The organism is Pedobacter psychrodurus (assembly GCF_032678585.1).
Taxonomy (GTDB): Bacteria; Bacteroidota; Bacteroidia; order Sphingobacteriales; family Sphingobacteriaceae; genus Pedobacter; species Pedobacter psychrodurus_A.
Map to the genome: position 1 here is coordinate 1 of NZ_JAVTSN010000009.1, position 115,343 is coordinate 115,343.

At 38.5% G+C, this 115,343-nt stretch carries 74 protein-coding genes and 2 tRNA genes (1 of these 76 running past the window's edge); 55 read left to right on the forward strand and 21 right to left on the reverse strand.

Going from position 1 to position 115,343, the window contains the following annotated elements:
• Positions 1-274 precede the first annotated feature (274 nt).
• Positions 275-1,186: a hypothetical protein gene (locus tag R2S57_RS07815; protein WP_316844486.1), complete on the forward strand. Its 912-nt coding sequence runs from the start codon at positions 275-277 to the stop codon at positions 1,184-1,186.
• 89 nt (positions 1,187-1,275) lie between these two features.
• A complete protein-coding gene (locus R2S57_RS07820) occupies positions 1,276-1,623 on the forward strand; it encodes a luciferase family protein (protein ID WP_316844487.1) in 348 nt (115 codons plus the stop codon).
• 138 nt (positions 1,624-1,761) lie between these two features.
• Here the strand turns inward: R2S57_RS07820 and R2S57_RS07825 are convergent, their stop codons facing one another.
• From R2S57_RS07825 to R2S57_RS07860, 8 genes are all read right to left on the reverse strand, one after another.
• Complete coding sequence (locus R2S57_RS07825) at positions 1,762-3,402, reverse strand: TldD/PmbA family protein (protein ID WP_316844488.1); 1,641 nt, start codon at positions 3,400-3,402, stop codon at positions 1,762-1,764.
• 467 nt (positions 3,403-3,869) lie between these two features.
• Entirely contained in the window at positions 3,870-5,186 is a 1,317-nt protein-coding gene (locus R2S57_RS07830) for a TldD/PmbA family protein (RefSeq protein WP_316844489.1), read from the reverse strand.
• Between the two features lie 2 nt (positions 5,187-5,188).
• A complete protein-coding gene (locus R2S57_RS07835) occupies positions 5,189-6,823 on the reverse strand; it encodes a TldD/PmbA family protein (protein WP_316844490.1) in 1,635 nt (544 codons plus the stop codon).
• Positions 6,824-7,350: 527 nt separating this feature from the next.
• The gene (locus R2S57_RS07840) at positions 7,351-9,135 is read right to left on the reverse strand and encodes a hypothetical protein (protein ID WP_316844491.1); all 1,785 of its coding nucleotides are present in this window, start codon (positions 9,133-9,135) and stop codon (positions 7,351-7,353) included.
• Positions 9,136-9,137: 2 nt separating this feature from the next.
• Positions 9,138-11,270 (reverse strand): DUF4175 family protein, encoded by a 2,133-nt coding sequence (locus tag R2S57_RS07845; RefSeq protein ID WP_316844492.1) that lies wholly within the window; start codon positions 11,268-11,270, stop codon positions 9,138-9,140.
• Positions 11,257-12,627: a BatA domain-containing protein gene (locus R2S57_RS07850; protein ID WP_316844493.1), complete on the reverse strand. Its 1,371-nt coding sequence runs from the start codon at positions 12,625-12,627 to the stop codon at positions 11,257-11,259. The genes R2S57_RS07845 and R2S57_RS07850 overlap by 14 nt, the downstream gene beginning before the upstream one ends.
• A gap of 3 nt (positions 12,628-12,630) precedes the next feature.
• Entirely contained in the window at positions 12,631-13,518 is an 888-nt protein-coding gene (locus R2S57_RS07855; RefSeq protein ID WP_316844494.1) for a DUF58 domain-containing protein, read from the reverse strand.
• Positions 13,518-14,564: a MoxR family ATPase gene (locus R2S57_RS07860; protein WP_316844495.1), complete on the reverse strand. Its 1,047-nt coding sequence runs from the start codon at positions 14,562-14,564 to the stop codon at positions 13,518-13,520. Before R2S57_RS07860 ends, R2S57_RS07855 begins: the two co-directional genes overlap by 1 nt.
• A 101-nt stretch (positions 14,565-14,665) precedes the next feature.
• On the opposite strand from R2S57_RS07860, the gene R2S57_RS07865 reads away from it, so the two are divergent.
• Positions 14,666-15,295 (forward strand): DUF4159 domain-containing protein, encoded by a 630-nt coding sequence (locus tag R2S57_RS07865; RefSeq protein WP_316844496.1) that lies wholly within the window; start codon positions 14,666-14,668, stop codon positions 15,293-15,295.
• 760 nt (positions 15,296-16,055) lie between these two features.
• Here the strand turns inward: R2S57_RS07865 and R2S57_RS07870 are convergent.
• Positions 16,056-16,523, reverse strand: coding sequence for an Lrp/AsnC family transcriptional regulator (locus R2S57_RS07870; RefSeq protein ID WP_316844497.1), 468 nt, complete (start codon positions 16,521-16,523; stop codon positions 16,056-16,058).
• 322 nt (positions 16,524-16,845) lie between these two features.
• On the opposite strand from R2S57_RS07870, the gene serC reads away from it, so the two are divergent.
• From serC to R2S57_RS07885, 3 genes are all read left to right on the forward strand, one after another.
• Entirely contained in the window at positions 16,846-17,943 is a 1,098-nt protein-coding gene (gene serC, locus R2S57_RS07875; RefSeq protein WP_316844498.1) for a 3-phosphoserine/phosphohydroxythreonine transaminase, read from the forward strand.
• Between the two features lie 11 nt (positions 17,944-17,954).
• Positions 17,955-19,076, forward strand: a complete 1,122-nt coding sequence (locus tag R2S57_RS07880) for a DUF1015 family protein (RefSeq protein ID WP_316844499.1) — start codon at positions 17,955-17,957, stop codon at positions 19,074-19,076.
• 222 nt (positions 19,077-19,298) lie between these two features.
• Positions 19,299-20,090, forward strand: coding sequence for a DUF4350 domain-containing protein (locus R2S57_RS07885; protein ID WP_316844500.1), 792 nt, complete (start codon positions 19,299-19,301; stop codon positions 20,088-20,090).
• Between the two features lie 13 nt (positions 20,091-20,103).
• On the opposite strand, the gene R2S57_RS07890 is transcribed toward R2S57_RS07885, so the two are convergent.
• Positions 20,104-20,664, reverse strand: a complete 561-nt coding sequence (locus R2S57_RS07890) for a DUF1543 domain-containing protein (RefSeq protein WP_316844501.1) — start codon at positions 20,662-20,664, stop codon at positions 20,104-20,106.
• A 462-nt stretch (positions 20,665-21,126) separates the two neighbouring features.
• Here R2S57_RS07890 and R2S57_RS07895 point away from each other — a divergent pair, with 462 nt between their 5' ends.
• The 17 genes from R2S57_RS07895 to R2S57_RS07975 all read left to right on the forward strand — a co-directional run bounded on the left by R2S57_RS07895 (position 21,127) and on the right by R2S57_RS07975 (position 49,990).
• Positions 21,127-22,833, forward strand: coding sequence for an FAD/NAD(P)-binding protein (locus R2S57_RS07895; RefSeq protein WP_316844502.1), 1,707 nt, complete (start codon positions 21,127-21,129; stop codon positions 22,831-22,833).
• A 770-nt stretch (positions 22,834-23,603) separates the two neighbouring features.
• Positions 23,604-26,597 (forward strand): SusC/RagA family TonB-linked outer membrane protein, encoded by a 2,994-nt coding sequence (locus R2S57_RS07900; protein WP_316844503.1) that lies wholly within the window; start codon positions 23,604-23,606, stop codon positions 26,595-26,597.
• Positions 26,598-26,615: 18 nt separating this feature from the next.
• Positions 26,616-28,214: a RagB/SusD family nutrient uptake outer membrane protein gene (locus R2S57_RS07905; protein ID WP_316844504.1), complete on the forward strand. Its 1,599-nt coding sequence runs from the start codon at positions 26,616-26,618 to the stop codon at positions 28,212-28,214.
• A gap of 20 nt (positions 28,215-28,234) precedes the next feature.
• Positions 28,235-28,903, forward strand: coding sequence for a hypothetical protein (locus tag R2S57_RS07910; RefSeq protein WP_316844505.1), 669 nt, complete (start codon positions 28,235-28,237; stop codon positions 28,901-28,903).
• Between the two features lie 10 nt (positions 28,904-28,913).
• Complete coding sequence (locus R2S57_RS07915) at positions 28,914-29,954, forward strand: DUF5007 domain-containing protein (RefSeq protein WP_316844506.1); 1,041 nt, start codon at positions 28,914-28,916, stop codon at positions 29,952-29,954.
• A 35-nt stretch (positions 29,955-29,989) separates the two neighbouring features.
• Entirely contained in the window at positions 29,990-33,163 is a 3,174-nt protein-coding gene (locus R2S57_RS07920; protein WP_316844507.1) for a SusC/RagA family TonB-linked outer membrane protein, read from the forward strand.
• Positions 33,164-33,175: 12 nt separating this feature from the next.
• On the forward strand, positions 33,176-34,744 hold the full coding sequence (locus R2S57_RS07925; RefSeq protein ID WP_316844508.1) for a RagB/SusD family nutrient uptake outer membrane protein: 1,569 nt from the start codon (positions 33,176-33,178) through the stop codon (positions 34,742-34,744).
• A gap of 11 nt (positions 34,745-34,755) precedes the next feature.
• The gene (locus R2S57_RS07930) at positions 34,756-35,496 is read left to right on the forward strand and encodes a hypothetical protein (protein WP_316844509.1); all 741 of its coding nucleotides are present in this window, start codon (positions 34,756-34,758) and stop codon (positions 35,494-35,496) included.
• Positions 35,497-35,527: 31 nt separating this feature from the next.
• Positions 35,528-37,201: a DUF5008 domain-containing protein gene (locus R2S57_RS07935; RefSeq protein WP_316844510.1), complete on the forward strand. Its 1,674-nt coding sequence runs from the start codon at positions 35,528-35,530 to the stop codon at positions 37,199-37,201.
• A 26-nt stretch (positions 37,202-37,227) separates the two neighbouring features.
• Positions 37,228-38,970: a LamG-like jellyroll fold domain-containing protein gene (locus tag R2S57_RS07940; protein WP_316844511.1), complete on the forward strand. Its 1,743-nt coding sequence runs from the start codon at positions 37,228-37,230 to the stop codon at positions 38,968-38,970.
• A gap of 17 nt (positions 38,971-38,987) precedes the next feature.
• Positions 38,988-40,937 carry a M60 family metallopeptidase gene (locus tag R2S57_RS07945; RefSeq protein WP_316844512.1) on the forward strand — a complete coding sequence of 650 codons (1,950 nt, stop codon included), beginning with the start codon at positions 38,988-38,990 and terminating at the stop codon, positions 40,935-40,937.
• 17 nt (positions 40,938-40,954) lie between these two features.
• Positions 40,955-42,631: a LamG-like jellyroll fold domain-containing protein gene (locus tag R2S57_RS07950; protein ID WP_316844513.1), complete on the forward strand. Its 1,677-nt coding sequence runs from the start codon at positions 40,955-40,957 to the stop codon at positions 42,629-42,631.
• 290 nt (positions 42,632-42,921) lie between these two features.
• Positions 42,922-46,086 carry a glycoside hydrolase family 2 TIM barrel-domain containing protein gene (locus tag R2S57_RS07955; RefSeq protein WP_316844514.1) on the forward strand — a complete coding sequence of 1,055 codons (3,165 nt, stop codon included), beginning with the start codon at positions 42,922-42,924 and terminating at the stop codon, positions 46,084-46,086.
• A gap of 112 nt (positions 46,087-46,198) precedes the next feature.
• On the forward strand, positions 46,199-47,401 hold the full coding sequence (locus R2S57_RS07960; protein WP_316844515.1) for a glycoside hydrolase family 27 protein: 1,203 nt from the start codon (positions 46,199-46,201) through the stop codon (positions 47,399-47,401).
• A gap of 220 nt (positions 47,402-47,621) precedes the next feature.
• A complete protein-coding gene (locus R2S57_RS07965; protein ID WP_316844516.1) occupies positions 47,622-49,130 on the forward strand; it encodes a M60 family metallopeptidase in 1,509 nt (502 codons plus the stop codon).
• A 37-nt stretch (positions 49,131-49,167) separates the two neighbouring features.
• A complete protein-coding gene (locus tag R2S57_RS07970; protein WP_316844517.1) occupies positions 49,168-49,485 on the forward strand; it encodes a hypothetical protein in 318 nt (105 codons plus the stop codon).
• A 112-nt stretch (positions 49,486-49,597) separates the two neighbouring features.
• Positions 49,598-49,990 (forward strand): hypothetical protein, encoded by a 393-nt coding sequence (locus R2S57_RS07975; protein WP_316844518.1) that lies wholly within the window; start codon positions 49,598-49,600, stop codon positions 49,988-49,990.
• Between the two features lie 102 nt (positions 49,991-50,092).
• On the opposite strand, the gene R2S57_RS07980 is transcribed toward R2S57_RS07975, so the two are convergent.
• The 6 genes from R2S57_RS07980 to R2S57_RS08005 form a co-directional block, all read right to left on the reverse strand.
• Positions 50,093-50,965 carry an NmrA family NAD(P)-binding protein gene (locus R2S57_RS07980; protein ID WP_316844519.1) on the reverse strand — a complete coding sequence of 291 codons (873 nt, stop codon included), beginning with the start codon at positions 50,963-50,965 and terminating at the stop codon, positions 50,093-50,095.
• A gap of 583 nt (positions 50,966-51,548) precedes the next feature.
• On the reverse strand, positions 51,549-52,175 hold the full coding sequence (locus tag R2S57_RS07985; protein WP_316844520.1) for a M23 family metallopeptidase: 627 nt from the start codon (positions 52,173-52,175) through the stop codon (positions 51,549-51,551).
• A gap of 282 nt (positions 52,176-52,457) precedes the next feature.
• Positions 52,458-54,269, reverse strand: a complete 1,812-nt coding sequence (locus tag R2S57_RS07990; protein ID WP_316844521.1) for an IucA/IucC family siderophore biosynthesis protein — start codon at positions 54,267-54,269, stop codon at positions 52,458-52,460.
• A gap of 189 nt (positions 54,270-54,458) precedes the next feature.
• Positions 54,459-55,799, reverse strand: a complete 1,341-nt coding sequence (locus R2S57_RS07995; protein WP_316844522.1) for a lysine N(6)-hydroxylase/L-ornithine N(5)-oxygenase family protein — start codon at positions 55,797-55,799, stop codon at positions 54,459-54,461.
• Entirely contained in the window at positions 55,800-58,259 is a 2,460-nt protein-coding gene (locus tag R2S57_RS08000) for a GNAT family N-acetyltransferase (protein ID WP_316844523.1), read from the reverse strand.
• Positions 58,204-59,745, reverse strand: a complete 1,542-nt coding sequence (locus R2S57_RS08005; protein ID WP_316844524.1) for an aspartate aminotransferase family protein — start codon at positions 59,743-59,745, stop codon at positions 58,204-58,206. Before R2S57_RS08005 ends, R2S57_RS08000 begins: the two co-directional genes overlap by 56 nt.
• A 320-nt stretch (positions 59,746-60,065) precedes the next feature.
• Here R2S57_RS08005 and R2S57_RS08010 point away from each other — a divergent pair, with 320 nt between their 5' ends.
• Positions 60,066-62,501 carry a TonB-dependent receptor gene (locus tag R2S57_RS08010; protein ID WP_316844525.1) on the forward strand — a complete coding sequence of 812 codons (2,436 nt, stop codon included), beginning with the start codon at positions 60,066-60,068 and terminating at the stop codon, positions 62,499-62,501.
• 128 nt (positions 62,502-62,629) lie between these two features.
• Here the strand turns inward: R2S57_RS08010 and R2S57_RS08015 are convergent, their stop codons facing one another.
• The gene (locus tag R2S57_RS08015; RefSeq protein WP_316844526.1) at positions 62,630-63,850 is read right to left on the reverse strand and encodes a metallophosphoesterase; all 1,221 of its coding nucleotides are present in this window, start codon (positions 63,848-63,850) and stop codon (positions 62,630-62,632) included.
• 215 nt (positions 63,851-64,065) lie between these two features.
• On the opposite strand from R2S57_RS08015, the gene R2S57_RS08020 reads away from it, so the two are divergent.
• The 12 genes from R2S57_RS08020 (at position 64,066) to R2S57_RS08075 (ending at position 80,164) form a co-directional block, all read left to right on the forward strand.
• On the forward strand, positions 64,066-64,512 hold the full coding sequence (locus tag R2S57_RS08020; protein WP_086545362.1) for an RrF2 family transcriptional regulator: 447 nt from the start codon (positions 64,066-64,068) through the stop codon (positions 64,510-64,512).
• Between the two features lie 750 nt (positions 64,513-65,262).
• On the forward strand, positions 65,263-67,353 hold the full coding sequence (locus tag R2S57_RS08025) for a nitrite reductase (RefSeq protein ID WP_316844527.1): 2,091 nt from the start codon (positions 65,263-65,265) through the stop codon (positions 67,351-67,353).
• Positions 67,354-67,457: 104 nt separating this feature from the next.
• Positions 67,458-68,228, forward strand: coding sequence for a uroporphyrinogen-III C-methyltransferase (gene cobA / locus R2S57_RS08030; protein WP_316844528.1), 771 nt, complete (start codon positions 67,458-67,460; stop codon positions 68,226-68,228).
• Positions 68,212-69,723 (forward strand): TSUP family transporter, encoded by a 1,512-nt coding sequence (locus tag R2S57_RS08035; protein ID WP_316844529.1) that lies wholly within the window; start codon positions 68,212-68,214, stop codon positions 69,721-69,723. Before cobA (R2S57_RS08030) ends, R2S57_RS08035 begins: the two co-directional genes overlap by 17 nt.
• 2 nt (positions 69,724-69,725) lie before the next feature.
• A complete protein-coding gene (locus tag R2S57_RS08040; protein ID WP_316844530.1) occupies positions 69,726-70,424 on the forward strand; it encodes a phosphoadenylyl-sulfate reductase in 699 nt (232 codons plus the stop codon).
• A gap of 183 nt (positions 70,425-70,607) precedes the next feature.
• The gene (gene cysD / locus R2S57_RS08045; protein WP_316844531.1) at positions 70,608-71,513 is read left to right on the forward strand and encodes a sulfate adenylyltransferase subunit CysD; all 906 of its coding nucleotides are present in this window, start codon (positions 70,608-70,610) and stop codon (positions 71,511-71,513) included.
• A 170-nt stretch (positions 71,514-71,683) separates the two neighbouring features.
• Entirely contained in the window at positions 71,684-72,934 is a 1,251-nt protein-coding gene (locus R2S57_RS08050; protein WP_316844532.1) for a sulfate adenylyltransferase subunit 1, read from the forward strand.
• A gap of 416 nt (positions 72,935-73,350) precedes the next feature.
• Entirely contained in the window at positions 73,351-73,815 is a 465-nt protein-coding gene (locus tag R2S57_RS08055) for a hypothetical protein (protein ID WP_316844533.1), read from the forward strand.
• A gap of 293 nt (positions 73,816-74,108) precedes the next feature.
• The gene (gene cobA, locus R2S57_RS08060) at positions 74,109-74,903 is read left to right on the forward strand and encodes a uroporphyrinogen-III C-methyltransferase (protein ID WP_316844534.1); all 795 of its coding nucleotides are present in this window, start codon (positions 74,109-74,111) and stop codon (positions 74,901-74,903) included.
• 529 nt (positions 74,904-75,432) lie between these two features.
• The gene (locus tag R2S57_RS08065; protein WP_316844535.1) at positions 75,433-76,845 is read left to right on the forward strand and encodes a glycogen synthase; all 1,413 of its coding nucleotides are present in this window, start codon (positions 75,433-75,435) and stop codon (positions 76,843-76,845) included.
• A 9-nt stretch (positions 76,846-76,854) separates the two neighbouring features.
• Complete coding sequence (locus tag R2S57_RS08070; protein ID WP_316844536.1) at positions 76,855-78,123, forward strand: glucose-1-phosphate adenylyltransferase; 1,269 nt, start codon at positions 76,855-76,857, stop codon at positions 78,121-78,123.
• 256 nt (positions 78,124-78,379) lie between these two features.
• Positions 78,380-80,164, forward strand: coding sequence for a glycoside hydrolase family 15 protein (locus tag R2S57_RS08075; protein WP_316844537.1), 1,785 nt, complete (start codon positions 78,380-78,382; stop codon positions 80,162-80,164).
• Positions 80,165-80,489: 325 nt separating this feature from the next.
• Here R2S57_RS08075 and R2S57_RS08080 read toward each other — a convergent pair whose 3' ends face one another.
• The 4 genes from R2S57_RS08080 to R2S57_RS08095 all read right to left on the reverse strand — a co-directional run bounded on the left by R2S57_RS08080 (position 80,490) and on the right by R2S57_RS08095 (position 86,431).
• The gene (locus R2S57_RS08080) at positions 80,490-82,679 is read right to left on the reverse strand and encodes a bifunctional alpha,alpha-trehalose-phosphate synthase (UDP-forming)/trehalose-phosphatase (RefSeq protein ID WP_316844538.1); all 2,190 of its coding nucleotides are present in this window, start codon (positions 82,677-82,679) and stop codon (positions 80,490-80,492) included.
• An 84-nt stretch (positions 82,680-82,763) separates the two neighbouring features.
• Entirely contained in the window at positions 82,764-84,119 is a 1,356-nt protein-coding gene (locus R2S57_RS08085) for a HAMP domain-containing sensor histidine kinase (RefSeq protein WP_316844539.1), read from the reverse strand.
• 100 nt (positions 84,120-84,219) lie between these two features.
• Positions 84,220-85,590, reverse strand: coding sequence for a sigma-54 dependent transcriptional regulator (locus R2S57_RS08090; RefSeq protein WP_316844540.1), 1,371 nt, complete (start codon positions 85,588-85,590; stop codon positions 84,220-84,222).
• Positions 85,591-85,996: 406 nt separating this feature from the next.
• A complete protein-coding gene (locus R2S57_RS08095; RefSeq protein ID WP_316844541.1) occupies positions 85,997-86,431 on the reverse strand; it encodes an endonuclease domain-containing protein in 435 nt (144 codons plus the stop codon).
• Between the two features lie 305 nt (positions 86,432-86,736).
• Between R2S57_RS08095 and R2S57_RS08100 the strand changes: the two genes are divergently transcribed.
• The 19 genes from R2S57_RS08100 to clpX all read left to right on the forward strand — a co-directional run.
• Positions 86,737-87,981, forward strand: a complete 1,245-nt coding sequence (locus R2S57_RS08100) for an efflux RND transporter periplasmic adaptor subunit (protein WP_316844542.1) — start codon at positions 86,737-86,739, stop codon at positions 87,979-87,981.
• A gap of 205 nt (positions 87,982-88,186) precedes the next feature.
• Entirely contained in the window at positions 88,187-88,885 is a 699-nt protein-coding gene (locus tag R2S57_RS08105) for an ABC transporter ATP-binding protein (RefSeq protein ID WP_055903687.1), read from the forward strand.
• Positions 88,886-89,117: 232 nt separating this feature from the next.
• A complete protein-coding gene (locus tag R2S57_RS08110; protein ID WP_316844543.1) occupies positions 89,118-91,490 on the forward strand; it encodes an ABC transporter permease in 2,373 nt (790 codons plus the stop codon).
• Positions 91,491-91,566: 76 nt separating this feature from the next.
• A complete protein-coding gene (locus R2S57_RS08115; RefSeq protein WP_316844544.1) occupies positions 91,567-93,927 on the forward strand; it encodes an ABC transporter permease in 2,361 nt (786 codons plus the stop codon).
• Between the two features lie 81 nt (positions 93,928-94,008).
• The gene (locus R2S57_RS08120) at positions 94,009-96,396 is read left to right on the forward strand and encodes an ABC transporter permease (RefSeq protein ID WP_316844545.1); all 2,388 of its coding nucleotides are present in this window, start codon (positions 94,009-94,011) and stop codon (positions 96,394-96,396) included.
• Between the two features lie 172 nt (positions 96,397-96,568).
• Positions 96,569-98,941, forward strand: coding sequence for an ABC transporter permease (locus R2S57_RS08125; RefSeq protein ID WP_316844546.1), 2,373 nt, complete (start codon positions 96,569-96,571; stop codon positions 98,939-98,941).
• Between the two features lie 169 nt (positions 98,942-99,110).
• The gene (locus R2S57_RS08130; protein WP_316844547.1) at positions 99,111-101,492 is read left to right on the forward strand and encodes an ABC transporter permease; all 2,382 of its coding nucleotides are present in this window, start codon (positions 99,111-99,113) and stop codon (positions 101,490-101,492) included.
• Between the two features lie 75 nt (positions 101,493-101,567).
• Complete coding sequence (locus R2S57_RS08135) at positions 101,568-103,943, forward strand: ABC transporter permease (protein ID WP_316844548.1); 2,376 nt, start codon at positions 101,568-101,570, stop codon at positions 103,941-103,943.
• A gap of 230 nt (positions 103,944-104,173) precedes the next feature.
• Positions 104,174-106,573, forward strand: coding sequence for an ABC transporter permease (locus R2S57_RS08140; protein ID WP_316844549.1), 2,400 nt, complete (start codon positions 104,174-104,176; stop codon positions 106,571-106,573).
• A gap of 76 nt (positions 106,574-106,649) precedes the next feature.
• Positions 106,650-109,019 carry an ABC transporter permease gene (locus R2S57_RS08145; protein ID WP_316844550.1) on the forward strand — a complete coding sequence of 790 codons (2,370 nt, stop codon included), beginning with the start codon at positions 106,650-106,652 and terminating at the stop codon, positions 109,017-109,019.
• Between the two features lie 370 nt (positions 109,020-109,389).
• Positions 109,390-110,073 (forward strand): ABC transporter ATP-binding protein, encoded by a 684-nt coding sequence (locus R2S57_RS08150; RefSeq protein ID WP_316844551.1) that lies wholly within the window; start codon positions 109,390-109,392, stop codon positions 110,071-110,073.
• A gap of 97 nt (positions 110,074-110,170) precedes the next feature.
• Entirely contained in the window at positions 110,171-110,968 is a 798-nt protein-coding gene (locus tag R2S57_RS08155; RefSeq protein ID WP_316844552.1) for a helical backbone metal receptor, read from the forward strand.
• Positions 110,969-111,042: 74 nt separating this feature from the next.
• Entirely contained in the window at positions 111,043-111,345 is a 303-nt protein-coding gene (locus tag R2S57_RS08160; protein ID WP_316844553.1) for a hypothetical protein, read from the forward strand.
• A 216-nt stretch (positions 111,346-111,561) separates the two neighbouring features.
• Positions 111,562-111,643, forward strand: a tRNA-Leu gene (locus tag R2S57_RS08165).
• 234 nt (positions 111,644-111,877) lie between these two features.
• Positions 111,878-111,959: transfer RNA gene (locus tag R2S57_RS08170), tRNA-Leu, on the forward strand.
• Positions 111,960-112,129: 170 nt separating this feature from the next.
• A complete protein-coding gene (gene tig / locus R2S57_RS08175; protein ID WP_316844554.1) occupies positions 112,130-113,479 on the forward strand; it encodes a trigger factor in 1,350 nt (449 codons plus the stop codon).
• A gap of 26 nt (positions 113,480-113,505) precedes the next feature.
• On the forward strand, positions 113,506-113,892 hold the full coding sequence (locus tag R2S57_RS08180) for a four helix bundle protein (protein ID WP_316844555.1): 387 nt from the start codon (positions 113,506-113,508) through the stop codon (positions 113,890-113,892).
• Positions 113,893-113,950: 58 nt separating this feature from the next.
• A complete protein-coding gene (gene clpP, locus R2S57_RS08185) occupies positions 113,951-114,658 on the forward strand; it encodes an ATP-dependent Clp endopeptidase proteolytic subunit ClpP (protein ID WP_316844556.1) in 708 nt (235 codons plus the stop codon).
• Positions 114,612-115,343 carry the 5' portion of an ATP-dependent Clp protease ATP-binding subunit ClpX gene (gene clpX, locus R2S57_RS08190; protein ID WP_410479068.1) on the forward strand. The gene runs 537 nt beyond the window's last position, so 732 of the gene's 1,269 nt are visible here — the first part of the coding sequence; it begins with the start codon at positions 114,612-114,614; its stop codon lies beyond the right edge, outside the window. The genes clpP and clpX overlap by 47 nt, the downstream gene beginning before the upstream one ends.

Here is a 115,343-nt window from a genome sequence, read left to right on the forward strand (position 1 = left end):
CAATGAGATCTGCATTTGTAATGCAGGATGAAGTACTTATAGCGATATAATCGCCATTCTCATACATCCCCGTTACAAACGGGGACGATATTTGGATGGAATCCCACTTTGTTGTTTTTTTTTGAGACGTCACCCTCATCCGATAGCTATCGGATTTATTTCAGGGTCTACTTTGCAGGAAAGATGTTGATCCCGAAGATTCGGGACAGCATGACGATCAAATTGTGAAAAGCGAAAGAAATATATTATACTTTTGGTCAAACAACAGTATAATATGAAAACGTTTCTCCAATCAAGATTGCTGCTGGGAATCATTATCTCAAATGTGGTTACCTTATTGATCATCTGGTTAAATAATCTGCTCCATAGTGAGAAGGATGGTATTTTGGTTTTTTCAGAATTTGTAATCTTACCACTTTTAATGGGTGTAATTAGTGCCTGGTTTTGGAGAGACCTTAATCTGAAAAGCAGGGCATTGATCTGGTATTCGATCCTAAATGGCTTTCTTGCCATTCTTTTGAGTTACATTTTCTTAAAAGAGGGAACAATTTGTTTAATTATTGTTTCTCCTCTCATTTTTGCTTTTGTAATTACAGGGGCATTTTTTGGTAAAGCAATGTTTAGGAAGCGTAATCAAACCTTAAATGTAAGTGTTGTTTCACTTTTGCTTGTGGTCTTTATAGCTGATTCCATTTCTGAACACCACTATAGAAATATGGTAAGTGATGAGGTAATCATTAAAGCCAGACCGGAAAAAATTTGGAAAAATGTAGTTGCTTTTGAAAAGATCAAACAGGCAAATAGCTACTGGCTTTTTAAAGCAGGAATGCCAAGCCCCATGCAGACTACGGTTACTGCCTATAAAAAAGGAGCGGGAAGAAAATGTATTTTTAGTAACGGATATGTATTTGATGAAAAGATTGTAATTTTTGATGTCAATAAGGATTTAACATTTGATATTATCGGGCAACCCCAGGATCCTGAAATTATGGGGCATATTGATATTGAAAGGGGACAGTTTTTATTAAAGGATAATGGCGATGGAACCACCACACTCGTTGGGAATAGCTGGTATAGTTTAAAAGTGTTTCCGATTTGGTATTACGATTTATGGGCGGAAAGTATTACCAGAAATGTTCACTTGCGCGTAATGGATCATATTAAAGTACTTAGCGAAAAGAATTAAATATGTTTTCATTTGTAGCCAGGCGCTTGAGTTTTTTCAAATCTATACCCTTGTTCGCTCTGATATTTGATAGCTTAATAAAAATGTGGATGCTGCTTACTAAACCAGAGCGGCTAGATCAGATAGATGAAATAGAAAACGAAGTTTTAAAATGGGAAGATACTTCTGTTAGTCTACATAGGTTTGGTGGCTCGCAATTTAATTACAAACAGTTAGAATTTGCGCATATTCACAGCAACGGACTATTGGATATTCTTTTTACACAAAAAATTAAAGCAGAATTGATGCTTGATGGAAGGGTAGAACAACATCATGTATTTGAGAAATCAGGATGGATAAGCTTTTATGTTCGGTATGTTGAAGATGTGGATTACGCCCTGTTTTTGTTGAAATTATCGTATAATAAAATTGCCGGTAACTTGTACCAGCAATTTTAATTACCTGAACATGGTCCTCGCTGTTCCAAAGAAATCACTTTGTGACAAATCGGGACGATAGCGATCGTTTTAAGATTGCCTGCCTGCAGCAGGCAGGCTTCGTCGTGCCTTCTCGCAATGACGAATTTTTTGAGAAAACTAACCCAACTTCCTTCCGGTATTAATTACATTAACGCCATTAAAACGGGTGGTGGCACTCCCATGCGAAACAGCGCTTGCCTGCCCAGGCTGGCCTTTCCCATCCGAAAATGTTCCACCCAATCTATAATCGTTTTGGTCGCAACGTTGCACGCAAGAGTTCCAGAATTCTTGTGTATTCGCCTGATAAGCCGCATCTTTAAACATGCCTACAATTTTGCCTTCTTTAATTTCATAGGCCAGCTGTGCGCTGAACTGAAAATTATAACGTTGTTGATCGATAGAATAAGAATTACGGCCGAACATATAAATGCCTTTTTCCACATTTTTAACCATATCAGCCGCGCTTAAAGCAACATTTCCTGGTGCTAACGAAACATTTGGCATCCTTTGAAACTGGATACTGTCCCAGCTGTCGGCATAACAACAACCCTGCGATGCTGCTAAACCTAAAATGTGCGCCTGATCACGGATGGTTTGGTAGTTCACTAAAATTCCATCTTTAATAATGTCCCATTTTCCACATTTGACACCTTCATCATCATAACCAACGGCTCCTAAAGAGCCTGTTTCCAGTTTGTCGGCAATAATGTTCACCTCTTTACTACCAAAGTTGAATTTTTTGCTTTCCCACTTATCCAGCGTTAAAAAACTGGTTCCGGCATAATTGGCCTCATAACCTAATACACGGTCTAACTCTGTCGGGTGACCAACAGATTCGTGAATGGTCAAAAATAGGTGAGAGGGATCTAAAACGAGGTCGTATTTACCAGGGGCGATCGGTTTGGCTTTTAGCTTCTCGTCTACATGTACTGCGGCTTCACGCACATCTTCCAAAATGTCGTAGCGCTTTTTGTACATCGTAACCGGGCCACCTTTAATTTTTTCTTCGTCTTTTGGTTTAAGGTATTCGAAGCCCATACCCATAGGTGCACTTAAGGCATTTCTGGTTTCGAACTTGCCACTGGCAGCATCGGTTTTGGTTAGGGTAAAAGTTGGCCAAATCCTGTGGATATCCTGATCGATATAAGATCCATCTGTTGAAGCGAAATATTTCTGCTCATTGATCATGAAAAGATTGGAGCTGATGTACTTTGCACCGCCTTTCATCGCTTCGCTATTTACCTTTAAAAGAAGGTCAACTTTATCGGCAATGGGTACTTCGAAAGCATTGATCTCTATCGGTGTTTTCCAGCTGACATCGCCAAATCCTTTTTGTGCCGCCAATTGAACAGGCTCTTCCATCAGTTTGGAATTTCCTTTCGCAATGGCTACGGCCGCTTCTGCAGCTTTGGCAATGCTGGCATCATCCATATTGTTGGTTGCGGCAAAACCCCAGCTACCATTGGCGATAACACGTACGCCTAAACCGTAAGATTCTGAATTAGAAATGTTTTCTACTCTTGTCTCTCTCGTAGCCACAACCTGGTTTAAATACCTACCTATGCGTACATCAGCATAGGTTGCTCCCTTGCTTTTTGCCGCATTGAGTGCAACATCGGCCATTTTTTTCTTTAAGGCGACATCAACAGGTGTTAAAGATTCTTCAACAGAAATTATTTTGCCAAAGGCAGGCATATTGGGTATCATGCTGGCACCAAGGCCAACACCTGTCATGTATAGGAAATCTCTTCTTCTCAATTTTGTAATTTTAAATTCTCGGCTGCCCCTTCGGCTCCGTTACCATTGACGTTATATTGTAATTATTTTTTAATAAGCAACTTAAAGTAATTTGTGTTTCCTCCCAGCTAGGCCAAAGCACCTCATCCACGTTCAACTAAGACCCGGCCTAACATCCCGATAGCTATCGGGATTGGGACCCACTGACCAAGCCACTCTACTGGCTTCCAAAGAAAAATTTTCAGCCGGCATTTTTTGTTTCTTTTTGATGCCAAAAAGAAAGAGCCCTTCGGCGGCGGCGAGCCGAGGCAAGACGGAGCAGCAGGGCAAAAAAATAATTTATACGTCAATCATATTGATTTTTATGCAATAAATTATCCCTCAGTGTGACTTAAGCAAGTAGATAAATAAGATCGCAATGACGGATTAATGATTTGAATAAAGCCCTTCGACTCCGCTCAGGGTGACATTACGTGAAAACGTGTTACTTAAATCGCATCCGATAATGAAGTAAACGTAAAATCGCGGATTTTCATTGGCGGAATCAATCCACTTCCTGTTCTCACCGGTTTACCTAAAGCTTCCACATTGTTGAGCATAATTACCGGGCTCTCGTTAAACCTGAAATTTTTGATCGGGAATTTTATCTCGCCATTTTCAATGTAAAAAGTACCGTCGCGCGTTAATCCAGTTAGTAATAACGTTTGCGGATCTACCGAACGGATATACCAGAAACGGGTAACCAATATGCCTTTTTCGGTGCTTTTGATTAAATCTTCCAGCGATTGTGTTCCGCCTTCGATGATCACGCTACGGCTAAATGGTATCGGCTGAACATTTTTTTGTGCCGCCCAATACCTCGAATAAGAAAGGTTTTTAACAATCCCTTTTTCTACCCATTGTGTCCGTTTAACCGGCAAACCATCACCGTTCCAGGTTGCAGATGGAATTTCGGTGTTCATCGGATCGGAATAGATGTTTACATTTTCAGAGAACAATTGTTCTCCCAAACGCGTACCGCCACCTTTTTTGCTCATAAAACTTCTGCCTTCATCTGCACTTCTGGCATCGAAGCCCCTAAACATATTGCTTAAAATATCGCTGGCTGCAAGCGGTTCTAAAATAACGGTATACTTACCAGGCTCAATGGCTTTTGCACCAGCAGAACCATTGGCTTTACTTGAGGCAATTTTGCTTAAAGCAAGGGTATCCATCTTGTCGAGATCATTAAAGCTTTGCTCAACATATCCAGAACCAGTACCTTGTTTATTTCTAACCGTTACCGAAAAAGATACATCTGTTCCCTTATTGTAGGCGAACAAACCTTTAGAGTTCATGATCGCATTAAAACGGGTCGAGTTTTCTAAAAAACCTGCTGCATCTAAACCAGCCGCTTTTGATACACTTAAACTTTTTCCTACCATTTCAGCTCTGGTGTCGGGCGTCATGGCGGCAGTTTTAGCGTTGAAAGTATTCGATTCTGCAAAGGTCTGCGCGCCTAAAAGTGGCATGAACTCTGGATTTTCAGGAGCCAGCATGGCCAGTTCTTCTGCTCTTTTTACCACTTTTTGCAAAGAGGCATCATCAAATTCATTTATCGTTGCTGAACCGGTTTTTTTGCCAAAGGTTGAGCTAACGCCCAAACTCATGGTACTGATCTGCCCGGCGGTAGAAACAGCATTACGTGCATAACGGATGTTCCCGCCGTCGGAACCATTTAAACCTACTTCACAGAAATCGGCTTTCGAAAAACCGATTACTTTTTTTAATATCGCCTGGGCTTCTTCTTTACTTAATATGGCCATAATTATATTTTTCTTGCTGTATTGATAACATTAACTCCATTGAACCGTGTGGTAGAACTGCCATGCGAAACCGCACTGCTTTGAGAAGGTTGCCCTTTTCCATCGTTAAACGAACCACCTAAACGGTAGTCGCTTTCGTCGCAGATCGAATTGCATGAATTCCAAAACTCCTGTGTATTGGCCTGATAAGCCACATCGTTCAGCATGCCCACAATTTTACCTTCCTTAATTTCATAGAAAATCTGTCCGCCGAACTGGAAGTTGTAACGTTGCTGATCGATAGAAAAACTGCCGTCGCCGATGATGTAAATGCCTTTATCAACATTTTTGATCATATCATCCACACTTAATTTTTCTTTGCCCGGTTGTAAGGAAACATTTGGCATACGCTGAAACTGGACATCATCCCAGCCCTGCGAATAACAGCAGCCATTTGACTCTGTTAAACCGATAATGTGCGCCTGATCGCGGATGGCCTGATAACTGACCAATACCCCGTCTTTAATCAGGTCCCAGTTTTTGCATTTTACGCCTTCATCGTCATAACCAACAGCACCCAATGAGCCTACCTGGGTTTTATCCGCCAGAATATTCACTTTATCGCTGCCGAATTTGAATTTTTTCGATTCCCATTTATCTAAAGTAAGAAAACTGGTTCCGGCATAATTGGCTTCGTAACCTAAAACGCGGTCTAACTCTGTCGGGTGACCAACAGATTCGTGAATGGTTAACCAAAGGTGAGAGGGGTCTAATACCAGATCGTATTTACCTGGTTCAACGGATTTTGCCTTTACTTTTTCGGTGGCCACGCGGGCAGCTTCTTTAACATCTTCGAGCATATCGTAACGTCCTTTATAGCGGGTTACAATACCTGTAACTTTATCTTCCGGACGTGCATGCATGTATTCGTAACCTTTACCCATTGGTGAACTCAGTGAATTGCGGGTTTTAAATTTGCCCGATTCGCGGTCGACTTTGGTTACATTAAAGGTTGGGTAAATGCGGTGAACATCCTGATCGATATAAGAACCATCGGTAGAAGCGAAATATTTCTGCTCATTAACCGCAAAAATAACAGAGTTTACAAAGTTGGCTCCGTTTTGCATGGCCACATCGTTCACATTCAAAAGCAGGTCTACTTTTTCTTTTACCGGAACTTCGAAGGCATTAATTTCGATAGGGGTTTTCCAGCTTACCTCGCCATATCCTTTTTGAGTGGCGAGCTGAACAGGTTCTCCCTGTATTTTAGCGTTTGCTTTTGCAACGGCTACAGCTTGTTCTGCGGCTTTTGCAATGGCATCTTTGGTTACGTTATTTGTTGCGGCAAAACCCCAGCATCCATTTGCCAGCACGCGGATACCCACACCATACGATTCGGTATTGGCCACACCTTGCACACGTTTTTCGCGGGTAGCTACAAATTGGTTTAAGTAACGTCCGATACGGATATCGGCATAGGTTGCGCCTTTCGATTTTGCTGCATTTAAGGCAACATCGGCAAGTTCTTTTTTAATTTTTACATCCACTCCATCTAAGGCCTGTAAAGGATCAATGGGAGTTCCGAATGCAGCGAGGTCGGGCAGGAGCAAGGCACCCATACCCATTCCGGATAAGTAGAGGAAATCTTTTCTTTTCAATTGGTTTAGTTTAGTAGGTTTACGATCTCAAGATAGCCAATTTTGAGGTTAAAGGGCAAAATCCCGTATAACATTTTAGTTTCAATGTGAGAAATGAGAAAGTTTTTTGAGAAAGGGTGATTTTAACCACGGATAGACACAGATAAACACAGATTTTGAATTTTTTGCCTTGCCTGCGCAGATGTTTTGCCACGTCTGCCCGACTTTTCAGGTGGGGGCGCACAGAAAAGCACGGAATATCCTTCATTTATCATCCTTAGCGGGTTTTAAGGATCTTTTTAGTGCTTGCGCTCGTTTTCAAACGAGTGCATAAATAGCTTTACGATTTTATCGTTGGAAACGATAAGTTATTCAACGCTTTTTGTAAACGAGCGTTAGCGGAAACATCTTGCTATTTATAATGATTCCAAGCAGCAGGCTGCAGGGAGCATTCAAAGTACACATGATCTGTCGCTGCACACTGCAGGAAGGTTTCATAGTAAAATGCACTGACTCCCAAGAAGTCAAGTTTTTAAAACTTGACTTCTTTATACGGCCAAAATCCGTGATTCGTACCACAAAAAGGCAGTTGTTAGTACAAATCCAGCAAAGAACCACCAGATTGATATTTGCTCTTGTATAACCACATCTTTTAATTGTGTATTATTTTTAGCAATGGCTAGCGTTTTGATAAACTGCTGTGTTTCATTTAGCTTTTGCTGATTTTTGAGTGTTTGCCAATCTGTTTTTTTGTAAATAAATACTGGTTCGATGTTTTGGTTTACCTGTAAATCTATCCAGCCGGTTTTTTCAGGCCAGTAGGAAACATCCCATTGAAAAGGAAGCTCCATGTTTTGCCGCGGACTCAGTTGAATACCTTCTACTTTTAAGTTTGGTACCTTGCCCGATGCTGCTAAATCAGCAATAATTCTCACTTTTTGGTTAACAACAGGAAATTTAGGAAGCATGTTAACCGATTGGATATCATTCTTTTTTCGGGCCGCATTGGCCAAAAGTTTAGACCAGTAAGCAGTGTAATCGGTTTTTTGTCCCGAGAGGAGCCAGTTATAGGTAGATGAAATAGTGGAGATTAAAATTTTGCCATAACCATTGATGCTGCTGTTCACCAGGCTTTTACCTGAGGCATCAGTAACAAGAGGCAGATCATTCTGATTAATTTTTAAAAACAAAGCCTGCTCAAAAGGCAATGTATTAAATTTAAAATGATCTTCTGCAAGCATTACATTGAGTGATTTTCCTTTTAATACAGGAAATTCATAACGACCAAACTTCGCACTGAGTGTGGTTGTGGCTTTTACATTTGCAACCCTGATCAGCAAACCCATCCCACTTTTAACTGCAGCATCTATTGATGCCCTTTCACCCGGGCTGATGGCTGCTAATTCTTCTTCATCAATCATCAGTATATCGATTTTTTTTAAGGCTGCAGTATTGATCTGATTGAGGTTTATACTATCCGTGTTCAGGAAATCGAAAGCATATTTGTTTTTACTAATCTGGCTTCTGAAAGCCAGTGGATATTGGTTTTCGAACAACCAGTTTTTTAAAAATTTATATTCGAAATCAGGGAAAGAAGCCAGGATTAATACTTTCATTGGTGCCTGATCGCCCACTTTTACCGGAACAGGTTCTTTAGTAAGCGTATCGTTCTGCTGCATGGCAATTAGCTCGTAAACAGCTTTTCCTGTTTGTTTTGGGCTGGTTTTAAATGAAAAGGATTTATTCGATTTGGCATCAACAACAATAGAATCGACCACCCGCCCTAAACCCTTGAGCAAGAGTTTAACCGAATTACTGCTGGAGTTTTGGTAAGTTCCCTGAACCTGAAGTGCTTCGCTGGTTTTTAATTTGCCTGGCCAGTTGGCAGAAATAATTCCGTCAGGATTTGTTGCAGGATGGAAAACGATTTGGTATCCTGTTAGGGTTTTTAGTTCATCTGTATTTAAGCCATAGCCGTAAATATTCAGTTTCTGGATGTTGGGATTCGATTTTAAAAAATAGGAGAGATCAGGAAGGGTTTTCGCCTTTATGTTTTTTACATCTACCGATGGAAGCGCATATTTTTCTCCTTTTAGTTTTGCGACCGAATCAGGGTTTGTGCCTGCTGTGAGTAAAATCAGTTCATCAGCATTTTGTTGTAGATGTGTTTGGTATTTGATCGGGACAATCAACAACACGAAACAGCCAACAGCAATGATACTCGCTAAAATCCGCCAGATTAGTCTCGCTTGATTTGCCCTGCTTATTTCCTTATAGAGCAAAAAGGACAGTAATAATAATCCAGATAGTATAGCGATGTATTTAAATTCCATATCTATCTACCGGCTTTATTTAGGTTATTAAAATAGGTCTGGTACAAAGCCGAAGCTGTACCGGTACTTTGTGTTTGTGGTTTAGCCGGTTCCACACTGATCATCTTTTGTATCGCCTGTTGCACCAGATCGATGTCTTTTACCATTATTTTATTTCCTGTACTTAACTTTCGTAAACTGCTGAGTGCATTTAAATAGGTAGAAGGATGATCAGCGGCGGCTCCGATCATATATTTTTCGGTTTCGCCGAGTAAGAAGCGATCTTGCTCACCGAACTGTTTACCCGTTTTTTTGCTTTCCAATAACGCAAGTGCTGTTTTTAAAGAGGCAGTCCTTTTTTCTTTTTGCTCAAATGTCATTTTTTGCACAGGCTGTGTAATCTTGTCTAGTTCACCGCTTAAACGTTTTTCGGGTTTTAGTGCTGCCGTTTTTACGGTGGTTTTAGCCACATAGGCCCGCGATTTCTGTTGCAGATCTTTCAGTAGTCTTAGCGCTTTATATTCGTAGGGCAAAGCTTCCTGAGGTTTATAGGTTCTTAAACGCAGTTCCGCGTTCCACATTTCGGTTAAAACGGCTTTTAGCTGTGCTTTCATTTCGGGTTCGAAAAAAGTGGCATCTTCTGCAATATCATGTTTATGGGCATATTTATCCATAATAGCCGTAACATCACCGAATTTCTCTCCTTCAGCCTGATGTGTGGCATGCTCATCGTGGTCGTCATGATCGCCACCGATCTCAGTTTCATTTTCTTCTCCCAAAAACTGTCCGTAACGTAATCTCAGTAACTTTTGATCGATCCCTAGATCATTGCTTCTGGTTTTGAAGGTTTGTGCAGGCAACGAGGATTGTTCTTTTAATAACTTCTCGGTATCAATGATGATCTGCCTTTCACTTCTAAAATATTCTGGAACCAGGTTAACGCCGTTGGTCATACCCGCTAAACTCATTAATTCTGTAGTATCCACAATCGATACAAAATAGACATCAGAGCGGCTCGATTGACCATGATTATCCATCGCTTTAATAAAAAAGTAAAGTTCGTCGCCCGGTTTCATGCCAAGGCTTTTTAAATCGATCAATTTACTTAGCGTTAGGTTTTTCTTGTTGCCAAAGCTGGTATTGAAGGAGAGTTTTTTCTCGGTAAAACTTACCCCTTCGCCTTTGCCACTGGCCATTGTTGCCGATATAAAGGCATCGTTGATCCCATAATCATCGGTAAGTGAAACATTGAGCGTGAACTTTTGCGGTTGGCCAATATCAATGGTGGTATGCGGTTTGGGTTGCGTAATTTTAATCGTAACCGGTAAATCAGGAATGACTTCGATCTGGTAAAGATCTGATTTTTTGCCATCCAGATCCAATTGGTAGAAGCCAGATTTGTTGATGCTTTTGCTGTAAGTCCATAGCGTATGCGCAGTGTTGAGCGGTTTTAACAAAACAATTTCATTGTCGTTAAAAATCAGTTTCAACTTTTTGATACCGATGTTCGTTTCTATTTTCCAGTTGATTTGCGCACCGGTTTCAGCAGTAAGGCTAAACTGTTTTTGTTTACGTTCTAGCTTTCCTGTATAAGCTGGCGGAATGATGGTGGCACTGAAAACGGAAATTTCTACCGGAATATTTTCTTTAATTACCGGAACGGATGTTTTGGTTTCCTGAGCAACCGTATCTATATTTTTAACCGGAGTGATTTTGGTCATGCCAAAACTGATGATCAAAGCCACAACCAGTATAACTAAGCTAAAAACTAATTTCTTTACAGGCGCATCAGGCTGCGGTAGGTTGGAGATGATGTTTTCTATCTTATGGCGTTGCAATTGTTGCAGCATAGATAATTCCGTTTCGTTTTGAAGCAACAGATCTGCACTTTCTTCCAGTTCGGGGTATTGGTTGTTTACAAAACGGGAAACATCACGGTCAGAAGTTTTCCAAACGGGTTTACTAAAAAGCAAAATGGCCAGTATAACTGAAAAAAAAATTGTAAAAAGCCATGGTGAAAGATGTAGCAGGTATACACCACAAACCGATAAAACCAGGGCGATGGCCAAAGCGATAGCAACTGTGCTGATGAGATAAAGGCCAACCCACTTTATCCTTAAATTACGGATCCACTTTTGCCCTTCAGTTTTTAACATAGTCTGTTTTTTTTCTGAATGATAAAATGCGTTCGGTGGTAAAAATCAATAAAGCGGCTATCCAAAATAAAGGGGCAAGTGATTCATTTTGAATGGTTATGGTAGTTGCTCCAACTGTATTGATTTCGGTAATTTCTTGCTGTTTTGCGGAAAAGGTACGTTGATCAGCCTGATGGTCTTCAAAGCCAAAATCGTATGGGTTTTTCTCCCGAATTACAATTGGCATCAGCGCTTTCACAAACAGGCCATCCCAAACCAATTCGTTCCATTGTGGGTTAAAGCGACTGTAAAAATGGTAACTATTTAAATCATTGGTTTTTTCGTTAGTCAAAATTGCATTTCCAAAAGCATCCGTCCATATTTTTTCAGCTTGATTAGGGGAGGCTATTCTTTTGCTCAATTTAACATGCCTGCCATCAATATCCATAAATGAAGCTGTGGCAATTAACTTCCCTTTTTCATATTGAAACAAGGTTCCCTTTGATGCGATGGAAGATTTAAAGTTTGCAGGAACAGCCTCATCCGACAACCAGAAAGCAATGTCCGCTTTTCCAACTTGTGGATTAATGATGATTTTCCGCCCGGTGAAACTGCTGATTGATTTTAAAGCAGCAATTAAATATCTACTGTCTGTAGTTCCAGGAGCTTCTTGTATGGCGATGTTTATCGGTGCTTCGTCTGCAGAATTTAATGCCTGGTATGTTGTATGGGATGGATTTGATTTCGCCTCGTATTTCTTGCCGGCATAGGTGGTGATCCAACTGCTCAAGGTATCGGCTTGGTTGATTGGAATCCAGTTGAGTTTATAATGAACAGCAGGCAGCTCGTTGCCAAAACGGTTTAAACGGTGATCGGCAAAAAGATAAACCGATGTTGCTGAAGGGACAAGTTGATTGGCCGCATCAAGCAAAGCCGTATAACTTAACGTATTGATCTGTTTTGTCTCGTTGCTAGCAGTATCTTTTAATGTTAATTGGGTAAAACCCACATTAAAATTGTGGATTTCGTAGCCTTTTTTAAGCAGGGAATCTATTGTTTTTCGGTGCGTTTTAAATACGGATGGAAATATTGTTTTGTCAACCAAGACCCACCCAGCTTTGTGGCTGCTTGATGCTGTTTTTTTGAAGTAAGGCTGTGATAAAAGGAAAACGATAAGCACTAAAAGTAAACAACGTAAAATCAATAAAAGCCAATCGTTAATTTTAAAGCTTTTTGAACTTGCTCTGGAGCTTTCGCCGAGCAATGCAATGCTGCCAATTTTGATGGTTTTGCCCTGTTTTATATTCCACAGGTGTATAACAAGCGGGATCATTAAACCTGCAAGCGCCAGCAAACCTATGGGATATAAAAATTGCACAGTTTAAATTCTAAGTTTACTTCTCTGTTTTAAAAAATCTCTTAAGGCCTCATCTAAAGCTTCGTCGGTACAAATGGTCCGATAGAAAATTCTTCTGTCCAGCATCTGTATCCTGGTTTCTTCTAAATAAGCTCTTAGCTTTCTTGTATAATCTGCCCTGGCTTTTGCCTGATCGATCTGAACGGTTTCACCAGTTTCCAGATCCTCAAAAGTGCTGTAACCTTTAAAATCCAGGTCGAGTTCGTTTCTGGATAACACATGAAAAACAACGATCTCGTGCCGAAGCGTATTCAAAGTATCCAACAGTTTGATAATTTCATCATCTATTTGATAAAGATCGGTAATAAAAATGAGCAGTTCGCGTTTTTGGGCACCTGCAAACAACTCTTTATAATGAATGGCTTTGGTGAATTTTCCATCGGGATTAATCTGCTCCAACTGGTAAAACAACCTCGCCAGATGCTGGTAATCCTGTTTGGGCGTCATAGAAAAGATCCCCGAATTTTTCAGCACATATAAGCCAATGGCGTCGCCCTGTAAATTGGCCAGATAAGCTAATGATGCGCCAAGATATTTTGCGTAATCTATTTTGGTAAAATCGCCATCGTTGTGGTTCATCGAGGCACTGGCATCAATTAGTAAACGTACGGCAATATTGGTTTCTACTTCCGATTCGCGGATGTAATAACGGTCAGACCGGGCAAACATTTTCCAATCGAGCGAGCGCAGGTCATCTCCAGGCTGATAACTCCTATACTGACTAAACTCCAATCCCGGTCCTTTTACGGTACTTTTATTTATGCCATTCATAAAACCATCAATCGTCATTTTAGCCGATAACGAAAGGTCTTTAATGGCCATCAATACTTTCGGATCGAGTAGTCTACTCATTAAATATTCGCTTTTGGTTTCGAAATGGCTTTGATCAATTCATCCGTCACTTTATCGGATGAAACATTTTCAGCTTCCGCTTTGAAGTTCATCAATACCCTGTGGCGCAATACGGGATAAGCCATGGCTTGCAGATCTTCCATAATTACTGCATACCTGCCTTTAAATAAAGCCCTTGCTTTTGCAGTTAAAATCAAGGCCTGACCAGCTCTTGGACCTGCGCCCCAACGTACCCATTCTTTTACGAAGTTTACTGTTGTGGTATCAGGACGGGTTGCACGGATCATTTCGCTTACATAAGTAATTAAATCATCGCTGATGCTTACTTCGCGGGTAATAGCCTGTAATTGTTTAATTTCTTCAGCACCAATGATGGGATTGACTACCACTTTTTTACTGCCTGTTGTACTGCTTAATATCTGGGTTTCTTCAGCTGCGGTAGGGTAACCGATTTTAATATATAACAAAAAACGGTCTAACTGTGCTTCGGGCAGGGGATAGGTTCCGGCCTGTTCAATAGGGTTTTGTGTAGCCAGAATAAAAAACGGGCGGTCTAAAGGGTAAGTTTGGCCGCCATAGGTTACCTCAAATTCTTGCATGGCTTCTAATAATGCCGATTGCGTTTTTGGTGGGGTTCTGTTCACCTCATCTGCCAAAATGATATTGGCAAATAAAGGACCTTTGTTGAACTTAAAAAAACGTTTTCCCGTTGCGTGGTCTTCTTCGAGTATTTCGGTACCTACAATATCGGTTGGCATTAAATCGGGGGTAAACTGGATTCTTCTAAAAGAAAGATCTAAAGCTTGCGACATTGTCCTCACCATTAAAGTTTTCGCTAAACCAGGTACACCTTCCAGTAAACAGTGACCGCCGGCCATTAAAGCAATCAACATTTCTTCGATGATCACATCCTGACCAACAATTACCTTCTGTATTTCGCTTTTTAACTGGGAGATCTTGTCGATCAATATTTTTAGGTTGCTTTCTGAACGCTCCAAAACGGCTGATTTTTTAGTATAACGATATTGTGCTTCAATATAGGGCATATTGATAGATAGTTTTTAGCCCTGTGGAAAGAATATCAAAAAATTTACAAGATAATTGAGGTAAAAAACCTGATTAATAAAAAATGAAGGTATTTTAGGCTGTGCAAAGAGCTAAATTTACATTTGCGAGGTTAAAATATAATTCGGGCGACTGGGATACCGATCAGCGTATGCCTTCTAATCTCTTAAACTCACTTCTAGAGTATACAACGATTCCTTTAGACGAAGAGGAAAAGATTGTAGAACTGAGCAGTCGAGATATATTTAAATACCCTTTTTGTTATTTAAGCGGACATAAGCTGGTGCAGTTTAGTCAGCAGGAAGCCGTAAATTTTAAAACCTACGTGCATAACGGTGGATTCGTTTTTGTAGATGACTGCAATCACGATATCGATGGTTTGTTTGCCCGCTCTTTCGAAACACAGATGACTAATCTGTTCGGCCCGCAGGCTTTAAAAAAAATCCCCAACAACCATGGCATTTACAACTCTTTTTTCAAGTTTGAGAAAGGGCCGCCTACCACATCTTTCGAGTTAAATGGCTGGGGCGATGATTTGGTACACGATTACCTGAAGGCCATTACTGTTAACAATAGGATAGGGGTATTATACAGCAATAAAGATTATGGCTGCGAGTGGGATTATGATTTCAGGAACAAACGTTTTTTAGCTGAAGACAATACCAAGTTTGGCGTAAATATTATTTTGTATGCTATGGGCATAAATAGTTAGTTTTTTTCGTGCTGTCAGATGTTACCATCTGACAGGTTTAGGTCATTCAATTGTGTACATCTGAAATGCAGCAGATGGTAACATCTGCCGCCACGGCTACAAGCTGTACGCATTTATTTTACCACCTAAGTCAGCTGAGGGCATCTTAGTTTTTGGATTCTTTCGTGTTGTTGGATGTTACCATCTGACAGGTTTAGATCATTCAATTGAGTAAATCTGAAAAGCAGCAGATGGTAACATCTGCCGCCACTGCTAAAAGCTGTACGCATTTATTTTACCACCTAAGTCACCTGAGGTTATCTTAGTTTTTTGATTTTTTCGTGCTGTCGGATGTTACCATCTGACAGGTTTAGATTATTCAATTGAGTAAATCTGAAAAGCAGCAGATGGTAACATCTGCCGTCACGGCTAAAAGCTGTACGCATTTATTTTACCACCTAAGTTACCTGAGGGTATCTTAGTTTTTTGGATTCTTTCGTGCTGTCGGATGTTACCATCTGACAGGTTTGGATCATCCAATTGAGTAAATCTGAAAAGCAGCAGATGGTAACATTTGCCGCCACTGCTAAAAGCTGTACGCATTTATTTTACCACCTAAGTCAGCTGAGGGTATCTTAGTTTTCGGATTCTTTCGTGCTGTCGGATGTTACCATCTGACAGGTTTAGATCATTCAATTGTGTAAATCTGAAAAGCAGCAGATGGTAACATCTGCCGCCACGGCTAATGACTAATGAACGAATGGCTAATGAACCAATGCACCTAGAGTGCATAAGCCGTTTCGGCCTTAGATTGATTCAGTACCAAAAAACTCTGGATATTTCCAACATAACTTAGTGCGCCAATATTGTCCCTCAGGAAATTGTTGTAAGAAACCATATCGGGCATGGCCACTTTTAGCATAAAATCGAAATGACCGGTCAAGTGGTAACATTCCATCACTTCGGGATATTTTTCCATTTCGGCCTTAAATGCCCGCACAATATCTTCTGAATGAATGGTAAGCTGGATGTGTGGAAAAGCAATAAAATGTGATCTTAGCTTATCAATATCTACTATGGCTACAGTCGATTTAATATAGCCATTGGTTCTCAGCTTTTTTATACGTTCTACAATGTGGGTCATGCTTTTTTTAAGCTTTCCCGAAACTTCTTTATAGGTTAATAATCCATCACGCTGTAAAAGATTCAGGATTTCGATATCTGTCTGATCAACTTTTTGAGGTTGCATGTAAATACTTAGTGTATAATTGTTTCTTTTTGTATTGCTTTTGTAAAGACTAAAAATAGTTAAAATAAGATATAATTAGGTTAATTTATTGTTGTTTTTTAAATCCTTACTTAGTGTATTTATTACAATAATAGTGAAATTTTATTTTATCAATACGAATTATATTCTGTGAGCGTGTTTTTCTGATCCGCTTAACCAAATTTTTAGGACGTTGAGTGCTTTGTAAAAAATAATTTTTACCAAAAAAAAAGCTTGTTGCTTTATAATTTACTTAACTGCTGATCTTTACAGCATAATAAATTTAACCGAATATTATTTTCTCATGCATAAAAAACACAACTTCGGTGCCGGTCCCTGCATCTTGCCGTCATCTGTTATGGAAAAAGCAGCCCAGGCTGTTATCAATTGGGATGGAATGGGTTTGTCTATTTTAGAGGTTTCCCATCGCTCGCCAGAATTTGAAGACGTGGTACTTAAAACGCAGCTTCTGGTCCGTGAGTTATTGTCGGTTCCTGATCACTATTCGGTACTCTTTTTACAGGGTGGTGCCAGCATACAATTTGCAATGGTGCCAATGAATTTTTTAAACGGAACGAAAAAAGCATCATATCTCGATACCGGTTATTTTGCACAGAAAGCGATTAAAGAAGCAAAATTATTCGGTGAGGTGGAAATCGTAGCCACTTCGAAAGATAAAGATTACGCTTATATTCCAGGTCAGTTTAATGTGGATGCACAATCTGCTTATCTGCACTGCACTTCTAACAATACGATAGAAGGAACGGAGATATTTGATTTTGCCGGCCATGGTGTACCATTGGTATGCGATATGTCGTCTGATATCTTTTCCAGAAAAATTAACATTAACGATTTCGACCTGATTTATGCCGGTGCTCAAAAAAATATGGGTCCGGCAGGGATGACACTGGTCATCGCTAAAAATTCGTTCCTTGATCAAGCCAAAAAAGAAATTCCTTCGATGATGGATTATCGCTTATTCCGCGACAATATGAGCATGTACAATACACCTCCTGTTTTTTCGATTTATGTGGCCATGCTCAATCTTTTATGGCTGAAAGATCAGGGCGGTGTAAATGGTATAGAGAAACAAAACATCGAAAAGGCTAAACTGTTGTATAAGGAGATCGATCGGAATCCACTTTTTTATGGTACTGCGAACGTTACGAGCCGTTCGCGGATGAATGTTACCTTTCTGGCTATTAATAAAGAAGTGGAACATGCTTTTTTAACATTTGCTGCTGATAAAGGAATTGTAGGTATTAGAGGCTATCGAACAGTTGGCGGATTTCGTGCCTCACTTTATAATGCACTTCCATTATCCAGTGTTGAAATATTGGTAGGTGCCATGATTGATTTTGAAAAAATATACATTGATAAAACAGTGCTTGAACTCGAATAATCTGTTGAATAATGATAAAAATATCCCCTTTAAAGGCATTACAGCCAGGTAAAGATATCTTTGATCTGATGATTTCCGATCAGGTAAATGGTAAGGTGCATAAAAACGAACAGCTTTCATTTGAAGATTTGATCAACCTTTTTGGATGTGCTTTAGAAAACCGTCCTTCTATCTATATTTACGAATTCCGCGGGGAGGGCAAAGCCATGCGGGGTATTTGGGCAAAAACCGATCTCACTGATACACTAACGGATAACATCAAACGGCATGAAGAAACGGTGTCATCTAAAGTAGCCTCCCTTAAAGCGGATAAAGGAAGGGGGAAAATAGAAAAATCGCCCATATTATTGGTTTATCAGGAAGATGAAGAGCTATCTACACTGATTGATTTTGTAGTTGGTCAGCAACAACCAGTAGAGAGCGAATGGTCGCAGCTGGGCCATTTCCTCTATCAGGTAACTGATGACAAACTGATTGGTAAATTTTGTGCTGAATTTGCAAAAATGAGCCAGGTTTACCTGGCCGATGGTCACCAGCGGTTGGAGGCTGCTTATGCTTTGCAGAAAATGGTTCCACAACAGATCAGTAGTTTATTTGTTTCCGCCCAATCAATTTCAATAGAGGCCTTTCATCGATTGATCCGTGGGATTGATATTTCCCATAGCACATTGATGGATAAGCTCAAACAATATTATTATGTTTCTAAGATCCCAAACAATAAACCTTACAAACCTGACCGAAAAAACAGGATGGGGCTTTATTTTAGGGGTGAATGGTATCAACTAGACCTTAATACTGATCTGACCGAATTATCGCAAAAGCCTGATACGGCAATTCTTCAGGATCTGATCCTTGCACCTGTTCTTGGTGTTGTGAAACCGAAGGAAGATGATCGGTTGAACTGTTTTCCTGATTGTAAATGGGATCAGTTTTTGGCTGAACTCGAAACATCAATGGTTACGATTGGCTTTTCACTATATCCAATGACTGTGGATGAGTTTATCTCAGCGGCTGAAAAGGGAAATTTTCTTCCTCCAAAATCGACCTGGATAGAACCAAAAATTCCACAGGGTTTTATGGCAAGCAGTGCAACAGCTATAGTGGCCAATGGAGAGCAGATACGGTTAAGTTAAACGCTAAAATCAACAATATGTTCGATTTGGATTTGGAAAGTATAGGTCAGTTTACGGCCACTTTTATGATCGTTTGTTTCTTTTTCATTTCCTTATACAAAAAGCGTTTGAAATAAGTGGTGGTAAAATAATCTTGTATGATAACGATGTGGCATTCAATTATAGTTAAATTTTATACTTTTGGGATACCGCTCAATTTACAATTTTAACCATATATGTTTTATGAAAATGCTTTTTAGGTTTTGTGTCTTTTCTATGTTAATCTGCTCATCGATTCTGGCGAGTGCTCAAACCGTTACGTTAGATTATTTCTTTAACCGCGAAACCCGTAAAGATAAAGAAGGTAAAGAAATTCGTTTTCATTACCTGTGGAACGAACACGCCATGAGTGGTTTTTCTATCCTTGGTGATGTGTTCAAAAAACAAGGTTTTAAATTAGATTCGTTAGAAACAGCACCAACACTTGCTAAATTAAAGGGAAGTGATGTGTATCTAATTGTAGACCCGGATAGACCAAAAGAAAACCCGAAACCAAATTATATTGAGGCTAAAGATATTGCAGTAATTTCTGCCTGGGTAAAAAAGGGTGGGGTATTGGTGATGTTCGCCAATGATAGCGCCAATGTAGAATTACCACATTTTAATCAACTGGCCAATGTATTTGGCATGTACTTTACCAACGAAATGCAAAACCATGTTATTGATGATGCGCATTTTGAAGATGGCGCAATTGTAATCAAAAACAATCCGGTATTTAAAACGGCCAATAAAATCTTTATGAAAGATGTTTGTTCTATCGACACTAAAAATGGTGCAAAACCAGTGCTTAAAAATGCAGCTGGTGCAACGGTAATTGCTTCGGCCAAATTTGGTAAAGGAAATGTAATTGCCATTGCCGACCCATGGTTATACGACGAATATGTAAACGGACGTTTGCCTAAAGAGATGGGTTTTGAAAATGATAAAGCCGCATTCGATTTAGTGACCTGGTTAAAAAGCCTGACCAAAAAATAGGCTGTCCGATATTTTATAGTTTATCCAGTTTAAAATAACCCAAATGAATCTCATCTTCAGGTAATCCTGAAGATGGTTTGATTTCGATATGGTATTTTTGTTTGGCCTGATCACTTAAAATATCTTCGATTTTATAGATATCATCAACGTCGATACCATACTTTTCATCAATATGCGAATTTGCTCCTTTGATGGAATTGGTTTTAAAAAACACTGTTTTTTTTGCCTCTTGTATAGCTTTAGCTCTTTCATCATGTACCGATAAAACAATGTAATGTTGTTCGTACAATTTATCAGACTGGTAGCCCCCCAGGTTGATGAAAAATAACTTATGCGCCGAAAGTGGTGTGTGTTCATCTCTCAGTTTAATACTGATTTCGTAATCATCCACCCGTTTAACCTCCCGCCAGCCATCCAAATGAAGACTGGTGCCTGCTTCAGGCCAAAACGCTTTAATTTCGGGAACAAGTTCTTTAAGTGAAGTTGCTATACCGAAGAAATAATCGTGTTGTTCTACATTTCGTTTCGGTGCTTTCGATCCCAATAGGATCATATATAGTTTTAAATCGTTCATTTTTGTGGTAATCGGTTAATTGTTTAAATCGGTTAATTGTCTGCGACCTTATAACGCCAGCCGTAAAACTCGTTCGTCGTTGTAGGCTAATTGGTGATTGATTATGGGTCATTTTCTATAATCATTCAAGCTCACTCATTAATCATCTAACACCATTAGTCAGAATTGGTTCTTATCTATCGTTAATTTTCATTCACGCTATCGTCATCCTGAACTTGTTTCAGGATCTTTTATTAGGAAGGAAATAAACACATCCAAGGGGTAAAATACTAGTCAGATGGATCCTGAAACAAGTTCAGGATGACGCAATGAGTAGAGTTTTCTGTGTATTCTGTACTTCTCCGTTTAAAAAGATGGGCAAGCGGGTAAAAAAACAAAACAATTTCGTTTTTTTCGGATTATATGAACGGATGAGTTAAGTCAAGTAATCTTCGTTTGACCAAATAAATTACAGCTTTATAAATGGATACCAAAACAGGAAAAAAGAAAATCGCAATTATAGGAGGCGGCCCAAGCGGGCTTTTCATGTATAAAAGGTTAACTGAATCTGAGGTTACCAATTTTGAAATAGACATTTTCGAACGTAAAGATTATTTAGGTGCTGGGATGCCATATAGTGCGGAGGGTGCTAATGTAGAGCATATTACCAATGTTTCGGATAATGAAATTCCGATTATCTTCAACTCCATAGAAGACTGGGTAAAAATTGCCCCAAAAGAGATTTTAAAAAAGTTTGATATCAACGAAGAGAAATTTAATGAGTATAAGGTATTGCCCCGGCTTTTTTTTGGCGAATACCTGTCTGCACAATTCAATCTTTTAAAAGAAGCCGCGGTAAAAAAGGGGATCAAAACCAATGTTCATTTAAATTGCATTGTGGAAGATATCATTGATTTTTCAGAGGATAATAGGGTAGCGGTAAGTGTTCAAAACCTGGATAAAGTTTACTTTGATCAGGTTATTATTTGTACCGGGCACAATTGGCCAAAGAAATATGAACGTCGTATTCCAAATTACTTCGATTCGCCGTACCCACCAAAAAAAATAGCATTAAAACTAGATCATACTGTGGGTATTATGGGATCATCCCTGACCGCTATTGATGCTTTAAGAACATTGGCCAGGCAGAACGGAAAGTTTGAGGATAATGAAGATGGAACCTATGCCTACCGTTTAGAAAGTGATGGATTTAAAATGGTGATGCACTCGCGCAGCGGACTATTGCCTGCCATTAGGTTTCATTTAGCAGACTCGCATCTTGGAAAGGATGAAACCTTAAGCAAAACTGAAATTCATCAAAGTATTGCAGAAAATGGAGGTTTTTTGCCTTTAGACTTTGTATTTGAAAAGAATTTTAAAGAAATGTTTGTTGAAAAAGATCCTGCATTTTATGAGCAGATTAAAAACATGAACCTGGAAGAATTTGTTGGTGCGATGATGGATTACAGGGAAAACATGGAGCCTTTTGAACTTTTCAAAAAAGAATACGAAGAAGCTGAAAAATCTATCGAAAAGCGGAAGTCTATTTATTGGAAAGAAGCTTTAGCTGTGTTAAGTTTTGCAATGAACTATCCTGCCAAGTATTTATCTGCCGAAGATATGGAGCGGCTTCAAAAAGTACTAATGCCGCTGATTTCTATCGTAATTGCCTTTGTACCCCAAAGTTCGTGCAGAGAACTGCTGGCCCTTCATGCTGCAGGGGTTTTAAGTATTGTTGCCGTTGGAGATGATGCAAAGGTTGAACCCTTAAAAACAGGTGGTGCAGATTATCATTACAAAGTTGATGACAAGGTAGTAAATATGCACTTCGATACCTTTATCGATTGTATTGGTCAGCCACATCTTTCTTTTAACGATTTTCCTTTCAAAAGTTTAATCAATAATGGTACGGTTAGTCCTGCAAGATTACAATTTAAATCTGCCGAAAAGGGAAAATCAGAAATGAAGAATAACGATTTAGTAACGCAAGGAAAAGACAAAACTTATTTTTTAACCGTGCCCGGAATTACGATCAATGATCACTTTCAGGTGGTGGATAAAAAAGGTACAGTAAACAAAAGAATCTACATTATGGCTGTGCCATATATTGGAGGTTATAACCCCGATTACTCTGGAATCGACTTTTGTGAGGCGGCATCAGAAGCAGTGCTAAGTAGCATGTTAGCTTAAAATTTTAAACTGATTTGTGTCTAAATACCTGTCTTAAATAATTATCTTCTGAAAAATATATGGGTTATTTTTTTTATTTAAATATCTTATTATCAATTTGTTATTTTATTTTTTGCTAGTGTTCATTTAAAAAAACAAACGTTTGCGCTTAATTAATTTTGTTTCTTTTTTCGGGTACAATTCTTGGGGAAATGGAAATAGTTTAATTGTAGAAAATGGTTATAATATGTTTAATATAAGTTAACATTTGTTTACAGTTTTATTGTCGCAATATTGTATTGCCTCGGTCTACTATCTTTTAAATGTTATCTCTTCTTAGAATTTATGAAATTTTTGCTGCCTATAGCATTGATATATAACTTACTTAGTTTTTAAGCACATTTTTAGGCAAACGTTTGCGTTAAGAAAAATAAAAATTGCCCTTGCTTAATCTATATCTTGCATTACCAAATCATAACGAGCCGAAATTTTATTTTAGTATTACGAGCAAAAAAATCCTGTTAACTGCAGGTAAATAATTAATAATTAAAATAATAAAAGAACCTCTAACCAAGGTATAACATTAAGCAAACAAAAACTAATCGTTCGTGGCCATCTATTAGTGCCATGGATTAACCAATCATCCTAATCCCAACTCTATGTTCAAAAATTTTACGATTTGTCCCCAGGCATTGCCATGCCCAAAAAACTCAAAACGAGGTAATTTCTTCATTGTATTTTAACAATCGAGCTTCTTCTTTAAACACTTAAACTTTAATTAAACTAATAAAATGGTTAAAATTTACACAAGCGTTTGTTTCGCCTTGTTTTTATCTGTTTTTGGATCTCAAACTTTGCATGCCAATGTGGTATTGATAAAAGGGATTAACAAAAATTATGTGGCTTTTCAGCAAGATACTACAAAATCTAAAAAAGATCCATCTACGATTTCTGTAAAAACAGATACCATTGGGCAAATGATTAAGGCATTACAGAAATTTAAAGCTGTACGCGATACACTAAACATCCGTTCTTCAACGCCCGTTCCTAATTTGTCGTTACAGCAGATTATTAAGGGAAACTTAGCTGGGGTTTATGTGCAGGAACCAAATGGAGAACCCGGTACGGAACAAAGTATAATTATACAAGGTGCATCTGGTTTACTTTTCAATAAAAAAGACATTTATGCTTTACAGCCTGCCATCTATTTAAATGGGGTGCCTTTGGTAGCTGACAACCCTTTTGCATTTGATATCCAGAAATACGATTACAACAGAATTGGTCCTGCAACAAACTTATTATCGCAGGTAGACATCAATAATATAGCGTCTATCACTGTAATTAAAGATCCTTTCGAATTGGCAAAACTGGGTCCAAACGCAGCTAATGGAGCAGTATATATTACTACAAAGAATGCCAGGGCGGGGATTAGGGATATAAGCTTAAACTCTTATTTTGGTTATGTGACTGCTCCACAGGTAAATACTGTTAATGGTGCTTATGAAAATAATTTCAGGAACCAGTTTTATCAAAAATATAATCCAGCTGGTAAACCAGCATCTTATTTAAGAGACTCTACCAATGTAGCTTATTTCGGTCCATCAAACTGGACCGATTTATATTATCAGAACTCACCAACTTTTTCTGCCGATTTAGGTATTACGGGTGGATCGGAAAGAGCAAGTTTTAGATTTTTTGGTTCAGGAACAAAAAATGCCGGAAATGCAGATGATACTGATATGAACAGGTATAATCTATTTTTCGGAATCAATATGGCTCCTTTTAAATGGCTTACAATTTCAAGTGCAGTGAATACCGCGCGTTTGGATCGTACCCGGAACAAAAGTTTGCGCGATCGTTTTGCTGAAACACGTTACATCCCTGATCTAAGTAGCCCACTTTCTCCAAATGCCGATTCGTATGCAACATACTTAAATGAAAATAACAGAAACGTTGATAATAACCGATCGACTGTATTAAATGGAAATTTATCGTTAACAGCGAAAGTAAACAAGTTCGTTATCACCACAAGTGGTTTATTTAACTATAACGAAGGTGTTAGAGATTATTTTATTCCCTCCACTTTGTTGGCTGGTATCAGTTATATATCTAATTATTTTGGGTATAGCCAAAGGGCTTCGATAAATAACACTATTGGTTATAAGTACGACATTAATAAAAATCATACCCTTGATTTTGAAATTGGCCAAAGTTTGCAGGGCGATACTTATAAATACAATTACGCCAGGGCTTATAATGGTCCTAACGACTATGTGAAGTTGTCTTTTGTAGATGCTAGGCTAACCGTTGACGGGTTTGATAATCCGGATTATTTAAACGTACTGGCCAAAAACGACTTTTACGTTTTCAGGTATATTGATAAGGAACGTAATAATTTAATGTCGTTTTATGGCTCAGCTAAATATGCCTATAAAAATTTACTAACGCTTAGTGCATTACTAAGAAGAGATGGTACATCAAATGGCCAGCCAGATAGCCGCTGGGTAACTACTCCGGCATTCAATGTTAATTGGAATTTAAAAGAACAGTTTTTAAAAGGGAATAGTGGGGTTGACGCCTTGCATGTAAGTGCCTCTTGGGGGCGAACATTAAGGATTTTCCAGGATGACCGTTTTGCTGCAGGACCACAATACCGCTCAGAGAATGGCTGGGAAGAGGAACCAACTATACCGGGCTATGGTGGTTTGTTAGGCATTAACCGTCCATATAATAGCGGTTTTATTGGCTATAATATTAGTTTGCCATTTGCTGACCGCACCAGCTTAACAGTTGATGCATCTTTTTTAAACAGTCGTATCAATACTGCAGTAACGGTATATAACCGGGAGGATAAAAATAATGTTGTGGGTTTACCAGTAGCCGTAGAAACAGGTTATTCTACTCAGTATAAATCGGGAATGGATATTAACAACAAAGGTATTGAGCTTTTGGTTAACGTATCTGTTTTACAAAGGAAAGATGGATTTAACTGGAATACAGGTTTAAACCTCAGTTATAACAAAAATAAGTTGTCGGCTTTACCAGAGGGTTTAAATGAACTGATTTATCAGAATGATAACAAACTTGAAGTAGGCAAATCAGTTGGAAGCTACTGGTTGTATACCAATGAAGGCATTTATAATAGCGATGGAGAGGTGCCCAAAGGTAGAACCTTTAACGGCATCGCATTAAAAGCAGGCGATCCGAAATGGGTTGATTACAATGGAGATAATAAAATCGACAGTAAAGATAAGGTCTTGACGGGAGACCGCTTGCCAAAATTTGTAGGCGGCTGGAACAACACCATAGCTTACAAAGGTTTTGATTTAAATTTCAATTTCATTTTCGCAGCAGGCCAGAAAGCGATTAACCAGTATGAGGCCACCCGTTATGGTTTTGTTAACCGTGAGGCTGGAAACGATATCAACTCAGTTAAAGAAGTATCCTCATGGCAATCTATCGACAACGAAAAAAACTATCCGATCTACAATCCATGGAGTTCGGTAGATGCCTATCGTACCGATCAGGACCTGTTTTTAGAAAGTGCCACTTACGTAAAATTAAGATCGGTTACATTGGGTTACGATTTCAGTAAAGCAGGTTTCTTTAAAAATGCCGGCGGAAAATTTAGAAGAGCTTATTTATACGCAACAGCGCTGAATGTGTTTACACTAACCAATTTTTCGGGTGTTGATCCTGAGTTGATCAATTACAATGGAATTTACGACGGTGCAAATATCACTATCCCGCGCACATTTGTTTTGGGCTTTAAACTCGATTTATAAAATTTTACCATTATTAATATGAAATATTCTAATTATAAAATTAGTATCTGCCAGAAGGTTATGCTTACTTTACTGGTAAGCTTAATTGGTATTGGCAATTTCTCTTGTAAAAAAATTGATGATGTACAATCAGTAAGATTAGCAACAGAAGAAACAAACTGGAAGACTTTAGAAGATGCCAGGGCAAACTTATCATCCATATATGGTTTGATGCGTTCTGCTACTGTATCTGATAATACCCACTGGCTGATGGGCGATTTAAGACAAGGTGATTTTACGATCACCAATAGATCAGATCTTAAATCCATCGTTTCGGGGCAGTTAAATGCACAATATCCCGTAATTAACAGGATTACCAACTGGCGTAGATTTTATGCTGTTGTTAATGCGGCCAGCCTTTTTATTGAGCGTTCCAAACAGATTGTACCTTTGGATTCCCGTTATACAGCCATCAATAATAATGTTGATGTGGCACAAGCAAAGATCTTAAGGGCTTTTGCCTATTTTTATATGGTTAGGATCTGGGGGGATGTGCCTTTGTTAACTTCTTCTCACGATGGGGATTTTGTTAAACTTCCAAGAACTGATAAAGATAAGGTTTTACAATTTGCAACGGCTGAGCTGTTGGCTGCTGCACAAGTAGTCCCTTTCAAATATGGTGGAGACGATCCTATTCTTCCAGGTCTTTATTATGGTGCAGGTTGGGGAAGTTGGAACGGAAACATATTCACCAGATTATCAGCATATATCATTTTAGCCCATATAGCTGCATGGCAAGGCAATTATCTTGATGCTGCTGCTTACTCTAAGTTTGTATTGGATAATTATACAAAATCTAACGGAAGCGGTTCTAATGGTATTGTGTATTTAGCTATGGATGCTTTAACCGAAAACTTAAATTACTATAGCCCATTTGCTTTTAAGCGTGCAACGGTAATTGTAGGTTTTCCATTTGAAGCTGGTAATGGTTTATCAACAGCTAATGGGCACATCGAGCAACTAACCTTGGCTTCGCCATTTATCCCTAAAGCACAGCCTGAAATGTTTGTGACAAAGGATAGTATCCTGAAAATATTTACCGATCCAAAAGATTTAAGATTCAGTTTTAACCCGGTTAACGGCTTATACCGCACAAATTATTTTTACAATTTTACTTCTGAGCAGCCGATTTTCAATAAAATAAAAGTGATTTATACCGCGCAAACCTCTGGCAATTTAACTTTGTTCAGCTCTACCATGTTGTTTAGCCGTATAGAGGAAATAACCTTATTAAGAGCCGAAGCTTGTGCAGTATTAGGGCAGCGGGCTGAGGCTATTACCGCCCTAAATAAAGCTGCAGATTTAAGGGGCCCGATCGTTTACGATCCTGCATCGGGAGTAGATTTGATTGACGCCATTTTTGCTGAACGCAGAAGAGAACTGATGGCCGAGGGTTGGAGATGGTATGACATTGTACGTTACAACAGGATTAAAAAACCAACGGGCACATTTATTAAGAAAAATGGAGTATCGCTAACTTTCAGACAGTTTGAAGATGCGGGTGGCATATACTGGCCAGTATCACAAGATGTAATCAACGCCAATTCATTGGTTACCCAAAATCCATATTGGCAATAATTATTAAGAAGATGATGAACATGAAATTATATAAGCGTGGTTTAATACTGCTGTTGGCGGTAATGGGTCTTTATTTAAGTGCCTGCAAAAAGAACGATTCGCCATATTACGATTATACGAATACCATACAAATTTTTAAAGGTTCGGCTATGGATTATTTAAAATCGAAACCCAACACTTTTGATTCGTTGCTGTTGGTTTTGAACCGTTTTCCAGAACTTAAAGATTCGTTAACCAATCAACAGATAACACTATTTGCTCCTGTAAATGAAAATTTTGCCGCATCTGTAAAGTATTTAAACCAAACTAGAAAGGTTGCTGGTAAAACCCCGGTTTATTTGGCTACTGCTGATCCAACCGAATTGCTGTTTATGCTTTCAAAATATATAGTTAGAGGAAATAGAATTGCGAATGCTTATACCAGTACCGTTGATGGTGTCTCGGTAACTACAATTGGCATTAACTATCCTATGCACATTAAAGCGGTACAGGCAAATGCTTCGGGCTTTGTTGGGGGCGGAGCAACAACACTGGAGTATAGTGATATGTTTGGTTCTACAATTCAACTGGACTGGATAACCACCAATACAGATGCAATTAATATCAAAACCGACAATGCAACAATTAATATTTTAACCCCATTGCACAGTTTTGGATTTAATGAATTTACAGCAAGATTAGATAAATAACCTGATGAAGATGAAAACTAATAAACACTTATTTGGTATAGGAATGATGCTGGCAAGTATGATGTTCGTACTTGGATCTTGTAAGAAAAATTTACCTGATAATAGATTGTCTATTGCCAGCGATAGCCAATATACGCAGTATATATATCAACCTACCTTAGGCAGAAATACCTTATTTACCAACAATTTCACCTATGGTAACTCAAGCAGGCCATTGGATTTTAAAATTGTAAATATGCGCACCTTTGGCGGTGAAGCTGCCCCTGAGTTAACCAAATTATATCCTGTTAAGGTATGGAAAACCGCTTACGATGGTACGGAGAAATCGCTGGCAGAAATTGAAGCAAAACGGGTAGTGGAGAACCATCCGCTGTTTGAAGTACGGCCACATTCAGGTGAATTTTTGATGTGGGCAGAAGCGAATTCAAATATGGTTAAGGCGCAGCCAGATTCGGGGTACGTTTTTGATGTGGAAATGTCGAATACCGGAGGAAGAAAATATTTTCAGAATATGCGTCTAATACCTTTTCGCGAGCGCCCGTATGAACCCTCACCTTTAGACCCGATTACCGGGCAGGGAACTTCTACTTCTGTTAGCCCCTCCGGTTTGGCTATTACAGGTGTTAAAACCAATCAGTTTTTGTCTAGTTCAGATGTACGTGTGGTATTCAATAAGTTGCCAAAGGGTACACCTGGTTATTCTGGACATAGTATCAGTTTTAAATTTGTGGATACTTTATCGCAGGTAATTGATCCGAATAAATTTGCACTCACCGATTGGGGCAATTTGGTTCATGGTTTTAACATGATAAAAGATGCTACTAAAGTAAAGTTCGATGTGGCTTATCCTATACCGCTAACAGCCTATCCAACCAAATATACCACTGCCGAGGGCGATGCCGCGAGAGTCGTATTTAGATTCGATAGGCAGGCATTCGGTGCTTTACTGTTACATTGTTATCTGGCCCTAAATTTTAAGATCTATGAGGAGGGCGATTGGGAAATTATCTTCCAGTTTAAGAATGATAAACCAAAATTTGATAACGACTGATGAAAATAACTAAATCCAAACAAAACATATTTCCAATGAAGTATTTTTACAGCATAGTAATTTTATTGATTTTCGGTTTGCATAACCTTGCCTTCGCTCAACAGCAACAACAGCAAAAGCAAATTGCGGTTTCAGGTACAGTTTATGATGGCGAATCGAAAAAGAAAGAAACCATGCCTGGCGTAAGCATTATCAGCAACGGCAAGGTATTGGGTCAAACTGATGGGGACGGTCGTTTCAGGGTAACCGTCGCCTCAAACGCAGAAATTACTTTTAAATATTTAAGTTATATCACACAAACCGTTAAGGTTAATAACCGGACCAATATCACAATAACCTTACAAGGTGACAATACCACACTTAAAGAGGTACAAGTTACTGCAGGTTATCAAACCAAAACCAGAACCTTAACTACCGGATCTACGGTAACGATTTCGGGTAAAGATATTCAGGGCCAGCCAGCAAGTGATGTGATGTCGCTTTTACAAGGTAAAGTTGCTGGTCTTAACATCCAGAACAGCACAGGTTCACCAGGATTTAGGGGGTCTATTACCTTACGTGGTATTTCGAATATCAATGTATCAGGCTCAGGAAGTTCTAGTTTCCTAACACCAACTTCACCATTATTTGTAATTGACGGGGTACCTGTAGATGATAATACCAACTATTCGTATGGTTTTCAGCAGGCAGGGCCAGGGGTATCGCCGATTTCGCAGATCCCACCGGAAGATATAGAGGATGTTACGGTATTAAAGGATGCCGCGGCGACCTCATTGTATGGATCGCGTGGTGCCTATGGTGTAATTTTGGTGACCACTAAACGCGGTAACTCTAAGGTTCCTGTAGTACGTTATAATGGTGCAGCATTTTTTTCGATGGTACCACAGTTGCGTACTGTTATTGGTGGAAAAGGAGAACGCCAGTTGCGCATCAATCAGATTTTGCAAAATGATACTTCATATTATCATGGGATAGATATGGTTAACTCTTCGATTGTTTTGGCCGATAGTTTGAACGCTTATTTCAATAACTCAACAGATTGGCAATCCTTTTTTTACAGGAATACCTTTAACCAAACCCACAATGTAAGTGTATCAGGTGGTGACGTAGCCTTCAATTATAAAGTAGGATTAGGGGCCTTTGATGAAACGGGGATACAACAAAATACCGGTTACTCGAGATATAATCTGAATATGAACATGCAGTATAACCCAACCCCTAAATTTAAGTTGGTTGGACAATTGCAAAATTCGATTCAAAAAGTACAAACAGGAAGTGGTAATGGGTTGCTTAACAGTGGTTTAGCGGCTACCGGTAATGCGTCTACCTTATTGCCGTCGCCGTCTCTATATTCTTCTCAAAGCGGTGTGCTGGCACAGCTTCAAACTGATAACGACAATAAATCGTTGCAAACCTTTGCCACTATTAATGCAGAATATGAGGTTTTTAAGGACTTCAGGATTTCAACATTTTTAAATTATACCAATGGATCAAATACAAAAGATAATTTTTCGCCAGCAGCTTTAAATGGTAATCAATCGCAATATTATACCTATAATGATCGCGCTACCAAATTATACAACCGGAACCAGTTCTCTTATGTGTATGGCTTAAAAGATGCTGCAGGTGAAGATTCCCATACATTTAATTTATTCGCCTTCACAGAGATTAACTCTAGTTTTTTTAAAGCGGATGCTATTTTGAATGAAAAAGGGGTAAACGATCAGTTAAGGGGACCGTTAACCAATATGACCGATTATCTTACTTCATTGGGTGGTACCATAGATTATAAGGATGAAAGGAGTGTCGCTTTTGCAGGTGCTTTTTCTTACAATTATAGACAAAAATATGTATTAGACCTTAATTATCGCCTTGATGCCAACTCGGCAAATGGTGAAAATGCAAAATACATTGCTAATCCATCAGTTGCATTTAAATGGAACTTTAATAAGGAGAAATTTATGGAGAACATTAAATGGATCGATTATGCTGATATCCGTTTGAGTTATGGTTCTAATATTCAGCCTGTAGGTGGAATTTTTGATGCCTATGGCAAATATGCCGGTGGACCCCGCTACAATAACGCAAACTCCATTTTATTGGATTTGGAACGATTACCTAATTTAGATTTACAGCCAACAAAGGCCACTACTTATAACGCTGGTGTTGACTTTAGCTTATTTCAAAGTCGCGTTTCATTAAATTTCGACACCTATTATAAACAGAATGATAATATTTTCAGGTATAAAAATATCTCAAGTACCAATTCATTTTCGACCATTGCTTCTAATGAAATTAGCAATGTAAATTATGGTTGGGAGTTTCAAACTGCTATACGTCCACTAAGTCCAAGTAGCGAATTTAAGTGGACTATTAACGCAAACATTGCCATTAATAGAGAGATTTTAGCACAATTGCCCGATGGTTTGAGGGATTTTATTTATACCGATAAAGATTTAGGACAGGATATATATTACCGTTTAGGTACCAATTCGCTATCTAACTACCTTTATAATACGAAGGGTGTTTATTCTACCAATGCACAGGTTCCTGTTGACCCGAATACGGGTTTACCTTACCGCGTAGGGGGTAACGGTCGTCTAAATTATTTTAAAGCAGGGGATCCAATTTTTACCGATCTGGATGGAAACTATGTACTTGATGGTAATGACCGGGTAATAGCAGGTAACTCGCAACCGCAAATTACTGGCGGTATTTTTACCTATTTAAAATGGAGAGACTGGAGTGTAGAGGTGAATACTTCTTTTACCTTGATCCGTGATATCATCAATAACCCATTAGCCAACCAGTTGCGTAATTATTACTCTCCAAATGGTTCTGGGGCTTTGGTGCCATTAGATCAGCTTAATTATTGGCGATCAGCAGGAGATGTTGCAACTTATGGGAATCCATTAGACTTTGTAAGATCACGTATTATCGATCCATTTAGAATTAACCAAACAGCCTTTCAGGAAGATGGATCTTACTTTAAATTAAACTCTGTAAAACTATACTATAATCTAAAACAAAGCTTTACCCAGAGATTCGGAATGAATAGGGTAAGTGTAAATGCTACAGCTTCGAATCTTGGTTTTATTACGCGTTATACTGGTCCGAATCCAGAAAACGTAACCAGTTTAGGAAGAGATGATTCTGGTGGTTATCCTTCTCCTAGGCAATTCACATTGGGTTTAAATATTGAGTTTTAAAATTGTAAGGAAATGAAAAATATTAAATATATAATTCTGTTTGTTGCGTTGGCTTTTACTGCAGCTGGCTGTAAAAAATTGCTTAATGTAACTCCCATTGAAGCCCAGAGCGGAAACAACTTTTGGAAAACAAGAGATGATGTGGAGAAATTCACCAATGGAATATATGCCCGGTTAAAAGATAAGATTGGTGGGGTTCCTACATTTTTTAGGTATACAGATAAGATGTTTTTTCCGGCATTAGAAATGAGAGGCAATAATGTAAGCTTACTCGGAAGCGATAATGGCACCGGAACGACAGTGCTCAACGCCTTAGTTAATAACAATATGCGGACAATTATCAACGCTACCAATACCGGAACAAATTTTAATAGTCCCAATTATCCTGGGATATTGAAAGATATTATGGATTGGAAAGCCTGGTATGACATCGTTGCCGCATCAAATATCATGTATTTTGAAATCGATAAGGTTTCTTCAGCATCACTATCAGATGTGGAGAGAAAGAAATATAAGGCTGAAGCCGTTTTCTTACGCAATTTAAGTTACATGTTTATATGCAAGCTATTTGGCGATGCCGTTTATTATACTGAAGCTTATCACAGCACTCCTTTAGGAAGAACCCCACAAGTAGAAGTGATGAGAAAGTGTATTGCCGATATGACCGCTGCAAAGAACGATTTGCCCGTATATTACGCAGATGCATCCTCTAATGGATTTAGACCTACAAGAGCTTCTGCTGTTGCCTTATTAATGCACCTGAATATGTGGGCTGCCGCCTGGGATACAGGAGAAAAGAACAAATATTATGAGGCTGTAAAAACCTTGGCGGCAGAGCTGGATACCTACAGCAGTTATAAGATGCTACCGATTACCCCAGAAAATACTTTGCGTATTTTTAAAGGTCGTAGCACCGAAAATTTATTTGGTGTACTACAAGATGTAGCCTATGGCGAAAGTTTTTCGCAGCCTGCAGGTTATTCTTATTTCTTTGCGCACTTTCCATACCAGGGTGTACCAACTAAGAGTACCAGCTATATGACTTATGATAAATCTTTTATTGTAAAACTTTTCCCAGCAGGTATACCAGATGCAAGATTAACCAACTGGTTTGAAAATTATGATTCTGGAACAGGTACTTTCCAATTCAAAAAATTCGGCAACCTGTATACAACTGGTTCAGGAGCAGCCTTGTCGGTAACTAGCGACGATAGCGCTATTATATTCAGATTACCAGATTGTTATCTGCTAACTGCAGAGGCACTGGCCGAGCTTGGTGATGAGGGTGGGGCAAGAGATTTTGCCAACAGGGTTAGAGAGGCAGCTGCTGCACCACTATTAACACTAAGCGGGCAGGACTTGAAAGATGAAATTTACAAAGAAAGATGCAGGGAATTAATTGGTGAGGGGCAATACTTTTTTGATCTGGTTAGAACAAAGCGGGTTGTAAATTCAGATTTTACAAAATCACCAATGTCTGTAACCAATTTCAACGCTGGTGCCTGGGCATGGCCGTTAACCATTAGTGCTGCTGAAAGAAGTGCTAACCCTTATTTAATTGGTAATAATTATTGGAATTAATAGATATGATGATGAAGAATTTTAAAACACTGTTATTTTCACTCATCTGTGTACTATCAGTTTTAACAGGCTGTAAAAAATACTACATGGAAACGGGTGTTCACGATCCAAAATACAACGGTAATATCATGCAGTACATGGAAGAAAAGAAACCATTTTTTGATTCGACCTTAACTGTGATTAAACTGGCTGGTTTAGCCGATGTGGTGAGTAATGAGAACATTACGTTCTTTGCACCACCAAGTGGTTCTATTTATAAATCGATAAAACAATTAAACTTGTATTTAAGGATACAGGGTAAAGATACAGTATCTAAATTAACGCAGATAAAGCCTGTAGTATGGAAAAACATCCTTTCACAATATATTTTTAAAGGACCGAACCGCTTAAAGGATTATCCACAACGTGATACTTTATCTTATCTGGCTTTTCCGGGTCAGGGATATACATCCTATGGTGGTAGAATTATGAATATTGGGGTTATTTTTAACGATGCTGTTGTATACAATGCAGCTGGTGCCGAAATATCGAGAGTATCGTATGCGGGGTACCGTCAATTGTACCTGGCTTATATACCAGATTTATCCAATCCACAGGTATCATTGGTCAATATTCCGATAGCTACTTCCGACATTCAGCCAACTAACGGAGTGTTGCATGTTTTGACTAAACAGAAGCATAATTTCGGGTTCAACACCGGAATTTTTATTGAGCAGGCTATATCTGCCGGTATTGATCCGGCAACACCATAAGTTTAATCTATTATCCGCAAATTAAATGAAAATGTTAACTAACATAAAATATAAATTTAAGCTGTATTTGTTGGCTGCAATAAGCTTAACAACAGTTTTCGTTTCTTGCGAAAAGGAAAAGGGTTTAACAGAAGACCCTTATGCCGGAGGCAAGAAACCACTGGATATCACTTTTATTTCTAAAACAACAGATCCTGATGTACTGCGCGTTGGGGATGTTTTAAGTTTAAAGGTAAAAGGACTGGCGAAATACATTAACGATTTTAAAGTTTATGTAAATGAAGTGGAGGCGGAAGTTGATCTTAAGTCTTCGAATGACAGTACGCTAACCTTTAAAATTCCGGTAAATGCCAGTACTGGCAGCATGTGGATTACTTCTCAAGGACAGAGTTTTTTTGGTCCCCTGGTTAAAATTGACGGAAAACTAAACCTCGATCCTACCTGGAAAGTAATAAACGGAGCAAGCAATACTACCGGTGCCAGTACGGTGTACGATATTGAAACGCTACCAAGCGGGCGCTATTTTTTAGGCGGCGCTTTTAATAGCTTTGAATTGAAGGGAACTGAAAAACTGCCCAATGGAGGTATTGTACAATTATTAGGCGATGGTACGTATTCGACAGATGCGGTAGCTTTTGGAAAAGGAGCTGGTGGATCTGGTAAAGCTATTTATTCGATTAACCGTATTGCTACTGGTAGTTATGCCGGCAAATTTATTATAGGAGGTAGTTTTACCAGTTATAACTCTACCCGTAATAACCGTCAAACCTTGAATAATGTCGCCAGATTAAATGCTAACGGATCGTTAGATAGTGTGATCCTCAATAATATAATTAATCCAAAACCACAAGAAACTTATAAAAACAGCGATACCATTAGTGCTTTTAATGCCGGAGTTGATGGGTTCGTTAGAAAAACCTTTGTTTTTGGCGAACAGGTATATATTGTAGGTAATTTTTATAATTATAAACGCATGTTTTTGCCTAACTCGAGTTATGACGATAAAGTTTATGACTTAACGCGCATGCGTCAGATGGTAAGGGTAAACATGGATGGTAGCATGGATTCTACTTTTCATTACAATAAATCTACCCGCCAAAGTGCTGTAGGGGCAAATGGTGTGATATTAGATGCGATGATGCAAACCGATGGAAAGTTGATCCTAGTCGGAACTTTTAGTTCATTTAATGGGGTTCAGGCCAATAGAATTGTAAGGTTAAATTTGGATGGCAGTGTTGATAATGGCTTTAGCGCTGGTTCGGGTGCAAATGGAGATATTTATTCGATCAGATACAATTCCACAACCAATAAAATTGTAGTTGCAGGGGCATTTACCAGTTTTAACGGTAAGGCATCTTCAGGGATTAACCTGTTAAATGCCGATGGTACCAATGTTTCTACCTTTAACGGACAGATCATTACTGGAGGTATAGCCAGTTTTGCAGGGCAATTAAATAATGGAAAAATCATTGTGAGCGGATCGTTCAATAAATATGGCGATTATTTACGACAAGGTTTTATGGTATTGGATGCCAATGGCCAGTTGGCTGTAGGCTACAACAATACAGGCGGCTTTCAGGGCTATGTCTATGATATGTTAGAAACTGCAACAGCTACAGGCTCACAAGTCATTTTGGTAGGTGATATTTTACGTTTCAATAGTTCTTTACCACACAATGTAATGCGCTTAAATTTTACTAATTGATCAATATAGTTCCAAACATAATGAATATGAAAAAAGGATTTACATTAACTATAGCACTAAAATATTTAGGCTTAGCTTCGGTATTTAGTCTTTTCCTTATGGCCACCGGATGTAATAAGGATTTCGAAAATACATTACCACAAAGCTTTAGGAATGACACTGCGGGGTTAGGAGCTGGAAAGAAGGTGCTCTATATTGTACTCGATGGTGTAACGGGGGCAGCTGTAAAAACGTTGGCTCCTAAAAATATTGCAACAATTAATGCCCGTGCGCTTTACAGTTATGATGGACTTGCTGATGATAAGCGAAACATCATTACTAACGCCGCCGGCTGGACAAATATGTTTACAGGGTATGATTATACCAAAAGTAATATAACAACAGAAGATTTTGCGGGCCTAAATCTGGAAACGACACCCACAATTTTTACCCGTATTAAAAGCTCAATCGGTAAATCAAGAACAATATCGATTGCATCAACTGCTATTTTTAACGATAAACTGGCCGGGGATGCGACAGTTAAACAGAATGTATCGGATGATGCCGCTGTGAAGGCTGGAGTGGTAGCAGAGTTAAACACTAATAATCCAACAATGGTGGTTGCACAATTCCATAGTGCAGATGTAGCAGGTGCAGCTAATGGCTATACTGCAAGTACGCCCGCCTATGCAACAGCTATCCAAACCATTGATGGCTACATAGGTGAAATTTTAGCCGCATTGCAGGCCAGAAAAGGTTATTCAGGCGAAAACTGGTTAATCGTTGTGGCTTCAAATAAAGGAGGTGGAGTATCTGGCGGACTACCTGGCTCAAACATCTATAACGATGCTTCCAGAAATACCTATATCGCATTTTATAATCCAAGATTTTCAAAAATACAATTAGATCAACCAGATCCAAGTTCTTATCCTTTTACGGGTTCAGCACTCCGCTTAACTTCAACTACAGCAAACAACGGAGTGGCTGTACTTTCGGATGCCAATATCGGCGATTTTGGAACAAGTGGTGAATATACATTCGTGTTGAAGTTAAGGAGCATGGCAAGCAGTTCCAGTAATTATGCGCATTTCTGTGGTAATATGAGTAATTACAGTGCCAGAGAAGGTTTAAACAGTACAGGCTGGGATTTTATGACCTGGGGTGATTCGTACTATTTGAGTTTTGCCGGTGGTTATACCATTTCAGCCGGAGCGGTAATTAGAGATGGTAAATGGCATACACTCGCATTTAAATTGTTTAACGATGGCGCTACCCGTTATGTTTCGTTATTTCAGGATGGTAAAAAGATAACAACTGTTGACATTACAGGTAAAAATTTAACAAACCCTGCTGCCTTGCACATGGGCGCCGGAAAAGCAACCACAGCAACAGATGGGACAGATTTAAACTTTAGGGACATGGCGATTTATAATTTTGCAATGACTGATGCAGATCTTATTGTGAATATGAAAAAGGAAATTTCATTTACAGCACCTAATCCTGATAACTTAATGGGCTGGTGGCCAGCTAATGAAGGTAAAGGATTAATAATTAAAGACTTATCGAGCGGCAACAAAGATTTTAACTTAAGCGGAAGTGCCAGTTGGATCAGCTTTCTGGAAGTTACGCCTTTTGTTGGCGGCAATATTAGCGATGTAGCCTTTAAAAATGTACCAAATAGCATTGACATTCCAGTGTTAATTTATAATTGGTTAAATATAGCTGTTCCGCAACAATGGGCTTTAATGGGTAATTTGTTTACCCCAACAGTTACATTACCCACTAATTAACTTTAAATATTTATAAAATGAAATTTAATCAGTTAACCAAAATATTTGCCTTATCCTTACTAGTAGTGGTTTCGGCATGTAAAAAATATGGGTACGAAGTACCAGATGGCTATCCGGATAACTCCCAGAATGTGGCCGATGGAACTGTTGATACCAATATGAAAGTAATTGACAAATCGATGTATGCCAAAGCAAGGGTATTTCCCGGTTTGGTAGATCAATCAGAGCCAAGGGTAAAAGATGCTCAGTTTACATTAGATTTAAACTTTACCGATCAAACAGCGCAAAATCTAAGAATTTCGGTAGCTCCATCACCTCAATATAGTACAGGCTATTATGCTGCTCCTGGCGAGCTGATCAAAATTATAGTACCTGCTGGTATTGAAGGATTAACCGTGCAAATAGGTGCACATACTGATAACCTTGCCGGGAAATCGCCGTTATTGCGTGATCCATTAATTTATAACAGAAAGCTATTGGTTGCTGGTGTAAACTATATCCGCAATTTATACGGTGGTCATATTTATATCCTCGCAACTTTTGCTTACGCCAATCCGGTTACTTTTACCATAAGTGGGGCTGTAGTATCTCCCGATTTTATATTAGGCCAAAGCACCGATGCCGATTGGGTTAATAAAGTAAAAGCCTCGCAAGTGCCATGGCTTGAACTCAGAACCAAACGTGTAATTTTTACGATTCCAAGAGATAAGGTTATTGCTTCTTTCAGCTCATCAGAGCCTTTTACCAATCCAACTTTGGCGATGACCAAATGGAACGATGTATTTGATTTAGACTATAATGCCTGGATGGGCTTATCGGATAATGCCCCTGACATCAGAGACCGCAGTCCGCAAAGTCAATGGCGTGGTATATTGGATATCCAGTTAACTAATGGATATGGACATAATGGTTTTCCTTTTGTAGGTACAAATGACAGCGAATGGTTTAAAAGTTTTACTAGCGTTAATAATCTCAATACCAGTATAGGGCAATGGGGTTCATACCATGAGTTTGGGCACAATTGTCAACAGGGAAGTGTTTGGAGCTGGAGTACCTTAGGTGAAACCACTAACAACCTGTTCAGTTTTAAAGTGGCCAATAGAATTGGTGCCGACTATAATATTTTGCATCCTGCAGTTTCGAGTGGCTTTCCAGAATCAATAACCTATGCAAGTGGTACCGGTATTAAAAATTTTGATACGGATGCTTTTATGACAGATAATAATAAGGGGCCTTTCAGAAGGATTACACCTTTTGTGCAGATTTTTGAGAAATATGGCTATGGAGCTATGACTTATCTTTATAATCAGGCCCGCCATGCAGACCGGTTAAATTCGAGCGACATCACCAAACATAATTTTGTTTATGAGAAGTTATCAGATTATGCACAAATTGATCTGGCTCCATTTTTCGATGCCTGGGGCATTTCGATAAGCGATGCTGTTGCGCTAAAGGTGTCGGCAAAATATCCAATGTTAACAAACCAGGTTTGGACATATAATCCATTGAATAAAACCGGTGGAGCTGCGGAAATTTCATTTGCGCCAAGCGTTACGGTAAGTTCTACTCAATCAAACGAAGGTAGCCCAGCTGCCATGCTCGATAATAATACTTCAACCTATTGGCATTCACAATATAGCCCTGCACCAAGTACTGCGCAAGGTTACCCATACACTATTGTTTATAGTGAGAACAAAAGAATGAGTGTTAAAGGAATGTACTTCTTCCCGAGAAATTCTACAGCTCAACGTGTAAAAAATATTGAAATATTGGTGAGCAGTGATAATATTGGTTTTACCAGTGTGGGCACTACCCAGATCCCAAATGCATTTTCACGTTACGAATTTGTATTTCCTAATGGGCCGGTATATGGTAAATTTTTCAAAGTCTTATTAAAAGATGGTTGGAATACACCGGTAGCCTCATTTCCTTATGCAGCAATGGCTGAGTTGGGTGTAATTAAATAAACGCTAAATTAAAGAAGATGAAAATTTCAAATAAATTTAAATATTATACTGTTTTTGCATTATTTATTCCACTTTGTTTCTCTGCATGTAAAAAATATGCAAATCCACAGGCAGTATATGAAGATTTAAATAGAAGCACAACAAAGCAAAGAAAAGTACTGATTATTGGTATTGATGGATTGGGAGGCAGTGAGTTGCAGGCTATTGCTCCCCTTAACTTTACGGCGATGCAAAAGAATGGGAAGTATTCGTTAAGTACGAATAAAGGAATTTCAGACGCAGCTGGATGGGTAAGTCTATTAACAGGTACTGGTTTTGTTAAACACCAGATTTTGAATGATAACTTTGAACGTTATCAGGATCCAAATTCTGACGATCATGGTACAATTACATCTTATCGGAATGTATTAGACTACATTACGCAGTTTAAAACGGTAAAAACTGGTGTGGTAACGCCATGGGCAAGTTTGCGTAAATATTTAAGCAATTCTGATTTTGCGCCAACAGTAAATACAGACATTGCTGTAAAAGACAGTACTATTGCTATATTGAAAAATCAAGCAAGCTTAGGAACATTAATCGTTAATTTTAGAGATGTAGAAGCAGCTGGAGCAAACGGTGGTTTTACTGCTAATAATGCTGCTTACAAAGCCTCAGTAACCACAACAGATGGTTATCTAGGCGAAATTTTAGCTACTCTAAAAGCCAGAAAAACCTATGCCAATGAAGATTGGTTAGTGATTTTAACCACTAATCATGGCGGTAGTAGTGCGGCACCAACAAGTGGCTTTATGCTTGCCTATAATCCATCATTAACCCAGTTAGAGCTTAAAAAATCAGGTTTTAATACCATTAGTTTTAAAACCAGTGCTATTACAGCAATTGTTCCGAATGATAATGGGTTTTACAATATGTCTGATAATAAAGATTTTACAGTTCAAATGCAAACTAAATTTAACACATCTAATAACTATCCTCAGTTTTTGGGTAAAAGTACTTTATTAAATAGTACCACTATGACTGGCTGGTTTTGGATGCAGGAGGGGAATACATGGAATTTAGAGTTTGGAGGTAGTGCAAACGGAGGGGGAGGTAAGCAGCAATTACAAATGTCGGGAGTTTTGGCAAATGGCTGGCATACCCTAACTATGACTGTAAAATATGTAAACTCAAGCACGAGAACTGCTTCTGCCTATGTAGATGGTGTTTTCAAAAATTCTTACAATGTTAGTGCTTCAAAAAATATTAATACTACTGAGCCGCTAAAAATAGGCGCTTTTGGTGGTGAATCCGATTTTTATGCAGCCAATCTCACTGTTTTTAATACTGCGCTCGATGCGACAACAATAGCCAATAACATTAGTTTAAAAGATATTACTCAACATCCTAATTATACGAATTTAATTGGTTTCTGGGCGATAGATGAGGGAGCAGAGGGACTTTTGGGAAATAAGGCACCCACTGGATATAACATGGTATTAGGGGGACAATATAAATGGACTTCACTTGGGACTGATGTGCCTTCAGGAACTATTGCTGATCCAAATTACGTGGTGGGAGCAAAGTCTTATGTATCTACACTTGGTGACGCTGCAGCACTTGCACTCTATTGGATGAACATTAAAATATTAAACGAATACGGAATAGATGGTAATCCTTTCTTAAACCAATACGAATTAGAATTCTTAAAATAGTAGTTAGTTTAGTTAGTGAGACCCTTGCCACCGGAGGTGGCAAAGGGTTTTTTCTGTTTTTAGGACTATAAAAAAGTTTTACAGAACGCTAAGGCATTACTAAAGCGCTTAATTTTCTTAACTTCTTAATGGTAAAGAAAAACTAACCAACATGATGAGTACTATCTAAATCCAATAAATCAACGCCTCGGTAACATCTTTAAAACTCAAACGTTTGCGCAAAAACAATTTCGGTATCATAACCTAATCATCAGTAATTTGGATCAACAAGACCAATTTTATCACACAAAATGAAAAAAAAAATAACCGTTTTATTTACACTATTATGTATTGCAGGGCAAATTAGTGCACAAGATCTGCCTTCCGAACTGCAAACACCAGAAGTGGTTTCACTTAACCGTTTGCCCATGCGGGCGTCGGGTTTTGCTTTCGAAAATCAGGATTTGGCCAGTAAAAGAGCCAAAGAAAAATCAACATACTTTTTATCTTTAAATGGTACCTGGAAGTTTAACTGGGTAAAAGATCCGCGTAAAAGGCCTGCCGATTTTTATAAAACAGATTTCGACGATAAAACCTGGGACAACTTTAAAGTGCCCGCCAACTGGGAAACCAATGGTTATGGCACACCAATTTATGTTAACCAACCCTACGAATTTGCAGGCAGACAGTTAACCGGTGCAAAAATGAATCCACCCTTCGATATTCCCGTTGATAACAACCCGGTAGGTTCTTACCGAAAAAAAATCAACATCCCCGCAAATTGGGATGGTAGGCAGGTATTTATCAGTTTAGGTGCAGTTAAATCGGCCTTTTACATCTGGGTGAACGGTAAAAAAGTAGGTTATAGTGAAGATAGTAAACTGGCAGCTGAATTTGATATTACCAAATATGTTAAAACAGGCGAAAATACCATCGCCTTACAGGTATACAGATGGAGTGATGGCAGTTATTTAGAATGCCAGGATATGTGGCGCATTTCGGGGATCGAACGGGAAGTCTATTTGTATTCGACGCCAAAATTAGACATCCGCGATTTTAAAGTGGTGGGTGGATTAGATGCCACTTACACCAACGGTTTGCTGAATGTAGATTTGGCTGTCGAAAATTATAAAATAGATCAGCACACCAACCATAGCCGTCCGGATAGTTTTTATGTAGCGCTCGATCTGGTTGATGCCAAAGGAAATAACGTTTGGAAAAATGCCACTACAATGCAAAAAGTATTGGGTAATTATAAAACCAGCCTTTCTTTTAAAACGCAGATCAGTAATGTGAAAAACTGGTCGGCAGAAATCCCTTATCTATATACTTTATACATTACCTTAAAAGATAAAAACGATAAAATCATCGAAGTGATCCCACAAAGAGTAGGCTTCCGTTCGGTAGAAATTAAAGGCAGCGATTTACTGGTTAACGGCAAACGCATATTTTTAAAAGGGGTAAACAGGCACGAACATAATGCTACACAAGGCCATACTTTAACCCATGCCGACATGGAAAAAGATATGGAAATGATGAAAAAACTGAATGTGAATGCGGTCCGCCATTCGCACTATCCGCCAGATCCCTATTGGATGGAGCTTTGTGATGAATATGGTTTATATGTAATTGATGAGGCCAATATCGAATCGCACGGTCGCTATTATAGTTTAGAAACCTCATTTGCCAATGATAAACAATGGCGTGTGCCACATCTTGAGCGCATTACCAGAATGTACGAGCGTGATAAAAACCATACCTCGGTTATTACCTGGTCGTTAGGTAACGAAGCTGGTAACGGTGTTAACTTTTACGAAGCTTACCAATGGCTTAAAGGAAAAGATTTCCGTCCGGTTCAATACGAAAGGGCAGAGAACGATTTTAATACCGATATGATTGTTCCACAATATCCTTCGCCAAATTATCTGCCACGTTATTCGAAGCAGGAAAAAGAAACCCGGCCGTTTATCATGAGTGAGTACGCACACATTATGGGCAATAGTTTGGGTAACTTTAAAGAGTATTGGGACGCTATCGAAAACAACCCGAAATTGCAGGGTGGTTTTGTTTGGGAATGGATCGATCAATCTATTGATACGGTTAAAAACGGCAAACGCATTATGGCCTATGGTGGCGATTTTCCGCTAAGTGGCCCTGTTGACGAAAACTTTAGTGATAACGATTTCTGCGTGAAAGGTGTAGTTACCGCCTACCGCGGCATGACGCCAATGGCTGTAGAATTGAAAAAAGTACATCAATACATCAAAACTGCCTTTAACGGCACCAACCAGATCAATGTAAACAATAGCTATTTCTTTAAAGATATCAGTAATGTACAACTGAACTGGGAATTGCTGGAAGATGGAAAAGCAATTCAAAGCGGAGTAGTGAGTAACCTTAATATTGGCCCACGCCAAACGCAGATGTTGTCACTTCCGTTTAAAACGAACTATACAGCTGGAAAGGAATATTTTTTAAATGTTCGCTATCGCTTAAAAACACCTGAACCATTTTTAGAAAAGGGTTATGAGGTTGCTTATGAGCAGATTGAACTTGCAGGAACACCTAAAGTTAGCGCATATGCTCCAAACAAAAAATCTTTAAAAGTGGAACAAACTGCAGAAAAAGCAATTGTTAAAGGAAGCGATTTTACCATCACCTTCGATTTAACCAAAGGAACATTAACGAGTTATATTTCAAAAGGACAGGAATTATTGGCTTCAGGTCCACAACCGGGCTTTTACCGTGCACCAACCGATAACGATATTGGCGCAGGTTTAAACACCAGCTTACGCATGTGGCGCAATGTGTATCAGGATAACAGTGCTAGCAATATTAAATCTACAGTAAATTCAACCGCCGATGGTTTTACTTTAACCGTTAAATCATCTTTGCTTAAAGGCGATGCGGAAACCACACAGGAATTTAATGTATCGGCCGATGGAACAATTAAAGTAAATAACCAATTTAAAGCCATAACGGGTAATTATAAAAGTTTAATGCGTATCGGTAACGATCTGCAGCTGAAAAACGATTACAGTAATATTCAATGGTATGGCCGTGGTCCTGGCGAAAACTATGTCGATCGGAAAACAGCATCTTTAATTGGTATTTATAAATCAAACGTTTCTGATCAGTATTTTGCTTATGCGCGTCCGCAGGAAAGTGGCAATAAAACGGACGTGCGCTGGGTAGCTTTTACCAATAAAGCAGGTAAAGGTTTACGTTTCGAATTTGCAGATCAATTGTTGAGTTTTAATGCCTTGCCTTACTCAGTAGAAGATTTAGACCCTGAAGCGGAGAAAAAACAATATCACTCCGGCGAACTGGTAAAACGTAACCAGATTTATGTGCACATGGATAGGCAACAACTGGGCGTACAGGGGATTGATAGCTGGGGCTCTATGCCGTTGATCCAATATCAGATTCCTTTTAAGGATTACCAGTACAGTTATTATATCAAACCGATTAAATAAACTCTATCGTCATTGCGAGGTACGAAGCAATCTTTTTATTTAATCAGATTGCTTTTTACTATGTGATGACTTATATAAAGAAGGTTTAATGAACATGCCTAACCATAATAATATGAAATTTATCAAAATCAGTTTAACCTTATTGTTATTCGCTCAAATAAGCTTTGCACAGGAATCAAAACTAGCAGCAACACCACCAATGGGCTGGATGAGCTGGAATATCATGTCGGAAAATCCGAATGAAAAGGACATCAAAGAAATGGCCGATGCCATGGTAAGCAGTGGAATGGTGAAAGCAGGCTATCAATATATCTTTTTAGATGACTGCTGGCAGGGTGGCCGCGACAATAAAAACAACATTATTGCCGATCCAAAGAAATTTCCTTCAGGCATTAAGGCCCTGGCCGATTACCTGCACAGTAAAGGGATGAAGTTGGGCATTTATTCTGATGCGGCGCCCTTAACCTGCGGCGGTTATACGGCAAGTTTAAATTTTGAAGATCAGGATGCCAAAACTTTTGCTTCATGGGGCATCGATTATTTAAAATATGATTATTGTAATGCACCTGAAGATGTTGAAACGGCCAAAAAACGCTATGGTACAATCGCACAGGCTTTACGAAAATCGGGAAGAGCTATTGTGTTAGGGATCTGCGAATGGGGCCCTCGCGAACCCTGGAACTGGGGCGCAGAGGTTGGTGGACAAAGCTGGCGCACCACTTTTGATATCCGTGATAAATGGAATGATATAGAGGGTAAAGGCGGCGTAGGTATTTACAATGTGGTAGATAAAATGGCCGGATTGGCCAATTTTTCTGGTCCCGGGAAATGGAACGATGGTGATATGTTGGTCGCTGGTTTACACGGCACTAAAGGCCCGTCTTCAGCATTTAAAGGTATAGGATGTACAAAAGCCGAATATCAGAGCCAAATGAGTTTGTACAGTATGCTTAATTCACCTTTATATGCAAGTTGCGATATCCGCAAAATGGATGATGAAGCAAAAACTATTTTTACCAATGAAGAAGTAATTGCCTTAAATCAGGATGCTTTGGGTAAACAGGCCGAAAGAAAAATCAAAACCGACATATGGGATGTTTTTGTGCGCCCACTTGCAAACGGTGATTTCGCAGTAGCTATTTTAAATAAATCTACAGCAAAACATAATGCGAAGGTAAATTTTGCAGAATTGGGTTTAGCCGATAAATACGAAATCAAAGATTTATGGCAGCACAAAGTGATAGGTAAAAGCAATAAATGGGCTGGTGAGGTAACTGCTCACGAAACCAAGGTTTTTCGTTTGAAGAAAGTATAAACTATGCACTATTGGACTGGAAGTCGATAGGTTTAATGACGAATGAAACTCGTTGTTTAAAAAAGCCACAGATTCACAGATTAGATATAATCTGCTAATCTGTGGCAAAAAATAAAAATTTTTAGAAACTGAATGTCTTGCACTGAAAGTATATAGTTTCAATTAAGGATGAAACCAATGAATTAGCTTAAAATAACATACAAACAAACCAAACACACGAATGAAATCATTATTATCCTTTGCATTAGTAGCCACAGGCTTAACCAGCTTCGCTCAAAATATAGTAAAAGATCCGGCAACGGTGCTGATCTCGCCTCAGAACACGCTTTCAAAAAATGATACAGTTTTTAGAAGAGCCATTGCAAAGTGGAGCGATAAAACCTTAAAAAGTACTGATTATAAAAATATTAAAGCACAGCCATCTGCCGATATCTTTCCTGGAGCGGTTAAAATAGGCTTTCAATTTGTAAATAAAACGGTAAGCATCGAACATAAAAAAATGGCCGATAGCTTAGTCTCAATTGTATCAACCTTAGGCTACTCTGGTTACGACAATGCTACCATGTACAGCACAGGATTATATGCCAAAGCAGGTGAATATATCGAAATTGAAGTGCCTAAAAACACAAATATTAGTGATCTGGAAGTTCAGATTGGTGCACATAGCGATCGGTTAAACTATTGGGTAGCTGGTACGGAAGATTGGCGCAGGATGCCGATAATTACTAAAGAACAAAAACTGGTCGTCGGAAAAAATAGGTTGACCTCGCCTTTTGGTGGATTAATTTATATCAACATCAAACCTCAGGCAGCAAGCAGAAAAATTGATTTCAAAATTAGCCATGCAATAGCAGCACCGCTTTTTGTATTGGGCAAAAACACACAGCATGATTGGGAAAACCAATTGAAAGACAATAAAGCGCCATGGGGCGAAATGGCCACCGAAAATGTGATTTTAACTTTGCCAGATAGTGTGCTGCAAACGATCAAAAATCCTGAAGAAGTACTAAAATTATGGGATCTGGTTGTACTTGGAGAATTGGATCTTGCCAATATGCCAGCACCTTTTTACAGGGCACAACGGATGGTGCCTGATGAGCATATTGGAGGTGGATATATGCATAGTGGTTATCCAATTATGATCCACCACTCGCCAACTAGAAAGATGCTCTCAAATGAAATTATGGCCAACCCCGAATTGTTGATGAAGCCAAGTAAAGGTGGTGCCAATTGGGGCTTTTTTCATGAAATTGGGCATAATATGCAGAATTTAAACTGGGTTTTTGGCGGCACAACCGAGGTAAGCAACAATTTTTTCTCACTTTATATGTTCGATCGTTTAATGGGCGGTAGAGACGATTCGCACGCTGCTGTTTCGAGTGTTAATACCCAAAAAATGATGAAAAAGTACTTTGCAGAAGGAGCAAGTTATGAAAAATGGAAAAACGATCCATTTCTGGGACTGATCATGTTCCGACAGATGCAGGAAGGTTTTGGCTGGGAAAGTTTTAAAAGCTTCTTCAAGGTATATCAAAAAATCGGACCAAGCATCGGGGATCTAAATGATCAGCAAAAACGTGATTTATGGGTGAAAACCTACTCTAACGTGGTGAAACAAAACCTGGCGCCATTTTTTAATACCTGGGGAGTGGGAATAAGCGAACAGCAACAGAAAGAATTAGCAGGTCTTCCGGAGTGGAAACCATTTAACTTTCCCCCTGTAAATTAAGATCAATACCTTTTAAATTAACTCAAATCAAATTACAATGGCAATAAACAGAAAAATTGCTTTAAAATCTAATGCGCAAAGTGGTAATCAACTCCATATTTATGAAGTTAACCCGATTATTTTTTACTCTGGTGAAGCAGATGAGCTGAATATAGAGCTTTTAGAATTCAATTATGGCGAACTCATTATTAAATCGCTGTCGACTGCCATTTTAAAAGTGAAGACGTTGATGATAGAAAACGAAGAATTTACTGTAAAGTGGAAACAAAGTGCCAAAGGTTTACGCATTACGCTCCCTGATGGTTTGATCAACGACGGAACGAGAGAAAAATGTACGCTAAAGATTAAGTTTTAAATTTCAGTAGACCTATGAGTTTTGATAAGCAAGTTGCCAATAAACCTCAAAGGTCTTGGGAGATGTAGCGTTTTTATTTTAATCCGCGTTTTAGGTTAAAACCGGACAAACGATGAAACGGACGTTATTTATTTTAATTTCAATCCTGCTGATCACAACTTTAACATGGTCTTGTACCGATCACGATGAGCCCATGCAAACTGCTGATCAGGTTGGATTGGATAACCTTTACCAAAATATTGAAAAAACGGCAAACCAGTTCTCCTGCGAAAATGCCGGCGAATGGAAATTTACAGCCATCGGGGCTAAGGCCTGTGGTGGCGCCTCTGGTTATATTGCTTATTCTGTGAAAATCGACGAAAGCAGTTTTCTGAAAAAAGTAGAACAATTTACCAAACTCCAAGCCGATTACAATAAAAAATATGGTGCATATTCCGATTGTTCGTTGGTAATACAGCCAAAAGGTGTAACCTGCGATAAGGGAAAGCCTAAGTTTACTTATTGATTAGCTGTTGTGTCAGATATTACTATCCGGAACTGATTATTATTCTATATATTTTCTATTGCTCGGTGTCCCACCAGCCAAAACCAGAATATCAAAAACCTTCTATTTTTTATTGTCTCGTAGCGCATTTTCGATGTATTCGGAAATGCGCGTTTTTAATTTTACCACAGTTGTCCCATTGTTTTCGGGATCAGTATTCCCATTTATTGTCGATTCTGTCATTTCAATAAAATTTTTTCTTGCATCCGTCGAAAAACCTATTTTTTGTAAGTTAGCATCCCATTCTTCACGCGGAATTTGCTTTGCTTTAACCGTTTTATCCATTGCTTCTGCAAATGCGTTGGCAACATCATCAGAACTTAATTTTTCAGGGCCAACAATCTCATAAATTTTAGATTCATTGTCTTTTACCAAAACCTCAGCTACAAATGAAGCTACATCCATCGGAGAGATCATCGGCAGCGTTAAATCAATTGGATAAAAGGTTGGGAGTATACCGCTTTTTTTAACCTCGGGTAATTGAGCCAACCAGTTGCTATAATAATATGCTGGCCGAATAAAAACCTGAGGAATGTCCATGTCTTGAAAGGAATGTTCAAGCATGTACGACATTAATAAATTGCCTGTTCCTTTACTGTATTGTGCACCAATTGATGATAGTCCGACAAGTTTTTTAATTCCCGAAGTTTTGATGGCTTGATTATAATTTTCGAGGATAGTTTTGGTTTCGCCCAATACATCTTCATTTTTGAAGGTTTCGGGCGTTAAGGCAAAAAGGGTATCTCCTTCTTTAAAAGCCTCAATTAACGAATTTAAATCCATCGCGTCGGCAATGGCTACTTCAGCTCCTTTTGCCTTAATTTCTGAAGCTTTTTCAGGATTATGGATAACGGCTTTAACGGCTAGTTTTTTAGCCAAAAGATGATCTACAATTGCTGATCCAACCTGACCAGATGCGCCTAAGATTACGTACATAACAAAATAATTTAGTTACGAGCGTTTGCTTATTTAACAAGGAACAAATAAAATTGGTTTCATTTTTTTTGAATTTGATGTATTCATCTATCAAGAGAAGTCAAGTTTACTGGTAGGGTGGCTATTCAAACTTGACTTCTCTGATCATAATCTATTGGTTTTATCAACGTTGCCTTATTTTATATATCAGAAGAGAAGTCAGGTTTACTGGCAGGGTGGCTATTCAAACTTGACTTCTCTGATCATAATCTATTAGTTTTTTCAACATTGCCTTATTTTATATATCAGAAGAGAAGTCAAGTTTACTGGGCAGGGTGGCTATTCAAACTTGACTTCTCTGATCATAATCTATTGGTTTTATCAACGTTGCCTTACTTTATATATCAGAAGAGAAGGCAAGTTTACTGGCAGGGTGGCTATTCAAACTTGACTTCTCTGATCATAATCTATTGGTTTTATCAACGTTGCCTTATTTTATATATAAGAAGAGAAGTCAAATTTACTGGCAGGGTGGCTATTCAAACTTGACTTCTCTGAGCATAACCTATCCTATCGTTTGGTGGCTCACCAACCGAAATATATACTATTTCACATGTTCCTTAATAAATACCTGAGGATTATAAAACCGTTCATTGAGCTGCGTATTGTTAAAAGTTAACCAACTGGCACAGCCATAGTCATCAAACTTTTTCCTGATTTCCAAGTGAAGATGATGATAATCACCCCCATATTTTTTACTTTCCTGCGGTGTAAATAACCTGGCCAGTTTGGTGTTTTGGTCAACATTTTGGCCATTGCTTACATAAACCTCTTTTAAATGTTTGTATGTGGTAAACATGGTTAAGCCATTTGGCAGCTTATGTTTCACCACCACGGTACGCTGATTTTCGCCCAGGTGTACAGAACAAACAATTCCATTTGCCATGGCATAAACATTAACCAGTTTGGTTTTGGCTTGGGCAGGATTGATGTCAATAGCCGTGTGGATATGGCCTTTAACATAACTATCGCGGTGATCGCCAAAAATGCTGATAATTTTGATGTTGTTTATTTTTTTACGATTGGCTACATCGAAAGGTAAAAACCAGTTATCGGCTGTTTTTGCCGGAGTGGTATCGGTGTAATACGGTTTCCAACGATCGCGGTCTTTCTCAATGGTTGGCGTTTCGAATAAAAGGGTTGATAAAAAAATCAATAACAGTGCTTTCATCTTATAATAATTTGTAAGCAAGATAATGATTTTATCGATACAAACTATTTTTGTAGTTTATGCTTTTTCTACAACTAGTCGTCATTGCGAGGAGGTACGACAAAGCAATCTTACTACGATCGCTGTAAGTACACATACCAGGAGAGATTGCTTCGTTGGCTGAAAAAGCCTTCTCGCAATGACGATTTATTTTCGTGGTGTCAGATGTTACCATCTGACACTGACACGAATATTGATGTAATTATTTGGATTTACTAAAGTATGATAACATCTGACTTCACATTAAACCATTACATCTTCCTTCAAAGCCTCTGCCGCTGGGTTAACCAAGGTGCCAATCAATTCCGGAACCGGAACATCAGTGCTTTCGCTATAACCGTGGGTTAACAATCTTACCCGATTAATGCAAACCCTGATAAATTCGGGTACAAACAGATCAAATTTCTCGAATTTTGGCGCAAGCTCCGGGTTTTCCTGCTGAAATGCCAAAATTACATCTGCTACCTGGCGCCAGAACTGTTTTTCATCCATACCAACATAACTGTGGAAAATGTTGCTCAGGTATCTGAATACGGCATCAAATATTCCTGAAAGGATAAATAATGGTGCCAGCTCATCGTTAATCTCTCTTAAAACATCTACCAGATCATTCGGTAATTTAGCTTTCGATTCTTCTGTGAGTACAATTTCTTCAACAAAATCTTTAATGATAATCCGTTCGGGAACCCCATTTTTCATCACCAAAATCGTGTTTTCTCCATGCGGACTAAAGAAAAAGGCATGTTTGTAAAAAATCCTCAATACAGGTTTTAAATAAGCAGATAAATAAGCATTTAGCCAGCTTTCAGCATCCAGTCCGGATTTTTCGATGAGCGCTTGCACCATACTTTTACCTTTGTCATCTACATAAAGTAAACTGGCCATGGTCATGATATTTTCACCTTCCAGCAAGTAATTTTCGGCACTTTCCCGCCAAATGGCGCCTAAAAATTCTTGGTATTGATACGGCGATTCTGGTATTTCACTGTACTGAGGGTGGGTGTAAGCAACTGTGGCTACTTCACCTAAAAGCACTACGCGGGTTTGTTTTAAATATTCATCCCTCTGCAACATGTTTTTTGCCCATTGTGTAACCTTTGGCGCGATAGCCAGTTTTTTAGGCGACAATCCCCTGAAAATGGATGTGTTTAAAATCGAAATAGCCGTTTTAACATAATGTTTTTTAGGCTCACTCACATTAAAGAAAGTACGGATACTATTTTGGCACATGTATTCGTCGTTGCCAATCCCAACAGGAATAATCAGCTGGTGGGCAATATCGTGTGCCAGTTGTAAAACGATCTTATTGTTCCATTGCCATTCGTGAACAGGAATAAAGAAATAATCTTCAGGCTTTAATTGTTGTTGGATTAACACCTGGTTAAAATCATGGACCTGTTTTAAACTGAGTTCTTCATTATAAAAAGAAAATGGAGAAATGCTTTCGATACTATTAAACGCTGCCCTCGATTTGTGCACGGCTAACCATGCCAATTGTGTTTTTTGGGCCGCTTCTGGCGCATATTTACCCTGATCACTATGGTTGAAGCCTATGCGTCCTTTATTAATGGTTGCCCAGGGGTGCCCATCCATTTGGTGTTCGATGGTCTGGTAATCTGAATTGGCCAATTCGTCAGCCGTTAATCTTCCTTTTTCGTGGATGTAGGCATCCGCATATAGCGTATTTAACGTTTCTTCTACAAAATGAGCGAGGGTAAAGGGTTTAATCCCAAAAGTTTGTTGTAGTTCGGTATAAAATGCAGGCGCATTGTTTACTGGTGCACTTTCGCCGTTTACGAATTTTTTAATGCTTAGTTTATTGATATGAAGATAATCTAAAGCACGCTGCTGACCTGAAAAGGTATAATAAATGGCTTCTGTATCGGTAGCCAGGCGAAAATGAGAATTGCCAAGTTCATCTGTATTGATTAATGTTGGCTCCGCTAATTTTTCGTGCATTAGCTCCACAATTGATTTTGCGATATAGTTTAGGTTTACCTTATCCCAAACTTCTTTTTTTAAAGGTTTTATGTGATTGAAATTGTTGTAATTCATGGTGTTTTTTAAAGTTTTTGTTGGTGTTTTTTGTTAGTCCGGATTTGAAATCCAGTTATCACTGGTCGGATTACAAATCCCAACCAACACGTTTTCGTTAGTCCGGATTTGCAATCCGGACTTGTTTACTGCAGATTGCAAATCAGCTTTCGATACTCTGGATTACAAATCCAGACCCGTGCTATCAGTTTAATCTTCAGATAATTGCAGTTCAGCGTTAGACAATTGATTTTCCTGTATTTCATCTACGACGCTAAACTGCTGGAAGGCAATCCGCTTTTCTACATGATAAATTTCAAAACCTAAAATGGCATTGATAATGGATGCATTGCGATAAGCCCCCATACCCAGGTCAGGTGTTACAAAACCATGGGTATGCAGTTCGGCGTTTTGAACAAAAATTTCGTTACCGTTTACATCAATGGCATAATTGCGGTGTACCTGAAAAAGTCCGTCGGTATTGCGTGCTATCCTATCATTAATGCCCGATAGAAAACCAGGTTCATTGTACTTGTAACCTGTTGCCAATACCACAGCATCTGTATCAACGGCAAAATCCTTTTCGCTTTCGGTATGGTGAAAATCGAGTTGATATTTTCCATCAGCATTTACAGTTAAATTGTTCAGCTGGCAATTGGGCATCAGTTCAGCATTAATTTTTTCACCATCAACGCTCAATTCATACAGTTTGTCGAAAATCTGGTTAATCAGTTCGAAATTTATGCCTTTAAACAACGAATTTTGTTTGCTTAAAAGTTGTTTACGTTTGGCATCGCTCAAATTGTAAAAGTGGTCTACATACTCGGGTGAGGTCAGTTCCAATGTTAATTTTGAATATTCCATCGGGAAAAAGCGATCTGGCCGTGTAAACCATTTTAAATTCAAGCCATTTTCCGTTTCGGGCAAAAGATCATAGAAAATTTCGGCAGCGCTTTGTCCCGAACCGATTACCGTTACCGTTTTCTGCTTCAGTAAAGTAGATTTAAACTTTAAATATTCAGAAGAGTGTATGGCATTTTTATGAACGGCAGGAGTGATAAAGCTGGGTACTTTAGGGGCGGTTCCTGTTCCGAGAACAATTTTTTTAGCTAAAATAGTTTCGCTAATTCCACTGGTCTGATCAACTTTTTCGATCTGATAAATACCATCAACATAGTTGACGGTGGTTACTTTTTGTCCAAAGTTACAGTTTTGCAGATGCGTGATGGCCCATTTACAATAGGCATTATACTCTTTGCGTAACACAAAAAAGTCTTCCCTGATGTAAAATTTGTAAAGGCGGTCGGTCTGCTTTAAATAATTTAAAAAGCTGTACGGACTGGTTGGATCGGCCATGGTAACCAGATCGGCCATAAAGGGGACTTGTAATGTGGCATCACTCAGCATCATGCCAGGATGCCAGTTAAATTCGCTCGCCTGATCTAAAAACAAGGTTGATAAGCTATTTATCGGTGCACATAAGGCCGCTAGTCCCAAATTAAACGGGCCTATTCCAATCCCTACAATGTCGTATATTTTTTGATTCTGCATTTAAATTTCCTCCGTTTCAAACTGTCCTAACTTGATCATTGCCTGTGCTTTGGCTTCGGGAAATTTATCCCAGTACCAATCGCGGTAACAAAAGGTAAGGTTGGCCATTTTATAAGGCATCTGAATCACTTTCTCCAGTTTGAAGCCCAATCGCGTTACAAAAATGTGCATCGCACGGCTCTCCACAGCTGCTTCGCCAATGCATTTACCCACTTCTGGCTGTTCAAAAATGAAATCCATTAAGGCCTGACCGGTTTCAAAACTGAATTTTTTGTCTTTATCCGTAGGTGCAATGAGTAAATGGGCGCCATAATCGGTTGTTAAAGCCTCATAACAAGCACCTACACCATCGCGCATTGGCCAGTAAGGTTCGATAGTAAAAGTAGGTTCGCCATTTATTTCACCTATAAAACTGTGTGAAGAATCATTAGGCAACAGGGTTCTATAAAACAGTTCGAGGCCCTTAATCGGCCCGTCCATCTTCCAGATCGGTTTTGCATGTTCCTGGTTAAACCAATCGTGAACCATCTCCAGATCGCGGTCGATATTAAAGGGACGGATGTTGATCGTTACATTTTCTTTAGGAAAAAACCTGCTGTACAATACTTCCTTAGTTTGTGGTTTAATCAGATTTTCGGAGAAGAAATATTTAGATAGGGGATTTGGAAATTCACGGTAAATGGCCGGATTATCAATAGGCGCGCTGGCCTCGTCGATATTACAAAGGTTGGTCAATAAATTGCCTTTAACTTCCCAGCTACGGCGATTGATGATATAATCTACCAACCCAGTAGTATCGCTGTTCTCGAATTGTTTAAATTCCAGGTAAACCAGATCGATCAATGTTTTCTCATCAGCCAAAGCATTACTTGCTAAAGCATTTACAACACCCAATATATTATTGATGAGCAGGTAATAAGTGAGTTTAGGAATAATATATGCGTTCGGTACAATCGATCCGCTCTCTGCGGCAATACCTGGATACACTGCTTTAAGGTCTTCTGTTTTGGCATCACTAAAGAAATAGCCCTGGTTGTCCCTGAAATAAAATTTAGCGGGGTAAAAATCTTTGTCCAGCTCCAGCATCACATTCTGCTGATGGAATTCAAAAGCCATCCCAAAATTATTATAAAGACCAACAATTGGCGCCACGCAAAGGTGCAGGTATTGTTTAAACCAGTTTACAGCAGTGTGGGCAACCGTTTTATTTTTACTGATCGATGCTTCCTCTATTATATGAACAATTCTGGGTTTTTGGCCTAATAATCCATCCTGACAAAGTGCAGCCAGTAAGGTTACATTCTTCTCGGTTCCCTCGCCTTTAAAAGGGTTATGCCTGATACTGATATTAAAGCCATCAATTATTTTGCCTTTATAGTTTACGGTGATAAATGCAGGGTCTGTAATAAATTCAATTTCGGGGAATTCGGCTTTAGCGGCTTTACCGTATTCAGTTTTTAAGAGTTTGCTTACATCATAACCCCGGTGAAGCTCCCTTACCAGATTAACCCTTTCCGAATTGGTTATTTTTACGTGTAATGAAAATTTAAGCATCCAATCGCTCGAAGCATTATATACAGTTCTTACTGAAGAGGTTGGCGTGTAAAATTCGCCAAAATGTCCCAGATACACCAATAGGCCTTCTTCTTGCATCGCATTTACGGTAGGTAGTGTAAGCAGGTAATCGGCCTCCCAAGGATGCATGGGCACTACTTTATGGTTAGGGTGCTGATCGAGTAAATTAATGATTTCAGCATGGTTACTGTCTAACAGTTCAATTCTGAAAAGATCGGTGATATCAAAGCCTTCAGCATTTTTCTCTACAATATTTTCTGCCGAAATCAGGAAATAAGCCAGTTGAAAACGTCCCTGGGTTTCTGGAGAAAATTTAAATAGCGCTTCCTTACTGTTAAAACCCGACCGGCCTTTAGGTAGGGGATGGGCGTTATGGCCTAGAAACAGTGATTGTTCTGCTTCGATAAAACCCATTTTAGCGAAATTTACGGGTTTACCATTCTGTTTGAAAAATGATAAGAACAGTTCCAGATTTTCTACGCTGTTGGACAAGCGTTTTTTGACGAGTTCGGCATCCGCGTTAGGAAATTCTTCCGCACTGAACTGTATAGCCAGTTCCATAAAACGATAAATACTAATCGGTGTAATGGCATCAGTAACCATATCGCGTTCAATTACCGGGAAATTGAATACATGCCGGCCACTGTCGGCATAAAATTTTAAAGGTGCATATACCTCAAAACCAATGGCTGTAAAATCGAACCTGATGTGTAAACGATCGGTTGTGGTAAACAGATAATTGGCTAAAGATTCATCATATTTAGGGATGCCTATGTAACGGCTCCAGTTGGTAAATTCTCTGCAATAACTATTCAGGAGTGCATTAAAGTTAGTTTCTTCTGAAATCTGCAGAAGCTTGGTTGAGTCTAACATATTCGTTTCCATGTTTTTTAATGATTTTAATAATGTTTTCAATATCGCTGATGGTAGTTAGCGGGTTAAGTAGGGTAAACTTGAGGTAGAATTGTTGATTGATCTTGGTGCCGGCAACTAAAGCCTTTCCTTCGTTAAACATGGCTTTTTTGATGTACTGGTTCATGGCACAAACATCTAAACGCACATTTTTTGGGCGGTAACGGAAAACCAGTGCGCTGATATCCGATTCGTTCATCAATTCAAAATCACTGTCGAAATGCAACCGATCGGCAATTTTGGCTGCGGTTTCAATAATGGTATCAAAATAACCACCTAGTTTGTTTCGGCCCATCATCCGGAGTGTAAACCAGAGTTTTAAAGCATCAAAGCGTCGGGTAGTTTGGATCGATTTGTTCACCTGATTGGGCAAACCATCCTCATCGTGATCCTTCGGATTTAAGTAATCGGCATGGTGTGTAATCAGATTGAAAAAGTTTTTATCGCGGACCAGGAAACCACTGCTGCTTACCGGTTGGAAGAAAGATTTATGGTAATCTACCGTAACCGAATGTGCCAGTTCGATACCGTTGAGCAAACTTCTATATTTGTCGGTTAGCAATAATCCGCATCCGTATGCCGCATCAATATGGAACCAGGTATTGTATTTTTTACTGATGAAAGCGAGTTCTTTTAATGGATCAACATTTCCGAAATCCGTTGTGCCAGCGGTGCCAACTATGGCAATAGGAATATTGCCCTGCGCAATTTCGCGTTTAATGGCATCTTCCAATAAAACGGTATTCATCCTATAACTGCGGTCGGTTTTGATTTTGATCACCGATTTTTCGCCCAAACCTAAAAGCGAAGCGTTTTTTTGGATGCTAAAATGCGCTTTTTCAGACACGAAGATTCTAAAACGGGAGGCCTCAGCAGGAAGACCATTTACTTTGATGTTGTGGTTTAGTGCTGTAATCGCATAATGATCGCGCGCCAATAAAAGCCCCATCAAATTACTCTGCGTACCACCACTGGTAAAAATGCCATCGGCTATTTTGCTGTAACCAATCTGATCGCAAGTCCATTCGATAAGCTTTTGTTCGATTAATGTACCTCCTGCACTTTGATCCCAGGTATCGATTGAAGAATTGATGGCCGATATCATTACTTCGGCAGCTACAGCCGGAATTACAATCGGACAGTTTAAATGTGCAATGTAGGCAGGGTGGTGGAAAGCGACCGCATGATTGGTGTAAAGCTGCTCCACTTCTTTTAGCAAAGCATCGTAATTGTCGTGCGTTTTTTCAAATTCAATGGCATCGAATAATGGCCTCAATTTGGCGGGCGATATACCGCTGAAAGGTTGTTGATTGTTGTGCAGAAATTTCTTTACTGCCTGGGTAACTTTCCCCACGGCATGTAGGTACTCTTCTTCGTTTTCGTGGTGAAAGATTTCCTTCGTCGGACTTTCCGTGAGAAAATCGATTAATTCATGTTTTTCGAGGTCTGATGTGAACATTAGTTTTTCAATTTTTCAAAAAGTTAATGGTAAAAGGCAATAAAATACCAGGCATTTCATGCCGATATTTTTCATTCATAAATTGGTTAGTTGAGAGATTTAAATGAGCGGGTTATTCATGATAATTCCGACCGCTAAGGTATATTTTTATTTAGATTGATTAAAAATAATATTTATAGTATTTTTAACATATTGTTTATAAGTGTTTTATGTATGGTTTATTGAGTATGTTGACAAGTGCTTAGATAAATTTTTAATTAATTTTATTTGGATTTGATCTAAATAAATGATTGCTTTGCGCAAAAAAATAATAATCATTGATGAAAAATCTATACTTAATTGCAATCTTGATCTGTGGTTTTATCTTTACAGGTAAAGCACAAACTGTTACCGGAAAGGTAATCGGAGAAACAGCCCCGCTCGCAGGGGCAAATATTAAAGTTGAAGGTAAAGATGCCGCTGCTACAACAAGTGCCGACGGTAGCTTCGAACTGAAATTAACCGAAGGATCTTACAAATTACACGTGAGTTACGTGGGTTATACCACCATATTACAAAAAGTAAGTTTAGCTAAAAACCAGACCGTTAATTTAACCCTTAACTTAAGTCCTACATCAAATATGCAGGAAGTAGTAGTGGTATCTTCACGCAAGCCGACGAAAATCAGCGAAATACCGGGTACGGTTTGGGTAGTAGATGGCGCTAAAATCCAGGAACAGGCCAGGGCCGGAATACCGCTTAAACAAACCCTGGCACAATTAATTCCGAGTTTAGATGCAGGTCCTGAAGGACGTACCAACTACGGGCAAAACCAACGCGGCAGGGATGCATTGGTAATGATTGATGGTGTATCGCTAAACAGTACACGTGGCGTAAGCCGCCAGTTCGAATCAATTGATCCTTTCAATATTGAGCGTATTGAGGTTTTATCTGGTGCAAGTGCTGTTTATGGCGGCGGTGCAACAGGTGGTATCATCAACATCATTACTAAAAAAGGACAGGACAGTCAGCCGAGTTTCACCACAGAGGTTGGTGTGCGCAGTGGTTTGAAAGAAAAAAGCGACCATGATGTACGCGTAGCGCAAGCCATTTCGGGCGGTAGCAAAGATTGGAACGGACGTATCGGTATGGCTTTCCAAAAAAACAATGCGGCTTATGGTGCAGATGGGAAACAGATTTTTACCGACATTACCCAAACTGATTTACAGTACAACCAGTCGTTCGATTTCTTCGGAAGTACTGAATTTAAACTGACTGAATATCAAAAATTATCTGTAAACGCCCAATATTACAATTCGGGTTATCGTGGTGATAAAGACTTATTTTTAGGTGCAAATTATGCGGGATTATTATCTAATCCGGCACTTTTGGAAATGAGAAACGGTTATTCATCAGATGTTGATCCAAAAACAAGCAGAGCCAATATTAATGCCAATTATCAGGCCAGCGATATTTTAGGTGGACAAACATTATATGTTCAGGCAGCGGCCAGAAATGAACAGTTTAGCTTTCACCCATTTCCGGGGCAAGCGGCAATACCGCAAAGACTTTACAGTGGTTCATCCATCCAAAATACGAATTACAGTGCTTTAAAACTGGTATTGAACAAAGATTGGAACAGGTTGAACCTGACTTATGGTATTGATGCAGACAATGAGAACTTTAATGCGCAACAAGCTTTGTTTGATAGAACAAAAGCCTTTACATCGGGTGGTTTAAACAACACTACGATAGCTACCATTGCCCGTTATCCGAACTTTAGGGTAAATGGTTTATCTGGCTTTTTGCAGGCTCAGGTAAAAGTAACTGATTTTTTAAGCTTATCAGGAGGTGTACGTCAGCAGCGCATGTTTGTTAAGGTTGGCGATTTTGTGGGTAATACCGCTGCCGTGCCTTTGGCTTATGGAATAGGTAAAACTGCTACTGCTATTGCAGGTGGAGAAAACCATTATGATGTAAACTTATTGAACGGTGGTTTGGTGTTTAAAATCAGTGCACCACAACAGGCTTGGTTCAACTTCTCTCAGGGATTTAACCTGGCCGATCCGGCAAAATATTACGGACAAGGTACTTATACCTTGGTAGGGAACAACTATAATTTAGGTAATTCGATTAATGTAGAAAGTTCTCCACTAACCGGTATTAAAACTGAACAGTATGAAGCAGGTTACCGTTACCGCACAGGTATATTTAATGCTCAAATAGCTGCTTTTTATGCTTTATCTGATAAAAACGTAAGAACCAACAGCACTTTCAATATCGAAGTTTATGATGAAAATGTAAGGAACTTAGGTGCTGAAGGTTCGTTATCTTTAAACTTAAAAAATGGTTTCGAAGCAGGAGCAAGCGGATTATACATCAAAACACAGAAACAAAATACTGATGGCACATGGTCTTTACAGGATGTAACAGTTGCCAGTCCATCAAAATTGGCAGGTTATCTGGGTTATAATGGAAAAATATTTGGATTAAAAGCTCAAATTTTCCACTCGTTTGATGCTAAGGGTATTTCTGTTGTTCAAACTAAACCAGTAGAATATGAAATTAAGGGCTTTACAACTGTTGATTTATTAGGATCAGTAAAATTATTTACCGGAAGTTTATCGTTTGGTGTACAAAACCTGTTGAACAAAAACTATCAAACCGTTTGGAGCCAACGTTCGGTATTGCTGTATCAAGCTTTGGCCAAGCCAGAAACCTTTTATTATGCAGGCCGCGGCCGCACATATAATTTAACGTATACGCTTAATTACTAAAATTATTGATCGTCATCTCGACTGGAGCGTAGCGGAATGGAGAGATCTATCTTGATAGATTTCTCGGCTTCGTTGCACTTCGCTCGAAATGACGATTTTTTTAAGGAAATCGTTAGCAATAAACGGTTTTACTTCTTCTTCAATTCTATCACCGTAATCTCTGGCCATATCCCGATCCGGCCCGAAAAGCCAAGGAAACCAAAACCCCTGTTTACATTTAAATATCGGCCATTCTCGGTTTTAATACCAGCCCAATGTTTATAACGGTATTTTACCGGGCTCCATTTAATGCCAAAAGCTTCAATTCCAAATTGCATACCGTGGGTATGTCCGGCCAGCGACAGTTGAATTTTTGAAGGATAGTTTTTTACCTGTGCATCCCAATGAGAAGGATCGTGCGACAAAAGAATTTTGAAATCGTTTACAGCAGTGTTTTGTAAGGCCTTGTTTAAATCACCACGTTCTCCAAAACCAATTCCCCAGTTTTCGATCCCGGCGAGTATAATTTTCTCCCCGTTTTTATGCAATTCAACATGTTCATCCAATAAAAGTTTAAATCCGAGTTCTTTATGGTAAGCTTTTAACTGATTTAAGTTTTGAATTTTATCTGCTTCTGTTGGCCACTTGATATAATCACCATAATCGTGATTGCCCAGAATAGAAAATTGGCCAAATGGGGCCTTAATCTGTGAGAAATGGCCGATATAAGGCACAATTTCTGAAGAAGCATTGTTGACCAGATCGCCAGTAAAAACAAACAGATCACTTTTTTGTGCATTGATCATGTCGATTCCCTTTTGTACTGCTTTCGGATTGGTAAAACTTCCGGCATGTACATCAGAGATTTGTGTTAAGGTAAAGCCGTCAAAACTGGCTGGTAGATCATCAAAATACAAAGTATGTTTAATCACACGGTAGGCATATTTCCCTTGGGTGATACCGTAAGCAAATAAGGCAATGGTTAAACAGAACATGATAAAGGCAAAATCTACCCAATAGTTGCTTCGGCCTTCAATATGGAATCCACCAGGTTCAAAATTTGTAGCTAAACCCAATAGTAGGCGGTAAATATCGCCAAGGAGCAGAAAAAAAGCGAAAACAATTTCTGCGGCAAAAATGATCAGAAAGGCATGACTAACGATCTGGAAGAATTTATTTATACCCTGAATACGCATTTGCTGGATGGCATATAATAGCGCGAAGGTTAGGCCTACAATAAACACCCAGAAAATAGGGCTGAGCCAGGTAGATTGATTGATGGTACCCAGGCCCGATAACACATAGGCATTTAGGGCAAAAAATATAATTGCGACTATAATGAGCGGCAATAGATTGAGTTTTCTTCTCATTGTTAAAGATCTGTAATCAGAATATAGGGTAAAAATAGAATTTAAACGCCGGTAATCGACTACTGTTACGGTTAACGATTATTTTTACGCTGGTTTGATTAAAGCAATTATCGTTATTATGCGTTATATTTATCAATATGATAGTATGTTGAATTAAAATCAACTTCCTGTTGCATATTTTATAATTTACTTTCTTTTATTAGCTTTGTGCGAATATGCTGTCCAAAAAAACAAAATATGCCATTAAAGCGCTTGTTGCGCTTGGTAAAAATTTAGATAAACCACCAATGCAGATTTCAAAAATTGCAGAGGAGGAGCATATCCCGAAAAAATTCTTAGAGCAAATTCTGCTCGATCTGCGTAACGCTGGCTTTTTATACAGTAAAAAAGGCGCAGGTGGCGGATATAGTCTCAACAAAAAACCAGAAGAAATATTATTGGTTCACGTGATGCGTGTAACTGATGGTCCGATTGCAATGGTTCCATGTGCAAGTTTAAATTTTTATCACAAATGTGATGAATGTGTAGACGAGAAAACCTGCGGAATCAGAAGCGCCTTTATTGATGTAAGAGATGCTACGCTTAAGGTTTTAACCGAAACGAGCATTGCAGATGTAATCGGCCGCGAGGATAACCTGAAGATCGGGGTTATTAATTTATAATATTTTAAAACTTTCTAGAGATCTCTCAGCTTGATCCAAATAGCTATCGGATTTATTTCAGCATCTATTATGATATGGCTTAGACCTCGCAAGTTTTAAAATATTAATCCCAAATTCATTTATTGAGTTTGGGATTTTTTTTTTTGGAAATGAAAGGTCAGTTTTTCATGGTGGCTTTCAGTCCCGCTTTCCGTTTTATTCCGATGAAGGATCGGAATGTTCACTTTAATCGGGTTTATGTAACAGAGATAGTAGCACAATCGGGTATTCAGACCTCGCAGGTTTCACAAACCTGCGAGGTCTTATTCCGCGTTAGGGATTGTAAGGGTTCAGTGCCGACCCTTCATCGGTACCGGAGCGAAGCGCAGCCCTGAAAAGCCCGACCCTTGGGTAACGCCCAAATCAGTTTTCAGTTGACAGTTTTTAGCTGTAGTCATTTCTTTGTTAAACCTCAGGGGTTTTAAACGGCTAAGTCCTAAATGAGGCCATTAAAATATTAAACGCGACGAATTAAATTTGCGCGGTTTAACAGGATATCGTAATTTTTTTTACAATAAATTACGACTATTCCTATATACTTTATATATTTGGCGTATGAACTTCAATTTTATACCTAATCAATTAATCGCTATGCAAATGATGTGTTGTTGTAAAACGCAGTAACAGGAGCCTATAGATAATTTTATGTATAAAATATTGAATGCTTCTCGGTAAAAGGGAAGCATTTTTTGAATAAAGCTAACAACACATATGCAAAGTTTCAGAACAGAACTCGAAAATCCGATCGTCGAGCAGGACATCATCGATTTAGAGAATAAGATTAAAGCTTTTAGAGATGGAACCATCCACGACGAAAAGTTTAGAAGCCTCCGTTTGGCCCGTGGTGTTTACGGACAAAGACAGCCAGGCGTACAGATGGTGCGGATTAAGTTGCCTTTTGGTAAGGTAACTTTTAAGCAGCTATTGCGTATTGCCGATATTGCTGATGAGTATGGAAGTGGAAATTTACACCTAACCACCCGTCAGGATATTCAGATCCACTATGTAAGTTTAGACCGTACGCCAGAGCTTTGGGCTAAACTGGAACAAGATGATATTACACTTCGTGAGGCTTGTGGAAACACGGTACGTAATGTAACTGCTTCTCCAAATTCAGGAATTGATGCTGAAGAGCCATTTGATGTTTCACCTTACGCACAAGCGGTATTTGCTTACTTTTTGCGTAACCCGATCTGTCAGGAAATGGGTAGAAAGATTAAAATCTCCTTCTCTTCGAGCGATAGGGATACAGCCTTTAGCTACATTCATGATTTAGGATTTATTCCAAAAGTTAATGAAAATGGCGAGCGTGGATTTAAAGTTTTGTTCGCTGGCGGTTTGGGCGCACAGCCGTTTTTGGCTAATGCCGTTCACGAATTTTTACCAGAAGATCAGTTAATTCCATTTACAGAATCTGTTCTTCGTGTGTTCGACCGTTATGGCGAACGGACCAACCGTAACAAAGCCCGCTTAAAATATTTAGTTCAGAAATTAGGTTTAGAAGAAGTTTTACGTTTGGTTGCCGAAGAGCGTATTGCCAACAAAGTAAAAACCTTTAAAATAGATATCAATACCGTACCTCAGCCGATTTTGCCTTTAGAACAGGAATATCCGGCGGTTGAAATATTGAACGAAACGCATTACAAACACTGGTTGGCTACCAATGTGATTGAGCAGAAACAGCAAGGGTTTTACGGTGTTTATGTAAAAGTTCAGGTAGGTGATATTAAAACAGATAAAGCAAGGGCTTTTGTGGATGCCATCAGACTATATGTTGCTGATGAGATCAGGATTACCCAAAACCAGGGCTTGCTGTTAAAGTTTGTGCGTAAGGAAGCATTACCTTCTTTATATTCAGCTTTAAATAAAATTGGTTTTACCACTGCTGGTTTTGATAGTTTAGCTGATATTACCACTTGTCCTGGTACAGATACCTGTAATTTGGGTATTTCGAACTCGATGACCTTGGCTGAAGTTTTGGAAGACGTGATTTATACTGATTTCCCTGAATTTATCTATGAGAAAAATATCAAGATCAAAATAAGTGGCTGCATGAACTCTTGCGGTCAGCATGGTTTGGCCGAAATTGGTTTTCACGGAAGCTCGGTAAAAGCAGAAGGAAAAGTTGTTCCGGCGGTACAGGTGATGTTGGGTGGTGGAACTGTAGGGAATGGTGTAGGCAGAGTGGCCGAACGTGTAATTAAAGTACCTTCTAAAAGGGCAACCAGCGTTTTACATTTCATTTTAAATGATTTTAAAGCCAATAACCTGGAAGATGAAAACTTCCACCAATATTATGACCGTAAAGGAAAAGACCACTTTTATCAGTTGTTAAAACCATTGGCCGATTTAACTAACCTTCAGACTGAAGAATTTGTAGATTGGGGTCATGTAGAGCAGTTTGTTACAGCGATTGGTGTTGGCGAGTGTGCTGGTGTTGTAATCGATCTGGTAGCTACTTTATTATTAGAGGCCGATGAAAAATTTGGCTGGGCCAAGCAAAACTTAGATAAAGCTGCTTACGCGGATGCGATTTACCATACATACAGCACTTTTGTAAGCGCTGCAAAATCTTTATTGTTAGATAAAGGGGTAAACAGCAGCACTCAGGTTGGTGTGATCCGTGAATTTGATAACCACTATGTAGAAACCGGAGAATTTAATTTGCCGACCAATTTCTCTGACCTGGTTTTACAGATTAATAAAAACGAACCAACAGCCGAATTTGCGCAGAAATACTTTGAAGAGGCAAATCAATTTTTAAATCAGATTAAGGAAAAAAGGGCAGTATTAGAGAAATGAGATTTGAGACTATAGACATGAGATTTGAGAACCGCAAACGCTAAACGCCATGCGCCAAACAAATCTTCATGCAGTCATTCAAAATTCAATAATTAAAATGAAACATGGTTAATCAAAATATAGAATCAAGAATTACCCTTTTAGGCGCTGGTCCTGGTGATCCTGATTTATTGACATTAAAAGGTGTAAAAGCATTACAAACTGCTGATGTGGTATTGTACGATGCTTTAACAAATGAAGCTTTGTTGGAGCATGCTCCGGCAGAAGCCATTAAAGTTTATGTAGGAAAACGTTCTGGTGAACATTCTTATCCTCAGGATACCATCAATAAATTAATGATTGACTATGCCTTAAACTACGGACACGTGGTGCGTTTAAAAGGTGGCGATCCATTTGTTTTTGGCAGGGGATACGAAGAGCTGGACTATGCAGCCTCTTATAGCATCCCGGTAAGTGTGATTCCTGGTATTTCGAGTTCGATCGGTGTACCTGGTTTACAACAGATTCCGGTTACGCACCGTGGCATGAGCGAAAGTTTCTGGGTAATCACCGGAACAACCACTTCTGGAGAAGTTTCGGCAGATATTTACCAGGCAGCACAATCCAATGCCACAGTAGTAGTATTGATGGGACTTAAGAAACTACCAAAAATTGTGGAGATTTTTAAAGCCGCGGGCAAACAACATTTACCAACTGCAGTAGTTCAAAACGGATCTGCAGAAGATGAAAGATTGGTTGTTGGCGTAGTCGAAACCATCGAAGGTTTGGTAAAACAAGAAAATATTAAAGCTCCGGCTTTATTAATTTTTGGCGAAGTTGTATCATTACATCCATCATTCAAGAAATTAATTAAACAATATGCAAGTATTGCCTAACCAACCTGATAATGCAGCATCTTTTTCGGAAGAAGAAAAAGGTAACCAGCTCTTTCCAGTTTTTGTAAAGCTGAACAAGCTGCGTACATTATTAATTGGGGCAGGGAATATTGGGCTCGAGAAATTAACAGCGATCGTAAATAATAGCCATCAGGCTACTATTACGATTGTTGCAGAAATCGTATCACCAGAAGTTTATGCACTTATCGCCAATTATCCGCTGATCAAAGTGAAGCAGAAAAGTTTCGATGTGGATGATCTGAATGATATTGATATCGTTTTCGCGGCAACCAATAACAATATTTTAAATGAGGAGATCAGAAGGGTAACGCATGAACGCGGACTGTTGATCAATGTGGCCGATAAGCCAGAACTTTGTGATTTCTATTTGGGATCAATCGTTCAAAAAGGTGATTTAAAGATCGCCATTTCTACCAATGGCAAATCGCCCACTATTGCCAAACGTTTAAAGCAGATTTTAAATGAAGGATTACCAGCAGAGCTGGATGAAACCTTACAGAATATGAGTGCTTTGCGACAGACCTTAAACGGCGACTTTTCGGCAAAGGTTAAAAAACTGAATAAGGTTACCCAAAATCTAATTAATCCTAAGAAAAGTTTCGCCGAGCGAAATATTAAATGGTTAATCTGGGCGGCCGCGGTTTTACTCATTGGCGCAATCGGTTTTTCTTTGTGGAATACTGAACCCGAGTTTCAAACATTTTTGATCAATATCGATCCGTTATTCTACTGGTTTTTAGGAGCAGGATTTTTATTCGCATTAATTGATGGGGCAATCGGCATGTCGTACGGTGTAACCACTGCATCTTTTTCGCTTGCCATGGGTTTACCTCCGGCATCGGCCAGTATGGCCATCCACATTTCTGAGGTGATGAGTAATGGTATTGCCGGCTGGATGCATTACCGTATGGGTAATGTTAACTGGAAATTATTCAAAATATTAATTCTTCCTGCAATAGTTGGAGCTGTTTTAGGTGCTTATATTCTCTCTTCATTAGAGCATTATAGTGCTTATGTAAAGCCTATTGTAGCTGTTTATACCTTGTTTTTAGGGGGGATTATCTTAATGAAGGCCTTCAATATCAAGCGTAAAAAAGCCGATCAGAAGATCAAGAAAATTGGTTTCCTGGGTTTTGTTGGCGGTTTTATTGATGCAGCCTTTGGCGGTGGCTGGGGATCAATTGTTTTGTCGAGTTTAATTGCAGGTGGCAGACATCCATTGTTTTCGTTGGGTACCGTTAAGATCAGCCGTTTTTTTATTGCCACTTTAAGTTCACTAACATTTTTTACCATGTTGGGTGGCAAACACTGGGAAGCTGTTTTAGGCTTAATTATTGGTAGTGCCATCGCATCGCCAATTGCGGCAAAGGTATCGAACAAAATCTCGGCAAAAACCATAATGGTTGCTGTGGGGATTATTGTAATGCTGGTAAGTTTGCGCAGTGTGATTATGTTTATTTTAAAATTAATTTAGTGATGGATAACCTAGAGGAGATAAAAGCAGCACTGGCAGGTTTAAGTACAATAGATAAGTTGAAATTTTTGGCAGATCAATATGCCGAACGTATTATTTTTTCCACCAGTTTTGGTTGGGAAGACCAGGCAATTACCCATTTAATTTTTGCCAATAATATTCCAATCAAGGTTTTTACTTTAGAAACCGGACGTTTGTTCCCGGAAACTTATTACGTTTGGAACCGTACTTTGGAAATTTATAATAAACCGATTCATGCCTATTATCCTAAAAACGAGCTTTTACAGGATATGGTAAATACAAAAGGCCCGAGCAGCTTTTACGAATCGGTAGAAAACAGGAAAGAATGTTGTTATATCCGTAAAATCGAACCCTTAAAAAGAGCATTAAAAGGTAACGAAATCTGGGTAACAGGCATCAGGGCAGATCAAAGTGCCAATCGTGAAGATATGCACGATTTAGAATGGGACGAAGGCAATCAACTGGTTAAATTTCACCCTATTTTCGATTGGACTTTAGAGGATGTGAAAACATACATTAAAGAAAACAATATTGTTTACAATACCCTGCACGATAAAGGTTTCCCGAGCATCGGTTGCGCCCCATGTACAAGAGCAGTACAGCCAGGCGAAGATTTTAGGGCCGGAAGATGGTGGTGGGAAGACCAGAGCAAAAAAGAATGTGGCTTACATGCTACTTAAGGTATAAGGCGGAAGGTTGAAAGGTAGAAGGTTTGTATTCCGTATTCAAAGAAACTTTGGAATATCCCAACATTTAAACCTTATAAATATTTTTAACAACAACAACAACAACAAATATATAAGTTGAATAATTGAGCGATTTAACATTCAATCATTCAACATTCAATCATTCAACATTTGATAATGAGTACATATAATTTTGATTATTTAGATGAACTGGAGGCAGAGGCGATTCACATTTTACGTGAAGTAGCGGGGCAGTTTGAAAAACCGGCGCTGTTATTTTCGGGTGGGAAAGATTCGATTACATTAGTTCGTTTAGCAGAAAAAGCCTTCCGTCCGGGAAAATTTCCTTTTCCTTTAGTCCATATTGATACAGGCCATAATTTTGAAGAAACCATCACCTACCGCGATCAGATGGTAGAAAGAATCGGCGAAAAATTAATTATCGGTTCCGTTCAGGAATCTATTGATCAAGGTAAAGTAGTAGAGCAAACCGGTAAAAATGCCAGTAGAAATGCTTTGCAAACGGTAACCTTGCTCGATACCATTGCTAAATACCAGTTCGATGCCTGCATTGGTGGTGCCCGGAGGGATGAAGAAAAAGCAAGGGCAAAGGAGCGTATTTTTTCTGTTCGTGACGAATTTGGTCAATGGGATCCAAAACGCCAGCGCCCCGAACTTTGGAACATCTATAACGGTAAAATCCACAAAGGAGAAAATATCCGTGTATTCCCAATCAGTAACTGGACGGAGCTTGATGTTTGGAATTATATCCGCAGGGAAAAAATAGATCTGCCAAGCATCTACTTTTCTCACGAGCGCGATTGTATTACGAGAAATGGACAACTGATGGCCGCATCTCCATTTTTAAATATGGACAGTGAAGATATTGTAGAGCGTAAACAAGTGCGTTTCCGTACGGTTGGTGATATGTCGTGTACTGCTGCGGTAGAATCGGATGCCACTTTGATTGATGATATTATTTCGGAAATCAGCGCCTCTAAAATTTCTGAGCGTGGTGCCCGTTTGGATGATAAGGTTTCTGAAGCCGCAATGGAAGACAGAAAAAAGGGAGGGTATTTTTAATCGAGATTTGAGTATTGAGATGTGAGATTTGACAACCTTGCATCTGTCTAATATCTCCTATCTAAGAATAAAAATATTAAAATTTAAAAACGATTTGAGCATGGGGATGTGAGATTTGAGAACCTTGCATCTGTCTAATATCTCAAATCTATTATCTCATATCTAAAAAAATGAACATATTAAAATTTTTCACAGCAGGCAGTGTAGATGATGGTAAAAGTACCCTAATCGGACGTTTGTTATACGATACAGATTCTATTTTAGCCGATCAATTGGAAGCTTTACAGAGCTCTAACCGCAAAAATGATGATGGAACAATAGATTTAGCCATTTTAACAGATGGTTTAAGAGCAGAGCGGGAGCAGGGCATCACCATTGATGTGGCCTATAAGTACTTTCAAACAGAAAAACGGAAATTCATCATCGCAGATACCCCAGGCCATATTCAATATACCCGAAACATGGTTACAGGTGCGTCTACGGCTAACCTGGCCATTATTTTGATCGATGCCCGTAACGGCGTGGTGGAGCAAACCATCCGTCACTCTTATATTGTCTCGTTATTGGGCATTAAACACGTGGTGGTTTGTATCAATAAAATGGATATGGTTGATTATAGCGAAACGGTTTATAGCGCCATCATCGAAAAGTATAAAATTTTGGCTCAACAGCTAAAATTAGCCGATGTCACTTATATCCCGGTAAGTGCTTTAAAAGGCGATAATATCGTGCAAACTTCTGAGCATATGGATTGGTACGAAGGGGAGAGTTTATTACACTTCCTGGAAAAAGTAGATACTGATAACTTAGATAAATCTCAATTGGCGCGTATGCCTGTACAGTGGGTAGTGCGTCCGCAAACGGAGGAATTACACGATTACCGTGGTTATGCGGGCCGGGTATTGAGCGGAACTTTTAACTTAAATGATAAAGTTACGGTTCGGCCTAGTGGCGCAAGTTCTACCGTTGAACGTATCGAGTTTTTTGACCAGACACCTGATGCTGCACACGCTGGCCAATCGGTGATTATCCATTTAAAGGACGATGTTGATATCAGCCGTGGCGATACGATTGTAAATGCTTCTGCATTGCCACAAGAATCAAAACTGATTGAGGCCGATCTTTGCTGGATGGATACCAGGGCTTTAGATACGTCAATTATGTATAATATTCAGCATAACAGTAAAATTACCCGTTGTAAAATCAGTGAAATTTTGCATAAGGTAGATATTAATACCCTCGAAAAACATGCTGTTGACGAATTTAAACTGAATGATATCGGGCGGGTAATTGTTAAAACTGCTGACGCTTTGGCTTTCGATTTATATGATGATAACCGTGCAAATGGTTCTGCCATTTTGGTCGATACCCGTACCAACTTAACTGTGGGTGCCTTAATGTTTAGGGCGGCAGTAGAATAGGATGAAAGATATAAAATGAAGGACGGAAAATGGATGATGTAAAAATGATTATATGAAATTTTATCTCGACACATTGATCCTAAAATCCTATAATCCTGAAAATCTTGATCTGGGATGGATGATGGAAAATGATCAATGACCAATTCCCAATGATCAATAGCGACAGTTTTACGGGAGATGGTGAAATAACTCACTAATCCTAAAATCTTACACTCCTAGAAATCTGAAGTAAGAACCACAACCAAATATAATAATGAAAGCTTTAGATTCATCTAAAGTGAAAGCAATTTCAGTGGGGTGCCAAATGGTATCCCATTTTTCGTTGTAGGGTTTTTTGTATATTTAAGTTATGGAAATGATTAAAAGTTTTCATCTTCTTATTACATTATAAAACTGAAACCCTAATTACAAAGCATATGAAAAGAAATATTTTATACCTCGTTTTTGCCACAGTCCCTTTTGTTTTTGCCTGTAACCAATCAGAAAAAAAGACTGATATGGCAAAAAAGGATTCTGTGACCAATGAAGCTTGTTATGCGGCGGTTTTTGAAAAAGACAGTGCCGCCATGATTGTGAAAACAATGTCTTCAGGAAAAGTTATAGGTTCATTACTGGTTAAATACGCCGATAAACCTGAAAACAATGGTAAAATCAGTGGTAAATTTAATGGAGATACCTTGATGGTTGATTACCGCTTTAACACCGGTAAAGATACCACCAAAGCTTTTACCAATCCGTTGGCCTTTTTAAAGAAAGATGGCAAACTGATTATGGGCGTGGCGCAGATAGAAACTACTTTAGGCAGATCGTATTTTGTTAAAGGTAAACCCATTAATTATGAAGCTGGGAAGTTTACTTTCAAGGAAGTGAGTTGTAAATAAACGATCGATTTGTCATCCTGAACGCAGTGAAGGATCTTTAAAGTCTTGATTTTCATAGTCCTTTAAGCTATCGTAATGTCGAGCAGAGTCGAGAAATCTAAAAGATGGATCTCTCGATTTGTTGTCTTGAGCGCAGTGAATTGTATTTAAGACATTGATTTACAGTTTTTATATTCCATACTGCGTTTATAATTACAGTAATAAAAAATATTTTAAAATAAATTACTACTATTCCAATAGACTTTATATATTTGTATAATTAACAAACGTATAACGCGCATAAATTATCTGTTATGATTTTGAATAAAGTTGAAAAAGCGAACATTGAACCAAGAATTACTTTAATAGGTGCAGGTCCTGGCGATCCGGATTTATTTAGTTTAAAAGGTGTTAAAGCATTAAAAACAGCTGATGTTGTTTTGTATGATGCAAATGTGAACGAAGCTTTATTGTGTCATGCGCCAGATGGTATTCCAAAAGTTTACGTTGGCAAACGTTCAGATGATGAATCATTTTCTCAGGATGCGATCAACAAGTTGATTATTGATTATGCTTTAAACTACGGTCACGTGGTGCGTTTAAAAAGTGGCGATCCATTTTTCTTTGCAAAAGGCTACGAAGAAATAGATGCTGCAGAATCGTACAGCATTCCTACCGAGATTATCCCGGGTATTTCAAGCGCGACTGGTGCACCAAGTTTGCAAAAAATCCCAATGATTTACAAAGACCTTAGTGAAAGTTTCTGGGCAGTAACCGGAACAAACTCAAGGGGTGAAATTTCGGAAGACTTATATATTGCTGCAAAAACCAAAGCAACCATTGTCGTTTTAAACGGAATTGAAAAAGTAAAAGAAATTGCAGCTATATTTCAGGCAGAAAATAAAAATTTATTACCTGTAGCAGTCATTCAAAATGGTTCTACACCTGAAGAAAAAATTGCGATTGGCATAGTAGATACGATTGCCGAAATTGTTGAAGATAAAAGAATAGAGGCACCAGCTTTATTGGTGTTTGGAGATGTAGTTTCCCTACACCCACAATTTCAACCCATCCGCGATTTTTACGAAATTATCGCTGAAGAGTATTAAGATATTTTTAAACCAAAAATATATTTGTTTTGTTGTTAAAAACCGCTTATGGATTTAAGCGGTTTTTTCGTTTTTATATGCCACAGATTAAGGAAATTACCGTTGATGAAATACCCATCTGCGTATATCTGTGAAATCAGCGGGAAATTAGGCATAACATTTCCCGCAGATTAAAAAGATTACCGCTGATAAATTTAAACGATTTTTGCGCTTAACAGGAACAGCCCTTTGTTTTTAAGCCTGATTGTAGTGCAAAGCCCGGAGCGCAGTGAGGACTTGCAACGGAAAGCAGGGCTACAGCCTGCCACGAAGAACTAAACCATTCACTTCCAAAAACGCTGCGCAAATCTGCAAAATTAGCGAGAAATTGCGCTAAACATCCTCATTATATTCTCCCGCAGATTTAAGATGATTACCGCAGAAGAAAGGTCAGCCCGATACAAAATAATCAACTAAAAATATAATTTTCATTATTTGCAAAACTCAAAACAATTAGTAACTTACTTAGGTTATCTACACCAAATATTTGATGGAAATTATACATATAAGCGCCGAGTGTTACCCTGTTGCAAAAGTTGGTGGATTAGCCGATGTAGTAGGGGCCTTACCCAAGTACCAAAATAAACTGGGCCACATTGCCAAAGTGGTTGTGCCTGCCTACGACACAAAATTTATCCGCGAAAGCGAGTTTGAAGTTACTTATGATGCCTGGTCAAACTATGGCAACAATCATTTTCAATACCGGATTTTAAAAGAAAAAACCAATAAGCTTGGGTTCGATTTATATATTGTTCATATTCAGGGTTTAACAGATCGCCCAAATGTATATGGATATAACGATGATACCGAGCGTTTTGTCGCTTTTCAGATTGCTACATTGGATTGGATTGTACAATGGGAGCACCGCCCTGATGTAATCCATTGTCATGATCACCATACCGGACTGATTCCGTTTATGGTTTCTAATTCCATAAAATACAAAGCCATTAGTGGTGTGCCTACTGTTTTGACGATTCACAATGCACAATATCAGGGACAGTTTGGATGGAATAAATTATATTATATACCAGCCTTCGATTTGTGGAAAGGTGGTTTGTTGGGCTGGGAAGATGCGATAAATCCTTTGGCATCGGCTATTAAATGTGCCTGGAGAGTTACTACCGTATCACCAAGTTATCTGGAAGAGATGATGAGTAATGCCCGTGGACTGGAAAGTTTGCTCAGACAGGAGCGCTGGAAATCGGTGGGAATATTAAATGGAATCGATAGTGAGGTTTGGAATCCTGAAACCGACCCCATGCTTGGAAAAGCTTACAATTTAAAAACAGTAGAAGCAGGTAAACTGGCAAACAAAACAGCCCTTTGTGATGTTTTTCAATTAGATGCGTCTAAACCTCTATTTACTTTTATCGGTAGGTTGGTTGATGAAAAAGGTGCAGATTTATTACCTGATATTTTTTATACTGCTTTGCAACAGCATGGCGATAATATCAATATCCTGGTTTTAGGATCTGGTGACAATTGGGTTGAAGGAAGGTTAAATCAGTTGAAAGATATTTTTGGTGGTAAATACAATGCTTACATCGGTTACAATGAACAGGTTTCACATGAGATGTACGCAGGTGCAGATTTCCTGATTATGCCATCGAGAGTTGAACCTTGCGGTTTAAACCAATTATATGCCTTAAGATATGGAACGGTTCCTATTGTACGTAGGGTTGGAGGCTTAAAGGATACCGTGATTGATATAGGTGATGGTGGTTTTGGGATCTGTCATGATCAAACCAGTATCTGGGATGTTACACATGCGATAAACAGAGCCGTAGAATTGTACAATGATAAAAAGGCCTTTAAAGCAGTTAGAAAAACAATGATGAAGATAGACCATTCGTGGGATAGAGCAGCATTAAATTATATAGAATTATACCAAATATTAAAATAAGCTTAAACTATGACTGACAAAGTTTTAGGCGTTATCCTTGGCGGTGGCCAAGGCTCTAGATTATCGCCACTAACACAAACACGTTCTAAACCGGCAGTTCCAATTGCTGGTAAATACCGGTTGGTAGATATTCCCATTTCGAATTGTCTCAATTCGGGCATTCACCGTATGTTTGTGTTAACACAGTTTAATTCGGCATCCCTAAACAAACACATTAAAAACACGTATCACTTTAGCCATTTTAGTACGGCCTTTGTTGATATTTTGGCGGCTGAACAAACTGTACAAAACTCAGGTTGGTTTCAAGGTACAGCAGATGCGGTTCGTCAGTGTATGCATCACATTGTTTCGCATGAGTTCGATTACATTTTAATCTTATCTGGTGATCAGTTGTACCAGATGGATTTTAAGGATATGATCGAAAAACATATCGAAGCTAATGCAGAAATTACCATTGCAACGATTCCGGTTACGGCTAAAGATGCAACCGATTTTGGTATTTTAAAGGCTGATGATGAAAACATGATTACCTCTTTTATCGAAAAACCTAAAACAGGTTTGGAAGATTGGATATCGGATACCGGTGAAGAAATGCAGAGTGAAGGCCGTAACTTTTTGGCTTCGATGGGTATTTACGTTTTCAACCGTGAGTATCTGATCAACATCCTAAACGAGAACGAAGAAGAGAAGGATTTTGGTAAAGAGATTCTACCGAGGGCGATTACGCAGAGTAGGGTTTTAAGTTATCAGTACGAAGGTTATTGGACAGATATTGGTAATATTTCGTCGTTTTTTGAGGCCAATTTGGGCTTAACAGATGAGATTCCTAAATTTAATATGTTCGATAGTAACCATGCTATTTTTACCAGGGCAAGGATGTTACCGCCATCTAAAATTTCGGGTACTACTTTAGATAAAACGATTATTGCAGAAGGCTGTATTATTCAGGCCAGTAAGGTAGAACATGCTGTTTTAGGTATCCGGTCGAGAATTGGAAAAGAAACCGTAATTACCAATGCCTATATTATGGGCAGCGACAGGTACCAAACGCTTGAAGAGATACAGGAGGAAACAGGCAAAGGAAATTCATTGATCGGAATTGGCGACCGTTGTTTCATTAATAATGCCATTATCGATAAAAACTGCCGAATCGGTAACGATGTGAAAATTAATGGGGGCGACCATTTAGAAGATGGAGACTTTGAACTTTACGCCGTTAAAGATGGTATTGTGGTAATTAAAAAGGGAGCAGTGGTACCTAGCGGAACCGTTATTTAAGATAATCATTAATCATTAACCAGGCCAGTCGCGATTTTTCGTGACTGGTTTTTTTGTTTTTAGATTTCACAGGTTTAATCCATACGTCACCCTGAATTTATTTCAGGGTCTATCTTGCAGGAAAGATGCTGAAATGAATTCAGCATGACGTTTTGGTAGAACAATAAATTGAAAAATATTTACACAATCTCTTTTTAACCTTTCCATCCAACATTTTCCTCCTAAGCTTGTTAGTAAATAAACAAAAATATAGTTTATGGCCGAACAGCACCTTTATCAAACAGGAATTATAGGAAATTGCGCTTTCATTGCACACGTAAATAAAAATACTGATATCTCATGGCTTTGCTGGCCTCGTTTCGACAGTCCTTTTGTATTTGGAAGTTTATTGGATCAAAAAAAAGGCGGTGAATTTTCAATCTTGCCACAGGGTGAATATACTTCTACTCAATATTATATCGAAAATACCAATGTTTTAAGAACTGAGATTACTGCCGAAGACGGAAAATACCGTATCACCGATTTTGCGCCACGTTTTCATCTTTACGAACGCTATTTTAAACCTTTAATGTTCATTAGAAAGATTGAACCATTGGAAGGAAGTCCACGTATTACGATCAAATGTGAACCAGTTTGCGACTACGGTAAAAGTAAAATGAAATCAAGCCGTGGCAGCAATCATATAGATTATCTGGGTTGCGATGAAAATATCCGCTTAAGTACCAATGTATCGCTTACTTATATCATTGATGAAAAGGCCTTTGTGTTAAATGAGGAGAAATACCTCATTATGACTTATGGACAAAACCTTGAAGCACCGGTAGTAAGTACAGCTGAAAATTTTCTCCGCGAAACGATTGCTTATTGGCGATTGTGGATTAAACACTCATCCATAGCCGGTTTTTATCAACCATTTGTAATTCGATCGGCCCTGGTTTTAAAGATCCATCAGTATGAAGATACAGGTGCAATTATAGCAGCGAGCACCACCAGTTTGCCTGAATCGCCGGGCAGTACGCGGAATTGGGATTACCGTTATTGCTGGTTACGCGATTCGCATTACGTGTTAACCTCTTTAAACCACATTGGGCATTTTGAAGAAATGGAGAAGTATTTTAATTACTTATCTGATATCTCACATGCCGAAGATACCCGTTACCAGCCATTATATGGCATTGCTGGCGAAAGAGAAATCACTGAACGTACTTTAGATCATTTGGAAGGGTACAAAGGTGAACAACCAATTAGGATAGGAAATCAGGCTTATGAACACATTCAGAATGATATTTATGGTCAGGTTTTAATTTCGATGTTACCGCTTTACACCGATCACCGTTTTGTATTTTCCGAACGTAGCGATTCGGTAAAATGGATTGAAAGTGTACTTTCGAAAATTGAAAGAACGATTGATGAAAAGGATGCCGGAATTTGGGAATTTAGAAACATTGCCAATGTGCATTGTTACAGTAATTTATTTCAATGGGCAGGGGCACAAGCAGCCTTAAAAATGGCCAAAACGATTGGTAACGAAGATTTCGAACAGCGCGCACAAGTCTTAATCGATAAAGCGGCGGCACATATAGAGGCTTGCTACGATCCGGAAAGAAAGGTATATACCAACGCAGTAGGAAGTCCGCATTTAGATGCAAGTACTTTACAATTGATTATGATGAATTACCTTGATCCGGCTTCAGATCTTGCGAAGGATCATTTGATCGCCTTAGAAAAGGAATTGAAAACAGAAGATGGTTTGTTTTATCGTTACCTACATGCAGATGATTTTGGTAAACCTAAAACTACCTTTCTGATCTGTGCTTTTTGGTACGTAGAGGCTTTGGCTTGCGTGGGCCGAACCGATGAGGCGATTAAGGAATTTGAAAATATTATTAAATATTGTAACCACTTGCTTTTATTCAGCGAAGATGTGGATGCAAAAACGGGAAGCCAATGGGGTAATTTCCCTCAAGCTTATAGTCATGTTGGTTTAATGAATGCAGCTTATCGCATTGCAATTAAATTGGACAGACCGATATTTTTGTAAAGATGTGTGGATTGCAAATCCACAGTTCGAGAATCGGTATTGCAAATCCCGACCAACTAAAAAGCTTTGACAACATTAATATGCAAAATGTACATTAATGTTGTCAAAGCAATGATTGCCCGCAGGATCCGGAAGATTTGTGCAGGAAAATCAGCGAAAATTATATTGATTTGCTGGTCCTCTAATCTGAAAAGTAAAAAGGTCTGTAAGACACAGACCTTGGTATTGAGAAAAACTTTTTCATTTAACGTTACGTCATTCCCGCGAATCCTAAAGCAATAACATTAAGAGCCTTAATCGGATTTGGGATGGCGAATAGCTAAATTTAACCCCTTTCTATAAACTCTTCCTTAACCAAACTCCAAAGCAATTTCCTTACCTCTTTAAAATCATTTAGATAATATTTTGCCTCTGAAATGTTGTTGCCCACTTTAATAGTGAAGGCCTCATCTGATAATACCTTAAAAATATCTTCATCCGTATGGTCGTCGCCCAAGGCTAAAATAAAGTCTGGATTTTTGTCGTAAAGCCAGTTTAACGCAGCTTTACCTTTATTTACCTCCATATTTTTAAATTCAATTACTTTATTTCCCGGCATCAATTGCAACCCCTTATCTGCAGCTAAAATTTTCATGTGACTGATAATTTCATTAGCACGTAAATCACCAAGACCTTCTTCGGCTTTTCTATAGTGCCAAACCAGGGAATAACTTTTTTCTTCGATGAACGATCCCGGAGTGCGGTTGGTATAGGTTTCTAATAAAGTCTTTATTTCCTGTTTCCATTGATCTGTTAGCAGTGGTAAACTATTCCATTTATCTCCATAAGATTTTTGCCATGCACCATGTTCAGCAATCAGATCAACTTTTAAATGCCCAAACCATTGTTCTAAGGTTTCATGTCTTCTACCACTGATAATGACTACTTTGTTGGCATTATCGATGGTCAGGTTTTCTATTAAATCGTAAAGCTCTGCATCAGGAGAGGCATCATCGATATTTCCGGTAAAATCTACAAGTGTACCATCATAATCTAAAAATAAAACCCGATCAGTAGTTTTAGCATATTTGGTGGCAATTATTTCATTAATAGTGTTTACCGCATGTTTTGTTAACAGCGATTTTTGAGAATCTTTCACTTCGTTTAATCTTAAAATAAAATTATTTACCCAATGTTTAACATTGAATTTTTCTACAATCGCACGCATGGCTTTCATACGTTGCTGCTGTTCTTCTAAAGGCATTTTGAGTGCGGTTACGATGGCTTCCATAATGTCGCCCAGGTTATTTGGGTTTACAATCACTGCATCTGTCAATTCTTTAGACGCACCGGCCATTTCACTTAAAATAAGCACCCCATCATTATTGTTCCTGCTGGCCACATATTCTTTACTCACTAGATTCATGCCGTCACGCATAGGGGTAACCAAACAGATATCTGCGGTAGAATAAAGTGCAGACAGTACTTCGATAGGAAAAGAGCGATAAAAATAGTTTACCGGAATCCAGTTCATGGAGCGGTATCTCGCATTTAAATTGCCTACAAACTGATCAATCTGATCTCTTAACTCGCTATATTGAGCTACGGTATCACGTGAAGGAACCACGATCATAAAAAGCTCAATCTTACCGATATATTCGGGATGAAGCTGTAGTAAAAGTTCTAAAGCTTTTAATCTTTCCAAAATGCCCTTACTATAATCTAACCGATCGATAGAAAGTATCACTTTCATGTCTTCTTTGCCTTCCCTAAAATAGTTTATTTCTTTTTTTACGGCTTCCGTTGCGGTTAAGCCTGAAAATTTATCATAATCGATTCCCATAGGGAAAGCTTCCACTACAATTTGTCTTTCGTTACTGTTAAGTACATTCGATGATGAATTTACAGGGAGCAAGCGGGTTGCGGTACTGATAAAATGCCGAACATCATCATAGGTATGAAAACCAATTAAATCGGCACCTATCAGTCCATTCAATAGTTCCTCGCGCCAGGGAATCAGCCTGAATATTTCGTACGATGGAAAGGGGATATGCTGGAAAAACCCGATGGTTGCAGCCGGAAGTTTTTCTCTTAAGATACCGGGTAAAAGAAGTAATTGATAATCCTGAATCCAAATTTTATCCTTTCTGCCCAATACTTGCATAGCACTTTTGGCAAATTTCTTGTTAACAGACTGGTAACAGTCCCAATAACTTTGTTCGTAGTGGGCATAGGTAACTACATAATGAAAAACCGGCCATAATACTTCGTTAGAAAAGCCTTCGTAATATAAGTTGATTTCGTTTTGGGTAAGGAAAACTGGGTAGAGGTTTAACTCAGCAAGCTTTTCTGTAACTTCTTGCTGACGTTCTTCAGGAACTTCTATTCCTGGCCATCCAATCCAGATGGAATTGCCTGATTTATACACGTCTCCTAGTCCGGTGGCGAGGCCGCCTTCGCTCGGAATAAACGTGTATTCGTCGTTTTCTTCGATGATTTTAACGGGTAGTCTGTTCGATATTATAACTGTCTTCATGCTTGTATTTGATGTATCCACATCTTTAAAAGCATATCAAACGGGTTTTGTTTGATTTTTTAGGTCAAAAAAACATTCAAATGATTAAACGTAATTAAAAACCAACGAAAAAGTAGTGCCCTCACCAGGGGTAGAAATGACCTCGATGCTGCCTCTGTGCATTTTCATAATGTTGCGGCTAATGGTTAAACCTATTCCTGATCCAGTTTTTCTGGTGGTATAAAATGGAACGAAAATTTTCTCCAGGTCGCTGGCATCGATACCTTTTCCGTTGTCGGTAACATCTATATACAGTTTGGTGTTTTCTAAACGGTAATTGACGTTGATGTATGGGAGTTCTCTGCTTTCCACTGCATAAATACTATTGGTAATCAGGTTAATCAACACTTGTTCAACCAATTTTAGATCGAGCTGAACAGTGATTTTTGATGAGGTTTGTTCTACATCCAATACCACATTTTTAACTTTAGCAAAGGGTTGCATCAATACTTTAATGTGTTTCAGTATTTCGCCAATGGTGTGCGATTCGAGGTTAGGCGTAGGCAGCTCTGCAATTAAACGATAATCCTTAACAAAATCAAGCAAGCCAGAAGATCTTCTCTGTATAGTTTGCAATGCTGCTTTCAGATCGTCCATTTCATCTTCTGTGAGGTTCTCTTTATCGGTTACCATCCGGTTGATCGTATCCGATAAGGAGCTGATAGGGGTAATGGAGTTTAAAATCTCGTGCGAGATCACGCCAATTAACCTGTTCCATGCTTCTGTTTCTTTTTGTTCAATTTCATCTTTAATGTTTTGGAAACTGATAATGGTATAGTTGTTTCCGTAAAGATTTAATGGAATTACCTCGGTAGATAATTGGATCAGTTTATCCTGTATCTTCAATTCCAGAAATCTCTTGCCACCCGATAAAATCTGCTCTATTTCTGTTGCAAACGCTGGGAGATGCTGTTTTAGCCTGTGCCAATATTTATAAGCCGGAACAGCCAATAGGTTTGAAGCCGCCTGATTAAAAAATGCCACTTCTTCGCCCTGTTCCTGTTCGGTGTTGTTCACAACAATTACACCAACCGGAACCTGTTCCAAAATGGTTTTAATTAACTGAAACATCGCTTCCTGTTCTAACCTGATCTGTTTGTGAACCTTTAAAATGTCACTAAACGATTCGTAAAGCTCAGGAAAACTGCCTTTAGTTACTTTATTTTTAAAGTTTAAAGTGTGATCCCGCGTTTTGACCGCCAGCACAAAACGGTTAATATCGGAGCGGATTTGATTGATGTAATAGTAAAGAGAAATAATGGTACCCAATAAAATTAATGCGACGCCAATAATGGTAAACCAAAGCTGTGTGTTTTTAATCAGATAAAATAAAAGATAACCCAGCAGGTTGATAACCAGCATGCGGGATATTAAACGGAAAGTAAAGCGTTGGTGAAACATGTTTTTTTAGGGTTGAAGGTAGAGGGTTAAAAGGTTTAGGGCCGAAGGTTTAGGGGTAATGTGAGGTGTTATAACCTTATGCCTCAAACCTTATACCTTGTTAGATTCCAAATTTCTCGATTCTTCTATATAGTGCAGCTCTTGTTAAGCCTAATTCTGCTGCGGCTTTTGATATATTCCCTTTGTGTTTATCGATCGCTTTCTGTACCATCATTTTTTCCATATCCTCTAATGCCATTTCATCGGGTATGGAGTTGTTTTGTGCAAAACGCTGTGGACTTAACTGTAAATCTTCTTCAGAAATATCATTTCCATCGCTCATGATCACGGCCCGTTCTAAAACATGCTGCAGTTCGCGCACATTACCAGGCCATTTATATGTTAAAAGCACATCTTGTGCTTTATTGCTTAAGTTTCTGATCTCTTTATGATATTTTGAGCTAAAAACCTGCATAAAATGATTGGCCAACAGTAAGATATCTGTTCCACGTTTACGTAAAGGTGGTAGTAAAAGCTCAACTGTATTAATCCGGAAAAGTAAATCCTGCCTAAAGGTATTTTTAGCTACCATTTCATTTAAGGGCATGTTTGTAGCGGTAATTAAACGGACATTTATTTTGCGTTCTTTACTTTCTCCTAAACGGGTAACCGTGCGGTTTTGCAATACACTAAGCAGTTTAGCCTGTAGGGGTAGGGTTAAATTCCCAATCTCATCTAAAAATATCGTTCCGCCATCGGCCAGTTCGAAACGCCCGGGTTTATCTTCCTTGGCATCCGTAAAAGCACCTTTGGCATAACCGAACAGTTCACTTTCAAATAAGTTTTCGTTTAGCGAACCTAAATCGACGTGCATAAAAACCTGATTTTTCCGCTGCGAATTTCCATGGATTTCGTAAGCGAAAACCTGCTTTCCGGTACCGTTTTCGCCCAAAATAAGCACGTTTGCATCAGTAGGCGCAACTTTTAACAGGGTAGCCTGTAAGTGTTTTATTCCCTCGGCTTGTCCAACAATGTTCTCGAAACCTCGGGTGAGATCTTTTTGTAAAGACGAATGTATTTTTTCGAGTTTTTTTACTTTTCTGGTCGATTCGCGGAGTTTAGAAGCAGCAGAAATAGTAGCGAAAAGTTTTTCATTTTCCCAAGGCTTTAAGATAAAATCGGTTGCACCCTTTTTTATCGCTTTAACCGCTAATTCAACATTACCGAAGGCCGTCATTAAGATCACTACATAATCTTTATCAATTGATAAGATATGTTCTAACCAATATATTCCTTCGCGGCCATCACTAGCCCCTTTTTGGTAATTCATGTCGAGCAAAATGATGTCTATTTCATTTTTACTCAACAATACGTTGATTTCCTTTGGCGATTTACAGGTAATCACCTGCTTAACCTGTTGCTTTAAAAACAAACGGGCACTGAGCAGAATGTCATCGTCGTCATCGATAATTAAAACTGTGGCATCAAGCATAATTCATTTAATTTTAACCTCCCCCTATCAAAGGTGGTGGTTGTTGTTCTTTTGTACTGTCCCTCTCCTTGAGGGGAGGGATTTTGGGGTTAGGTGGGTTGAACCCAGTTGTCTCTTTGCAATTGTTTAACTTCACCCTATCAAAGGTGGTGGTTGTTGTTCTTTTGTACTGTCCCTCTCTTTGAGGAGAGGGATTTAGGGGTTAGGTGGGCTGAACCCAGTTTTCCCTTTGCAATTGTTTAACCTCACCCTATCAAAGGTGGTGGTTGTTGTTTTTTTATACTCTCCCTCTCCTTGAGGAGAGGGATTTTGGGGGTAGGTGGGTTGAACCCAGTTTTCCCTTTGCAATTGTTTAACCTCACCTCTTAAACATAGGGTTGTTATTGTTCTTGAATTGTAATTAACCCTAAGTTTGGTTGTTGCTGTTTTCTGCACCACGCCCCCTCTCCTCAAGGAGAGAGGATGAAGGGGTGAGGTAGCCCTTAATCCTATTTAAAACTTCATCCAGATTACCTTTTACCTCCTCATTTTTAAACCTGATTACTGTTATTCCAACATCCTTGATTTCATTACTGCGATTGTTATCATACTCTTGGTTTTCAGGGTTATTATGTATCCCTCCGTCAATTTCGATTATTAATTTAGCTTCGTGGCAATAAAAATCAGCAATATATTGATGTACTGGATGCTGTCTTCTAAATTTAAAACCCAGGATTTTTCTATTCCTCAAACATTGCCACACACTATCCTCCGCCTCAGTTTGATTTTCTCTTAGTGTCCTCGAAAATTCAAATAGTTTCGGATTGGCACCATGAAATAATTTATCCTTATAGTCCTCCATATTTAATAGCTTAATAATAAGTTATTTAAATATAATGGTTTTATAATATTCTACACTCCAAAAAGAAACTAACCTACTCTTTGAACTTTGCTTTTTCTCCTCCCTGGCCCCTCTCCAGGTGGAGAAGGGATGAAGGGGTGAGGCAAATTTAACAAAACTGTCCGTTCCCGCACATAAACTGTTCGATAATGAACATGTTGAAATGATATTAATATTTAATTGTCTGTAATTTAGTGTTTTATGTCGCATTAGTGCTTTTGGCACAAGCTTGGTTATTAGAGAAACCGAACAGTACAACCGAACACATGGATAAGAAAATAGAGAAAAAAAGATTTAGCACTAAAACCTTGTTGATAATAGGTGGAGCAATTGCTTTTGTGGCAATTGTAATTTATGGCTATACCTTATCACTTAAAAAAGTTTATAGCGCAGATGCCGATAAATTAACCATCAGTAAAGTAGAATATGGCGATTTTGAGGATGTAGTTTTATTAAATGCCAGTGTTGTGCCATTAACCTCGGTAATTGTAAGTTCATCTGAAGGCGGTACGGTTGCCGAAATCTTTACCGAGAATGGTGCCTCTGTTGTAAAAGGAACACCACTTTTAAGGATTTCCAATTCGAATGCCATGCTGAGTTATACCTCAAGCCAAACGGCAGCCACCGAGCAGATTAACCAGTTGCGTAAATCGAGATTAGACTTAGAGCAAAATCAAAGGGTTTTAAATCAGGACGTTTTAGATGTTGAAAACAGCTTAAGAACCGCCACCCGTCAATATAGATTGGATAGTTCTCTATTCGCTAAAAAAGTGATTACCCTGCAGGAGTTTAATAAATCCAGTCAGGATTACGAATATTATCAGGGTAAACTGAAGATCGTACGCCAAGCCATTAAACAGGAAAACCAGAGCAGAAAGATGCAACTTTCGCAAATCGATCAATCGATGGGGCAAATGAACGAAAGTTTGGAAATGATCCGTAAAAACATTGAGAATATGACCATTAAAGCACCTGTTTCAGGAAAATTGTCATCTTACGATCCGGTAATTGGAAAGTCTTATAATTCTAATGAAATGATTGGGAAAATCGACGTGCTGCAAGGCTATAAACTTCAGGCTGGTGTAGATGAGTATTATATCAATAGGGTTAAAGAAGGACAAACAGCCAACTGCGAGTTTAATGGAAAAACCTATAACTTAACCGTAAGTAAAGTGATTCCAGAGGTTACAGCAGGTCAGTTTCAGGTTGAAATGGTTTTTAAAGGGGCTGCTCCAGAAGGTTTGCGCCGTGGTTTATCATTACAAACCAAACTAACTTTATCTGATAACAGCAAATCTTTGCTTTTGGCACAAGGTCAGTTCTTTCAAAGTACAGGTGGATCGTGGGTTTTTGTGGTAAACAATGGTAAGGCAACCAAGAAAAATGTAAAAATTGGCAGAAAAAATTACCTGTACTATGAAATATTGGATGGTTTGCAGAAAGGCGACGAAGTAATTACCTCTTCTTATGATCAGTTTAACCAATACGATCAGGTGGAGATTAATAAGTAGGGCGTTTGGCGTTTGGCGTTTGGCGTTTGGCGTTTGGAGTTTGGAGTTTGGCGTTTGGAGTTTGGAGTTTGGAGTTTGGAGTTTGGAGTTTGGAGTTTGGAGTTTGGAAAAAATGGGATATAAAGTTAGCAATTAATATAATCACGTCTTGATACTAAATACTTGGTTAAAAGCACTTGATACTAAAATACTTGATACTAGAATTATGATTAAAATAGAAAATCTGGAAAAAGTTTACAAAACTGAAGAAGTAGAAACCACTGCACTCAACGGAATTAACCTTCATGTTGCTGCGGGAGAGTTTGTTTCCATTATGGGGCCTTCTGGCTGTGGAAAATCTACCTTACTAAATGTAATGGGTTTATTGGATAAGCCCGAAAGTGGAAGTTATAAGTTTATCGATACCGAGCTTTTAACGCTAAATGATAGAGAACGCTCAAATTTCCGTAAGCGGAACATGGGGTTTGTTTTCCAGAATTTCAATTTAATTGATGAATTAACCGTTTTCGAAAACATCGAACTGCCGTTAATCTACAATAAAATTCCTGCTGGCGAACGTAAAAAGCTGGTAAACGAAATTATTGAGAGAATGAATATCGTAAACCGTAGCGGACACTTCCCACAGCAATTATCAGGTGGACAACAACAGCGTGTGGCGGTAGCAAGGGCATTGGTTACGAAACCCAAACTGGTTTTAGCCGATGAGCCAACAGGAAACTTAGATAGCTCACATGGTAACGAAGTAATGGAACTGCTTTGCGAACTGAATGAAACCGGAACAACCATTGTAATGGTTACCCACTCCAGCCACGACGCCAGTTTTTCGAACAGGATCATCAACCTGAAAGATGGACATGTGATTTCTGAAAAGATAAACAAGAGCAGAAATGAAGAACTGATATAGGAAAAAGCTGAAGGTTTTAAAACAGAAGGCTGAGTGATACCAACCTTTTACCCTCCACCTTCCCGCCTGCAACCACTAATGAAATTTTAGTTTAGTTAATGATAGCCACCCAATAATCTTCCCGGATGGGAGATTAGGGATTGGCGCAAAGAAAAGGTGAAAATTTTAGGCGATAGAATTAATGCACTAAAGCCTTCAACCTTTTAACTTTCCAACCCTCAACCTCAAAAATATGTTCAAATTAAACCTAAAAATAGCCTTACGTAACCTTTGGAAAAACAAGGGCTTCTCCTTAATTAACATTGGGGGATTAGCCATTGGTTTGGCCAGTTGTATGGTTTTGTTGCTTTATGTTGCTTATGAATGGAGCTACGATAAACAGTTTTCTAATCATGAAAAAACATATGTGGTTTATCAAAACATGGAGGCAAGTGGTAAAACTTTCAGCTGGGCGTGGACACCAAATGTTATGGCTAAAGAAGTGCAAGAAAAAATACCTGGCGTTAAATATGCCTCTCACACAACTTATCCGAGGAAACAACTCATTACCGTTGGCGACAATAAGATAAATAGCAATGCCGTATTTGCCGATCAGAACTTTATTAAAATATTGGATTATAAATTTCTTGAAGGTAATTCGGCCACAGTTTTAAAAGATGTAAATACCATTATTCTTACCAGGTCTTTTGCAACAAAATTATTTGGAAATGAAGATCCTATTAATAAGACAGTAAAGCTCGAAAACGAGGAAGTATTAAAAGTAGAAGCTGTAATAGAAGATGCTCCTGCAAATAGCAGCTTAATTTTTGAATGTATTATGCCCTGGGCATTGTTCGAAAAACGAGAAACCTGGGTAAAGGATGGTAATTGGGGGAATAACATGTGTTTAACACTTGTTCAGTTAAAGGATAATAACTTTTTTACTAATGCAAATGATTTGATGTATGGTATCTACAAACGTAATCAGAAAGATAATACAGCAGTAGCTTTATTGCATCCTTTAACAAAATGGCACTTATACGATGATTTTCAAAACGGTAAATCGGTAGGTGGAAAAATAGATCAGCTTAAAATATTTTTATTGCTGGCCTTTTGCATCTTATTAATTGCCTGTGTAAATTTTATGAATTTATCTACAGCACGGTCAGAGCGAAGGGCGAAAGAAGTTGGCGTTCGTAAGGCAATTGGATCAACACGTAAATCGTTAATTAGTCAGTTTTTTTTAGAATCCCTGCTCATCACATTTATTGCCACAGTTTTAGCTTTTATCTTAATTGAAGTTAGTTTGCCATATTTTAACAGTTTGTTAGATATTAATTTAACAATCGATTATCATAATGGCCCATTTTGGTTAACACTTGTGGGCTTAATGGTTTTAACCGGATTTGTAGCAGGTAGTTATCCTGCACTTTATTTATCCTCTTTCGAGCCGATTAAAGTGTTAAAAGGTTTCACCCTTAAAACAGATTCATCAGCTTTGGTAAGGAAAGTATTGGTAGTGGGGCAATTTGTTTTTGCCGCTGGTTTGATTATTTGTACCGCAGTAATTTATCAACAACTTAATTATGTGAAAAACAAGCCTATTGGTTATGATCAATCCAATTTAATCCAAATCGCAGTAGTTGGCAAAATGAATGATGCTACTAAGCTAGAATTGCTTAAAACGCAACTAATAGCAGCTGGTGCAACAACTAATGTTACTTCTTTTAGTACTGATTTTACTGAAGGAGGAGATAATACAACGGGTATAGAATGGGAAGGTAAAAATCCGAATGAGAAAATTTCTTTTAACCATAGAACAATTGGATATGATTTTGTTGAAACTATTGGCACTAAAATAATTAGTGGCAGGGAGTTTTCTGCGAAATTTCCTAATGATACAGCTAGCGTATTGTTAAATGAGTCGGCTGTGAGAATGATGCAATTAAAAAATCCAATTGGCAAAGTAATTACCTTCTGGGGAGATAAAAAACTAACTATAGTTGGTATTGTAAAAGATTTCGTGGTAGAAAGTGTTTACCAAAGAGTGGCTCCAATGATTTTTAGGGCTAATGGAAAGTACGATGCGAGGGTTCTTATTGTGCGTTTAAATCCTAATCAAAACATCAGTTCATCACTTGCTAAAATTGACGATTTAGTAAAGCAAATGGAACCTAATTATCCTGTTAACCGCAAATTTGTGAACGAATCTTTTGAAGTAAAATTTAAAAATGAAAAAATTCTTGGTTCACTTTCAAACTGGTTTGGTGGTTTCGCCATTTTTATTTCTTGCTTAGGATTACTTGGTTTAGCGCTCTTTATGGCCGAGCAGCGCAAAAAGGAAATCAGTATCCGCAAGGTTTTAGGCGCCAGTACTGGCAATATCCTTGTATTGCTAAATAAAGATTTTATAAAATTGGTGGCCATTGCCAATCTCATAGCGTTCCCATTGGCATATATTATAATCAATAAATGGCTTTCAGCTTTCGAGTATCGCATATCTATATCTGCACTACCGTTTATTGTAGCCATTGTTTTATCGGTACTTATTGCCATACTTACAGTTAGTGCCCAATCCGTTAAAGTAGCAAAGGCAAATCCTATTGATGCTTTAAAATACGAGTAAGAACTGCGCTAAGCGTTTGGAGATCGGCGTGTATTTATCGCTAACCGCCAAACGCTTCACCCTAAACCTCACGAACATGTTTAAACTTAACTTAAAAATAGCATTACGCAACCTGTGGAGAAACAAAGGTTTTACCCTGATTAATTTGGGTGGATTGGCCATTGGTTTGGCGAGTTGTATGATTTTATTGCTGTATGTTGCTTATGAGTACGGTTACGATAAACAATTTACTGATTATGATAAAACGTATGTGCTTTACAATAATCAGAAAACAGCCTCTGAGACGTTTAGTTTTATGGCTTTTCCTGGTCAGTTGAAAGACGAAATTAAAGAAAAAGTTCCAGGCGTAGCAAGAGTGAGCCGGTTATCTTACCCGGAACCAACACTAATCTCTTATCATCAGAATAATTTTAAAATGAATGCCGTTTTTGGTGATCCGGACTTTCTTAAAATGTTCGATTATAAAGTTTTAAAGGGGAATTCAAATACATTTCTGAACAGTGTTGATGGTGTGATTTTAACAGAAACACTGGCTAAGAATCTTTTTGGGAATGAAGATCCAATTAATAAAGTAGTTAAGCTGGATAATAATGAAAATTTAAAGGTAGAAGGGGTGATTGCAGACCGTCCTAAAAATTCGACTTTAGAACTGGATTATATCCTATCGTGGAAGCTATATGAGAAATTAAACTCCTGGACCAAAACCAGCGGCTGGGGCAATAATTATTGTATGATGTTTATGCAACTTCAGAACAATTTATTTTTTGACCAGGCGAATCATCAGTTAAAAGGAATGATCAAGGCGCATGATAAAGAGGTAAACGGAGAACCTTTTATGCACCCACTTTCTAAATGGCATCTGTCAGACAGGTTTGAAAATGGAAAAAATGTAGGCGGAAGAATCGATCAGTTGAGGATATTTTTCCTGCTTGCATTCTGTATTCTTTTAATTGCGTGTGTTAATTTTATGAACCTTTCAACAGCCAAGTCAGAAAAGAGAGCACGTGAGGTTGGTGTACGTAAAGCCATTGGTTCTTCCAGAAATAACCTTGTAGGCCAGTTTATGTTCGAGTCTGTTCTGCTGACGACGCTAAGCATGTTAGTGGCTTTTGTTTTGATTGAGGTAAGCCTGCCATATTTTAACAATCTATTGGGCATTACATTAGGGATTGACTATAAAGATTATAAATTCTGGTCTGTATTTTTAGGTTTAACCCTATTTACAGCGTTAATGGCTGGCAGTTATCCAGCGTTCTATCTTTCTTCCTTCGATCCGGTTAAGGTTTTAAAAGGATTTAAAATTTCGGGGGGATCTTCTTTATCGATCCGTAAATTTTTGGTTGTATTTCAGTTTGTTTTTGCGGCCTGTTTAATTGTTTGTACAGCAGTTATTTATCAGCAGTTGAATTATATTAAAAATAAACCGATCGGATATAACAAGGCAAATCTGGTTCAGATTTCTACCGAAGGCGAATTTTCGAAACCAGAAAAAAGAGCAGTCCTGAAAGACGAATTGTTGAAAGCGGGCGCCATAACGGCCTTTACAGAGTATAGCACGTCGTTAACAGGTGGTGGAAACAATACTTATGGCATCAGCTGGCCTGGTAAAAATGAACAGGACAAAATCCTGGTCAATTTTAGGTTTACCAATCTCGATCTCACTAAAACCACCGGAATGGAAATTTTAAAGGGCCGCGATTTTTCGAAAGATTTTGTAGATACCGCCAATGTGCTGGTTAACGAAGCGATGGTAAAGGTAATGGGTATGAAAGATCCTGTAGGTAAAATGATCAGTTGGGACCAGCCGATCAGGATTATCGGAGTGGTAAAAGATTACGTGATGGAATCGCCTTATCAGAAAGCAAAGCCATTGTTGATTGCGCAAAATCCAAGTCGCGCTACCACAATAATCATGCGTTTGAATGATAAAAATAACATTACTACTTCGGTTAACCAGATCAATGAAATCGCTAAAAAATTAAATCCGGCTTATCCGGCAACGATCAGATTTGTTGATGATAATTTTGAGCTGAAATTCAAGAACGAAAAACTATTGGGAACACTATCAAACTGGTTTGGTGGCTTCGCCATCTTTATTTCGTGTTTGGGCTTATTGGGATTGGCTTTGTTTATGGCCGAGCAACGTAAAAAGGAAATCAGCATCCGCAAAGTTTTGGGTGCTACTACAGCCAACATCCTAACTTTATTAAATAAAGATTTTATCAAATTGGTGGCAATAGCAAATGTAATTGCATTTCCACTGGCCTATATTATTATTAACAAATGGCTTTCAGGTTACGAATACCGCATTTCGATTTCTGTGTTGCCATTTATTGCCGCCATTAGTTTATCGGTTATTATCGCGGTACTTACCGTAAGTATACAATCGGTTAAGGTAGCGAAAGCAAACCCTGTTGATGCACTTAAATACGAATAAGACCTGCGCAAGGCGTTTGGTGCTAAGCGTTTGAAACGCCTAACGCCTAACACCGCACGCTCTACGCTTAACCTCAAAAAGATGTTCAGATTAAACTTAAAAATAGCACTGCGTAACCTTTGGAAGAATAAAAGTTATGCAATGATCAGCATATTCGGTTTGGCTGTGGCCTTAACCATCTTTATTTTAACCATGTTGTATGCGAATTATGAGAAAGGATATGATTCCTGGAACGCAGGTTATGAGCATATTTATCGTGTAAATTATAAATCATCAACCGAAAATGTTGCGCTAAGTCCTGGTAATATGGCAACAATAAGTAAGGAGAAAATCCCTGCAGTTGAGGCCGCAACGCGGATACAGGATTACTGGTTTGGAGATCTGTTGCTTAAAACAAAAACAAAGAGTTTATATGTAAACGACGTTTTACTTGCTGACAGCAATTTTTTAAAGGTATTTAATTATCCATTGGTTTATGGCAATGCGGAAACTGCATTTAGCAAACCACAGACGCTGATTTTAAGTAAAACAATGAGTGAAACGCTTTTTGGAATAGGGGTAAACCCTGTTGGTGAAACCATCGTACTCGATCAAATAATGCCGTGTACAGTAGCAGCTGTAGTAGATGAAGCCAAATTTCCATCACATTTTCATTTTAAACTTATACGGAGGTTTAAAAAGAGTGCCAATGAGGAGTATTACAGCAATAACTTTTACACCTATGTTAAATTAAATGCTAATAGCGATGTTGTGCAAACAACAGATTTATTGAATAAAAACCGCACTGAAATATTAAATGCCGAGCTGGCCAAATTACCGAATGAAGAAAAAAAAGGCTTTTCTGAATTCATTACCCAAAATAAACTTTATCTGCAGCCAATAAAAGAGATACATTTAACCAAAGCCAGTGTAGAATACGAATTTACAGGTAATGGAGTGGGGCGTTATATGTACCTGATGTTTATTGTGGCTACGCTCGTTTTGATTATTGCCGCTGTCAATTTTACCAATTTATCCATTACTATTGCCACTAGGAGAGCCAAAGAAACTGGAGTAAGGAAAGTTTTAGGTGCGCATAAAATGCAGATTGGTATACAGTTTATTTTAGAAACAGGCTTTCAGTGTTTATTAAGTCTGGTGATAGCGATTATCAAGGTAGAACTCTTTTTACCTGGCTTCAATAATACCATCGGTTCATCTATTCAACTCAATAACTTTTCTGATTACAGTCAGATAGCTGGTCAGGTTTTACTATTGCTATTAACTGTAACCTTAATTGTAGGACTTTATCCGGCATTACTGATTAGCAATATCATTCCTGCGAAAGTATTAAAAGGGAATTTTGCGAATAGCAACAATGGTTATTGGATTAGAAACGGCTTAATTGTACTTCAGTTTGCCATTGCAGTTTTATTTATTTCGGGCATTTGGATCATCAATAATCAGTTGAACTATATGCAGCAACGCGATCTGGGTTATAAACCACAACAGGTAATGGCCATTAATTTACAAGACGATAGTGAGGTACATTACCAGAAAGTAAAAAATACCCTGAAAAATATCAGTGGTGTAAACAGCATTAGCAGGGCCGATCATATTCCGGGTGAGGATATGGGGGGAAATAGCTATACCAACCAGGGAAAAACCTACAGTGCCAATTTTATTTCTATCGATGTAGATTATTTTAATACGATGGGGATGAAGATTGTAGACGGAAGGCCATTTAGTGCCGCCATAACAACAGATACGCTGAATTCACTGATATTGACCGAAACTGCAGCTAAAACTTTTAACCTCCAAAATCCTGTAGGCAAAACGCTTAAATTCCATGAAAAGGATGTAAAAGTAATTGGCCTGGTAAAAGATTTTAATCATTATAGTCCCGAAAAAGCTTATCAGCCAATTGTTTTTCAATACATTAAAGGAAATCCACTCCGATATGTTTTAATAAATATTTCCGCGCAAAAATCGGCAGCGGTTATTGCACAGGTTGAAAAAGAATGGACAAAACTAGAACCTGATTTTCCGATCAAATATAGCCTGCTCGATAAATCGTTCGAAAAACTATTGCAAAAACAGGTGCAGCTCCGAAGTGTTGTGGCGTTTTTATCCATCATTACCGTTGCGCTTGCTTTAATGGGGATTTTTGCCATTGCCACCTTTACCACCCAGCGCAGAAGTAAAGAGATTAATATCAGAAAAGTTCTTGGTGCCTCAATTTTTGATATCCTTGGGCTATTAAATAAAGGATTTGCCAAACTTATTATTCTGGCAAACTTAATTGCCTGGCCCATTGCCTATTTAATATTAAGAGATTGGCTAAACGGTTTTGCCTTTAGAATAGCCATGCCGGTTTTACCTTTTGTTTTATCAGGATTGATTACGCTTTTTCTTACAATTATTATTGTGAGTTTACAGTCGTATAGAGTTGCACATGCTAATCCTGTTGATGCTTTAAAGTATGAGTAATGGTGGGAAGCTAGAGGGTAATTGGGTAGAAGGTCTAGAAGCCTGGCCCCTCAATCTTTCAGGTTTTAGAAAATATTAAAATTAGACATAATGGTTAGAAGAAAGATGGTAATAGAGGTTAAAGATATATACACCTCAACCTTCCAACCTTCCAACCTTTAACCTTAAAAAGATGTTTAGATTAAATTTAAAAATAGCACTGCGTAACCTTTGGAAGAATAAGGTTAGCTCATTTATTAATGTTATTGGCCTGGCTATTGGTTTGGCCGCCTGTTTAACGTTACTATTGTATGTTACCTACGAATGGAAATTTGATAAACAGGCTAAAAATTCAGCCGATGTGTACACCACGATGACCAATATCCCTGGCGATAATGGCAAAATTTCCGGAACTTTTGAAGGTTCTACTACAGCATTTGGTCCGGCGATTAAGCAGGGGCTTTCGGAACTTAAGTATATCGCGAGGATGGATTACGGTGAAAAGAATTTAATTGCTAACGGACAAAATGCATTTAAGCGTCAATCCAAATTCGCCGAACCTGATATCCTGAAAATGTTCGATTATGAATTTATTCAGGGTAATGCAAATAACGCACTAAGTAACCCAAATTCAGTTATTTTAACGGCATCTACTGCAAAATTACTTTTTGGAACTACCGACGTATTGAATAAAAACATTCGTTTTAAAGATCGTTTTGATTTGAATATTACCGGAGTAATTAAAGATCAGCCAGACAACAGCTCAAACAAATTTGATTATTTAATGCCCTGGGCTTTTTACGAAACGATTGACCGAAGCGCCAAAGACCTTAACTGGAGCAATTATAGTTTTATAACGCTGGTGATGTTAAAAAGCGGTGTAAATTTAGACCAGGTTAATCAAAAAATAAATCAGATTGAGAAAAAAAATAATACAAACAATCAGCAATCTGAAGTATTGTTCCCATTGGCCAAGTTACATTTATACGGGAAATTTGAAGACGGCAGAAGTGTTGGTGGCGCCATAGAGCAGATTTATCTTTTTGTTGGACTCGCTTTCGGTATCCTCTTGATCGCCTGTATCAATTTTATGAACATGGCCACAGCCAAGTCAGAAAAACGTGCAAAAGAAGTGGGTATAAAGAAGACCATTGGCGCCAACAGAAGTTCGCTGATTATACAGTTTTTGACCGAATCGATGATGTTGACGTTTATTGCAGTGGTTTTTTCCATTGCCATCCTCGAGTTATTTCTTCCAACCTTTAATAACCTCTTAAATATCAAGTTGAACATCTCGTACTTCAACAGTGCCAGTTGGGGAGGCATTTTAGGGATTGTTATCGCTACCGGCCTGATTGCGGGCAGTTACCCTGCATTTTACCTATCATCCTTTAATCCGATCCAAACCTTAAAAAGAAAAATAAAGTCGAAGGGTTTCTTTTCAATTAGTTTAAGGCAGGTATTGGTAGTGGGGCAATTTTGTTTTGCCATTATTTTGATTATATCTACCCTGGTGATCTATAAACAGATCCAGTATATTAAAAACAGACCTGTAGGCTTTGATGTGAATGCTTTGGTAGAAATGCCACAGGATGGTGAATTAAAGACGAAATATGAGTTGCTGCGTGCGCAGTTGTTAAAATCAGGTGCCGTTACGTCGATGTTTCAGTCGTCAGTAAGTTTATCACATCGTGGCCGTAATTTTTCGGGCATAGAATGGGAAGGGATGTTGAAAGCTACAAACAATCAATTGTTTAACCAGGTCATTACCACCCACGATTTTATCAAAACCAATGGCATCAAATTAACCAGTGGAAGAGATTTTTCGGAAAATTTCGCTTCAGATACCAGTGCAGTGATGGCGAGTGCTTCGGCTGTTAAATTTTTTGGTTATAAAAACCCAGTTGGAAAAACGGTTACCATTAATGATGATAAATTTAATATCATAGGCGTTTTCGACGATTATGTTTGGGATTCGCCTTACAAATCGAATAACCCGATGATAATATTCTTCGATAAGCGACAAACGGGGAATATTACCATGCGTTTAAATGAGAATAATAGTCTTCAGAGTAATATGGAAACAATCAGCAGGATTACAAAAGCTTTAAACCCTGCTTATCCCCTTGAGATTAGTTTTTTAAATAACGTGTACGCCGAAAAATACAATGCCGAAAAAACTTTGGGTATACTTTCAAATCTTTTTGGCGGACTGGCCATTTTTGTTTCCTGTCTGGGCTTATTTGGATTGGTTGCCTATAGTGCAGAACAACGAACAAAAGAATTTGGCGTGCGCAAGGTATTGGGTGCCTCGTTGTTTAACCTGATGCAATTATTATCGCTCTCCTTTGTAAAAATGATCGTGGTTTCTATAGTTATCGCTATTCCTTTGAGTTATCTGCTGATGAATAAATGGCTGATGAAGTTCGAATTCCATACTGAAATATCTTGGTGGATTATGCCACTTGCCGGATTTGGAACCTTGATGATGGCTTTGATTACGGTAAGTTTTCAAGCCTATAAAACGGCGCATGCTAACCCGGTTGATGCACTTAAATACGAGTAAGGCGTGAGGTAGAAGGCTTAAGGCAGAAGGTTTAAATGCTAACTGCTTAAGCAAAACAATCGCTTTTATAGATTTACTAAATAAAATATAAACCAGGTAGGTGGCTTTAAGATGGAGTTCGTTATTAAGACGCCAAAACCTTAAAGCTTATACCCTAAACCTCAAACCTATGTTTCGGTTAAACCTAAAAATAGCGCTGCGTAACCTTTGGAAAAACAAAGGTTTTACATTGATTAATGTTGGTGGCCTTGCAATTGGCATGGCCTGTTGTTTAATGCTGCTGCTGTATGTAAACTACGAGTGGAGTTTCGATAAGCAATATAAAAATGCCGATAAAGTATATCTGGCAGCATTAAATTTAAAGTTTAATGGTAAACTCGCTACTACAATGGCCGTTCCCAATAAACTGGCCAAAGCCGGGGTTTCAGAGTTGCCTGGCATTAAAAGCGCGGCCCGCATCTCGATGAACAATGGCCAGAAATTATATAGCCATAATCAACAGCATTTTAAATTGGTCGCCTTTAATGTAGATCCCGATTTTTTAAAGATCCTTGATCATAAATTTATCTATGGCGATCCCAGTACAGCTTTATCCGAACCGAATAATGTACTGATCAGCGAATCTACGGCTAAGAAATTATTTGGTGATCAAGATCCCATCGGACAAAGTATTAAATACGACAACAGGGTAACTTTAAAAGTGAGTGCTGTAATACAAGATCTGCCTAAGAATCAAAGTATGCAGTATGATGTTTTACAGCCCTGGGCCTTTTTCGAACAGGAAAATCCTTCGGAAAAAGAAAATGGATGGGGAGCAATTACCTGTTTGACCTTATTTCAGCTTAAAGATAATGTTTCTTTAGAAGCAACGAATGCGGCATTAAAACATTTCATCATAAACAAAGAGCCAGATTTAAAGGAAATGACATACGAACCTTTTCTTTTTCCTTTAAGCAAATTTCACCTCTACGACGATTTTGATAACGGAAAAGCTGTGGGGGGTAAAATCGATCAGTTGAGGTTGTTTGTATTTTTGGCCATTTGCGTGCTGTTTATCGCTTGTATCAACTACATGAATCTTTCCACCGCCAAATCGGAGAAAAGGGCGAGAGAGGTAGGCGTTCGAAAGGCTTTAGGTTCTACCAGAAACACAATAATGGGACAGTTTATGATAGAATCGTTGCTTTTGTCGTTTTTGGCCATGTTAATTGCCTTTACATTGCTCGAAGTATCTTTACCTTATTTTAATAATCTGCTCAATATTTCAATTAAGATTGATTATAACGCCTATCAGTTTTGGAGCGTATTGCTTGCTATGGTACTTATAACCGGTTTACTTGCCGGCAGTTATCCCGCATTTTATCTTTCCTCATTCATTCCGGTAAAGGTGTTAAAAGGTTTTAAAGGCTCAACAGGCTCGTTGTCTATCCGTAAAACTTTGGTGGTGGTACAGTTTAGCCTCTCTATCTGTATGATCATTTCTGCAATTGTAATTTACAGCCAGATTCAACACCTTAAAAATAAACCTCTGGGTTTTGATCAAGCTGCACTGGCGCAGATCGATTTGGAAGGAGAATGGACAAAACCGGAAAAACTACAAACTTTTAAAAATGAATTAGAAAGAGCTGGTGCTACAATTGCTGCAACAGAATATGCAGGCTCATTTACTGATCCGGGTTCAATTACCAGCGACATTCAATGGCCAGGAAAGCCAAAAAATGATGTTTCGATCATTAATTATAGAAGTACAGGTTTCGATTTTGCCAAAACAACCGGCGTAAAGATTATTGCAGGAAGAGATTTCGATCGTAAATTTTCTGCTGATAGTTCCACATCGCTATTGCTAAATCAAACTGCTGTTAAAATAATGGGACTTAAAAATCCTGTGGGTACTATTATCCATTGGGGCGATAACCCGCCGCTTAAAGTAGTAGGTGTGGTGCAAGATTATTCCAACGAATCGCTTGCTTCAAAAATACAGCCTACGGTTTATTATTTTAGTGTTAGAACGAGTAAAGTACTACTGCTTAAGCTCAATCCGAAACAATCGCTTTCCAATTCAATTGAAGCGATAAAATCAGTAAGTCAACGTTTAAATCCTGCTTATCCGGTTGAAGTGAAATTGGTTAGTCAGGGCATGGCCGAAAAATTGCGGAGCGAAAGATTGCTCAGTGTACTGTCGAACATTTTTGGCGGTTTTGCCATCTTCATTTCCTGCTTAGGTTTATTGGGTTTAGCATTATATACCGCCGAACAGCGCAGCAAAGAAATTAGCATCCGTAAAGTGTTGGGTGCCAATCTTTCTGATATCTTGGTATTGTTGAATAAAGATTTTATGAAATTGGTAATCATATCCAACGTGATTGCCATTCCTGTAGCTTACATTCTGGTCGCCAAATGGCTGGAGAAATACGATTATAAGATTAGCATTAATCCATGGCCGTTTTTGCTGGCGCTTTTAACTTCAATAGTGATTGCCATTTTAACGGTGAGTCTGCAAACTTTTAAAGTAGCGAAAGCAAATGCTGTGGATGCACTTAAATATGAATAAAGACCTACGTTAAGCGTTTGGCGCCAAGTGTTTAAAACGCCTAACGCCGCATGCTCTACGCTAAACCTAAAAACTATGTTCAGATTAAATTTAAAAATCGCATTGCGTAACCTCTGGAGAAACAAGGTAATTACCGCTATCAATGTTGGTGGCCTGGCTATTGCTTTAACTGCATTTATACTGGTTACGATGTATTTTACCTATGAAACTGGTTTCGATAAAAAAAATCCCAATTACAACGATATTTATGTAGTAGGAAGACAGTTGCCAGATTTCAAAACGAATAATACACCACCTCCATTGGGTAAGATGATTAAAGCAGAAATACCAGAAGTAGTATCAGTTGGTATCATGAAAATGAGCTATTTTGAATTTCAGGTGACCAGCACGAATGGTATTGTGTTTTTAAGTAAATGCCTTTATCTCGATTATGATGCAGCAAAAATGTTTAACATCAAACCCAACGGTGGTTTAATTAAGCCAGAGAGTACGAGCGAAAACCTCTTTTACCTCAGCAACGAAAATTATAAGACGCTTTTTCCCCATAATAGCAGCGGCAAACCCGAAATGATTGGAATAGGTGGTAAATCTTCAGGTATTACAGGCAAACTGAGCGGAAGTATTTTTGCAGATCAACATTCAAATATTAACTTCGACGCCATTTCAGTAATGAAGGAAATGGGTTTGGGCGAAAACTATGGGTATAATAACTATAACACCTATATACAGGTAAAACCAGGTACAGATATCAAGGCCGTTGAGGCCAAGATTAATGCCCTTTATAAGCGGGAAATGCTTAAAGATGGAGAAGATCCGAATAATGAAACATTTAAGGGCACCAAAACATTTCTCGATCCTTTAAAAAATCAACACCTCAGGCCAAAGGCCGGCAGCGATGCCAATTATAAGATACTCATGGCATTGTCTGTTTTAGGCATTCTGATTTTAGTCATCGCCTGTATAAACTTTACCAATCTGAGTATCGCGCAGGCTGCCAAAAGGGCAAAGGAGGTAGGGGTTAAGAAGGTAATGGGTGCTTACCGTTTTCAACTCGCCCTTCAGTTTTTAACAGAAATCCTGATCCAGTGTTTTGTAGCCACGATATTGGGGCTGATCATGGCTGAAATTATCCTGCCTAAATTTAATAACCTTTTTGTGGTTAATTTATCCATCTGGACAGCCAATAGCAGCTTGTTCTGGCAGCTTCCTTTAATCCTCCTCTTTATTACTCTGATTGCTGGTGTATATCCGGCAATGGTATTGTCAGGTTTTAAACCTGCCCTTGTTTTAAAAGGTAACTTTCAAACCAGCAAACAAAGTTATTGGTTACGCAACGGCTTATTGGTGTTTCAGTTTAGTATAGCAGTAATTTTTATTATAGGTTTATTTGTCATCAATGCCCAACTCAAATACATGCGTAGCCAGGATATTGGTTTCAAGCCCGAACAAGTAGTTTACATCAAAAATATAGCTTATTTTGTCTCTCCCGACAAATTTGATCCTATTCGGGATAAAATCGCTAAAATTCCGGGAGTAAAATCGGTTACAGTTGCCAATGCAATACCCGATGGTTCTGATGGCGGAAAAAACAGATATACTGTAGATGGAAAAGAGCAAAGTTTAAGTTTTACGGATGTAGATTTTGATTATTTTGAAACGCTAAATATCAAGATCAAGGAGGGAAGAGTATTTTCGAGGGAATTTAAAACGGATACTGCAAACTCTGCTATCCTTAATGAAGCAGCCGTTACAAAATACGGCCTAATTAATCCAATCGGTAAAACGATAAGGGGTTGCCAGAATAAAGAGTATAAAATTGTGGGAGTGATAAAAGATTTTAAAACACTCGGTTTTGAAAAACCTGTTGAACCAGCCATTTATTCGATAAATGATCCTTGCGGAAATCCGAAAACACAAATTATGCTAAAGATAGAAGAAAGCAGGATGGCGGAAGTGCTCAATACCTTAAAGTCTCAATGGCCCGAAATTAATAAGTTGGACGGAGATAATTTCCGTTACCAGTTTTTAGATGAAATGTATGGTCGACTGTTTAAAAAACAAGAACAATTACAATCTGTATTTTTTGCAGCAGCTATACTCACTATTTTCATAGCCATCCTTGGCCTTTTTGCCTTCGCAAAATACATCACCACTGGCAGGATTAAAGAGATTGCCGTAAGAAAAATTTTAGGTGCAAGTAATCTACAGATCTTTAAGTTGATTAATAGTTCATTCTTTATCATGGTACTTATCGCCAACCTCATCTCTTGGCCATTGGCTTATGTTTTAACCAAAAAATGGCTCGAAACCTTTGCATACCGAATTGATCTGTCAGTTTTACCGTTTTTGATCAGTGCCGGATTGACCATTTTATTAACGATTATTACAGTAAGTATCCAGGCCAATAGTGCGGTAAGGGCAAACCCTGTAGATGCGCTTAAATACGAGTAAGGTCTGTGGAGGTCGTTTGGCGATCAGCGCGGATTTATCGCCAAACGCTTAACACCAAACGCTCCGCGCTACTCGCCGTTCGGTAGCGTACAGCTACTGTTCATAAACGGACATTTTTTCTTTTTGATTATTTGTATGTTTTTGATATTGAGTTGTTTATGTTTTATTTTGCTCTTGGTATAAAATTGGCATAAGGATCTGCAGATTTCATTCTATTAATTATTTGATACATGTTTAAATTAAATCTGAAAATTGCCTGGCGAAACCTTTGGAAAAACAAGGGTTATACCTTTATCAATATTTTGGGCCTTTCTATCGGAATGGCGAGTTGTATCCTCATTTTTATTTTTATACGCTACCAGCTCAGTTTCGATGAGAACTTCAAAAACGAAAGCCGTATTTACCGGGTGATTAGCGGTTGGACTACTCCTGATAGCTATTTCGAATCTGCAGGTACGCCACGTCCTCTTCCTGCAGCCATGCGGAATGATTTTAAACAACAGTTTGATAAAGTTGCTGCCATCCAGGCTGGTGGCGGCATTATTAAAGTGAAAGATGCATCAGGAAAGGAAAGAATCAAAACTTCCGAAAGTGTGCATTATGCCGAACCCGATTTTTTTGAGATCTTGAGCTTTAAATGGCTCGAAGGGAATCCGCGCCAATCACTCAGTCAGCCCAATACGGTTGTGTTATCAGATGAAATGGCTGATAAACTTTTTGGAGACTGGCACAAGGCAGTAGGACAGAGCATTAATTTCCGGAACAAAGAAGACCTTAAAGTTACAGGTATCATAGCAAAAACACCTGATAACAGTTCTTTTCCGCTTAAGGTGGTCATCTCTTATAAAACGTATCTGAACCAGAACAGACCAGAGTCGGCCACTTGGGGTACGGTTTCATCTACTTCCGAATGTTATGTGTTGTTAAAAGAAGGTGCTTCTATCGATGAGGCAAGTAAAAACCTCCCTCAGTTTATTACTAAATACTATCAAAGAGATGCCGTTTCTAAAGAAGGGCATCGTTTTCAGCCATTAAGAGATATTCATTATAATGCAGATCTCGGCAACTTTGCAAATAAAGTGATGCCCAAAAAAGAGCTTTATGGATTGGCCATCATCGGTGCTTTTTTATTGTTGACCGCCTGTATCAATTTTATCAATCTTGCTACAGCACAGGCTGTAAGCAGGGGAAAAGAAGTTGGTGTACGTAAAGTGATGGGCAGTTTGCGCAGGCAATTAATTGTACAGTTTTTAACTGAAACCCTAACCATAACCGTCTTATCATTGCTGGTAGGATGCGTGTTAACAGAGGTTGCCCTGCCGGGGATGCAAAGCCTTTTTAAGGATCATATTTCATTTAGCATTATCGAACACCCGATCATATTTGTATTTATGGTGCTTTTGGTGTTACTGGTCAGCTTTTTGGCCGGTTTTTATCCGGCAATGGTGATGTCGGGTTATAGTCCGGCATTAGCAATTAAAAATAAAATCACCGCAAATGCTGCGGGTTTAAGTTTACGGAAAATCCTTGTCGTGGTGCAGTTTGCCATTACCATTATACTGATTATAGGCACTTTGGTTGTGCTGAGGCAGATGAGTTATATGCGGGAGAAACCCCTTGGCTTTATCCCTACAGCCATAGCCTTGATTGATGTTCCTTCTGATAGCATGGCAATTACCCGCTACCATACTTTGCAAGATCGGATCAGTAAAATTCCAGGGGTAATATCAACCAGTTATTGTGGTGCAGCTCCATCTTCCGATTTTAACAACGAAAGTAATTTCAGGTACAATGGAACAATACAATCTACTTTTCAGGCCAATACCAAAACAGGAGACGAAAATTATTTTAAAACATTTGGCTTAGAGATTATTGCGGGTAAAGGTTTATCGAGAAGTGATACACTCAAAGAGTTTGTGGTCAATGAAACCATATTAAAAAAACTCAACATAATAAACTATAACGATGCACTTGGCAAACCCATCAGGATTCATGGTAAAATAGGAAACATTATCGGGGTAGTTAAAGATTTTAACAACAGGAGCCTGCATGAGCCGATTTCGCCTATTGTAATTAGCAGTGATAAAGAATCATATACCACCATTGCAGTTAAGCTTGATAGCAAACTTATTTTACCCGCAATGCAGGCCATAGAAAGTACATGGAATAACGTGCTGCCAGAGTATGTATACGGCTCTACTTTTATGGATGATAAAATCAGTGAGTATTACCAGACTGAAAAAATAATGGGTGCCCTGTTTAAAGTGTTTGCCGGGGTGATTATCTTTATTTCTTTTATCGGACTATTTGGATTAATCTCTTTTGTGGCTACACAAAGAACCCGCGAGGTAGCCATCAGAAAGGTTTTGGGCGCCTCTACAATAGAATTGGTTAAAATGTTAAATGGTTCATTTCTGTTGATGGTTTTTATTGCGAATTTAGTGGCCTGGCCGCTAGCCTATTTATTCGTTGCAAAATGGTTGGCTACATTTACCTATCGTGTTGATTTGAATATCTGGCCATTTGTATTTGCCATGATCATTTCTATGGTGATTACATTAATAACGGTAAGCATCCGCTCTTACAAAGCTGCGGTTGCCAATACCATTGATGCGCTTAAATACGAGTAAGACCTGCGGATAGCGTTTGGTGCTTGGCAGTAAATCGACGCCATGCTCTAAACGCTTTGCGCTAAACCTAAAAACGATGTTTAAACTGAATTTAAAAATCGCGTGGCGAAACCTCTGGAAAAACAAAACCTATGCCGCTATTAATATCAGTGGTTTGGCCATTGGTTTAACTTCATGTTTGTTGCTGATGTTATACGCTACTTATGAGTGGGGTTACGACAAACAATTTAAAAACTCACCGCACATTTATCAGGCCATGATTAATTTAAATGATCAGAAAGGTGGGGTGATCAGAACAATTGATCAGTCGCAGAATGTGATGTTGGCTTCACTTAAAGAAGAGTTTCCTGATGTAGTGTACGGTGCCAGGGTTACAAATCTTTATCAGCGGTTGGTGGCTAACGGTGAAGAAAGTTTAAAGCTGGATAGCAGGTATGTGGATGCTGATTTTTTACGTTTATTTAATTATGATTTTATCAGTGGAAACCCAAACAAAGCACTAAACGATCCAAATTCAATTGTACTGACAGAAACAGCAGCAAAACGGATCTTTGGTAAAACTGATGTGCTGAATCAAAAGGTACGTTTCGAAAATCAGGTGGATTTAAAAGTAACAGCAGTGATAAAAGATCTGCCAACCAATGTTACTTATGGCTTTGAATCGTTAACCACATGGTCGCTATACGAAAGCCTGAATCAATGGCCAAAGAAACCAAATTGGGGAAGCCACGATTATTATACTTTATTAAAATTAAATGAACATACCAATATAACTGCTTTTAATGCAAAATTAAAAGGTTTTGTTGGTCGCCACTTTTCGAAAGCTAAGGAGGACGTATTTCTTTATCCCTTAACAAAATTGCATCTGTACGGAACTTTCTTAAATGGTAAAGGTATTGGTGGCAATATTACTCAGGTGCAACTGTTTGTTGGTCTGGCTATTGGTATCCTGCTCATTGCGTGTATTAATTTTATGAATTTAGCAACAGCCAGTACGCAAGGTAGGGCAAAAGAAATTGGCGTTAAAAAAACGATGGGTGCATCAAGGGCAGATCTGATTTTTCAGTTTATGATCGAGTCTTTCATTTTGACCTTAATCAGTATCCTTTTTAGCATTATTATCCTCGAATTTAGCCTGCCCATGTTTAACCGCTTATTGGGTATTGAAATCATTTTTGATTATCTAAACCCGGTCAATTGGATGTTGATTTTTAGCGTTTTGATCATCACAGGTTTTATTTCCGGAAGTTATCCTTCATTTTATCTTTCAGGGTTTAACGTCATACAATCACTTAAAAAAACTTTAAATTTTAAGAAAGGCTATGGGTTAACCTTCCGGCAGGTTTTGGTAGTTGTTCAATTTAGCTTTTCGATCGTATTAATTGCAGCAACGATAACCATCTACAAACAGATTCAGTTTATAAAAAATACACCTTTAGGTTATAAATCAACCGGATTGATAGAAATACCTCATGAAGGCTTATTGTATGAAAAATTCAATCTGTTAAAAACAAGGTTATTGTCTAGCGGTGCGGTAGTTGGCGTAACACAATCATCTGGTAGTATTTCAAATAAAAATAGTAGCATTAGAGATCTGGGATGGGATGGAATGGCGGAAAGCGATAAAATGATAGATTTCGATCAAATCTATACTACTTACGATTTTATTAAAACCACAAATGTTAAATTGTTGGCCGGGAGAGATTTTAATCAAAAATTTGCTTCAGATACAGCCGCGTTGCTATTGAGTAAAAAAGCAGTTGAAGTGATGCATTTAAAAAATCCAATTGGTGCTAACATTTTATATCAGGGGGTCAAACGAAATGTTGTCGGTGTTTTCGACAATATAGTTTGGGGTGATCCAAGCAAACTTGCCGCACCTATGGTAATTGCCTATGCCGATATTAGCGATATCATTACCATGCGCTTAAATCCTGCTAAAAGTTTGAGCGAAAGTATTGATGTAATTGATAAACTCGTAAAAGAAATAAACCCGAATTTCCCCGTCGATATAAAATTTATTGATGGCTTAAATGAAATTAAATTAAAAAATGAAAGAATTTTAGGCACTTTAGCCAATCTGTTTGGCTGTCTAGCCGTTTTTGTATCCTGTTTAGGTTTATTTGGCCTTTCCTCTTTTAGTACGGCACAAAGAATAAAAGAAGTGAGTATCCGTAAAATATTGGGTGCTTCAATTACAGAACTAATGGCCTTGCTGTCGTTAAATTTTATAAAATTAATATTGATTGCAATTGTAATATCTCTTCCGGTTGCTTATTATATTATGAACAATTGGTTGCAACATTTCGAACTAAGAACATCTTTAAATTTATGGATGTTTGCATTAACTGCGACAATTATTTTATTGATTTCCATTTTAACAATCATCTGGCAAACTTACTATGCTGCAAAAACAAATGCAGTTGAAGCTTTAAAATACGAATAAAGGTGGGAAGGCCGAGGGTTTTAAGGTAGAAGGCTAAAGCGCCTAAAACCTTTCAACCTTTAACATTAAAAATACGAATAAAGGTGGGAAGGCCGAGGGTTTTAAGTGAGAAGGCTAAAGCGCCCAAAACCTTCCAACCTTAACCTTCCAACCTTAACCTTTCAACTTTTAACATTAAAAATACGAATAAAGGTGGGAAGGCCGAGGGTTTTAAGGTAGAAGGCTAAAACGCCAAAACCTTTCAACCTTCAACCTTTAACATTAAAAATATAAATAAAGGTGGGAAGGCCGAGGGTTTTAAGGTAGAAGGTTAAAGCGCCAAAAACCTTCCAACCTTTAACCTTTCAACCTTCAACCTATAAAAAAAAATATGATACAATTAACCAACATCGAAAAATACTACGCAAACAAAGGCATTAAAAATTATGTGTTGCGTTTGGTCACTACAACCATTAAACAGGGAGAGTTTGTTTCCATAATGGGCCCGTCGGGAGCCGGAAAATCGACCCTGCTGAACATTATTGGCATGCTGGAAGAGCCGACTTATGGAACTTATGAGTTTCTGGGTGAGGATGTAACCTCGCTAAATGAACGCAAACGTATCGAGCTTTACCGCAACCATATTGGCTTTGTATTTCAGGCCTATCATTTAATTGATGAAATGACGGTTTACGAAAATATCGAAGCGCCCTTATTGTACAAAAAAGTAGGTAGCTCGGAACGTGCAAGTAGAATCGCCGATCTTTTAGATCGTTTCAATATTGTGGCCAAAAAGGATCTGTTTCCGAATCAGCTTTCTGGCGGACAACAGCAACTGGTTGGTATTGCAAGGGCACTGGCGGCTCAACCGTCAATTATTTTGGCAGATGAACCAACCGGCAACTTGCAGTCGGCACAGGCCGAAGAAATTATGACGCTGTTTAAAAAGTTAAACCAGGAAGATGGGATTACTATTATCCAGGTAACACATTCAGAGAAAAATGCACAATACGGAAACAGGATTTTGCACATTGCAGATGGTGTAGTGAAAGAGGACTTAGCCGTATTAAGTTAGGTCAACATTAAAATATTAAGGGTAAATACAGCTTTGGAATTTAACAATTTCTACCTGTGTTTACCCTTTTTAGCTGTGGTTAAATTACCTTTGCTTCATGCAAAAATCATTTACCGATCAGATGGGAAGGGAAATCACCATTAATTTTCCACCTAAAAGGATTATTTCTATCGTGCCTTCACAAACGGAATTGCTGTTTGATTTGGGTTTAGATCGTGAAATTATCGGATTGACCAAGTTTTGCATCCATCCGATAGAAAAATTTGCAGAGCGGACTAAAGTAGGAGGGACGAAAAAACTCAATATCGATTTAATTAAAGATTTAAAACCGGACCTGATCATTGGCAATAAAGAGGAAAACACACAAAGTGATATAGAAGAGCTTTCTGAATATTTCCCGGTTTGGATGAGCGATATTTTTACTTTAGATGATGCTATGAAAACCATTGGTGAGATCGGAGCCCTGGTAAACCGTGAGCCAGAAGCAAGTTACCTTAACCATTTGATTTCTGCTGGTTTTAACGATCTAAAAACCCTCGCACTTCAACACCGGATTGATAAAAAGATTGCTTATCTGATCTGGCGAAAACCTTATATGGCCGCCGGAAAAAATACCTTCATTGATGATATCATGCTAACCAATGGAATGACGAATATGATCAAACAGGAACGTTATCCCACAATCACTTTAGATGAACTGAAAACTTTAAACTGCGAACTGATTTTGCTGTCATCTGAGCCCTATCCCTTTGGTGAAAAACATATTGAAGAAATACAGGCGGTTATCCCTAATGCAAAAATTATGTTGGTTGATGGAGAGATGTTTAGCTGGTACGGAAGCCGTTTGGTTAAGGCCGTGCAATATTTTTTCGAGTTCCAAAAAGAACTTTATTAGCTTTTGCTTATTAAATTTGGGTAATTTGTAGCATAAAGCTAAATCATTCCGTTACCAATAAAAATTATTCACCGATGAAAAAAATATTAATATTATCCTTAATTGTAGCCGTAATTTCAGGCTGTAGCTCAATGAACAGTGCAAACAGGGGCGCTTCTGTTACAGCAAGTGGAACGATAGAAAAACTGGGCATGAGCACTTTTCAATATGGTACACATTTACTTAAAGCAGATGATAAAACTTATGCATTAAAGAGTGCCACCATCAATCTTGATGAGTTTTTAAATAAAAAAGTTAGCGTAAAAGGAAGGAAAGTTTCTGGCTATCCGTTAGAAGGTGGTCCTGAGTTTATCGATGTAACGCTAGTGAAGTTTTAGCCATGAAATTTTAACTAAGTCTATCATAATGAACTTGTTTTATTATGCTGTATAGAAGATAGGCTAATAGCATACTGATGTCAGTTCAGTTGTACTATTCCATGGTCTGTGTCTTACAGAGCATTAATAATTAAATTCTATGCAGCTATAAGTCATCATAAAAATTTGATTATTCAATTTAGTTTCTATCTTTGCGGTCCTTACAACATCCTAACTGCGGAAGTGGCGTAATTGGTAGCCGCACCAGACTTAGGATCTGGCGCTTCACGGCGTGGGGGTTCGAGTCCCTTCTTCCGCACTTAAAAAAAGCCGTTCCGATTTAAACATCAGAATGGCTTTTTTTATGATCTCTGACCTGGTGCAATAGCCTTTATCTCCACGAAACATCGTATAAATTAATTCTTGTTTAAATTTTTCTCCTTAAAGATTAATGACTTAGCTTTTTTGATCAAAAATATTTGAGAATTTCGTACATATATTTTTGATAATTCAATCTAGTTCCTATCTTTGCAATCCAAAATAAATCCTAATTGCGGATGTGGCGTAATTGGTAGCCGCACCAGACTTAGGATCTGGCGCTTCACGGCGTGGGGGTTCGAGTCCCTTCATCCGCACTATAAATGAAGCCGTTCCGATTAATATCGGAACGGCTTTATTTTTTAAAACATTGATTAATAAAAATTGATGTGCTGTTTTAATTGGAGCGATATGTGCTATTTGTCTCAAATCTCATATCTCGGTATTCAAATCTAATTGCATATCTCAATACTCATATCTCAAAAAAATGAATATTACACAGGAAAAAACCGGCAACTTAAATGCTGTTGTAAAAATCAAAATCGCACCTGCTGATTATAGTGGAAAAGTAGATAAAGCCATTAAAGATCAAGCTAAAAAAGCACAATTACCTGGTTTCCGTAAAGGAATGGTTCCTGCTGCCCATATTAAAAAAATGTATGGCAAAAGTATTTTGGTAGAGGAAGTGAACAATTTGTTAAACGATACTTTATCTAATTATATCGCTGAACAGAAATTAGAAATTTTAGGTCAACCACTTCCTAAAATGGATGATGAGCGCGAATTTAAATGGGACAATACAGATGATTTCGAATTTGATTATGAGCTGGGTTTAGCGCCTGCTTTTGATGTAAACGTTTCATCTAAAGATAAATTTACCGAATACGTAGTTAAAGCTGATCAAGAAACTTTAGAAAGCCGTATTAAAAACATCCGCCGTAGTTACGGTAAAATGACCAATCCTGAAGTTTCGGCTGATGACGATGTTCTTTATGCTGAATTAACTCAGGTAGCTGCAGACGGTACTGCTGTTGAAGGTGGAATTACCAGTACTGCAAGTGTTCGTTTAGATCAGATTAAAGATAAAAAAATCCTTAAATCATTAATCGGTTTAAAGAAAGATGATGAAGTTACGATCGATATCCAAAAAGCATTTGAAGATGCTGCGGTAATTGCTAAAGCTTTAAATATTTCGGAAGAAGAAGCAGCTGAATTGAAAGCAAATTTCAAACTTCAGGTTAAAAACGTTAACCGTTTAGAAGAATCAGATTTAAACCAGGAATTTTTTGACAAAATATTTGGTGAAGGTGCAGTAACTGACGAAGCTGGTTTCAAAGCAAAAATTACTGAAGAGGTAGAAAGTATGTTTAAACAAGATGCTGAACGTAAATTATCAAACGATATTTATGAGGCGCTTTTAGTTAAACACAACTTTGAATTGCCTGATGAGTTTTTACGTCGCTGGTTAAAAGCAACAAACGAAAAATTAACCGATGAAGAATTGGCGGAAGGTTATGATGATTTTGCTAAAAACCTTAAGTGGACTTTAATCGAAAATAAAATCATTAAAGACAACGCCATCGAAATTAAATATGAGGATGTAGTTCAGGCAGCTAAAGCAAAATTAGATGCTCAATTTAGAATGTACAGCCCAAGCCCGCTTCCTGAAGATCAATTGGCACAATACGCAGTTCAGTTTTTACAGGAAAAAGAAAATGCCAACCGCGTTTTCGAAGAGGTAAAAGCACTAAAAACTTTCGAGCAGATCAAATCTATCGTTACTTTAGATCAGAAAGATATTGATTACGATAAGTTTATTGCGCTGGATAAAAAGTAAGGCGTTTGGCGTAAAGCGCTTTGAAAATGACTGTGCTATTCCTATATTTAGTTATGGCGCAATTTAAATTTCAATCGCTCGAAGTTTGGCAGTTATCAATAGCCTTAACTGATAAATTACTTGATATAGCTGACCGATTGTCAGTTGATAAAAAATATAGATTTGCAGAGCAGCTCAATGGGGCTGCTCTTAGCATATCTAATAATATCGCAGAAGGCTCAGGTTCTGTTTCCAATAAGGAATTCGCTCATTATCTGAATATTGCGCATCGTTCTACCTTCGAGAATGCAAATATTTTAGTAGTTTTAGAACGGCGAAAATATATTTCTGACACAGAGCTGAATGATTATCTGGAAGAATTAGATAAATTGGCACGGAAATTAACCAACTTCAGGAAATATTTATTAAAATAACTAGCGTATTTGGTTTAAGCATTAAAACGCTTATCGCAAAACGCCAAACTCTATAACCATGAACATAGATTCACAAGAATTCAGAAAATTTGCCGTTAAACATCAGGGGATTGGCGGTTTACACGTAGATAAATTTATTGCACAGGCTAACCTTTCGCCACAATCGATGACACCATATATTATTGAAGAACGCCAGATGAACGTAGCGCAGATGGATGTTTTTTCAAGATTAATGATGGACCGTATCATCTTTTTAGGAGATGCGATTTATGATCAGAATGCAAATATCATTCAGGCGCAGTTGTTGTTTTTGCAATCAACAGATGCCGAAAGAGACATTCAGATCTATATTAACTCGCCAGGAGGCTCAGTTTATGCTGGTTTAGGTATTTATGATACCATGCAGTATATCCAGCCAGATGTAGCTACCATCTGTACAGGTATGGCAGCATCGATGGGCGCTGTTTTATTGGTTGCAGGTGCAGAAGGTAAACGTTCTGCGTTGCCACACTCAAGAGTAATGATTCACCAGCCATCAGGAGGTGCACAAGGTGTAGCATCTGATATGGAGATCAACTTAAGAGAGATGTTGAAATTGAAAAAAGAATTATACGATATTATTTCAGAACACTCTGGTCAAACTTACGACTGGGTTGAGAAAGCTTCAGATCGTGATTACTGGATGAGTGCTGAAGAAGCCAAAGGCTTTGGTATGATTGATGAAGTGTTATCGAGAAACGCAAGAAAAAATGGCGAAACAAAATAAAGAATCCCGTTGCTCATTCTGCCATTCTGGCAAGCATGAAACTTTAATGTTAATTGAAGGGATGGATGCATTTATCTGTGATAAGTGTGTAACCCAGGCCAATCAATTGCTTGCGCAGGAATTAGGAACCAAAGGGACAAAAAATATTCAAGAGGCGATTAATTTATTAAAGCCTCTTGAAATTAAACAGCATATCGATCAATATGTAATCGGTCAGGATGATGCTAAAAAAGTATTGGCCGTTGCTGTTTATAACCACTATAAACGTTTAAATCAAAAAGTTGATAAAGACGAGATCGAGATTGAAAAATCGAACATCATGTTGGTGGGTGAAACCGGTACCGGTAAAACGCTTTTGGCTAAAACCATTGCAAAAATCTTGCATGTGCCTTTCTGTATCTGCGACGCAACTGTTTTAACAGAAGCAGGTTATGTAGGGGAAGATGTGGAAAGCATTTTAACACGTTTGCTTCAAGCCGCAGATTATGATGTAGCGGCTGCAGAACGTGGTATTGTTTATATCGATGAGGTAGATAAGGTGGCGCGTAAAAGCGATAACCCTTCTATCACCCGTGATGTATCAGGAGAAGGTGTGCAACAAGCTTTATTGAAGATTTTAGAAGGTACTGTGGTTAATGTTCCACCTCAGGGAGGGCGTAAACATCCAGACCAAAAAATGATTCCG

Coding starts and splice junctions, on each gene's coding strand:
- R2S57_RS07815 (WP_316844486.1), top strand. CDS start 275: ATGAAAACGTTTCTCCAATCAAGATTGCTGCTGGGAATCATTATCTCA.
- R2S57_RS07820 (WP_316844487.1), top strand. CDS start 1,276: ATGCTGCTTACTAAACCAGAGCGGCTAGATCAGATAGATGAAATAGAA.
- R2S57_RS07830 (WP_316844489.1), bottom strand. CDS start 5,186: ATGGCCATATTAAGTAAAGAAGAAGCCCAGGCGATATTAAAAAAAGTA.
- R2S57_RS07840 (WP_316844491.1), bottom strand. CDS start 9,135: ATGGAATTTAAATACATCGCTATACTATCTGGATTATTATTACTGTCC.
- R2S57_RS07845 (WP_316844492.1), bottom strand. CDS start 11,270: ATGTTAAAAACTGAAGGGCAAAAGTGGATCCGTAATTTAAGGATAAAG.
- R2S57_RS07855 (WP_316844494.1), bottom strand. CDS start 13,518: ATGAGTAGACTACTCGATCCGAAAGTATTGATGGCCATTAAAGACCTT.
- R2S57_RS07860 (WP_316844495.1), bottom strand. CDS start 14,564: ATGCCCTATATTGAAGCACAATATCGTTATACTAAAAAATCAGCCGTT.
- R2S57_RS07870 (WP_316844497.1), bottom strand. CDS start 16,523: ATGCAACCTCAAAAAGTTGATCAGACAGATATCGAAATCCTGAATCTT.
- serC (WP_316844498.1), top strand. CDS start 16,846: ATGCATAAAAAACACAACTTCGGTGCCGGTCCCTGCATCTTGCCGTCA.
- R2S57_RS07880 (WP_316844499.1), top strand. CDS start 17,955: ATGATAAAAATATCCCCTTTAAAGGCATTACAGCCAGGTAAAGATATC.
- R2S57_RS07885 (WP_316844500.1), top strand. CDS start 19,299: ATGAAAATGCTTTTTAGGTTTTGTGTCTTTTCTATGTTAATCTGCTCA.
- R2S57_RS07890 (WP_316844501.1), bottom strand. CDS start 20,664: ATGAACGATTTAAAACTATATATGATCCTATTGGGATCGAAAGCACCG.
- R2S57_RS07895 (WP_316844502.1), top strand. CDS start 21,127: ATGGATACCAAAACAGGAAAAAAGAAAATCGCAATTATAGGAGGCGGC.
- R2S57_RS07900 (WP_316844503.1), top strand. CDS start 23,604: ATGGTTAAAATTTACACAAGCGTTTGTTTCGCCTTGTTTTTATCTGTT.
- R2S57_RS07905 (WP_316844504.1), top strand. CDS start 26,616: ATGAAATATTCTAATTATAAAATTAGTATCTGCCAGAAGGTTATGCTT.
- R2S57_RS07910 (WP_316844505.1), top strand. CDS start 28,235: ATGAAATTATATAAGCGTGGTTTAATACTGCTGTTGGCGGTAATGGGT.
- R2S57_RS07915 (WP_316844506.1), top strand. CDS start 28,914: ATGAAAACTAATAAACACTTATTTGGTATAGGAATGATGCTGGCAAGT.
- R2S57_RS07920 (WP_316844507.1), top strand. CDS start 29,990: ATGAAGTATTTTTACAGCATAGTAATTTTATTGATTTTCGGTTTGCAT.
- R2S57_RS07925 (WP_316844508.1), top strand. CDS start 33,176: ATGAAAAATATTAAATATATAATTCTGTTTGTTGCGTTGGCTTTTACT.
- R2S57_RS07930 (WP_316844509.1), top strand. CDS start 34,756: ATGAAGAATTTTAAAACACTGTTATTTTCACTCATCTGTGTACTATCA.
- R2S57_RS07935 (WP_316844510.1), top strand. CDS start 35,528: ATGTTAACTAACATAAAATATAAATTTAAGCTGTATTTGTTGGCTGCA.
- R2S57_RS07940 (WP_316844511.1), top strand. CDS start 37,228: ATGAAAAAAGGATTTACATTAACTATAGCACTAAAATATTTAGGCTTA.
- R2S57_RS07945 (WP_316844512.1), top strand. CDS start 38,988: ATGAAATTTAATCAGTTAACCAAAATATTTGCCTTATCCTTACTAGTA.
- R2S57_RS07950 (WP_316844513.1), top strand. CDS start 40,955: ATGAAAATTTCAAATAAATTTAAATATTATACTGTTTTTGCATTATTT.
- R2S57_RS07955 (WP_316844514.1), top strand. CDS start 42,922: ATGAAAAAAAAAATAACCGTTTTATTTACACTATTATGTATTGCAGGG.
- R2S57_RS07960 (WP_316844515.1), top strand. CDS start 46,199: ATGAAATTTATCAAAATCAGTTTAACCTTATTGTTATTCGCTCAAATA.
- R2S57_RS07965 (WP_316844516.1), top strand. CDS start 47,622: ATGAAATCATTATTATCCTTTGCATTAGTAGCCACAGGCTTAACCAGC.
- R2S57_RS07970 (WP_316844517.1), top strand. CDS start 49,168: ATGGCAATAAACAGAAAAATTGCTTTAAAATCTAATGCGCAAAGTGGT.
- R2S57_RS07975 (WP_316844518.1), top strand. CDS start 49,598: ATGAAACGGACGTTATTTATTTTAATTTCAATCCTGCTGATCACAACT.
- R2S57_RS07980 (WP_316844519.1), bottom strand. CDS start 50,965: ATGTACGTAATCTTAGGCGCATCTGGTCAGGTTGGATCAGCAATTGTA.
- R2S57_RS07985 (WP_316844520.1), bottom strand. CDS start 52,175: ATGAAAGCACTGTTATTGATTTTTTTATCAACCCTTTTATTCGAAACG.
- R2S57_RS07990 (WP_316844521.1), bottom strand. CDS start 54,269: ATGAATTACAACAATTTCAATCACATAAAACCTTTAAAAAAAGAAGTT.
- R2S57_RS07995 (WP_316844522.1), bottom strand. CDS start 55,799: ATGCAGAATCAAAAAATATACGACATTGTAGGGATTGGAATAGGCCCG.
- R2S57_RS08000 (WP_316844523.1), bottom strand. CDS start 58,259: ATGGAAACGAATATGTTAGACTCAACCAAGCTTCTGCAGATTTCAGAA.
- R2S57_RS08005 (WP_316844524.1), bottom strand. CDS start 59,745: ATGTTCACATCAGACCTCGAAAAACATGAATTAATCGATTTTCTCACG.
- R2S57_RS08010 (WP_316844525.1), top strand. CDS start 60,066: ATGAAAAATCTATACTTAATTGCAATCTTGATCTGTGGTTTTATCTTT.
- R2S57_RS08015 (WP_316844526.1), bottom strand. CDS start 63,850: ATGAGAAGAAAACTCAATCTATTGCCGCTCATTATAGTCGCAATTATA.
- R2S57_RS08020 (WP_086545362.1), top strand. CDS start 64,066: ATGCTGTCCAAAAAAACAAAATATGCCATTAAAGCGCTTGTTGCGCTT.
- R2S57_RS08025 (WP_316844527.1), top strand. CDS start 65,263: ATGCAAAGTTTCAGAACAGAACTCGAAAATCCGATCGTCGAGCAGGAC.
- cobA (WP_316844528.1), top strand. CDS start 67,458: ATGGTTAATCAAAATATAGAATCAAGAATTACCCTTTTAGGCGCTGGT.
- R2S57_RS08035 (WP_316844529.1), top strand. CDS start 68,212: ATGCAAGTATTGCCTAACCAACCTGATAATGCAGCATCTTTTTCGGAA.
- R2S57_RS08040 (WP_316844530.1), top strand. CDS start 69,726: ATGGATAACCTAGAGGAGATAAAAGCAGCACTGGCAGGTTTAAGTACA.
- cysD (WP_316844531.1), top strand. CDS start 70,608: ATGAGTACATATAATTTTGATTATTTAGATGAACTGGAGGCAGAGGCG.
- R2S57_RS08050 (WP_316844532.1), top strand. CDS start 71,684: ATGAACATATTAAAATTTTTCACAGCAGGCAGTGTAGATGATGGTAAA.
- R2S57_RS08055 (WP_316844533.1), top strand. CDS start 73,351: ATGAAAAGAAATATTTTATACCTCGTTTTTGCCACAGTCCCTTTTGTT.
- cobA (WP_316844534.1), top strand. CDS start 74,109: ATGATTTTGAATAAAGTTGAAAAAGCGAACATTGAACCAAGAATTACT.
- R2S57_RS08065 (WP_316844535.1), top strand. CDS start 75,433: ATGGAAATTATACATATAAGCGCCGAGTGTTACCCTGTTGCAAAAGTT.
- R2S57_RS08070 (WP_316844536.1), top strand. CDS start 76,855: ATGACTGACAAAGTTTTAGGCGTTATCCTTGGCGGTGGCCAAGGCTCT.
- R2S57_RS08075 (WP_316844537.1), top strand. CDS start 78,380: ATGGCCGAACAGCACCTTTATCAAACAGGAATTATAGGAAATTGCGCT.
- R2S57_RS08080 (WP_316844538.1), bottom strand. CDS start 82,679: ATGAAGACAGTTATAATATCGAACAGACTACCCGTTAAAATCATCGAA.
- R2S57_RS08085 (WP_316844539.1), bottom strand. CDS start 84,119: ATGTTTCACCAACGCTTTACTTTCCGTTTAATATCCCGCATGCTGGTT.
- R2S57_RS08090 (WP_316844540.1), bottom strand. CDS start 85,590: ATGCTTGATGCCACAGTTTTAATTATCGATGACGACGATGACATTCTG.
- R2S57_RS08095 (WP_316844541.1), bottom strand. CDS start 86,431: ATGGAGGACTATAAGGATAAATTATTTCATGGTGCCAATCCGAAACTA.
- R2S57_RS08100 (WP_316844542.1), top strand. CDS start 86,737: ATGGATAAGAAAATAGAGAAAAAAAGATTTAGCACTAAAACCTTGTTG.
- R2S57_RS08105 (WP_055903687.1), top strand. CDS start 88,187: ATGATTAAAATAGAAAATCTGGAAAAAGTTTACAAAACTGAAGAAGTA.
- R2S57_RS08110 (WP_316844543.1), top strand. CDS start 89,118: ATGTTCAAATTAAACCTAAAAATAGCCTTACGTAACCTTTGGAAAAAC.
- R2S57_RS08115 (WP_316844544.1), top strand. CDS start 91,567: ATGTTTAAACTTAACTTAAAAATAGCATTACGCAACCTGTGGAGAAAC.
- R2S57_RS08120 (WP_316844545.1), top strand. CDS start 94,009: ATGTTCAGATTAAACTTAAAAATAGCACTGCGTAACCTTTGGAAGAAT.
- R2S57_RS08125 (WP_316844546.1), top strand. CDS start 96,569: ATGTTTAGATTAAATTTAAAAATAGCACTGCGTAACCTTTGGAAGAAT.
- R2S57_RS08130 (WP_316844547.1), top strand. CDS start 99,111: ATGTTTCGGTTAAACCTAAAAATAGCGCTGCGTAACCTTTGGAAAAAC.
- R2S57_RS08135 (WP_316844548.1), top strand. CDS start 101,568: ATGTTCAGATTAAATTTAAAAATCGCATTGCGTAACCTCTGGAGAAAC.
- R2S57_RS08140 (WP_316844549.1), top strand. CDS start 104,174: ATGTTTAAATTAAATCTGAAAATTGCCTGGCGAAACCTTTGGAAAAAC.
- R2S57_RS08145 (WP_316844550.1), top strand. CDS start 106,650: ATGTTTAAACTGAATTTAAAAATCGCGTGGCGAAACCTCTGGAAAAAC.
- R2S57_RS08150 (WP_316844551.1), top strand. CDS start 109,390: ATGATACAATTAACCAACATCGAAAAATACTACGCAAACAAAGGCATT.
- R2S57_RS08155 (WP_316844552.1), top strand. CDS start 110,171: ATGCAAAAATCATTTACCGATCAGATGGGAAGGGAAATCACCATTAAT.
- R2S57_RS08160 (WP_316844553.1), top strand. CDS start 111,043: ATGAAAAAAATATTAATATTATCCTTAATTGTAGCCGTAATTTCAGGC.
- tig (WP_316844554.1), top strand. CDS start 112,130: ATGAATATTACACAGGAAAAAACCGGCAACTTAAATGCTGTTGTAAAA.
- R2S57_RS08180 (WP_316844555.1), top strand. CDS start 113,506: ATGACTGTGCTATTCCTATATTTAGTTATGGCGCAATTTAAATTTCAA.
- clpP (WP_316844556.1), top strand. CDS start 113,951: ATGAACATAGATTCACAAGAATTCAGAAAATTTGCCGTTAAACATCAG.